General features: G+C 28.9%; 90 protein-coding genes, 1 tRNA gene, 1 other RNA gene and 2 pseudogenes. 55 read left to right on the forward strand and 39 right to left on the reverse strand.

All coding sequences use genetic code 4. The features are described 5' to 3' along the window. Positions 1 to 1,359 (reverse strand): DNA methyltransferase (locus JM47_RS03370; protein WP_222702324.1); only part of this gene is annotated, 1,359 nt, incomplete at its 3' end. A 44-nt stretch (positions 1,360 to 1,403) separates the two neighbouring features. On the opposite strand from JM47_RS03370, the gene JM47_RS03905 reads away from it, so the two are divergent. Next, positions 1,404 to 2,900 (forward strand): DNA methyltransferase, encoded by a 1,497-nt coding sequence (locus JM47_RS03905; RefSeq protein WP_222702325.1) that lies wholly within the window; start codon positions 1,404 to 1,406, stop codon positions 2,898 to 2,900. Here the strand turns inward: JM47_RS03905 and JM47_RS03385 are convergent. The 6 genes from JM47_RS03385 to dnaX form a co-directional block, all read right to left on the reverse strand. After that, entirely contained in the window at positions 2,851 to 4,077 is a 1,227-nt protein-coding gene (locus tag JM47_RS03385) for a DNA methyltransferase (protein WP_208894964.1), read from the reverse strand. The genes JM47_RS03905 and JM47_RS03385 overlap by 50 nt on opposite strands. A gap of 199 nt (positions 4,078 to 4,276) precedes the next feature. Further along, positions 4,277 to 7,393, reverse strand: a complete 3,117-nt coding sequence (locus tag JM47_RS03390; protein WP_208894965.1) for a hypothetical protein — start codon at positions 7,391 to 7,393, stop codon at positions 4,277 to 4,279. Positions 7,394 to 7,590: 197 nt separating this feature from the next. Further along, complete coding sequence (ffh, locus tag JM47_RS03395; protein WP_208894966.1) at positions 7,591 to 8,940, reverse strand: signal recognition particle protein; 1,350 nt, start codon at positions 8,938 to 8,940, stop codon at positions 7,591 to 7,593. A gap of 5 nt (positions 8,941 to 8,945) precedes the next feature. Then, complete coding sequence (gene recR / locus JM47_RS03400; RefSeq protein ID WP_038101687.1) at positions 8,946 to 9,554, reverse strand: recombination mediator RecR; 609 nt, start codon at positions 9,552 to 9,554, stop codon at positions 8,946 to 8,948. An 11-nt stretch (positions 9,555 to 9,565) separates the two neighbouring features. Further along, positions 9,566 to 9,865: a YbaB/EbfC family nucleoid-associated protein gene (locus JM47_RS03405; RefSeq protein WP_038101685.1), complete on the reverse strand. Its 300-nt coding sequence runs from the start codon at positions 9,863 to 9,865 to the stop codon at positions 9,566 to 9,568. A gap of 19 nt (positions 9,866 to 9,884) precedes the next feature. Continuing rightward, positions 9,885 to 11,753, reverse strand: coding sequence for a DNA polymerase III subunit gamma/tau (dnaX, locus tag JM47_RS03410; protein ID WP_208894967.1), 1,869 nt, complete (start codon positions 11,751 to 11,753; stop codon positions 9,885 to 9,887). Positions 11,754 to 11,977: 224 nt separating this feature from the next. On the opposite strand from dnaX, the gene JM47_RS03415 reads away from it, so the two are divergent. The 4 genes from JM47_RS03415 to JM47_RS03430 all read left to right on the forward strand — a co-directional run bounded on the left by JM47_RS03415 (position 11,978) and on the right by JM47_RS03430 (position 16,159). After that, positions 11,978 to 12,676, forward strand: a complete 699-nt coding sequence (locus tag JM47_RS03415) for a deoxynucleoside kinase (protein WP_208894968.1) — start codon at positions 11,978 to 11,980, stop codon at positions 12,674 to 12,676. Further along, positions 12,660 to 12,890 carry a hypothetical protein gene (locus JM47_RS03420; RefSeq protein WP_208894969.1) on the forward strand — a complete coding sequence of 77 codons (231 nt, stop codon included), beginning with the start codon at positions 12,660 to 12,662 and terminating at the stop codon, positions 12,888 to 12,890. The genes JM47_RS03415 and JM47_RS03420 overlap by 17 nt, the downstream gene beginning before the upstream one ends. Before the next feature lie 129 nt (positions 12,891 to 13,019). Next, positions 13,020 to 14,150 carry a restriction endonuclease subunit S gene (locus JM47_RS03425; RefSeq protein ID WP_208894970.1) on the forward strand — a complete coding sequence of 377 codons (1,131 nt, stop codon included), beginning with the start codon at positions 13,020 to 13,022 and terminating at the stop codon, positions 14,148 to 14,150. Between the two features lie 89 nt (positions 14,151 to 14,239). Next, positions 14,240 to 16,159 carry a transglutaminase domain-containing protein gene (locus tag JM47_RS03430; protein ID WP_208894971.1) on the forward strand — a complete coding sequence of 640 codons (1,920 nt, stop codon included), beginning with the start codon at positions 14,240 to 14,242 and terminating at the stop codon, positions 16,157 to 16,159. A 673-nt stretch (positions 16,160 to 16,832) separates the two neighbouring features. Here JM47_RS03430 and ffs read toward each other — a convergent pair. The 4 genes from ffs to JM47_RS03450 all read right to left on the reverse strand — a co-directional run bounded on the left by ffs (position 16,833) and on the right by JM47_RS03450 (position 22,833). Next, an RNA gene (ffs, locus tag JM47_RS03435) (signal recognition particle sRNA small type) lies at positions 16,833 to 16,928 on the reverse strand. 30 nt (positions 16,929 to 16,958) lie between these two features. Then, a complete protein-coding gene (locus JM47_RS03440; RefSeq protein ID WP_208894972.1) occupies positions 16,959 to 17,912 on the reverse strand; it encodes an RluA family pseudouridine synthase in 954 nt (317 codons plus the stop codon). Between the two features lie 14 nt (positions 17,913 to 17,926). Continuing rightward, on the reverse strand, positions 17,927 to 18,532 hold the full coding sequence (locus tag JM47_RS03445) for a suppressor of fused domain protein (RefSeq protein ID WP_038103362.1): 606 nt from the start codon (positions 18,530 to 18,532) through the stop codon (positions 17,927 to 17,929). Between the two features lie 185 nt (positions 18,533 to 18,717). Continuing rightward, entirely contained in the window at positions 18,718 to 22,833 is a 4,116-nt protein-coding gene (locus JM47_RS03450) for an AAA domain-containing protein (protein ID WP_208894973.1), read from the reverse strand. A gap of 179 nt (positions 22,834 to 23,012) precedes the next feature. Between JM47_RS03450 and JM47_RS03455 the strand changes: the two genes are divergently transcribed. The 7 genes from JM47_RS03455 to JM47_RS03485 all read left to right on the forward strand — a co-directional run bounded on the left by JM47_RS03455 (position 23,013) and on the right by JM47_RS03485 (position 31,354). Beyond that, positions 23,013 to 24,749 carry a hypothetical protein gene (locus JM47_RS03455; RefSeq protein ID WP_208894974.1) on the forward strand — a complete coding sequence of 579 codons (1,737 nt, stop codon included), beginning with the start codon at positions 23,013 to 23,015 and terminating at the stop codon, positions 24,747 to 24,749. Between the two features lie 149 nt (positions 24,750 to 24,898). Then, positions 24,899 to 26,110: a potassium channel family protein gene (locus JM47_RS03460; protein ID WP_208894975.1), complete on the forward strand. Its 1,212-nt coding sequence runs from the start codon at positions 24,899 to 24,901 to the stop codon at positions 26,108 to 26,110. After that, positions 26,111 to 26,317: a hypothetical protein gene (locus JM47_RS03465; RefSeq protein WP_038103367.1), complete on the forward strand. Its 207-nt coding sequence runs from the start codon at positions 26,111 to 26,113 to the stop codon at positions 26,315 to 26,317. A gap of 20 nt (positions 26,318 to 26,337) precedes the next feature. Further along, positions 26,338 to 27,501 carry a Vmc-like lipoprotein signal peptide domain-containing protein gene (locus tag JM47_RS03470; RefSeq protein ID WP_208894976.1) on the forward strand — a complete coding sequence of 388 codons (1,164 nt, stop codon included), beginning with the start codon at positions 26,338 to 26,340 and terminating at the stop codon, positions 27,499 to 27,501. 47 nt (positions 27,502 to 27,548) lie between these two features. Then, positions 27,549 to 28,238 (forward strand): Vmc-like lipoprotein signal peptide domain-containing protein, encoded by a 690-nt coding sequence (locus JM47_RS03475; protein WP_208894977.1) that lies wholly within the window; start codon positions 27,549 to 27,551, stop codon positions 28,236 to 28,238. Positions 28,239 to 28,254: 16 nt separating this feature from the next. After that, the gene (locus JM47_RS03480) at positions 28,255 to 29,196 is read left to right on the forward strand and encodes a hypothetical protein (RefSeq protein WP_208894978.1); all 942 of its coding nucleotides are present in this window, start codon (positions 28,255 to 28,257) and stop codon (positions 29,194 to 29,196) included. 10 nt (positions 29,197 to 29,206) lie between these two features. Continuing rightward, a complete protein-coding gene (locus JM47_RS03485) occupies positions 29,207 to 31,354 on the forward strand; it encodes an MIP family Ig-specific serine endopeptidase (RefSeq protein ID WP_208894979.1) in 2,148 nt (715 codons plus the stop codon). Positions 31,355 to 31,510: 156 nt separating this feature from the next. Here JM47_RS03485 and JM47_RS03490 read toward each other — a convergent pair whose 3' ends face one another. Then, positions 31,511 to 33,391: a hypothetical protein gene (locus JM47_RS03490; RefSeq protein ID WP_208894980.1), complete on the reverse strand. Its 1,881-nt coding sequence runs from the start codon at positions 33,389 to 33,391 to the stop codon at positions 31,511 to 31,513. Between the two features lie 126 nt (positions 33,392 to 33,517). Here JM47_RS03490 and JM47_RS03495 point away from each other — a divergent pair. Then, positions 33,518 to 33,591, forward strand: a tRNA-Gly gene (locus tag JM47_RS03495). 103 nt (positions 33,592 to 33,694) lie between these two features. Here JM47_RS03495 and JM47_RS03500 read toward each other — a convergent pair. The 5 genes from JM47_RS03500 to JM47_RS03520 are packed head-to-tail and all read right to left on the reverse strand — an operon-like array spanning position 33,695 to position 37,586. Next, a complete protein-coding gene (locus JM47_RS03500) occupies positions 33,695 to 34,549 on the reverse strand; it encodes a DUF3196 family protein (RefSeq protein ID WP_208894981.1) in 855 nt (284 codons plus the stop codon). Beyond that, positions 34,506 to 35,258, reverse strand: a complete 753-nt coding sequence (locus tag JM47_RS03505; protein ID WP_244870381.1) for a DUF402 domain-containing protein — start codon at positions 35,256 to 35,258, stop codon at positions 34,506 to 34,508. The genes JM47_RS03500 and JM47_RS03505 overlap by 44 nt, the downstream gene beginning before the upstream one ends. A gap of 9 nt (positions 35,259 to 35,267) precedes the next feature. Further along, positions 35,268 to 35,795 carry a hypothetical protein gene (locus tag JM47_RS03510; protein WP_208894982.1) on the reverse strand — a complete coding sequence of 176 codons (528 nt, stop codon included), beginning with the start codon at positions 35,793 to 35,795 and terminating at the stop codon, positions 35,268 to 35,270. Beyond that, positions 35,782 to 36,861: a heat-inducible transcriptional repressor HrcA gene (gene hrcA, locus JM47_RS03515; protein WP_208894983.1), complete on the reverse strand. Its 1,080-nt coding sequence runs from the start codon at positions 36,859 to 36,861 to the stop codon at positions 35,782 to 35,784. Before hrcA ends, JM47_RS03510 begins: the two co-directional genes overlap by 14 nt. A 5-nt stretch (positions 36,862 to 36,866) precedes the next feature. Then, positions 36,867 to 37,586, reverse strand: coding sequence for a hypothetical protein (locus tag JM47_RS03520; RefSeq protein WP_038102863.1), 720 nt, complete (start codon positions 37,584 to 37,586; stop codon positions 36,867 to 36,869). Positions 37,587 to 37,679: 93 nt separating this feature from the next. Between JM47_RS03520 and JM47_RS03525 the strand changes: the two genes are divergently transcribed. From JM47_RS03525 to rplQ, 42 genes are all read left to right on the forward strand, one after another. Continuing rightward, complete coding sequence (locus JM47_RS03525; RefSeq protein ID WP_208894984.1) at positions 37,680 to 38,522, forward strand: MPN551 family DNA-binding protein; 843 nt, start codon at positions 37,680 to 37,682, stop codon at positions 38,520 to 38,522. Beyond that, positions 38,507 to 39,700, forward strand: coding sequence for a tRNA uracil 4-sulfurtransferase ThiI (gene thiI, locus JM47_RS03530; RefSeq protein WP_208894985.1), 1,194 nt, complete (start codon positions 38,507 to 38,509; stop codon positions 39,698 to 39,700). The genes JM47_RS03525 and thiI overlap by 16 nt, the downstream gene beginning before the upstream one ends. A gap of 4 nt (positions 39,701 to 39,704) precedes the next feature. After that, entirely contained in the window at positions 39,705 to 40,661 is a 957-nt protein-coding gene (locus tag JM47_RS03535) for a DHH family phosphoesterase (RefSeq protein ID WP_208894986.1), read from the forward strand. Between the two features lie 44 nt (positions 40,662 to 40,705). Beyond that, positions 40,706 to 41,578, forward strand: a complete 873-nt coding sequence (locus tag JM47_RS03540) for an alpha/beta hydrolase (RefSeq protein ID WP_208894987.1) — start codon at positions 40,706 to 40,708, stop codon at positions 41,576 to 41,578. After that, complete coding sequence (tmk, locus tag JM47_RS03545) at positions 41,556 to 42,230, forward strand: dTMP kinase (protein ID WP_208894988.1); 675 nt, start codon at positions 41,556 to 41,558, stop codon at positions 42,228 to 42,230. The genes JM47_RS03540 and tmk overlap by 23 nt, the downstream gene beginning before the upstream one ends. Beyond that, positions 42,230 to 43,018: a DNA polymerase III subunit delta gene (locus JM47_RS03550; protein WP_208894989.1), complete on the forward strand. Its 789-nt coding sequence runs from the start codon at positions 42,230 to 42,232 to the stop codon at positions 43,016 to 43,018. The genes tmk and JM47_RS03550 overlap by 1 nt, the downstream gene beginning before the upstream one ends. Position 43,019: 1 nt before the next feature. Then, positions 43,020 to 44,336: a tRNA uridine-5-carboxymethylaminomethyl(34) synthesis GTPase MnmE gene (gene mnmE, locus JM47_RS03555; protein ID WP_208894990.1), complete on the forward strand. Its 1,317-nt coding sequence runs from the start codon at positions 43,020 to 43,022 to the stop codon at positions 44,334 to 44,336. A gap of 2 nt (positions 44,337 to 44,338) precedes the next feature. After that, positions 44,339 to 45,127, forward strand: coding sequence for a TatD family hydrolase (locus JM47_RS03560; protein ID WP_208894991.1), 789 nt, complete (start codon positions 44,339 to 44,341; stop codon positions 45,125 to 45,127). 42 nt (positions 45,128 to 45,169) lie between these two features. Then, positions 45,170 to 46,423, forward strand: a complete 1,254-nt coding sequence (serS, locus tag JM47_RS03565; protein WP_208894992.1) for a serine--tRNA ligase — start codon at positions 45,170 to 45,172, stop codon at positions 46,421 to 46,423. 125 nt (positions 46,424 to 46,548) lie between these two features. Next, positions 46,549 to 48,081: an ABC transporter ATP-binding protein gene (locus tag JM47_RS03570; RefSeq protein WP_208894993.1), complete on the forward strand. Its 1,533-nt coding sequence runs from the start codon at positions 46,549 to 46,551 to the stop codon at positions 48,079 to 48,081. Beyond that, positions 48,071 to 49,387 (forward strand): ABC transporter permease, encoded by a 1,317-nt coding sequence (locus JM47_RS03575; protein ID WP_222702326.1) that lies wholly within the window; start codon positions 48,071 to 48,073, stop codon positions 49,385 to 49,387. Before JM47_RS03570 ends, JM47_RS03575 begins: the two co-directional genes overlap by 11 nt. Then, the gene (locus JM47_RS03580; protein ID WP_038101567.1) at positions 49,374 to 50,228 is read left to right on the forward strand and encodes an ABC transporter permease; all 855 of its coding nucleotides are present in this window, start codon (positions 49,374 to 49,376) and stop codon (positions 50,226 to 50,228) included. Before JM47_RS03575 ends, JM47_RS03580 begins: the two co-directional genes overlap by 14 nt. A gap of 3 nt (positions 50,229 to 50,231) precedes the next feature. After that, a complete protein-coding gene (locus tag JM47_RS03585; protein WP_208894994.1) occupies positions 50,232 to 52,553 on the forward strand; it encodes a type 2 periplasmic-binding domain-containing protein in 2,322 nt (773 codons plus the stop codon). Between the two features lie 230 nt (positions 52,554 to 52,783). Further along, positions 52,784 to 53,089, forward strand: a complete 306-nt coding sequence (rpsJ, locus tag JM47_RS03590; RefSeq protein WP_038101566.1) for a 30S ribosomal protein S10 — start codon at positions 52,784 to 52,786, stop codon at positions 53,087 to 53,089. 30 nt (positions 53,090 to 53,119) lie between these two features. Then, the gene (gene rplC, locus JM47_RS03595) at positions 53,120 to 53,836 is read left to right on the forward strand and encodes a 50S ribosomal protein L3 (protein ID WP_038101565.1); all 717 of its coding nucleotides are present in this window, start codon (positions 53,120 to 53,122) and stop codon (positions 53,834 to 53,836) included. Positions 53,837 to 53,846: 10 nt separating this feature from the next. Further along, entirely contained in the window at positions 53,847 to 54,482 is a 636-nt protein-coding gene (rplD, locus tag JM47_RS03600; RefSeq protein WP_038101563.1) for a 50S ribosomal protein L4, read from the forward strand. A gap of 2 nt (positions 54,483 to 54,484) precedes the next feature. Continuing rightward, a complete protein-coding gene (gene rplW / locus JM47_RS03605; RefSeq protein WP_038101559.1) occupies positions 54,485 to 54,790 on the forward strand; it encodes a 50S ribosomal protein L23 in 306 nt (101 codons plus the stop codon). Positions 54,791 to 54,827: 37 nt separating this feature from the next. Then, complete coding sequence (rplB, locus tag JM47_RS03610) at positions 54,828 to 55,667, forward strand: 50S ribosomal protein L2 (protein WP_038101557.1); 840 nt, start codon at positions 54,828 to 54,830, stop codon at positions 55,665 to 55,667. A 23-nt stretch (positions 55,668 to 55,690) separates the two neighbouring features. After that, positions 55,691 to 55,957: a 30S ribosomal protein S19 gene (gene rpsS / locus JM47_RS03615; protein WP_038101556.1), complete on the forward strand. Its 267-nt coding sequence runs from the start codon at positions 55,691 to 55,693 to the stop codon at positions 55,955 to 55,957. A 21-nt stretch (positions 55,958 to 55,978) separates the two neighbouring features. Further along, entirely contained in the window at positions 55,979 to 56,950 is a 972-nt protein-coding gene (gene rplV, locus JM47_RS03620; RefSeq protein WP_208894995.1) for a 50S ribosomal protein L22, read from the forward strand. Between the two features lie 16 nt (positions 56,951 to 56,966). Beyond that, complete coding sequence (gene rpsC / locus JM47_RS03625; protein WP_208894996.1) at positions 56,967 to 57,752, forward strand: 30S ribosomal protein S3; 786 nt, start codon at positions 56,967 to 56,969, stop codon at positions 57,750 to 57,752. Between the two features lie 14 nt (positions 57,753 to 57,766). Beyond that, complete coding sequence (gene rplP / locus JM47_RS03630) at positions 57,767 to 58,183, forward strand: 50S ribosomal protein L16 (protein WP_038101552.1); 417 nt, start codon at positions 57,767 to 57,769, stop codon at positions 58,181 to 58,183. Continuing rightward, on the forward strand, positions 58,183 to 58,401 hold the full coding sequence (gene rpmC, locus JM47_RS03635; RefSeq protein ID WP_038101551.1) for a 50S ribosomal protein L29: 219 nt from the start codon (positions 58,183 to 58,185) through the stop codon (positions 58,399 to 58,401). Before rplP ends, rpmC begins: the two co-directional genes overlap by 1 nt. Beyond that, positions 58,401 to 58,655, forward strand: coding sequence for a 30S ribosomal protein S17 (gene rpsQ, locus JM47_RS03640; protein WP_051749346.1), 255 nt, complete (start codon positions 58,401 to 58,403; stop codon positions 58,653 to 58,655). Before rpmC ends, rpsQ begins: the two co-directional genes overlap by 1 nt. Positions 58,656 to 58,676: 21 nt before the next feature. Beyond that, entirely contained in the window at positions 58,677 to 59,045 is a 369-nt protein-coding gene (gene rplN, locus JM47_RS03645; RefSeq protein WP_038101546.1) for a 50S ribosomal protein L14, read from the forward strand. Between the two features lie 14 nt (positions 59,046 to 59,059). Next, complete coding sequence (gene rplX / locus JM47_RS03650) at positions 59,060 to 59,392, forward strand: 50S ribosomal protein L24 (RefSeq protein ID WP_038101543.1); 333 nt, start codon at positions 59,060 to 59,062, stop codon at positions 59,390 to 59,392. 15 nt (positions 59,393 to 59,407) lie between these two features. Then, positions 59,408 to 59,962, forward strand: a complete 555-nt coding sequence (gene rplE, locus JM47_RS03655; protein WP_208894997.1) for a 50S ribosomal protein L5 — start codon at positions 59,408 to 59,410, stop codon at positions 59,960 to 59,962. 3 nt (positions 59,963 to 59,965) lie between these two features. Continuing rightward, positions 59,966 to 60,151: a type Z 30S ribosomal protein S14 gene (locus JM47_RS03660; RefSeq protein ID WP_038101533.1), complete on the forward strand. Its 186-nt coding sequence runs from the start codon at positions 59,966 to 59,968 to the stop codon at positions 60,149 to 60,151. 10 nt (positions 60,152 to 60,161) lie between these two features. Beyond that, positions 60,162 to 60,560, forward strand: a complete 399-nt coding sequence (gene rpsH / locus JM47_RS03665) for a 30S ribosomal protein S8 (RefSeq protein ID WP_038101529.1) — start codon at positions 60,162 to 60,164, stop codon at positions 60,558 to 60,560. A gap of 7 nt (positions 60,561 to 60,567) precedes the next feature. Further along, positions 60,568 to 61,116 (forward strand): 50S ribosomal protein L6, encoded by a 549-nt coding sequence (gene rplF, locus JM47_RS03670; protein WP_208894998.1) that lies wholly within the window; start codon positions 60,568 to 60,570, stop codon positions 61,114 to 61,116. Between the two features lie 18 nt (positions 61,117 to 61,134). Continuing rightward, the gene (gene rplR / locus JM47_RS03675; RefSeq protein ID WP_038101526.1) at positions 61,135 to 61,500 is read left to right on the forward strand and encodes a 50S ribosomal protein L18; all 366 of its coding nucleotides are present in this window, start codon (positions 61,135 to 61,137) and stop codon (positions 61,498 to 61,500) included. Positions 61,501 to 61,516: 16 nt separating this feature from the next. Then, complete coding sequence (rpsE, locus tag JM47_RS03680; protein WP_208894999.1) at positions 61,517 to 62,128, forward strand: 30S ribosomal protein S5; 612 nt, start codon at positions 61,517 to 61,519, stop codon at positions 62,126 to 62,128. 13 nt (positions 62,129 to 62,141) lie between these two features. Beyond that, complete coding sequence (rplO, locus tag JM47_RS03685) at positions 62,142 to 62,588, forward strand: 50S ribosomal protein L15 (protein WP_038101518.1); 447 nt, start codon at positions 62,142 to 62,144, stop codon at positions 62,586 to 62,588. Between the two features lie 62 nt (positions 62,589 to 62,650). Then, the gene (gene secY, locus JM47_RS03690; RefSeq protein ID WP_038101513.1) at positions 62,651 to 64,075 is read left to right on the forward strand and encodes a preprotein translocase subunit SecY; all 1,425 of its coding nucleotides are present in this window, start codon (positions 62,651 to 62,653) and stop codon (positions 64,073 to 64,075) included. 9 nt (positions 64,076 to 64,084) lie between these two features. Next, positions 64,085 to 64,717 (forward strand): adenylate kinase family protein, encoded by a 633-nt coding sequence (locus JM47_RS03695; RefSeq protein ID WP_208895000.1) that lies wholly within the window; start codon positions 64,085 to 64,087, stop codon positions 64,715 to 64,717. A 13-nt stretch (positions 64,718 to 64,730) separates the two neighbouring features. Then, on the forward strand, positions 64,731 to 65,477 hold the full coding sequence (gene map, locus JM47_RS03700) for a type I methionyl aminopeptidase (RefSeq protein WP_038101506.1): 747 nt from the start codon (positions 64,731 to 64,733) through the stop codon (positions 65,475 to 65,477). Between the two features lie 21 nt (positions 65,478 to 65,498). Continuing rightward, complete coding sequence (infA, locus tag JM47_RS03705) at positions 65,499 to 65,735, forward strand: translation initiation factor IF-1 (protein ID WP_038101504.1); 237 nt, start codon at positions 65,499 to 65,501, stop codon at positions 65,733 to 65,735. A gap of 17 nt (positions 65,736 to 65,752) precedes the next feature. Further along, a complete protein-coding gene (rpmJ, locus tag JM47_RS03710; protein ID WP_038101501.1) occupies positions 65,753 to 65,866 on the forward strand; it encodes a 50S ribosomal protein L36 in 114 nt (37 codons plus the stop codon). A 19-nt stretch (positions 65,867 to 65,885) separates the two neighbouring features. Further along, positions 65,886 to 66,284 carry a 30S ribosomal protein S13 gene (gene rpsM / locus JM47_RS03715; protein ID WP_038101499.1) on the forward strand — a complete coding sequence of 133 codons (399 nt, stop codon included), beginning with the start codon at positions 65,886 to 65,888 and terminating at the stop codon, positions 66,282 to 66,284. 24 nt (positions 66,285 to 66,308) lie between these two features. Next, entirely contained in the window at positions 66,309 to 66,674 is a 366-nt protein-coding gene (gene rpsK, locus JM47_RS03720; protein ID WP_038101498.1) for a 30S ribosomal protein S11, read from the forward strand. Between the two features lie 49 nt (positions 66,675 to 66,723). Further along, positions 66,724 to 67,707: a DNA-directed RNA polymerase subunit alpha gene (gene rpoA, locus JM47_RS03725; RefSeq protein ID WP_038101497.1), complete on the forward strand. Its 984-nt coding sequence runs from the start codon at positions 66,724 to 66,726 to the stop codon at positions 67,705 to 67,707. A gap of 23 nt (positions 67,708 to 67,730) precedes the next feature. Next, positions 67,731 to 68,090 carry a 50S ribosomal protein L17 gene (rplQ, locus tag JM47_RS03730; RefSeq protein ID WP_038101496.1) on the forward strand — a complete coding sequence of 120 codons (360 nt, stop codon included), beginning with the start codon at positions 67,731 to 67,733 and terminating at the stop codon, positions 68,088 to 68,090. Between the two features lie 73 nt (positions 68,091 to 68,163). Here the strand turns inward: rplQ and JM47_RS03735 are convergent, their stop codons facing one another. The 22 genes and pseudogenes from JM47_RS03735 to rpmH all read right to left on the reverse strand — a co-directional run bounded on the left by JM47_RS03735 (position 68,164) and on the right by rpmH (position 87,838). Continuing rightward, entirely contained in the window at positions 68,164 to 69,237 is a 1,074-nt protein-coding gene (locus tag JM47_RS03735; protein WP_222702327.1) for a DNA-methyltransferase, read from the reverse strand. Between the two features lie 87 nt (positions 69,238 to 69,324). After that, on the reverse strand, positions 69,325 to 69,576 hold the full coding sequence (locus tag JM47_RS03740; RefSeq protein WP_208895001.1) for a hypothetical protein: 252 nt from the start codon (positions 69,574 to 69,576) through the stop codon (positions 69,325 to 69,327). Positions 69,577 to 69,769: 193 nt separating this feature from the next. Further along, positions 69,770 to 70,651: pseudogene (locus tag JM47_RS04010) on the reverse strand (DUF31 family putative serine protease); the annotation flags it as partial. A gap of 12 nt (positions 70,652 to 70,663) precedes the next feature. Further along, complete coding sequence (locus tag JM47_RS03755; protein ID WP_208895003.1) at positions 70,664 to 72,220, reverse strand: DUF31 family putative serine protease; 1,557 nt, start codon at positions 72,218 to 72,220, stop codon at positions 70,664 to 70,666. A 93-nt stretch (positions 72,221 to 72,313) separates the two neighbouring features. Beyond that, positions 72,314 to 72,502: a Vmc-like lipoprotein signal peptide domain-containing protein gene (locus JM47_RS03760; RefSeq protein WP_208895004.1), complete on the reverse strand. Its 189-nt coding sequence runs from the start codon at positions 72,500 to 72,502 to the stop codon at positions 72,314 to 72,316. 15 nt (positions 72,503 to 72,517) lie between these two features. After that, a complete protein-coding gene (locus JM47_RS03765) occupies positions 72,518 to 74,275 on the reverse strand; it encodes a Vmc-like lipoprotein signal peptide domain-containing protein (protein WP_208895005.1) in 1,758 nt (585 codons plus the stop codon). 146 nt (positions 74,276 to 74,421) lie between these two features. Beyond that, complete coding sequence (locus JM47_RS03770; RefSeq protein WP_208894774.1) at positions 74,422 to 76,080, reverse strand: IS1634 family transposase; 1,659 nt, start codon at positions 76,078 to 76,080, stop codon at positions 74,422 to 74,424. 292 nt (positions 76,081 to 76,372) lie between these two features. Further along, positions 76,373 to 76,489, reverse strand: a pseudogene (locus JM47_RS03775) (toprim domain-containing protein); the annotation flags it as partial. A 92-nt stretch (positions 76,490 to 76,581) separates the two neighbouring features. After that, a complete protein-coding gene (locus JM47_RS03780; protein WP_051749418.1) occupies positions 76,582 to 77,304 on the reverse strand; it encodes a hypothetical protein in 723 nt (240 codons plus the stop codon). A 53-nt stretch (positions 77,305 to 77,357) separates the two neighbouring features. Further along, positions 77,358 to 78,176 carry a ribosome biogenesis GTPase YlqF gene (ylqF, locus tag JM47_RS03785; RefSeq protein ID WP_038102480.1) on the reverse strand — a complete coding sequence of 273 codons (819 nt, stop codon included), beginning with the start codon at positions 78,174 to 78,176 and terminating at the stop codon, positions 77,358 to 77,360. After that, positions 78,166 to 78,648, reverse strand: coding sequence for a hypothetical protein (locus tag JM47_RS03790; protein WP_208895007.1), 483 nt, complete (start codon positions 78,646 to 78,648; stop codon positions 78,166 to 78,168). Before JM47_RS03790 ends, ylqF begins: the two co-directional genes overlap by 11 nt. 8 nt (positions 78,649 to 78,656) lie before the next feature. Continuing rightward, positions 78,657 to 79,328 (reverse strand): thymidine kinase, encoded by a 672-nt coding sequence (locus tag JM47_RS03795; protein ID WP_038102474.1) that lies wholly within the window; start codon positions 79,326 to 79,328, stop codon positions 78,657 to 78,659. A 37-nt stretch (positions 79,329 to 79,365) separates the two neighbouring features. Next, on the reverse strand, positions 79,366 to 80,472 hold the full coding sequence (ychF, locus tag JM47_RS03800) for a redox-regulated ATPase YchF (protein ID WP_208895008.1): 1,107 nt from the start codon (positions 80,470 to 80,472) through the stop codon (positions 79,366 to 79,368). A gap of 11 nt (positions 80,473 to 80,483) precedes the next feature. After that, positions 80,484 to 81,356: a class II fructose-1,6-bisphosphate aldolase gene (fba, locus tag JM47_RS03805; protein WP_038102472.1), complete on the reverse strand. Its 873-nt coding sequence runs from the start codon at positions 81,354 to 81,356 to the stop codon at positions 80,484 to 80,486. Positions 81,357 to 81,360: 4 nt separating this feature from the next. Then, positions 81,361 to 81,852, reverse strand: a complete 492-nt coding sequence (gene rpoE / locus JM47_RS03810) for a DNA-directed RNA polymerase subunit delta (RefSeq protein WP_038102471.1) — start codon at positions 81,850 to 81,852, stop codon at positions 81,361 to 81,363. Between the two features lie 17 nt (positions 81,853 to 81,869). Further along, a complete protein-coding gene (locus JM47_RS03815) occupies positions 81,870 to 83,093 on the reverse strand; it encodes an HD domain-containing protein (protein WP_208895009.1) in 1,224 nt (407 codons plus the stop codon). After that, positions 83,093 to 84,538, reverse strand: a complete 1,446-nt coding sequence (gene gltX, locus JM47_RS03820) for a glutamate--tRNA ligase (RefSeq protein WP_208895010.1) — start codon at positions 84,536 to 84,538, stop codon at positions 83,093 to 83,095. Before gltX ends, JM47_RS03815 begins: the two co-directional genes overlap by 1 nt. Before the next feature lie 5 nt (positions 84,539 to 84,543). Then, positions 84,544 to 85,311 (reverse strand): GHMP family kinase ATP-binding protein, encoded by a 768-nt coding sequence (locus JM47_RS03825; RefSeq protein WP_208895011.1) that lies wholly within the window; start codon positions 85,309 to 85,311, stop codon positions 84,544 to 84,546. A 12-nt stretch (positions 85,312 to 85,323) separates the two neighbouring features. Then, positions 85,324 to 86,151 (reverse strand): 16S rRNA (adenine(1518)-N(6)/adenine(1519)-N(6))-dimethyltransferase RsmA, encoded by an 828-nt coding sequence (gene rsmA / locus JM47_RS03830; RefSeq protein WP_208895012.1) that lies wholly within the window; start codon positions 86,149 to 86,151, stop codon positions 85,324 to 85,326. Positions 86,152 to 86,153: 2 nt separating this feature from the next. Then, positions 86,154 to 87,302 (reverse strand): membrane protein insertase YidC, encoded by a 1,149-nt coding sequence (gene yidC / locus JM47_RS03835; RefSeq protein ID WP_038102446.1) that lies wholly within the window; start codon positions 87,300 to 87,302, stop codon positions 86,154 to 86,156. Between the two features lie 3 nt (positions 87,303 to 87,305). Beyond that, entirely contained in the window at positions 87,306 to 87,686 is a 381-nt protein-coding gene (rnpA, locus tag JM47_RS03840; protein WP_038102443.1) for a ribonuclease P protein component, read from the reverse strand. 5 nt (positions 87,687 to 87,691) lie between these two features. Beyond that, the gene (gene rpmH / locus JM47_RS03845) at positions 87,692 to 87,838 is read right to left on the reverse strand and encodes a 50S ribosomal protein L34 (protein ID WP_038102440.1); all 147 of its coding nucleotides are present in this window, start codon (positions 87,836 to 87,838) and stop codon (positions 87,692 to 87,694) included. Positions 87,839 to 87,987: the final 149 nt, after the last annotated feature.

Below are 87,987 nucleotides of genomic sequence, written 5' to 3' on the forward strand. Positions count from 1 at the left end.
ACTAATGTTATATTCAGCATCTTCAATGCTTGAATAGTTTACATATAGTTTGTTTTTATCAATTAATTTAATTAATGCTTGTTTTTGTTCATTAAGGTTTAATGTATTAAATTCTTCATCTAAAGAACTAATATCAGAACTAAAAACATAAGGAACTATTCTATCGTCTTTTAGGATTAATTCCTTAATTTGATTGATGTTTTCATCTGTGGCATCTTTGACTTTTTCAATTAGTTCTTGGGCGTCTTCTTTAAGTTCAAGGTAAACAAAATTGCCTCCACCATTTCATTTTACTGATTTAGAAATACCACCTTGTTCCCCGTTGGTAACTTTTTTCATTCTTTCAATAACAACATCTTTGATGTAACCCATTTGTTCCACACCAATATATCTTCTTCCCATTTTGTGGGCAGTTGCTGCAGTTGTTCCTGAACCAAGGAAAAAGTCAAGGACAAGGTCGTTAGGTTTAGTGCAAGAAGATAAAATGGTTTGAATCAAATTTTCTGATTTAGGGTTTTTAAAAACAATTTTATCAAATAATTTTTTCAAATGTGTTGTTCCACTAGCACTACTTATATTAACAACGCTTTGAATAGGAAGTAAAGCAGGTCTTAAGACATATTGTTTATCATTTTTAACAAATATTTCACTACGATCCACAAATTCTTTTTTTATTACATTTTTATTATTTTTAATAAGAATTTGATCATTATTTCAATACTCTTTGAATTTAGTTTCAATACCCCAAGTTCAACATCCTAATACATTACCAGATCTTTTAGGTGGTCTAATAATTTTATAACCTAATGATTTTAAATAATCATCAGTCATATATATTTCATTTTCATTAGAGTTTATAGTTAAATTACTAACATCATGGTCTGCTAATGCAACTGCATGAATTATATTGTTGCCTTTTTTGAATACTTTGAAATCATTATAACCTAAATTGTTTTTATCTATTAGTTTGTTATTTTCAATAATACCATTCTCATTACCTTCGTAATAGTAAATTGTATAACCTAAATTAGGTCTATCAATTAATCTATTGTTATTGCCAGTTGCTCCATTTTCATTGCCTTCATAGTAATGAGCAATATATTCAGGATTTTTTCTATTTGTAGATTTGTTTTCAGTTAATGAAAAGTCTTCCTTGTTTTTAAGATGATATTCATCTTTAAAAACTTCTTTTTCTACATAATTAGTATATGTTAGAAGCAAATCATGATAATTTTTAACATATACATGAATATACTCGTGATTTCTTTGTATTGTTTTGCTATCGTTCTGAGTATTACCTTTTAATTGAATTAACATTCCATAAAAATTGTTTCTTCCAAAATACAGGGAATGATTCATTTGAATATAATGATTCATTCAATCACTCAACATGACTCATGTTTATGAAGAATAGATTAGAGTTAGCTAAAAGATTATTAGCGGATGATGGTGTTATCTTTGTACAATCTGATGATAATGAACAAGCTTATTTGAAAGTTTTAATGGATGAAGTTTTTGGAAGAAACAATTTTTATGGAATGTTAATTCAATTAAAAGGTAATACTCAGAACGATAGCAAAACAATACAAAGAAATCACGAGTATATTCATGTATATGTTAAAAATTATCATGATTTGCTTCTAACATATACTAATTATGTAGAAAAAGAAGTTTTTAAAGATGAATATCATCTTAAAAACAAGGAAGACTTTTCATTAACTGAAAACAAATCTACAAATAGAAAAAATCCTGAATATATTGCTCATTACTATGAAGGCAATGAAAATGGAGCAACTGGCAATAACAATAGATTAATTGATAGACCTAATTTAGGTTATACAATTTACTATTACGAAGGTAATGAGAATGGTATTATTGAAAATAACAAACTAATAGATAAAAACAATTTAGGTTATAATGATTTCAAAGTATTCAAAAAAGGCAACAATATAATTCATGCAGTTGCATTAGCAGACCATGATGTTAGTAATTTAACTATAAACTCTAATGAAAATGAAATATATATGACTGATGATTATTTAAAATCATTAGGTTATAAAATTATTAGACCACCTAAAAGATCTGGTAATGTATTAGGATGTTGAACTTGGGGTATTCAAACTAAATTCAAAGAGTATTGAAATAATGATCAAATTCTTATTAAAAATAATAAAAATGTAATAAAAAAAGAATTTGTGGATCGTAGTGAAATATTTGTTAAAAATGATAAACAATATGTCTTAAGACCTGCTTTACTTCCTATTCAAAGCGTTGTTAATATAAGTAGTGCTAGTGGAACAACACATTTGAAAAAATTATTTGATAAAACTGTTTTTAAAAACCCTAAATCAGAAAATTTGATTCAAACCATTTTATCTTCTTGCACTAAACCTAACGACCTTGTCCTTGACTTTTTCCTTGGTTCAGGAACAACTGCAGCAACTGCCCACAAAATGGGAAGAAGATATATTGGTGTGGAACAAATGGGTTACATCAAAGATGTTGTTATTGAAAGAATGAAAAAAGTTACCAACGGGGAACAAGGTGGTATTTCTAAATCAGTAAAATGAAATGGTGGAGGCAATTTTGTTTACCTTGAACTTAAAGAAGACGCCCAAGAACTAATTGAAAAAGTCAAAGATGCCACAGATGAAAACATCAATCAAATTAAGGAATTAATCCTAAAAGACGATAGAATAGTTCCTTATGTTTTTAGTGCTGATATTAGTTCTTTAGATGAAGAATTTAATACATTAAACCTTAATGAACAAAAACAAGCATTAATTAAATTAATTGATAAAAATAAACTATATGTAAACTATTCAAGCATTGAAGATGCTGAATATAACATTAGTGAAAACGATAAGAATTTCAATAAGGCTTTTTATGGTGATAAGTAACTGAAATCATCACAGTTTCAAGCGACCTACCCGTTGAGTTGTCTATAGCTACTGAATTTAATTTATCTCATTTACTACAATTCCAAGTATCTTCGATAGGATATTTCTCTGCTCTATTTGTGTGATTAACAAACTCTAAAAATTCATTAAAAATATTCTTATCCAAACCAAATTTTTTAAAAATATCTTCAGCTTCACTGACCGTTAATAATGGAGCAAAATCCTTGTTATATATATAGTTTTTTTTAAAAAAATAATTATTTGATTTTGAAAAAAATAAAATAGAATCATGATTTCTTATAAATTTATTAGCTAATGTTTTATAACCAGACAAGAACCCCATTCTTCAAATAATTTGAGTTACGAAATTTTTATACCCAAAAATTTCATCCATTAAAACCTTTAGATAATGCATTTGATAGTAGTCAATATTTACAAAAATAACCCCATCTTCAGTTAATAAACGTTTTGCTAACTCTAATCTATTCTTCATGAATGTTAGTCAGGTAGAGTGATTGAAATTGTCATTATAATTAAAACCATCATTCCCTGTATTATATGGCGGATCAATATAGATACATTTAACCTTGTTTTCATATCTTTTAAGAAGAGAAGCTAATACTATTAAGTTATTTCCCTTAATGATTAAATTATCTTCTTCATTAAAATCAGTGATATTTTCAATGCCATCTTTTGTATATTTTTTAATATTTGTAAAAACCTTAGGAGCTAATAAATTTGTTATTTGATCACTAGCTAAAATATCATTAAAAAAGATTTCTTTTCGTTTTTGATCATCCTTATCTTGACCACCAACTAATAAGCAATCTTTAAAAGGAAAATCAAGCACAACTGATTTGTTTCTTGCAACATATTCATCGTTGCAAGTTAGTCCAATATTATTCATGTATTTAGTGTATGAATCTGGTAAAAATTCCTTAGATTCGATTAATCAGACAAACTCCTTTTTATCAAACACCAATACACCATTTACATCTTTGAAAAACGCTTGTTTTATTTTCTCATCAGATAGCAACAATTCTAATAATTCTTTTTTTGTTTCATATGCATCAGATATAACCTTAGCTTTAAGTAATGTTTTATCTTCTGCCACATAATCCTTATTTTTAAGTAATAGATCTTTAATTTGATCAAATAGATTATTTGCTTTTTGCATGTATACAGCTCCGTTTTTCCAATAGATTTTTAAAATCTAACCTAATAAGTATTATACTAAATTAACAAATACCCAAAGGAACGAATGGAACCAAATGAACAACTAAATAACAGTTCAACAAGCAACACAACTTTAATTCAAAACAAAAACGACCCATTCACTCTAAATAGAGTAAAAAAAGTCGTTTTTTTAAGTTGTTTTAAATTACAAGTTGGACAAACTCTCGCATTACTGGTTTTTTTGGATTTGATAAATCTAATAACGGTTTTTTAAAGTATAAATTGACCAAACCTTTTTTAATAATTAGTAATTCATATTCAACTAAATTTGAATCTGGATTTTGATCATCTTTTTTAACATTTGGATTAAACCCAATACTAATAGGAATAAATGAAGCAATTAAATCATTATTTATATCTACTTTAGAACCAAACTTAATTAAACCAGCATCAACTAATGTTTTAAGATCAATTTCAAATTGGTCTTCAATTTGATAAATCTTCTCTTCTCTACCTAATTCATCAGTTTCTAGTTTATGTTCAGCTTTTTTAACACTTTTAATTTTAGTTAATATCTGATTAAGTAAATCAGGATTAGTTTTAAGTAATTCTTTATTAATACTAAAAGATAAATCTTTTTTGTAGACATTATCTTGATAATCAACTAATTTATCATCAACATTATCTTTTAAAACTTGTTTATTATTTTGATCAAGTGAATCAAAGATATTAAGTGGTGTTGTGAATTTTCAAGAACGGTAGAATAATCAACCTAAGACTTGAGATAAATATTTTTTAGGGATAATTGTAGTTGTAGAATTGTTTTTAAATCGATCAAGCATTGCTTGTACAGATAAAGGCATATTTGGTTTAACTTCGTGTTGAACAAACAACTTATAACCTAATTTATGTTTTCCTTTATTAGCTAGATCACTAGCTATATCATTATAAATTAATGGAGCTAGTTGCTGGGGTTGTACAATCTTACTAATTCTTGTTACTGAATCATTTTCAGCTAAAATAATTTCTTTTGGTATTTCTTTTTTAAGAATGTTTCAAGCAGCACTTGGAACTGATAAAGATTTAGGAGCTTCTTCTGGTAATAAATCAAACAATGGTTTAAGATCTATTGTAATAGAAGCTTTAAGTGAATATACAACTTCTGTTTCTAATTTATTTAACATCCTAGTTTTAGGATCATATTCAACTTCTAATGGTTTAGTTTCTTTAATTTCAATTCCTTGTTCTAAGAAGTCTAATAAACTATTCATTTTAAGTTCACTATTAGAACTTTTAATAGTTGGGTGGATTAAAGCATTAATTAATGCTTTAATATTAGTTTTGTTTCAGTTTTTATTATTTAATAATAATTCTTCAATTAAACTTAAATAAGTTTGCGGAATTACTATATTGTTTGTTTTTAAAAAATCTAATAATAAAGTTAATCCTTGTTTGTAATCAAGTTTACTATCTTTATTTAAACTAATTAAATCAATGATTTTAATGTTTGATAATTTGTATTCAAAACCAACACTAGAAGCTAGTTGATCATTATCTACATTAGCTCTGTTATTATGTGGTACTAAAAGATTAAAGATTGTTTTGATTTGTTGAATCAGATCATATAACTTAACTTTATTAGATCCTAAAGCAATTTCAATGTTAGGTGTGTTAGATTCATTGAAATTAAATAATAATGTAATTAAGGCATCAATAAAATCTAAGATCCCAACTTGTCCCACAACTCCTTTTTTAGATTGAGCTTCTAGGGTTTGGATCGTATTTAGAAGGGGATCAATTAAAGCTTTGTATGGTTGGACTGCTTCAATTGAAACACTATTTAATAATTGACGGATTTGATCGATTTCAGCTACTAAGTTATCTTTAAAATCAATACTTAGGATACGGCTTGAAATCGTTTGTTTAATACTATCATCAAGTGAAGGAACTAGATCTAATGTTTTTTCTAATAATGGTTTAAAAGCTTCTACAACAGCTCCTAATGAATTATTAGCTGTAAACAATCTAACAATTTCTACTATTGTTTCATTTTTAATGATTGATCCAACTAATTGTTTAATGATTTCACTATTTTTAGTTAATAGTTCTTTAATAGTTAAATCATTAACGATTCCGTTTAAAATAGCATAACTAGCTTTAGTTGCTTGTTTAGCTATAGCATTAAAATAATTAAATCTTTGTTCAACATCTTTTTTGATTTGTTCTGAACTTAACAGTTTTAGTTGGTCTACTAAAACTGGTTCTAATGAATAAAAATCATTTCTATAACTAGCATTAGTTATTTCATTGTTTAAACTATAAGACTTGTTTAAGAAAATAAAGTTATTATCTCCACTAAAGTGTAAGTAAGCATCTTCTTCTTGCTGTCTATTTTCTTCTTTAAGAACACTGGTTTGAGTATATACTTTAAACTCGTTAAATGAGTATTTTAAGCGATAAGTATGTTTTAGTTGTTTTCTTGTTGTATTATCAGCAGCTTCTTTTAATCGATTAGTTACAAATAGATCTAAGTTAATTGGTTGGTCTTTGATTTGGACAAGAAACTTTTGGCTTGTATTTGTTAATATTCCAATGGGAGCTAATGTAAAAGGATCATTAGCTAGTCTTGATGAATCATTTTTATTAGTGTATGCATACCAGAAATTAATATTAACAAATTTGTTTTTGTTTTTTGTTTGTCAATCAATTCCATTATTGATATCTTCTTGAGTTAGTGGTTCAAAAATTGGCTGATTAGGATTAATTAATATTTTTTGATCATTTTCTTTTTTATAGACTTCAACAGTTGGAAATGATGCATCAAATTCTAGATTAACAACAAGTGCAGGTCCATATAAAGATGCTAAAAAAGCAATAAAATCATTTTTAAGAGTATTAGGTGTTAGTTTGTTGATTCATTCAACAAACTCAATATCTTCAATACTTAATGATCGGTTCAGATTTGTATATTGTGAAGCTGATGATAAGAAAAGGTTGTTGTAGAACTTATTTCTTTGATCTTCTACTCTTGCTTCATAATTAGTTTTAGAACTTAAGTATTGAGATGCTGTTTGGGGATTTTGTTGGTAGTTGTTATTATAGTTAAACATTGATTTTAATAAATCAATATCACTTTTAGGGTTTGCTATTGTAAATAGTTGTGAAATAGATTGACTATCTTTATTAGAGCTATTAGCAGTATTTTTATCTTTTGCACTTGTACAAGCAAAAACTAATGGTGCAAAAATAGTACTAATTGCACCTATACTTGTAATAGAGATTAATAACTTCTTTTTATTTAGATTTTTAAGTTTCATAGCTATTACCTTTGTACTTTGATTAAAAATCAATAAGTAAGCAAATAGATATTAATTATATTATTATAAACAATTCTTTTTAGTTTAAGCAACTAAGGAAGATTGTTAAGTTGATGAAAGAAGATTAAATTAATTATTAAATAGAAAAGAAAACAATGCTTAAGTAAGCATTGTTAGTTGGTTGATATATAAAGTTTTTATTCGAACATGCCGCCCATGTTTTTGCCAAATGGGTTTTTACCACTTTTAAGCATTTTACCCATTTCAGCCATTTTATCTCTTGATTGTTCTCATTGTTTTAGTAGTTTGTTTAATTCATCAGGAGAACGTCCTGAACCATTAAGAACACGCATTCTTCTTGTTGGTTCTTTTTTAAATAATTTAGGATCACGACGTTCTTTTTTAGTCATACTAGATAAAAGAACCCCTCAGATTTTCATTTTCTTTTCAGCTTCTTCAATTTGATCAGAAGAGATTTTATTAATTCCTGGGATCATTGTAGCAAGCCCTGATAAACTACCCATTTTTGGAATCTGGTTCATTTGATACATTAGATCTTCTAAATCCATTTTTCCAGCCATCATTCGTTGCATAGCATTCTTTGCTTTTTTCTCATCAATAACATCAGCTGCTTTTTCAGCTAATGTCATAATATCTCCAAGTCCAAGAATCCGATCTGCCATTCTTTCAGGATAGAAATCACTAATTGAACCAACACGCTCTCCTGTACCTGTAAATTTAATTGGTACATTAAGAAGAGAAGTAATTGATAAAGCAGCCCCTGCTCTTGCATCAGAATCTAATTTAGTAATAATAATTCCAGTTAATTTTAATCAATTATTAAATTCAGTAGCTACATTAATAATATCTTGACCAGCCATAGCATCTACTACTAAGAAGATTTCATCTGGTGTATAGACTCGTTTGATGTTAACTAATTCTTGCATTAATTCTTCATTAGTTTGAAGACGTCCAGCGGTATCGACAATAATTAAATCATTATCTTGTTGATCAGCTAGATTCATTGCATTCTTAACAATTAAATCAGGACGAGCAACACCTTCTTGATAGAAATCAACTCTAGTTTGTTCAGCTAGTGTTTTAAGTTGATCAATCGCTGCAGGTCTGTAAATATCTGCTGCTACTAATAATGGTTTTTTATTATATTTATTTCTTAAAAAATTAGCTAGCTTACCAACAGTTGTAGTTTTACCAGACCCTTGAAGACCAACCATCATGATCTTTAATGGTTTTTTATTAACATTAAGGGGTTTGTTTTCTTTACCAAGAATTTGAACCAATTCTTGTTTAATGATTCCTAATACAACATCAGAAGCTTTATCAAAGTTTTCTACATAAGTTCCGATTGCTTTTTCTTTAATACTACTAATAAACTTTTTAACAACTAACAAGTTTACATCAGCATCTAAAAGAGCAATTCGGATTTCACTTAATAATTCTTTTATATCTTCTTCTTTAAGAGTGGCATTTTTTAATTTTTTTGACAATCGTTTAGAAACGATTGAACTAATCATTGATTTTAACATTACTTTTAAAACCCCTTCATCATAAGTTTATTATTAATTGCTTGTTTTAGTGTTTCATCATCAGCATAATCAATGCTACTGTTTGATGGAATTCCAAAACCGATTCGATAAACCCTAACAGCTTCTAAATCCTTAAGTAAATGTAATATATACTCTGCAGTTGCTAATCCATCATGAGTAAAACTAGTAGCAATAATAACTTCACTAAACCCATTATCAACTACTCGTTGTTTTAATGTTTTAAGATTAGTGTGTTCAATCATTACACTTTTTCTTAATGAGATTTCACCTTCAGTGATGTGATATAACCCTTGATAAATATTAGCTGCTTCAATTCGTTCTAATTCTTCAACTGTTGTTACAATCATTAATTTAGAACGATCCCGATATTCATTTAAACAAATATCACATTCATCATTAGTACTTAAATTAGCACAACTAACACACCTTTTGATTTTAGCTTTAGCATTAAGAATCCGTTTTGAGAAATCATTAATGTATCGTTCATCTTGTTTTAATAAGAAAAATGCTCATTTTTTTGCATTCTTAGCTCCAACTCCTGGTAATGAACGAAGAGCATCAACAAGCATTTCAAACTCAGCTGGTTTACTCATAATTTAAATAATTAACGACCAAACATTCCTTTAGGCATCATGCTATTCATTAAAGCATCACGTTCTTTATTTGTTTTTTCAATTGCTTCATTAATAGCAGCACGAATTACATCAGTTAATGTATCTGTATCATCTGGATCAACTAATTCTGGTTTAATCTTAATGTCTAAGATTGATAATGAACCAGCTAGTTTAATTTGAACATATCCTTTATAGTCGTATTCAAATTCTTTATCATTAAATTCTTTTTGGTTTTTAATTAAAGCTTCTTGTGCTTTTTGAGCTTGTTGCATTAATTTTTTGATATCCATATTTCTTATCCTTATTTTTTTATTCTTCTAAACTTAGATTAAATTGTTTTAAAGCTTCTGCAGTTTCTTTTAATTTGCTAGTTAATTTTTTAACATGGCTATTATTTACATCATTTATTATAATGTTTTTTAATTGTGCTCGCTTACTATTAATTTCCTTAGCTATTTTTTTATCAATTGCTATTACTTGCTTATCTGCTGCAAATTGATCTGTATCAAAAACCTTAAAAAAAGATTTAATAAATTCATCATCAAAAGCTATTTTGTTAATAGCTTCAACTCTTGATCCATAATCTGACATTAAAACAACACAATTATCTGATACCCAAGCAACTTCAATTGTATAGTTAAGAACAGTTAAACTATCAACTAGTTTTTTATGTTCAGCTACTGTTTCTTGTTGCTTTATTTCTTTAAATAGATTTAAGAATGTTAGTGTTTTTTGTTTTGAAGTAAAACAAAGAGCTTGTTTAGCAAGTTTAATTATTTCTTCATTATCAATAACTATATTAGATTGTTCATTAGAAGTATTAGTTTCTTGTTGATCTTTTTGTACTGGTTGGTTAGCTTGTTGATGATAAACTAGATTTGTTTTAAATAATGAAGCTAAATCAATTGGTGTTTGCGCTTCAGGTTCTATATTAATTGGAATTGGTTGAGTGTTTTCTTTAATAATGACTGAATCAGTTTGTTTAGTTGGTTTAGGTTCTTGTTGTGGTTGTAATTTAGGTTCAGTTTTAGGTTCAAATTGATTTAGCTGGTTTTTAGAGTTTAGTTCATTATTTAATTGATTAGTTGGTTTTGATTGATTTAGTTTATTAACTGGATTAGTTAGTTGATATACTAAGATTTCCATTTCAACTAAAGAATGAACAGAATCTTTAATCTTATTTCTAGCTAACATTAATAAAGATAAAATTCTTTGATAATCTAATCCATAGTTAATAATTGTTTTAAGTTCATTTTCATTAAGTTTTTTAACATACTCTAAACTATTTGTTTGAAGATATGTAATAGTATCAAATAAGATCTGAATTAAATCATCAACTAATAAATGAAAACTAATTCCTTCTAAACTTAATTGATCAACTAAACTTCTTAAAGCAGAGAAGTTTAGATTAGCTACATATTCAAGAAATTGAATTTTATACTTATTATCAATTAAACCAAAGACTTGATTAATTAGTTTTAAATCAATGTTATTATGAACACTTAATTGATCTAATAAACTTAAAGCATCCCTACCTGCTCCATCTGCTAAATCAACAATTTTAGTTATAGCTTCTTTTTGAATACTAATATTTTCTTTATCAACTACATATTCAATCATTGATGATAGTTCAGCTTTATTTAATCGTTTAAAATCAAGTCTTAAACATCTACTAATAATTGTTAAAGGAATTTTTTGATACTCTGTTGTAGCTAATATAAAAACAGCATAGCTTGGTGGTTCTTCAATTGTTTTTAATAAAGCGTTTCAAGCAGCGTTTGATAGCATATGAGCTTCATCAATAATATAAACCTTATATGGAAGACTAACTGGTAAGTAGTTAACATTTAAGATGATCTCTCTTATTTGATCAACTCCATTATAACTAGCAGCATCTAATTCAACAATATCCATTGCTTTTTCATCAATGATTGATGTGCAATTTACACACTTCATACAAGCATCATTACCATTGACTTTACTTAAGCAATTAATGGCACAAGCAAAGATTTTAGCAAAAGATGTTTTTCCAATACCTCTAGGTCCTGAAAAAACATATGCATGCCCAATTTGGTTACTTCTTATACTAGCTAAAAGTAGATCCTTGATCATCCCTTGTCCAAATACACTACTAAAACAACGCGGACGATATTTCCGATAAAGCGATATTTTATTCATAACAACCCCTGATCCTATCTTTTTATTATACATAATAAACACCAAAAAAAGAGATATTTTATAGATTTAATTTAGGGGGTTTAGTATCGTAAAATGCTACTATATAACCTAAAATTTATCACTTGTCAAGAGCTAAAAAATGATATTGAAAAAGTGATAAAAAAACCAACATAAAGAGAATAAAATTTTATATAATCAATTATTAACAACAAGGGTAATTTAATATGCAAAAATCAAACAAACAGGTTAAGACGCCTGAATTTAAAAAGAACCGTTTATCAAATTCAATTGTCATTGGGGGGATGATTGCTTTTGGTAAATCAACACTTGCTCAAGCTTTACACGAAACATATAAACCATCAAATGTAGTTTATGAAATGAACGATGATGATCAATTAATGAATTTGTTGTTAGCAAAAATGTATGAGCGTGAAAACAATGTTCTTTTTGGTTCATTATTTCAACTTTATTTCGTGCTTAACCGATTTTCAAACTATAAAAACAACTGTAACCAAAAAGATTTAACAATTTTTGATAGAAGTATTTTTGAAGACTGATTATTTGCTCATGCTAATATTGATAAACCATCAGTTTTCTCATACTATGATGGTCTTTGACAAGGAATTTGTAAAGAATTAGTTTATGAACATGGAGTTCCTAAACTATACATCATCCTTGATGGTGATTGAGAACTATTTAAAGAACGTATTTATAAACGTAACCGAGCAGTTGAAATTGAAAACTTCGATAAGAATGAAACATATTTCAAACGTTTATTAGAACTTTATACAAGTTATATGACAAATGTATGTAAGGACTTTGGCATTAACTATTTAGTTTTAGATGCAAGACAACCAGTTGAAGTTAGTGTAGCTACTGTTCAAAAGAAATTACAAGAATTAGCAGATGAACAAGCAAAATAATAATCCTAATCAAAATTTTCAATTATCCAAAAAAGCCAAAATTTGAATTGGTGTAGGTCTTGGTTTATCTGTTGTCATTAGTGGTGTGGCATGAATTGTTTCAACCAAGAGAAAACCTAAACCAACCAATTATAATGAATGTTTAAAAAGCAATGGTGAAGAGTATTGTAAAAAACACTTTGATCCAAATAAACAAGAACCAAACAAAACATAAATATGAAGGAATTGTTAAAACAACAATTCTTTTTTTATTGTCAAACATTTAATCATCTAAATATAATTTATAATTATTGTATTGAGATAATGAATAGAGCTATGAATAGGTTTAAAAAGGGGATTAATTATGGAAAATATATTGAAGTTGATAAAGAATGAAAAAGTGGAGTGGAAGAGATTAGGGGAAGTTTGCGATTTTAAAAGGGGTCAATATATAACAAAGAAAGACATTATTGATGGCGATATTCCTGTAGTGTCTGGTGGTATAAAACCTGCTTATTATCACGGAATTAGTAATAGAGATGGTATAACAATAACAGTTGCTGGAAGCGGAGTTAATGCTGGTTTTGTTAGTTACTGAGATCAACCAATTTTCTTAGGTGATGCGTTTTCAGTTGATCCTATTGGTAATTTAAATAAAAAGTATTTATATTATTGATTAGTTAACATCCAAGATCAAATCTATGCTTTAAAAAAGGGAGCTGGAATACCACATGTTTATGGTAAAGATTTAGCCCGTTTTTTGATTCCAATTCCATCTTTAGAAGTACAAGAAAAAATTGCAAAAACACTTGACAAATTCACAAAATATGTTACCGAATTACGGTCCGAATTACGGTCCGAATTACTATTAAGAACTAAACAATATAACTACTACAGAAACTTTCTTCTTAGTAATGAATACTTAACTAAGAAGACATATGAGCTTTGTGGAGAGCATGTAGAAGTTGAGTATAAAACTTTAGGTGATGTTTGTAATTTTAAAAGGGGTCAGTATATAACAAAGAAGGACATTATCGATGGCGATATCCCAGTTGTCTCTGGTGGTGTAAAACCCGCATATTATCATGGAATAAGCAATAGAGATGCTGGAACAATAACTGTTGCTGGAAGCGGAAATGCTGGTTATGTTAGTTATTGAGATCAACCAATTTTCTTAAGTGATGCTTTTTCAGTTGAACCTATTGATAATTTAAACAAAAGATATTTATATCATTGATTAATAAGTGTTCAAGACAAAATTTATAGTTTAAAACAGGGGGCTGGAATTACACACGTTTATAGTAAGGATTTAGCTCGTTTTATAATCCCAATCCCACCATTAGAAGTCCAAAACTACATCGCTTCAATCCTTGATCAATTTGATTCATTAACAAGCAACCTTTCCGAAGGTTTACCTAAAGAAATCGAACTACGTCAAAAACAATACGAATACTATAGAGATCAACTCTTATCTTTTAACTCAAATAATGAGTAATTTATCTAAAGTAGAAAAGTAATATTAACCTACTAATTTTTATTTCCTTTCCCACTTAAGTATAAAAATAAAAACTTATTTTAAATGTTATGAAAAAGAAATTATCTAATTTTTTAATATCAACTACTATCATTGGTTCATTAAGTTTATTAGTCGCTTGTACTACTAATAACAAAACTAAAGAACTAATCATTTTTGATCCTAAAAATGATCAAAAAACTACTAATCCAACCACACAAAAAACTGATCAAAAAACTAATAACCAAACTTCTAAAAATCAAGAAACACCAAAGCAAGAAAACAATCAAGAATCAATTAACAACGATACTAAAACTAATACCCAACCTGAACCTAACCAACCAACTCAACCCTCTAAAAATCAACCACCTAAAATTGCCCCAAAACTTGCTTATGAACAATTAGTTAGTGAAGTCAATAACTTTATTAATAATGATCTTAAAGAACTTAAGTATGAATTTTATAGAGATCAATTAAACGATCTTTTAAACAATACATCTTATTCTTTAATAACTAAACAATATAAAGATTGAGATAGTTTTTATACAACAGCTAATAAAGAATTATTAGATGTTTTTAATAGTACAAAAGCTAATTATAAAAATGCAATTGATCCTAATTTAACATCAAAAGATTTAGTTCTTAAACAAGGAACTAAAGAAGATGAAACAGTAGGTGCTAAATTCTTTAATGATACGCAAGCTAATATTCCGATCAATGAAGAAGCTAAAGCTTTTGTCTCTTTACTTTCTTTATCTGATATAAAAGATTATTACTTTAGTGAACAAGATAAAGCTAAAAAGCAAGAAATTCAAAAACACACTAAAGAAGTAATAAAAGGTGCTAAAACTACTAAAGAGAAAATCAGAAAAATCTATGATTGAATCCATAGTAATTTAAAATATGCATTTAATAACGATACAACAGCAGCCATTGATCCAGTTCATGCACTAAAAATCAGAACCGCAGTATGTGGGGGATTTAGTAATTTATATAAAGCAATGTTAGATTCGATTGATGTTAAGAATGTAGTTGTAATAGGTTGATCTAAGTTTGGAGCTCACCAATGAAATCTTGTTTATGATGAAGAAACTAAACAATTCTTTCATTCAGATCCAACTTGAGGCAAAGATCCTTATTTTAGCCCATCAATTAAAGACTTCTCTAAAGATCATAGAGCTACTAAGATATTAAATGCTTATTATCAAGAAAATGATTTCTTATATGAGTATGATCGCGGTTTTACTATTCATAAATATTTAAAACCAAATGATAATAAGGAAGTAAAACCACCATTATCTATTAAAAATAAATATAGTGTTGTAGCTATATCGCAATCAGCTCTTAGTACTATTAATCATTTATATGTTCATAAGAACATTAAAAGAATTGATTATAGTTCAGGAACTTATCAACTTAAATCATTTAATGTAGATCAAGATAACATTGTTTTTAGTTCTTTAGATGGTGTTTTATATTCTAAAGATAAAACAACATTATTAGTTGTACCAACTCAATATACTAAAGATAGTATTACTTTATCTAAGAATGTTAAAACAATCTTAGATTGAAAATCTTCTTTAGATAGTTTAAAGCTTAAATCAATTAATGTAGAAGCTGGTAATTATTGATATGGTAGTTTTGCTAATATCTTATATGATAATAGCTTTTCTAAAATCATTTATGTACCAAGACAAATTAATCATAAAGTAGTTGTTCATTCTAATACTAAACTAGAAGCTAATGATTTTGCTTTTAATAACAATATCAAAGAAATCATTTTAAGTGAAGGAATTAAAACAATTCCAGATTACTTTATTAACAACTTAACTAATTTAGAACTAGTTCACTTACCAGCTTCTTTAGAGAAGATATCTAAAAATGCATTTACTCAAGCTAATGCTAACAAACTAGCTTTTAAAGTGAATGGAAAAACAAATTCTAAAATCATTGATTTTCTAAAACAGAACAAATATAAAATCATTAACTAATAATGATTTAAGATCTAATTAATTTATCAAAAATAGAGCAGATATATTCTTGCTCTATTTTTAAGTACAAAAGAAAAACAACCCCGGGTTTTCAGAAGGGTTGTTTTTTGGATTAGGTCATTTGTGTTGATATGAAATTAGCGATTATATTGTATGAGATGCTATGAATAAAACATCCATACAGAAATAGTTCTTGTTTGTTTTAGAAAGGAACATTTTTAAAACAATTAAAGAAGTTAAGAAGGAGGTTGATTTATACAACAAATGTGATTGAGAATGTGAATAGAAATTATTAAAAAATAACGGTTTATTATTGTTGGTTATAGGATTTTTTATGTGTTTTTATCTATAGGAGAAAATACTAAATTAGGGTTAATCGTAATTAAAACACAGAAAGATTAGTAAAATATTGACCACTACAATTTTTACTATTTATATACTTGAAAGGAACACCAACTATGAATAACATAAAACTAAATCTTGTACTGATTTAATTTATTACTTATTTTTAGAATTGTTGTAAATTGGACTACATTTTATATAATGCTATATTAGTTGAATGACGAATAGGAGCCACACAAATATTATCCCCAATCCAATTAAATATTGTACATTAAATTTAGATAATTTAAAGATATATTATTTAATATTTAAATAAAAGAGAGAAGGAAAAATAAAAAAATGCCAGTGCACACATAAAGATTCTGCTATTGCTGCTGTATCTCTACCCTGACAAGTTTCGCCACTTTATGTTGCACTGACATTTTAAATTATAACAAGTTATTATATATTTGACAAGTTAGTTTTTCTTTAAGAATCAAATATCTTCTAAGACAAATTCTTTGTTGTTTAGATACATTAACTCATCTGTTTTATATTTAGCTAAATTAGTAAATTTAATCTTATATGAAACAAGACATTGTTCAGTGTATCTTTCATCCTTATCTATATCTTTAGTAATATATCGTTGTTCACCAACAACAGGGGATTTCATATGATTTAAAACAGCTCTAATTTGGTGGGTTCTTCCTGTTAATAGTTCAATTTCATAACGATAATATTTAGATACTTGATTTAAGTATTTATATTTAGTAATAGCTGTTTTGTTTAAGTTAGTTTTAAGATCACTTACAATCATCATATTAGTATTAAGATCTTTGTGCATATAATGATAAAGTGTATCAGTTTGTTTAGGTAATGGTTTATATACTAAACATTGATAGAATCGTAATACATCATTGTTTTTAAACATTTCCATAATTACTCTTAAAGCTGCTGCACTTTTAGCAGCTACTATTAATCCTTCAGTGTTTAGATCTAAACGATGGCACAAACTAGGAACAAAAGCAGATTCATTAAATGGTTTATAAACATCTTTTTTAGCTAAATACTTTTTGATCCGATTTTGTAAAGTATCAAATTGATGTTTGTCATCATCATGGACCACTAAACCAATTGGTTTATGGACAACTAAAATATGATCATCTTCATAGATGATATTTAATTCATCCTTTGCTTTAGCAAAGTTTAAATCGATTTTCTTTTCTAAGAATTTATCATGAGTATAAACACTTACCACATCATTAACTTTAAGAATGTAGTTGTGTTCAGTTCTTTTATTATTAACCTTAATGTCTTTGGTTCTGATTAATTTATAAATGCTTGCTTTATTGAGATTTTGAAAATATTTACATAAAAAACGATCTAACCGTTGGTTAGCATCATTAGTTTGTATGGTTACTTTTTTAAGCATACGCCCCCTTTTTATTAAATTAAAGATTTACGGTCTAAATTTACAATTCTAGTTTTACCATCATCAAAATAGTCCATTAGTTTGTGGACTCCATTTTTGTGGCTAAATAATAATTCAGTGTCTGTGATAATCATGATTTGATAGAAACTAACGCTAAATTCATTATCAACATTACATGCTAAAGAGTTGTTGTCATATCAAGATAAATCTAAAACACCAGCAATTTTGTTAGATTCATTAAAGTAGTCATTATTAACAAAAATTTGTTGTCATTTTAGGGTTAAATGGTTGTAGTATGAGTATTTAGCAATACTAATAATAAAGTGAATTGGTCAAATTTGTTTTGGGTCATTACAATCTCAATCAGCTTGTAATTCCATAAAGATTTCTGTTCTTTCATTTGTATGCTCATCATGGTTATGAGATACAAATGAGCCAAGTCCAAAAGTCATTAAGATAACCATATCTTTTTTATAGATTACTAATAAATCATATTCAATTGGTACTTCTCTTTGGTTTTCTGATAAATAGATAATTTTTGTTGCTGGACCATATTCTTTACTAATATGGTCATGTATAATTTGTTTTTCTTTAGCACTATAGGCAAATCTTTTAACCATTATTACCAACTCCTTGTAATATTGTATTACATCTATTATTAAGAGATGCATACAACATCTTAAAGATTATTAAATATAATCAATTTAAAAATATTATATTACTTAACTTATAAAACCAAGAAAAGACATACTAAAAACAGTTCAACTAAAAAATGAATTTTAAGCGAACTGTTTTTTGTTATTTTTTAGTTGTTGATATTATTCTTTTCTCAAACAACATAATCAATCTTATTGTTGTTATTGCTTGATAATGAATCATTGATTCGAGAAACTATTTTATGTTTATCAATATATCATTCATATTCTTTGATCCGATATGTTGAATAACCACGATCTTCTAAGAAGTATTGACGATCGATGTCTTCAAACATAATTTGAATACTTCGATTTTCTTTTCATGGTTCAACTAAGATTGTTTTAACAACCTCTTTAGTATCTTTTTTAACGATTACTAAATCGATTTTCTTAGTTCCGATGTTTCAGTTAGGGAAAACTCGGAACTTATTAGAAAGTTTTTTAGTTAGTTCTGAATAAATTTCTTTAATTAAATCGTTTTCAAACTCAAGTGTTTGTTGTTCGTCTAAATGTTCTAGATTTTCACTAATACTTTTTTGTGTATCTACTTTATCGATGTATTCAACAAATTTTTTGAAAGTCATAGCATTGTGGTTGTTATGATTACTTACTTGGATTTGGTGTCCATAAAGTGATTTGATCACAATCATTTTCTTACGAGCTCTTGTAATAGCTACATTAAGACGGTTAGAACCACCTTTAGCATTTAATGGACCAAAGTTGTTTCGAACATACCCTTCTGGGTTAGGTCCATATGCAATTGATAAGATTACTAAATCACCTTCATTACCTTGGACATTTTCAAGATTTGAGATCATGATTTCGTTGTTTTCAATTTTTTCACATAAGCCATCTTCAAATGAGTGCATACGCTCAAGAATTAAGTTTTCAACCATATATGCTTGAATTGCATTAAAGGTAACAATTAGAATACGTTTATATTTCTTTCAGTTATCAATTAAAGTAGCTACAGTTTGTTCTGCTTCAATTGGATTTCCTTTATCTCAGATACCATTAACGTTAATAACTTCAATTCCTTTTTCAAAAGAACCAGCTTTTGTTGCTACTTCAAGGTTATTGTTATAAATGTATTTGTTTGAGAATTCAATCAATTCTTTAGTATCTGATCGATAGTGGTTTTTAAGATGGTATTCATTTCATCAAGAAGTTTTAGCTCTTTCTAGTAATGAATCAACTTTATCAAAGTCATCAAGTTCATAATCAACATCGCTTAGTTTACTAATAAAGAATGATGTTGGTTTAAGTTGTTTATCATCTCCTGATACAACCTTGATTTTTGATCGATAAACAACTGGATAAGAACGTTCAATTGTCATCTGTGAAGCTTCATCAAAAATACCGTACTCGAATTCGTTTTCATTAAGTGGGATTAGTGCAGCAACATTATCTGGACGTGCTACTCAGATTGGGAACAGTTTCTTAAGAGCATTGTAGTATTTTTCAACATAAATACTAATTGAAGGTCAAGTTCGGCTTGATGCAATTCTTAGTGCATTTGTTACCTCTTCTTTTTCAGGTTGAGGAAGTTTAATTAAGAAGTTACGTAAGTTATTAACATATTTCTTAAAGACAATTTCTTCAACAATCTTAGCTGATCTTCTAGATTCTTTTCTTAGTTGAGAAATAATATCTTGTAATAAACGACCTTTAGTTTCAGAGAAAAGGGGAATTGCTTTAACGATACTATCTCATAAAATAACAGCTTTAAGTTGTTTAAATTGTTCATGAGTAATGATTGTTTCAACACTTTTCATAATTGGTGCTACTTTATCAATATCAAATAAAACAATTGGTTCTAAATAAAGCTTTTTAACATAAGGAAGTGAGATTCATGATCATTCACGAATGATATCTTGCATCACTGGAGTATAAACTTCAGCTAAAGCATATAGTTTAGATAAGAATTCTGTATCTTGACTAAAGAAGTCTCGATAGTTAGCAATTTGATCCATCTTAGGTCTTGACAGATATTGTAAGTTATTCATAAACTCAGTGAATAACACTATTAATTCTTCAGCATCTTTATTCTTAGCTCTAATTTCTTTTAAGCTAAGTGTTGATTCATCACTTGGATCTGAACTTGTAATAATTGTGTTATTAGTAATGAATTCAGCAAAAATAATTTGCTTATCATTATCTGAACTTGCACCATTGTAAATTGATAAGAATGAATTCATTTTATCTTTGTTTTTAAGTAAGAATTCATATCAATTATCTTTAGAACCTAATAATCGTTTGTGTTTTGTAAAGAATGATTCACAAACATCAACAATTTCATTTAATTCTTCAGGTGTTTTTGATTGAAGTGAATAATCTTTTTCAATAACTTCACGACGGAACTTTAAGAAGTCACCAATTTTTTCAATGATTAAACGTTTATCTCGAACAGTTTTATTAGCTAATAGACTGTTGTTTTGTAAGTTGTGTTCAATTTCAAAGTTAAAGTAGTTTTGTACATCTTGGGTAATCTTTTTTTGGTGCATTAAGAACTTAGTTACTAATTCTTCATTGTTTTTGATTTTATTCATTATTCCTTCTAAGTGTTTGTTAACTTGTTCAACAGGAATAGAATCTAAAATCTTATATTTTTTAATGAATGAACTGAATTCAAAATAAGCTTTGAATAGATCTTCAATTTTTAACATTGTATATTTATTAAAGATCTCAGATACTTTATTAAATAAGGTATCTTCTTTTTCATTATCTTCACCAAATTTCTTTGGTTCTAATCACTTATCTAAAATATCTTGACCTAGTGTGTTTTTAAGAGCTACATAATCTGCATAATCGATTTCATAAACACCATCTTTGTAGTCTTCAATTCGTCAGTGCTTTTTAACAATAGCTAATAATTCACTATTTAAATCTTCATAGTTCTTAAAGAACATTGATTCTTCTGGTGTGAATTTAATTGGTTCAATTTCTTTAGCTTTAGCTGAACCTTTTGATTGTTCACGATATCATTGAGTTCCTAATAAATCGTTTAAATTTGAGATTTTTTCAAAAAATGTATCTTTATTTGTCAAATCATATAAATAAAGAGCGAATTGAGATAGTGAACCAATTCTTTCAGTTAAGACATCTAAAGCTGCTCTTTTTTCAGAAACTAATAATGAGCTTTTACCTTTAAGTAAAACATTAAAAATGATATTAGAAATAACTTCTGATTTACCAGTTCCCGGAGGCCCATAAATTAATGTGTTTTGTGAAAGAGAACTAGCAACTGCATATTTTTGATAAATGTTTAAAGGACGACCAATTTCAACAACAACTTGTTCTTTAATAACTTTATCTTCATAAAACTCAACAGGTTTATTAACTGATTTATGATCACTTTCAAAAGGATCAACATCACTTTCAATAATTTTGTTTAAGTCTTCTTTAAGTGCTCCCCCATCTGGTTCAAAAATACCTAATAAACAAGAAGGATCGATTGAGAATGATGTGTATTTATCTAAAATATCTTCTTCATTTTCATTCACAAAAGGAACTAATTCATTTTCAGGAATAGAGATTGAATACCCAACATAGGTTTCAATGTTTTTAATAACATCTTCTAATTTATGAGTTTTAAGGATTTCTGTTGTTTCAATATTGTTATCTCTATAGTTACGTTTTAAAAAGAATTGGATTTTTTCATTAACTACTGGTTTATCATCTTTTTTAGCAATTAAGATTTTTCCACAATCTTCTTTAATTTCAACTTTATAAAGTGTTAATGGTGATTTAATTGCATCATTTGGTAACATTTTACCCTTTAAGAAGTTGAAAGCTAAATAAAGGGGTCAAACAGTTGTATCTTCGAAATAATTTTTAGCTGTTCGATTAATTGATAAGAACTTTTTACGAAAAACTAATAATTGTTCAATTGCATAGTTAATCACTTTTTTCTTGTTGTTAGTAAAATCTTTATTTAGTTGGTTGATACGAAGATCTGGTAAGTTGATGTTGTATGATTGAGTAATCTCAATGAATTCATTAACATTAGTTGCATCTTTTAAATTTTGTTCAAATAAAGTAAGACTTTTTCCAGCATCAAGTTCGATACAACTAATTTCACCATTAATGAAACTAATTAAATCTTCCTTTTTAATGTATTTAAATAAGTCGATTGTTTTTCCAACATTTAGCTTGGCTAAAATAACAGGATCCCTAGGGTTTATACTAACTAGGTTCATTAATTTTTGCTTGATTGCTTTTTTCATTTTTTGTTTCCTTTATTAGTAAGCTTAAGATTTATTTTAACTTAAATAAGAATATTATGCACTAAAAGATGTATAAGTTAGATAAAACATAATTTTTATTTTTAGCAAGCAAAAATATTAAATAAGTTTATAATTTAATAATATATTAATAAGGATATAAGACCTAAGGACAAATAGTTGTGCTAAGTACTAATTTATTTGATTTAGAGATTGAGAAATTAACCAAAACATTAGTTTCTAAAAACAAAAAGGTTGTTGCTTTACATAGTGTAGAAGAGAACGAAGCCTATAAGCTAATGAATAATTTAATCAATCTAATGGATGTTCAAATTCCAGAATGATCATCGGTTTCAAATGCTACTGTAGAGCAATGTATTGATGATATTCGGAACTTTTTACTATCTAATGCAACGATGGAAAATTTTAAGAATTTGCCAACTAATTCAACAATTTTAAATTGATGGAAAAAACGTCGAATTAGCAAAATTGTTAATAAGCTTGAGGAATTAGATACAGCAAGAAGTGGTAAAGTAGTAACTTCTCGTTCTGGAATTTTCTTATTACCAATCTTAACAACCTTAAGTACATTAGGTGCAACTTTAGCTGTTCCATTATTATCAATCGCTTTCTTAAGAACAAAAGAAATTGTTGAACTATGAGGAAATGGTGGTTTCCACGCCTTAGTTGGTTCTTGTTTTAGTTTAGTATTTATTATTATCATTGCTACATTTGTAACTTTATTTAATAACATCAAAAACAATCATAAAGACTATATTGTCAAAAACATGAACAATACCTTATTAAAGATTTTTGATAAATATTTTATTTTAGATTCGAAATTCAATATTAAAAACAAGATTACATTTTATACCAAGTTTATCGAGCGTTCGAAATTAGTAATATCGAACCATTATACATTCTTTTATGACACCATTAATGTTAATGGGGATAATTATGTTTCAATTCTTAAGTATTTTAAAACTTTAAATCATTTTAATAACACTGTTGTTTTTAATGCTAGTGAGTATAAATACTTAGATGAAAGAAAGATTTTTAGAAACGTGTTTAGTGAAGATAAAATCATGGTAGCACGGATCAATAGATATAAAAATAAAACATCAGGTCGTAGATTGATGAATTTCATCTTCTATCAAATCTCTATGATCTCAAGTTTAAATACTAAGAAACTATTACAAAAATATCCTTTATTTGTAAATGCTTTATATCGTTTCTTAGAATATAGTGAATCAAATAGCGAGCTATTAAATTTACTATTAGATGTGAAACGACACGCTTATAAGATTTCAAGCCAGATTGATGAAAGTTATCAAAGGTTCTTTGTTGATTTCTTTGTATTAGCTGTTTTTAGAGCTTTAGATGAAAACGGGTTTGATGCTTTAAGTAATGATATTTCTTACTATGGTAAACCAAGTGAAGAAACAAGCAATAACGTTACTTACACTTCTTTAAAATTAGATCAAATTCTTAACAACAATGTAATAAATTTTGGGCAACAAGCATTTATTTTTAACTTGCCAGATTATTTTGAAGAAACTGATAACAAAAACATTTTTGCTGAATTATCAAGTGCTAATAAGAATATTGATTATTCACCAAGAAGTCAAATTGCTATAGCTACAAAACAAATGAAAGAAAAGGGTTATACCCCACAAGAAACATCATTAAGCGAAGACTTATGATATGATGCTTGCTTTAGTTCAGATCATGATGATGACACTTATTTAAAAGTGTTTACAATGAATGAGAATACTGAATACTTCAAAGAGTTACATGAAACCTTTGAACAAGCAACTAAATCAGGGGTTAAGAACCTGTTGATTTATGTTTATAGTATTAAGATGTTATACCGTTTAATTGATGATCAATATGAATTAGTAAATGAAACAATTAGTTAATAACTAGTTGTTGTTTTAGTTTTATTAATTAAATTATTAATCTCTAAAAAGGAAATAATATGACCAAGTCCCAACGCCAGGAATTTATCCGCAATAATAAGATGATCTACTTTAACAGGTTTAGGTATTTCTTTTTTGAATGAACTTCAATGAAGGCTTATCAAAAAATCTTAGTACCTGAAACTGTGGTTGGTTTTATATATCAATTTATTTTATTTTTTGCAAGTGCAGCAGCTAGTGCTATATTTATTTATAATCACTTTCAATTACAAGAATATAGTGTAACAAAACATTTTTCTCAAGAACAGTTTGATCATACGATCTATTTTATAAAAACTTATTTTAATGTTTTTTATGCATTAAACTTCGTCTTCTTATTAGACTTTTTAATGCGTTGAATGTATGCTGATTACACATATAATACACTAACAAGACTAAAAGCCTTTTCATTAATGCCTTTTCGATTTGTTAATTTATTAGACTTAACTTCATTTATTATTGCTGTGACAATTTATAATGTTGTGATTAGTCATAATTTACATGCTATTGAACAAGCAACAAGTTTAGAAGAGAAGATTAAATATTTTAATAATATTGTATTTGATAAAGCGGCAATGGATGTGTTTCCAGCTGTTATCTTGGCTCGGATTTTAGGGTTACACCATAAAGTTATTAAGTTTACAATTGCAAGCGGACAAGTTAACTTTTTTTTAGAAATTATAAGAAGACGTTGAAACGTTTTATTATCTTCATTTATCTTATTAATTCTGACAACATTCTTTTTAAGTTTTATTGTTTATCGGGTAGAACAAGATTATTACAATGACTTTAATATTCCTATAGATAGTGATGAGAGAAAGTTTAAAGATTTTGGAAGTGCAATGTGGTTTGCAGTTGGGACAATTACAACCATTGCTTATGGAGATATTACTCCGGTTTCTAAAGCTGGTCGGGTATTTGGAGCGATCTTAGGTTTAGGTGGAGTTGCTTTCTTTGGGTTTATTACTTCATTATTAGCTTCTGGAATTGTTTCATTGATTTCAGAAAAAACAAGATCAATGGAAAATAATCGACTTCAAGCTTTACAAAGTGAAAATGAACGATTATTGCACGAGTTTTCTAGCAAACTTAAAAAAGAGATTATTGAAGAATTAGTTAAGCATGAAGCTAGACTTGAAAATGTAACAGTTCAAGAAGTACAAGTTGATAAAACCGATCTTTTAGATAAAGAAAAATCTAGAAAAAAACAAACAAGAAAAAAAGTTTACTATGATGATATTACTTCATTAACTAAATCAAAACAAATGGTATTTCAAAAAAGTACACGGAAAAGAACAACAAATAAAAAGAAGGTAAAATAGATGATTAGATTATTGTTAAAAATAATTAAATGATTATTAATCATTATTGGTATTGGTGGAGCTGGAGTAGTTGTTGGTTGATTTGCTAATCAAGCACACACTAACGCTACACAAAGACATAGAAAGTTTGTTACTAACGATCTATCTTCTGAAAAAGATTCAACTACTAAAAAAATCAATCTTAATAAAAATAATGAAAATAAATAAGAAAACGGGGTTGGAATATTATGAAATATAAATCTAAACAAAAATGACTAATCAGTAGTTTAGTAGTTTTATCAGCAGCTAGTATAAGTGCTGTTGCTGTTTCTTGTGCTCCTAAAAATAGTAGTCCAACTAAACCATCAAAACCAAAAGATAATAAAAACAAAGATCAACCTTCTAATTCATTAAATAATAATCCTGTTCAACAACCTAAAGATACACCAAATAATCCAACAAATCCTACTAAGAATCAAAAGGAACAATCTGATTCACCAGATAGAATGAATGATCAGACTCCTGGAACTCAACAAAACCCACCTGCTGATAAAGAAAAAGATAAGCAAGGCGAGAATGATAAAAATACTTCTCCAGAACCAGCTCCAGAAGTTCTTGATGAAACAAAACCATTATTAAAATTTAGTGATGAATCACCAACAATTGAACTTTATCCTGGTTCAAATAGAGCTAGACTATCTTTAATTCTCGATAAACAAAAATTCAATGGTGAGTTAAAAAATAAATATATTATTGTGAAATTAAAAAAAGATGGCACAAATATCGATGCCACGTCTATGCCGATAAAACTAGATCAAGATGCTAACAATTTACAAATTGACTTCCATCCTGTTGTTGAAACTGCGAAATATAAACTAGATTCTGCTTTCATATTTAGTGAAGAAAAAAACGAACAACAAAAACCAAAAGAAATCATAAATATTATTTTTAGCAATAAAGATAAAAACAAATCTATTATTGTAAAAAAACAACAAGGTAAAAAAGAAATTCCTGAATCTGAAAAAGATAAAAAACCTATTGTAATTCAACTAAAACAAAACAACAACGAACTTGAAATAGAAGTTAAATCAAAAGATGATAACAAACCTATTAATGGTAAATACTTAAAATTTGCTGTTACAGGTCTTGATAAAACAACAAAAGAATATATAACTCCAAGTGTTGATTCTAGTGGTGATTTATTAATTAATAATGGTATGGCTAAAATACCAGGCATTTTAATTGATCAAGATTACAAGAATAAATTTGAAAAAGTTGTCTTAAAAATTTTTGGTATTTACGACAATAAGACTGATATGAATAAATCAACAGAGTACAGATTTGATTACAATGATCCTAATACATTAATTGATTACAATGATAATTTAATTCTTTCTAAAGATATTAATTAGAAAATGTAATAAATATTATTTTGAAGAATAGAAAGCAAGAAAAGTTTATGAAATATAAATCTAAACAAAAATGACTATTCACTAGTTTAGTAACCCTATCAGCAATAAGTATCGCAGCTGTTGCTGTTTCTTGTACTCCTAAAAATAGTAATCCAACTAAGCCATCAAAACCAGCTGAAACAAAAAAGAACAATCCACAAAACTCATTATCTAAACCATCAGACAATAAAATTTCTACACCTTCAAAACCAAAGCCAACCAACCCTTTGTCTAGTCAACCTAAAAATAATCCTTCTGACACTAAAAAGGATAGTGTAGACAAGGTTACAAAACCAAGTGATTCTACTAATAATCAAAAAGACAAAGATCAAACCGGTAATAGTAAAACAGATAAAGATCAAAAAGATCAAACTCCTAAAACACCAGAAACTAAAAAAGAAGATAAGACGGATAGTTCAAAACAAGGTGACAACCCTGGCTCTCAAAAGAATGATTTAGATTCATCTAAGAAAAAAGAAGAGGGTAAACAAAACCAACAAAATCAAAATGATAATAATGGTGGCAACTCTGATACAACGCCAGATCCAAAACAACCATCACAACCACAACCACAACCACAACCACCTGAAGAAAAAGATACACCTGGCGATGATCCTAATGTAGGAGAACAAAAAGAACCTGCTCCTAAAAAAAGATGAATTAGAAAAGCAAGATGAACAACCACAAAAAGAGGGTAAAAATCAAGATCCTAATATGGAAAAACCTAAAGGAATGGAAGCAGACAAACCTAAACCCCAACAACCTGCCCCATCTACTCCTGATCAAGAAGGTAAAAACAAAGATGGTAAAGGTCAAGATACTGAACCAATGCCTGAGCCTGAAGTGATTGACACTTCAAAACCATTATTAGAATTAAAAGAAACATCTGGAAATATTTCACTTAACCCCGGCTCTAATGAAGGTAGATTAACATTTAAATTAGATAAACAAAAATATCCAGAAAACTTTGAAAATAAATTTATTGTTGTTAAAATAAAAAATATTGATAATAATTCTTCTATTTTACAAGGTTTTCAAAAATTAGATGATCCAGAAAATTTAGTTATTCCTTTTGCACCTATTATTGAAAATGGTAAATATAAATTAGAATCAGCAGCTATATTAGAAAAGAAAACCGATGCACGTGAACCTAAAGAAGTTGTTCAAGTTATTTTCAAGAAAGCAGATAAAGAAAAAACTCTTATTGTTAAGAAAGCAACAAGAAAGTACGATATTCCTGCTGGTGAAGAAAATAAATCGCCGGTTAATATTAAATTAAACACAGCAAGTGATAAGTTCGAGCTAAACGTAGAAACTAAAGATAAAAAAGAAAAAGTAAATGGTGTTTTCTTAAAATTCATTATTCTTGGACTAGAAAAATCTAAAAAAGTGTACTCAACTCCAAGCTACACTCCTGGTGAATACTCAGAAGTTAAAGATGGTAAAGCAACTATTACTGGTATTGATTTTGAAAATAATTACAAAAATGCATATGATCATATTGTTGTAAAAATCTTTGGTATTTTTGAAGATAAAGATGGACATATAAAATCAACAAAATATAGATTTAACTATGAAGATCAAAACGAAACAATTGATTCAAGCAATAATTTAATTTTATTCAAGGATTTAACTAAGGATAGCAGCTCAAGGTAAGGGACTAAATATGATTAATAAGAAAAAAATATTTTTAATGAGTAGCATTGCTATTGCAGCATCAGCTAGTATAATAGCCGTTGCTGCAGCTTGTACAGAAGAACAAAAGCCTGAACAAAAATCAAACCAAAATCAATCTGATTCTAAAAGTGGTTCTGGAAGCGGTGTAATAAGAAATAACAGTTCTAAAAATAGTATTAAGTTTACTGTTGCTTTGGAATCAAACACTTTAAACTACCGTAATCAAAAACACAACATAACATTAAATGTTGGTTCTCAATATGCAAGAAAAATTGTTGAAGTTGAACTAAAACCAAATAGTTCTAGCTCAAGCGGATCATCTATTAAATCAACTAAAGCACCAAGCAATAGCAGAGGTGAAGCAACAGTTGTCTTTAGTGGTTTAGAACACAACAAAAGCTACTATATTTCTGCAGTTAATGTTTATGAAGATCTAAGAAAAACTACTCCTATTGTATCTAATTCTTATTTTGCTAATACAAATGAAACTTTAGTTGTTAAAACCCCAGCTAATGGTGATGGATCAAACAATGTTGGCTCATCAAAGGGTTCTTTTGATCCAAATCAAAATAATTTTAACCCAGGATCTGGTCCACTACCTAATCTCGACAATCTTGAGCAACTTCAACAACATATTGCAAGAATACAAAAAGAAAAAGAACAAAGAGAGAAATATCGTCCCGTTTCTGCATCTGTTCCAGATTTAAAAATAAAACCAGAGCAAGCATATGAGAAAATTAAAAATCGTTCTTTTGCTATTGGATTTAATAGTGTTGATTATGCTAAGGAAAGTAATGGACAAATTAATAATTCTGTTGTACCTTTTGAACCAACAGGTACTGGCTGATTATTAGACTACGCTTGAAAAAAAGGTGAAAAAACTTCTGATGAAGTGATGCTTTACATTGCTACTAATGCCCATGTTTATAATCGTGCATTTAATGCTATGGACACTGCATATAAATCTCAATTTCCAGAATACTTCACGAAAGAAGAACGAAAAAATGCTAAGGTTGATAGTTTTGTATTAGCTGTCCCTAAGAAGGATGCGAACTTAAATCCAATCCCGTCTGGTAAAAGCTATGGACCTGAAAATAAATTACAATATTTTGTAAATGCAACAAATCATGAGCGATTCAGTTCTGAGAGAGTTTTTAACGATATTGAGTTCTTAAAAGAAGGTGAAGAAGCAATATTCTCAAATCCTAGAACTGTGTTTGTTGCTTTAAATATCTTTGATGAACAGCGTAATAAAGAACTTTACAATGCTGCAGATAATGAAGAAGATAGAAAATATAGTGCTAAGGATTTTGCAGTCTTTGGCATCAAAGTAAATTATAAAAAACTAAAGGAAAAAGCTGGTTCTGATCCTAAATATAAATTATTGTTAGATCATATTGATGCTGCAATGAAATCAATTGATGATGACATCAAGAAATTCTCAGAAAAGAAACATCCAAACCATGATCAAAGCACTACTCCATATTTAAGTCTTGATTACCCATCAATGTGAATTAATAAGGATAGACCACTTGATCAACAATTAGATAAAGCAAAATACAATATAGATAATAATACATCACTAAATATTGAAAGAGCTTATATAGCAGGTTTCCCAAAAATTGGTTCAAGTCAAATGCTTTGAAGAAACTACCCTGAAGGATCATCTATTCCTGAAGATGCTTTCAATGGAAATAGTTTTGGTAAAGGCATTGGAGTTTCTAAAATATTAGATGATCAAAGAGAATCAACTGGTTTTGGTTTTAACGGATATGTTGATTTTAGTAGCATCTACTTTGGTGCTTCTGGTTCATTAGTAGTTAATGAATATGGTTTACCAATTGGTATTTATTCTGTAACCGACAGCAAAGTTGGTGACAAAGACATCAGCAAACGTGGTGGATTCACTTTCTTAGTTCAAGCACATAATGATAATAAGAATCAACAAACAGGTCCATCAAGAACATTAATTAGTTTACAAGCTGGTCCAGCTCACAACTTAATTGATGGTTCTGATCAAGAAAAATACCCATACCAAAAGAAATCTTACCGTCAAAACTTAAATTGATTAAGTAAACAAGACAACTCTGAATTTAAAGAATTTGCTAAAACTGCAATCTTTAAAAAAGGTGCTTAATAACAACCAATTAATAATAAACAACCCCTTAGGTTAATCCTTAGGGGTTTTTGTTTGTTTGTTTGTTTGTTTGTTTGTTTGTTAATATTTAATTTAACACAACAAAAAAGACCTATAGTTTATCAACTACAAGTCTTTTGATATGTTAATAGTTAATTAGAATGAAGCTTTACGCATTCATGAACAAATTTCATGTTCTAGATCATCTTTAAGTTTGTTATCGTCATTATTAATTAATAAGAAGTAACCATCATCATCACTAATGAAGTTGAAGTCATCAAATGAAATATGTGCATTATTCATAATGCTATGTAATTGTTTAATGTGTTGGTGAAGAACTTCTTTTTTAGGTTTTTCATCTTCATTAAGATAAGCTGTTAGTTCTTCAATTAATTCTGGTTCTTGAGCAAGTATAGAATTATCTAAATATCTAGATCAAGTGAAGAATGTACTTGCTTCTTTAGGTTTTTGTTCAAGTACTGCATATAAACGCATTGAAATTGGTTTTTCTTCATATTCCACATAAGGAACATTAATAACATAACTTCTTCCTCTAAAATAAACAGTTACAGGATCAATTCGTTTATGAGTAATGTATGTTACTAATTTTAAATCAAAAACATTAACTCCAAAGTTTGTTCTCTTATTTTCATGAACAAAGTAGAAATCAACATCTGATGGATTTTCTAATGATAATAATTCTAGGTTTGTGAATTTTTCAGCTAATGTGTTTGATATGTAATTAGTTGGTTGGTTATATTCTTCAAAAATATAATTACTACCAATTCTATATTTATTATCGTTATGGTATCATTCACGAGAAATAACAGGGCTTAAGTTAATATAAACAAAGTTTCTAATGAATTCAGAAGTTAATAATTTAGTTTTAGCTAAAGCAAGTTTAATATTATCAGCTAATGTGTCGTTGTGTTCAGTTTTTAGTAAACTTGAAAATCTATACGGTGGGTGTTTTGTAAAGTAGTAAGCTAAATCTGCTGTATCGTTTGCTGGTGTTAGAAGGTGATCACCTTTTTTATAAATGGTATTATCAGCTGATACACTTGCTCAATCTAAATATTGTTCTTGTGCAAGTGGAGTGAAGTATTCATATAAAGATTGTTCAATATCTAAACTATGTTTCCCTCCCCCAATTCCATATCGCATTGAGAACTCATGGTTAGAGAATAATGATTTATCACGTTTTTTAATTGTTTGTGCATGAGTTGTAAAACTAAATTCAGGTTTGAAGTTTGTTTTTTGTACATATCAATTACGAACATCAATTCTTGGTGTTGGTTCATCATGAGTTGCAACAAGGGTGTGATTTTCAACTCGATCTTCATCTCTAATAGTTACAACAATTGAAGCACTAGTTCTTACTGTATCAATTCAAAATTCTTTATAGTTAGCTAAGAAACAGTCTGTGCTTTTAAAACGAACATTTAAACAGTTACTAAACCCAACAATTTGTCCTTGTTTATGAGTAGGAAGTCTCATTGTTTCTATAACAGCTAAGTTAGGTGTAGGACAAAGCTCTAAACCATTTGCTCAGAAGATTTCTTGAGCAAATTTATAAGGAGTCACTTTTTCCATTACCTTAAAGATAATTCGGGCTTTTTCTTCGTTTGTTTCATCAATTATCTTTTGATTATTAGCAGCAAATATATTGTAATCTTCAATTACTTTTTTGTTTTTAAAGTAAATCGGTAATAAAGCAAAACCAATGATGATAAAACAAGCAATGATAATAAAGATATTACCTACCTTTTTACCTAAAATTCCATCACTTTTATAACGACTAGAAACTTCACTTTTAATTTGTTTAATTTTTAGTTTTAATAATTCTGTTTTTTCAACTTGTTCTTTATTTTCAGCTGTGATTTTATCTTCAATAGCAGCTAATTTATCATCAATACTAGAATTAAATTCAGCATAATATCCATTAATTGGATCACTAATTAGTTGTTGAATCTTTTCTTTATTTAATCCCGTTTTTTGTTCGGTTTTTTCTTTTTCTTGGATATCGATTTGTTCCATATCAACACCTCTAATGTATATTTTAAATTATACATAATCCAGATTTTTTAATTGGTCTAAATATACTAAAAATAGAAAAAATGAATATAATATATGGAAATGAATTATAATATATAGGTATTTTATGCAGATGTAGTTCAATGGTAGAACGCAACCTTGCCAAGGTCGAGACGCGGGTTCGATTCCCGTCATCTGCTCCATTTAAAATAAATAGCTCTTTAAGTAGAGCACAAATACCGTATGCAAAAAACAACACAGCAATGTGTTGTTTTTTGTTCTCTTCATATCTAAAAACCCTATTAACTATTCTTCATCAAACTCTTCATCATCTAAATACTCTTCTTGATCAGCTATCATTGCAAGCTCAAGAACAGAGACAAACTCTTTTTCTTGTTCATTTAAAACATGATCTCATTTAAGTTTTTTGTTTTCTAAAATTGATTTAGTAAAAGTATCAATTAATTTAAATAGTTGATCTGATGATAGTGAACTATTAAAAGGGAAATAAGTGTTTGTACAAAAAGCTGATAAATGAGTTAGTAAGTTATAGATTTCTTGATCTTTAACATGTTCATAATAATATTGTTCAAAAGCAATACCAATATTATTAATACCAACTTGTTCTCATACTTGATAAAAGTTTTCAAACTCTTGGTTTGGTTTTAATTTCATACTTTTATTAAAAAAAGAATTATAGTATTCTATTTCTATATCAATATTATTAACTACTAATAAATCAAAAGCTTGAAGTTTATCAGATGGTTTAATAACTTTGTTTTTAAAAAGACTTTCTAAAAAAGCAATATCTACTTCATTAAACTCATTAACAAATTTATAAATATAGAATTCTAACCAATGGATTGATAAAGAATTTGTTTTAAGATTATAAATTTGATTATAGTAATCATTCTTAGTGAATTTAGCTTCGTTTTGTTCGATTCATTCCATTTCAGCTTCACGAATGATTTCATTAGCTTCAGATTGAAATCTTTCTAATGTTGGGATATCTATTAATGGGTTTTTGAATTCTAAAGATAATAAATCATAAGCATAAGAATAATCCTTATGCTCTTTTGCTTCTTTAACTTTTAATAAGATATCATCAAAGTATTTTTTAATGTGTTTCTTTTCGTTTTCGGTTAGGGGTCTTTTGTTCATTCTGTTTTATATTATTTTTCTTTTTGTAATAGTTACGACGTTTTTTATAATGATGTTTATTTTTAGGTTTTTTAACATTATTAAGAGCATTAGAAATGTTATTACTTGTTTCACAATGAAGTTTAAGAAGAGCTTCTTTAGAGATTAGGTTTTTAAAATGGTTGTTTTTGATTTTTTTGATAATGTTTTGTTCTTCAACAACAATTTTATGGATTAAAGCTGGGGGATATTGATATTTAACAGTATTATCAAAAAACTCATCAATATCAACTTCTCTTCAAGAACCATCAGCTCCGATTTTAAAATCTAAATCAAAATCATAATACTTAATTGCTCTTTGTTCATAAATAAAAGGACTAGCTACATTAATATAGGTTTTAATACCATCATTATCAATACTGATGATCGTATTAAATCAATCATCCTTATTAAAGAATCAATAACTAGTTCTTTTTGTATAAGAGTTGAAGTTACGAAAGGTGTTTTCTTCACTTGTGATTACTTGACTTTTTGTTGAACATAAAATTAGTAAATCATCACTGTTGTGAACAACAATTGGGTTTGATCAAGTTCGATATAATCAGCCATTATATTTATAAGCGTGAACCATTACGGGATCACCTATTTTTAATGAATTGGTATCTTGAAACTCTTCTTTATTTGGTTTTGTATTGATATTGGATTTGATGCGGATTCTATCTTTAGACATAAAACAATCCTAATTTGTTTGCATAATTAATAAATTGATTAAAAAATCAATATTAAGACCATAATGACTTTTTAAGTTTTTAACACAATCAATGAATTCTTTGTTGCGATAACAAGCTAGATCAAAATATAATGGGTCATTATAGTTAAGTTCACTAAGTTTAGCATTAGCATTAATAAATGCTAGATAATGATAAAAATTATCTTTAAGTTCATTATAGAGTTGTTGTGAACTTGGGTTTATTAAATCAATGATTTGATGGGTGTAAGATATTAAAACATCATCATCAAGATGATGTGTTATTAAGTCTTCATAAATAACTTTGGTTTGATCAAAGAACTTAACTGCAAAAGGGGCATTAAAATATTGAAACATTTGCTCAGAAGCAAAATAAACAGAAGCTAATAAGTATCGATTAAAGGCTTTAAATCGGTAGTGAATTAGTTGATAATGTTTTAAAGAGATTTTCTTAAAAACATGCTCTAAGGGTTTAATAGCGATTTTAAAACCTTTGTTTAAGTGTTTAATTGTTGCCATCTTGTTTAGTTCCTGCTATTTTTTCAAGTTCAGCTTTAATAAAATCTAATAAAGCTTTTACTTTGGCATAATCCATTCTTGTTGGTCCAACAATTGATAATTGTTTACTACCTTCAGGTAGTTGGATTTGGGTTGAAGCAATAGCAAACCCTTCTTTACCAAAGCTATCCCCATAAGTGATATTAGTAGAACCATGGATTTTTTTAGTTAAAGAAATTTGTTCTCATACACTAGTATCTTCTAGTAAATTTAACATTTCTTCTAATTTCTTTTGATCTTCAAATTCAGCATGTTTCATTATATATTTTACACCAACATGAGTCATTGAATAAGATGGTTTCTTAGAATAAAAATCAAAGATCCGTTCCATGATCTCAGCTATAAAGGCTTCAAAAGCATGAACTTTATTTCGGATAATATCTTTAATAGAGTTCATTTTATCTTTGATTTGTCATAATGGTGTATCTACTAAACGTTCATCTAAAACATTAATACATGTTGATAGATCTTCAAACCGAACATTAGGAGATAGATTGATGCTATGGTGGATGATTCGGTTTTTAGATGTTACTAATAAAACAATAGCTACTAGATCATTAGTTCTTACTAAATCAATTCTTTTTAATAATTCATTATCACACCCATCACTTATAACAGCTGGTAAATTAGTTACTTCGTTAATGATGTTAACTGATTCATTAAAAATAACATCAATACTAGCTTCACGTTGATATAAAATCTTTTTTAAACGGTCTTTAATTTTTTTATCAATTGGGGTTTGTGTTAGATTTTCATTATAAAAATTATAACCCTTAATTGAAGGGACACGCCCTGCACTTGTGTGTGGTTTTTCGATTAGTTCAAAACGCTCTAAAACAGCCATTTCATTACGAATAGTAGCTGATGATAAATTAGAAAAATCAGACTTTAATAAAAGGTTTTTTGAAGCAACAGGGACAGCTGTTGCTGTATATTCATCAACAATTGCTTTAAGGACTTTTTGTTGTCTTTCACTTAATTGTTGATTAAATACGACAATCTCTTTATCTTTTTTAACACCACTCATATGATCTAATCCCTTGGTGCAGTATATAGTTTATTAAAAGCAGTTAGTAAAGTATATGCTTTGTTATCGATTTGAACACTAATAAAATCAATTGTATCAATGATAAAGTTTTTAGCAAACCCAGCAGCTAATTTTTTAAAAGCAAAAAGATCAAAATCAAACTTGATTTCATGATCTAACATCTTTATTAACTTTTTATCATTGTCATATAAAGCAATTTGGTTTTTTTGTTGATCTAGATCAAGTTGTAATTGTTGGTTTTCATAATTGAAATAAAAAGTGTAAATATCATCTTTTTTTTCAAATCTGAGCAAAGTTAACGAATTAATAAATGAGGAGATATAACGGAAAAAATTCATTAATATTGTTTGGTTAAACTTATTGTTAATGAACTCTTGCATTACTTTTTCATTTTTGTTTGCAATTATAAAATAAGGGATCAAAATAAAAAGAAAAAATAATAAACCAACAATTACCATAGCAAGAGCAGGTGGGTTTAGTAGTATTGTTTGATCAACTGCTTTTTCTTTATTAACAAAAGCTCCACCAATCAAGATTGCAAAACCAATTACAAAAAGCACTAAACAAGCAATTAAACCAATTCCACGATATTTAGTAATCTTATCTTTTAGTTGTTCGTTCTCAAAGATATTTTCAACTTTTTCATTAGTTTTTAAACTATTTTTATAAAAATCTAGTTGCTGTTCAAATTTATTATGTTCCAAACTATTACCTCCAAATACTTACTTATATTATTATATAATGTTATATTAAGCTATTCTAAATCTAAATGCATAAGATGCTAGAAAGAGACTAAAATGCCATTCATCAAGAAAGTTAATGTTGATTTCAAATTAGAAGGCAACAGAATTGTTTTAAGTAAAGAATATTTAGCTAATTTCAAACATACTTTTTCTAAAATCACAGGTTCAAGAATTGGGAGTATTCTTAGTGTTAGTGATTACTCTAATCAAGTTAAAACTTGAGCTCAAATGGTAAAAATTTATAAAGAAGATATTGATAAAATTTATTCAGATGCTGGTAATATTATTGAACCTAAGATTAAAGATTATGTTGAACAAAAACTCAACATCAAATTTAGACAATATGATCCAGTAAAAATTAAGTGAGATATTTTTACTGATAATAAAATCTTTGGTGGAATTCCAGATGGTGAGCCAGTTGATGAAAATGGAGAATTATTATATCCACATGCTCCAATGTTAGAAATTAAAACAACTTCAATTGATTCTTTTAAATTCAAAATTGTTGATGAAGTATTAGTCTTACAAAAAGATAAAAGAAACTATCCAATTATTAAAAAAGAAAACGAAAAAAGAGAAAAATGATTTAAGAGTAATGGAGAAATTGAAATCCCATTAGACTATAAATTACAACTTGGCTTATATTGTTATTTACGTAATATTACAAAAGGTGTTTTTGGTATAGCTTTTTTAACTGTTGAAGATTATATGAATCCATATGACTTTGATGTTAATAAAAACGAAATTGTAATTGTTGATTATGAAATTAATTTAAAAGATTTCAGCAAGATTTTAGAAGATGCTAAACATTGGTATGAAGAACATATCATCAAAGGAATTAGTCCTGAGTTAACTGATAAAGATTTAAAGTGATTTAACATATGAACGAACAAATAAAGAACAAAATTATTTATATTAAATATGGTGAACTAACACTAAAAGGTAAGAATCGAAAAGATTTTGTTAAAGTGTTAACTAAAAACATCAAACTAGCTTTAGCTGATTTTGATGGTTTAGAATATGAAGTTAACTATGATAATTTAAAATTAAAAAACATCAAAGATGATAAAAAAGCAGAATTAATCATTAATGAACTTGTTGATGTTTTTGGAATCCAAAGTATTAGTTATGCAACTGAAGTTGCTTTAGATTTAGAAATCATCAAAAAAACAGCACTTGGTATGTTAATTAATGCTAAAAACAAAACCTTTAAAATTGATGTTTCTCGAAGTAATAAAAACTTTCCTTTAAATTCAATGGAATTAGCACATAAGATTGGTGGACATGTTTTAGCACATAATCATAATTTAAAGGTTCAAATTAAAAATCCTGATTTATTAGTTCGTGTTGAAATCAAAAATGATTGTGCTGTTATTTATAATCAAAGAGTAGCAGGAGCAAACGGACTACCAGTTGGAGCAAACGGAAGAGCTTTAGTTTTATTATCTGGGGGAATTGATTCACCAGTTGCTGCTAAATTAGTAATGAAAAGGGGTTTATCTGTTGATTTCATTACTTTTATAACTCCACCCCACACAAGTGATGAAGCATTAAATAAAACAATTGAATTAGCTAAGATAATTACTAAGAATAATAAGTTGTGTAAATCAAATTTATATGTTTGCAACTTCACTAAACTTCAAGATGAAATTGCTCACATCTCAAAAGAAGCTTATCGAATTACTATTATGCGTCGTTATTTTATGCGTATTGCTAAACAAAAAGCAATTGAAACTAACGCATCTGCTTTAGTAACTGGAGAAGCACTTGGGCAAGTAGCTTCGCAAACACTTGAAAGTATGCAAACAATAGCTAATGTACTTGATAATTTTCTATTACTTAGACCATTGTTAACTTATGATAAAAATGAAATTATTGAACTAGCTACCAAGTTTAAAACTTATGAAACTTCAATTCTTCCTTATTGTGATTCATGTTCGTTATTTGCTCCTAAAAATCCGGTTACTAAACCAAAAGAAACTGTTGCTAAATCACTAGAAGAAGAATCATTAGTAATTAATGATATTTGTGATCTAGTTTACAATAAAGAAATTACTAAAATTAAGTTAGGGTAGTTTTATGTATCAAGATCTAATTAAAAACATTATTGAGTTTACTTATGGAGCTTCTAAGATTAGTATTTTTGTTCACCAGAACCCTGATATTGATGCATTAGGAAGTGCTTTTGCTTTAGCTCGAATCCTTCGATTAAATACAGCAATTATGCAAGTTAAAATTGTTGGTATTCATAACCAACATGAAAAACATTTTAAAAACTTGTTTGAATTCGATAAAGAAGAAGTCGATGAACAGTATGTAAAAGATTCTGTTGGTTTTATTGTTGATACAGCTAATGATGAGCGAGTTTTAAGTAACTTAAATCATTTATGTAAAAAAACAATGTTAATTGATCACCACGTTAAAACAACCCCTTTTACAACAGTTAGTTATATTGATGATAGTTCAATTGCAGCTTGTGAGATGATTGGTTTAGGATTAATGAACCAAAAAGACTACAACTTTGACATTAAAACATTAAATTATTTATTACTTGGAATAACAACTGATTCAAATCGATTATTTTATGATAAAGTAAGTGCACGAACTTATCAATTAATGGCTTGATTTGCTGAAAATGGTGTAAAACACCATGACCTTTATTTACAACTTTATGAACGAAATCTAGAAGATTTAAAAATTGATACTTTCTTGTTAAATCAACTACAAGTTGATGAAGGCGTTGGTTATATTAAAGTTGAAGATAGTTGGGATGATCAATTTGACTTTAAACGTTGAAGTGATAAAGTCTATTTAATGAGTAATATCAAAGAAATTAAGATTTGATTTATTACTTATCATGATGATACAAAAGGTTTTTATAAAGTTTCATTAAGAAGTTCTAAATATCCTGTTCGCTTAGTAGCTGAAAAATATAATGGGGGCGGTCATAATTTAGCAGCAGGGTGTATATTAGAAACAATTGATAAATTAGATGATTTAATAAATGATTTAAAACAACTAATTAAAGATAATTAAAAATATAATATCTTTATTGATTATTAAATATGAGGAGTAATAGAATGGAATTAATTAAAAACCAACACATTAACTACTTTTTTGAACCAGCTAAAAGTGAAAACAAAAAAGGTAATATTATTTTTATTCATGGGTTTAATGCTTTACCAAGTTATTTTTATTTAGTTAGTGATTATTTCATTGAATATGATTGCTATTTCATTTGTTTACCAGGACATGGTTATACTAAAGTAGTTAATGAAAAAGATTTAAATCCGATTAGTTTTGCAGATGCTATCATCAATCTAATTCATGAATTAGATCTTAAGAAATTTTATTTATTAGGTCATTCACTTGGTGGAGCAATTGCTTGTATGCTTGCGGAAGCTTTGATTACAAGAGTTGAAAAATTAATTGTTGTTTGTCCATTCTTTTATGGTTTTAATAAAAAGATATTAGGTGCTTATGCACTATTACCTTGGTTTGCAAGAAAGCATCCAGATAAAGCCCTTAAGAAAATTTATTTTGATTATCGAAACAATTTTATTACTCACCCTAAAACAAGACCTGAAATTACTCCTTCAAGTCAAAATAAAGAAAAATATTTATGAAAACTATTACTTAATATGGGTTTTTCATCTGAAACACATAAACGACTTAAATATGCTCAAAGCAACTTAATAGTTCCTACCTTATTAATTAACTCAAAAAATGATCAGTTGATTGATTATAAAACAGCAGCTAAAAAGCTAGCTAAAACTAAAGATTTACAAATTTATACTTTTTATAAATCTGGACATATTCCATTTGTTGAAGAACCAGATCTTTTTGCAAAAGTTGTATTAGATTATTTAAATGATCGATTAGTTGAACAAACACAAAACGAAGAAGTTGAAGAATCAGAGGGTGATTTTATTGAACAAGAAGCAAACGAATAAAAAACCCTTATTTATTGTTTTTGAAGGAATTGATGGTGCTGGGAAAAGTACAGTTTTATATGCTGTTAGCAAACGTTTAAAAGCAAAAACAAAACGTAAAATTATCATAACTCGTGAACCAGGCGGAGAAAATTGTACTAGTGCAGAAAGTATTCGATCATTACTACTTGAAAACATTGATAATTTTGCTCCTACAACTTGTGCTTATTTATATGCTTCAAGTCGAAACGAACACATACAAAAAGTTTTAAAACCAAACTTAGTAAATGATAATGTAGTGATTTGTGATCGATTTATTTACTCATCATATCTTTATCAAGGAATAGCTCAAAATGTTGGTTTAGAAAATGTTCGCTTAATTAATCAAGCAGCTGTTGAATCAATCAACATTGATTATGTTTTTTATTTTGATATTTCATACAAAAATGCAATGGCACGAATCGATCGAAGAATCCATACTAATTCATTTGATAATCAGAAAAAAGAATTCTATTTTAATTTATTAAAAAACTATCCTAAGATTTTATATGATCCAGTTTATAACCATAATGCTGAAATCATTATGGTTAATGCTAATTTAGATTTTGAATCAGTTGTTAACTTTATTGTTAAAAAAATAGCAAAGATCATTAAACAACAGGAGAATAGTTAATGATTAGTCATGCTAATTTATTGATTTTAAATCAAGCAGCTAATCAAATTGCTTATTTAAAAGAACAATTGATTGAAGTAATCAAAACAAAAACTAATAATGATCTTGATTTATACATTAATAAGATCAATAATGATCAATATTTAGATCTTGTAATCTTGGATGGAGCTAGTTTAAAGAAACAAGATTTAATCGATTTACAAAATCGATTTAATAATCCTGGACTTGAAAGTATTGATGTTAAATTTTATTTAATTAAAAACATCGAACAAGCATCTAAAATTGTTTTAAACTCATTATTAAAATTTGTTGAAGAACCACCATCAAACACCTTTGCTTTTTTTAGTTGTAAAGATGTTAATAAGGTATTATTAACTTTAAGAAGTAGATGTAATTTATTTCAGCTAAAAGCTGATTATGAAACATTTAATAAATATCTTAATCAACTAGAAGTATATAATACTTATAACTTAGACTTAAAAGCTATTTTTACTAATTTAGAAGATTTAGATGAATTAATTAATAGCTCATCTATTAAGGTTATATTTGATTGTTTTAATGTTTTTGTTAATAATACTAATTTATTAGATCAACTTAAGTTTGTTGATATCATTAAAGACTTTAGTGCTTTAATGATTAATTATTTAATTTCTTTACTTCTTAGTTTAGATCTAAGTATTAAACAAAAAGAAGCTTTATTGAATCTAGCTAATAAAAACAATAAAGTACTTATTAACAAAAATGTCTTTTTTACTTTATTGTGAAACATAATGAATTGGAGAAAATAAAATGACTACAATTGTTGCATTATCAACAGCTCCGATGAACTGTGCTATTCATATTATTCGGATCTCAGGACCAGCTGCTTTTCAAATCGTTAATAAAATAACTAATAAAGAAATTAAAAAAGAAACTTTTAAGATTCAACGAGCTTTAATAATTGATCATAATGAAGTAATTGATGATGTATTAGTTAATACTTTTGTTGGTCCTAAAACTTTTACAGGTGAAGATCTAATTGAAATCAACTGTCACGGGGGTGTGGTAGTTGCTAATATGATCATTAAGTTATTAATTAAAAATGGGGCAACACCAGCTCAACGTGGGGAGTTTTCTCAACGAGCTTTATTAAACAAAAAAATGGATTTATCAGCAATTGAAGCGATTAATAACTTAGTTAATGCTAAAAATGAACTAGCAGCCAAAGGAACAGTTGGAGCTTTACTTGGTAAGGTTTCTAAAACTATTAGTAATTTTAGAGAACAATTATTTTTATTAATTGGTCAAATTGAAGTTAATATTGATTATCCAGAATATGATGATGTTGAACAAGTTGATGCAATTAAACTAAAAACTAGTTTAGAACAATTACACAAACAAATAGCTAAAATTGTTCAATCATCAAAACGTTATTTACCAATTAATAAAGGGATTAAAGTATTAATCATTGGTAAACCAAATGTTGGTAAATCAACTTTATTAAATGCTTTAGCTAATGAAGAAAAAGCAATTGTAAGTGATATTCCTGGAACAACAAGAGATGTTGTTGAAACAACCATTAACATTGATAACATCACTTTAAATATCTTAGATACTGCAGGGATTCATACAACTGATGATTTAATTGAAAATTTAGGTATTAATAAAGCAAAAAGCTTAATTGATCAAGTTGATCTAATTTTATATTTAGTATCATCAACAGAACAAGATGAACTAGAGTTACATCATCTAGTTCAACATCAAAACCATTTAGTGGTTTTTACTAAAAAAGATTTAATTAATAAGTATGATGATACTAAACTTTATATTAATGCTAAAGAACAAGAGATTGAACCCTTAATTAAAGCGATTAAACAATTATTTCATACCCATGAGTTTGAAAACTCAAATCAAGAATTATTACAATCTGCCCGACAAGTTGGTTTATTAGAACAAGTTCAATTAATTATTGAACAAGTAATTAATCATTTAAACAATAATGCAACAGTTGATCTTGTAATTGGTGATTTAGAGATGTGTAATCACAAATTAAATGAAATTCTTGGAGTTGGAGAGAACTACGACTTTTTAGATGAACTATTTAAAAACTTTTGTATAGGTAAATAAAGATGAAAAAGACAACTTTAATTGATACACATACACACACTAACATTGAACCATTAACACAAGAGTTTGATCAAATAGCTAAAGAGTGTTTAGCTCAACAAATTGGATTTAATATTGTTGGAGTTGATTTAGCTACTTCTAAACTTGCTATTAAACAAGCTAAACAGTATGATCATTTAATGTGTTCAGTTGGTATCCATCCAACTGAGTTCAAAGAATTAAATGATGATATTATTGATCAACTTGATCAATTAATAGCTGATAACTTAGATGTGATTAGTTCGATTGGTGAATGTGGTCTTGATTATTATCATCAACCTTATAACAAAAACCTCCAAAAAGAGTTTTTTATTAAACAAATTAATTTAGCTAAAAAGTATAATAAAGCATTAATGATGCATATTAGAGATGCACATGATGATGCAATTGCTCTTTTAAAAGAACAACAAGTAAAGAATGCTATTGTACATTGCTTTACTGATAAAAGTAGTTACATTGATCAATATAATGAATTAGGTTGTTATATTTCATTCCCTGGGGTAATTACTTTTAAACCAACAGCTAACAATAATATTTTAGATTTATATGAAGCTGTTAAAAAGACCCCACTTGATAAGATTTTAGTTGAAACCGATGCACCATATTTAACACCAGCTCCTTATCGTGGTAAAGTTAATTATCCACAATATGTGCAACATACTGCTACTACAATTGCTAAAATTTTAAATAAGTCAGTTGAAGAAATAAAAGCAATTACAACAGCTAATGCTAAAAGAGTTTTTAATATTTAATTGAAACTATTAATAAAAAGATAAAGAATACAGGTTATTAACATGTTTGATATTAATTTGATAAGAAAAGATTTAGACAACACAAAACAAAGAGTTAAAGCTCGTAATTTTGATCCATCAGTTATTGATAAGATTTATCATCTTGATATTTTAGTTAGACAATTAATGGTTCAAGAACAATCTTTAACCAATAATAAAAACAAACTATCTAAAATAATTCCTGAATTAGCTAAAACAAATAAAGAAGAACAATTAAAAGTTTTAGCTGAACTAAATACTATCAAACAAGAAATTGAAACAATAAGTGAACAGTTAACTGTTAATAAAAAAGAATTAGATAGCTTATTATTAACAATTCCTAATGTTGCTGATGAATCAGTGCCAGTTGGAAAATCTGAAGATGATAATGTTGAAATTAAACGTGTTTTTGAACCAACTAAATTTGATTTTGAACCTTTAGCTCACTGGGATTTAGCTGCTAAAAATGAATTAGTTGATTTTGAAAAAGCAGCTAAATTAACTGGTAGTCGTTTTAGTGTTTATACTAAAGATGGAGCTAAACTTTATCGAGCTTTACAACGTTTTTGTTTAGCTATGAATACAAATGCAGGATATGAAGAAATTATTGCCCCTGTTATTGTTAATCAAGATTCATTAATTGGATCAGGGAATTTACCTAAATTTGCTGAAGATTTATTTAAGCTTGAAAATAGTAATTATTATCTATCACCAACTGCAGAAGTGCAATTAGTTAATTTACATCGAAATGAAATCTTAAAAGCATCTGATCTACCTAAAAAGTTTACAGCACTAAGTGCTTGTTTTCGTAGTGAAGCAGGATCTGCTGGTAGAGATATGCGTGGGGTAATTCGTCAGCACCAATTCCACAAAGTAGAATTAGTGCAACTAACTAAACCTGAAGATAGTTTTAATGCTCTTGAGTTAATGGTAAGTCAAGCTGAAAGCATTCTTGAAGCATTAAAACTACCTTATCGTCGTTTATTGTTATGTACAGCTGATATGGGCTTTTCATCAGCTAAAACTTATGATCTAGAAGTATGATTACCATCATATAATGCTTATAAAGAAATATCAAGTTGTTCTAACTGTACAAACTTCCAAGCAAGAAGAGCAAAAATCCGTTATAAAGAGCATATTAACAGTAGTACAGAATATGTTCATACGCTTAATGGATCATCACTTGCAATCGATCGTTTATGAGCTGCTGTTGTTGAAAATTATCAGCAAAAAGATGGTTCAATTATGATCCCAGAAATTCTTAAAAATTATTTGTAAACTTTATTTTCCGAATGTGTTAAAATTTTATCTGTTTTCTAATTAAAATTAGAAGACATTTTTTATCTCGTCAATGAGCGAACAAATATATCAATAGATAGAGAATTAATTTTGGAGGACATTAAATGGAAAAACCTTTCCTACATCTTAGTGCTATTACCAAAACTTATGATGATGGATTTACAGCAGTTAATAATTTCGATTTAAAAATCAAAAAAGGGGAATTTGTTACCCTTCTTGGACCTAGTGGGTGTGGGAAAACAACAATGCTTAAAATGTTAGCAGGTTTTGAACAACCATCTAGTGGAAAAATTTTATACAACGGAGTAGATATTAAGGATATGCCGATCCGTTTAAGACCTACTTCAACAGTATTCCAAGATTATGCATTATTTCCAAACATGACAGTTAAACAAAACATTTTATATGGTTTGAAATTAATGCGTACACCAAAGGATAATATTGATCCAAGTATTTACACACAAGCAGAGAAAGTATTATTAAACTCAGAAAAGAAAGCAAACGAAAAAATCAAAGGAATCGCTAAGAAGCGTGAACAATTGCTTGCTGAAATTAAAAAAGTAGAAGCTAAATATAATAAATCAGCTGAGCTTTTAGAAATCAAAGACATGCGTCGTACTCAATTCATAGCTACGCTTGAAGAGTTATGAGAGCAACAAGAAAATGAAAGTGATCAAAGCAAAATTAATGCCATTGAGCTTCAAATCAAACAACTTAAAAAACTTTATAAAGATAAAAGTGCAATTGATAAAAAGTACGATGCTTTAATTTATAAATACAACGATCTAGATTACTGAGAATCATATTGATCAATTTATCCAGAAATTAAAAAAGAACAATTTGAAAAACATAATATTACAAGAAGATTAACTAAACAAGAAGCTAATGAAAGAGCTGAAAAAGTAATTGAGTTAATTGGTTTAAAACACAAAGCTAATAGTCATATTACTGAACTTTCTGGTGGGATGCAACAACGTGTTGCTTTAGCACGGTCAATTGTGATCGAACCTGAAATCATTTTATTAGATGAACCATTAAGTGCTCTTGATGCTAAGGTTCGTAAACAATTACAAGATGAAATTAAATCATTACATACAAAACTGGGTTTAACATTCATCTTAGTAACTCACGATCAAGAAGAAGCGTTAAGTTTATCTGATAAAGTTGTTGTTATGTCACATGGTCAAATTGAACAAGTAGGAACACCATCTGATATTTATGATTCACCAAACTCTTTATGAGTTGCTAACTTCATTGGTAAAACAAATATCTTTGAAGGGGTTTATAAAGATAAAGGTTCTGTTGAATTCGATGGTGTAGTTTCAGAAACTGATGTAGTTGAAGGTTTTGAAAAGGGTGAAAAATGTTTAATCATGATTCGTCCTGAAGACTTTGATGTACTTAAAGCTGGTGAAGGATCAATTAATGCGGTTGTTGAATCAGTTTTATACAAAGGTTTATTGTGAGATATTAAATGTCGTTACAAAGACATGATTATAAATGTTGAAGGTATTGATGAAGTTAAAGTTAATGAAACAATTGGATTAGATTGAGATGATATTGATGTTCATGTTATTAAATGAAATGATGAATATGATCAATATCGTAACAACAAAGTAGCTGATAATGAGAACTAGTCGATTCATCAAACGTTTTACTTTACGTCAATACATTATTACAACTAAAAGAAAAATTAGAAAAAATCGAATTGATCAAGCACAGTTTGAACAATTATTACCAATTGAACAAACACTTGATAACTTAGATATAATTCAACCAATTGATTTATCAACTCTAGAGTTATCTTCACTTAATTTACAACATGAAGATGCAAATAAAAATGAAGTGATGAATCAACTAGAAATCAAAACAGAAGAATCATCTAATCAATTTGATTCAATCCCATTAAATGATTTATTAATTAATGATCATGATCAATTATTAAATCAATCAAATACTGTAAATCAAAAAATTGATCTACAGATTCAAGAAGCTAATGCTAGTTTAAAAAAAGTTATTAAAAAGAAACCAAATAAGTTTTTACCAACTAAAAACAAAAAACCTTGGTTTGATCGTTTTAGATTAACAAGAGGGTTAGTGTTAACTATTCCTTATGTTTTATTAACACTATTCTTATTAATTATTCCAATTGCAGCGATTGTTATTAAATCATTTGTTCCTAACAATGATCCAACAACAGGGATTACAACAATTGCTGATAACTGAGCAATTGTAACTCCTGCAGTTGGTGAGAAGATCTTCCATTCATTATGGATTGCTGTTGTTGCTACTATTTTCTGTATCATCATTGCATATCCATTTACTTACTTCTTATCAATTAGTAAATCAAAGATGCTTAAGATTATTGCTATTACTTTGATTACAGCTCCAATTTGATTAAGTTTATTAGTTAAATTAATTGGACTTAAAACATTGTTTGATGTGATCCATGGTGAGATCAATAGTACATATGGGCATATGTACACTGTCATTGGTTTAACATACATCTATTTACCATTTATGATGTTACCACTTTATAATACTTTAACAACAATGCCAAAAAACATTACTAATGCTAGTTATGATCTAGGGCGAGGCTTCTTTTATACATTCTTTCATATTGTTATTCCATATACAAAAAATGCTTTATTATCAGGAATATCAATCGTCTTCTTATCTTCATTCACATCAGTTGCTGTAGCTGGTTTCTTAAATAACAGTAATAGTGGTGGATCAATTGGGGATGAGATTGCTCAACAAGGACAAGCTGGTATTGCTAATGTGATCCAACTTTCAAGAGCTTCAACGCTTACTTTAGTAATTAGTTTAGTATTAATTGGTTTATATTTAATCTTTGTTTTAGTACCAAAGATTTGAAAACTAGTTGCTTATAAAAGAGTTTGAAAAAAGAAAAACAAGGAGGTAGATAATGAAAAACTTTAAATTTAAAGATTTATGAAGAACTTCGTATATTTGAATCGTTTTAGCTGTTATTTACATTCCTTTAATTATTATTGTTTTATTATCTTTTACAGCCCCTTCTGTTAAAAACAATGTTACATCTGCTTTTAATTGAAATGATGGAAGTAACTATTTATTATTAGATAATGAACAATTTAAAAATGCTTTATTAAACACTGTTATTATTTCTGTAATTGTTGTCCCAGTATCAGTTATTATTGCTGTTATTACTTGTTTTGGGATCTGGTATGCTCGAACTTTCTATAAGAAAGCAACTATGTTTAGTTCACAAACTAACATTATGATTCCAGATATTATTACAGGGGTATCTTTATCATTATTATTTGCATCAACATTTATCCCACTAGGATTTAGTTTTGGTTTTACAACTATTATTCTTTCACACATCTCATATTGCACACCTTATGCAATTGTGATTATTTATCCAAGAATGGTAAAGATGAACAAAAACTTACTATTAGCAAGTTATGATCTTGGTTATAGTAAACTTGCTACTTTCTTTAAGGTAACATTACCTTATATTATGCCATCAATTATTTCATCAGTTATTATTGTGTTTGCAATGTCGTTTGATGACTTTATTATTACTAAATTAGTTGGTGGTAAGGTTAATACTATTAGTACTGAACTTTATTCAATGGCTAAAGGGATTAAGATGTGAGCTATTGTCTTTGGTTCATTGATGATTTTAGCGATGATCGGAATCGTATTTATAATTGCTTTAGTAAAATTATTAAAAGATAATAAGTTAAGAAAAGCTAATATTAATGAGAAAATGAAGATTTGAAATAAGCAGGACTAAAAGATGAAATTAAAAAGTAAATGACATAAATTATTATTAGGTGCAGGTTGTTTAACTTTAATTGCTCCGATCGCAGCTGCTTGTAGTTCAAACTCAAAACTTGTTTTTAGTAACTATGATGGATACATTGATCAAGATGTTGCTAATGAGTTAGCTAATGAACATAAAGAAAATGGTTTAACATATAACTCACACGATAATAATGAAGTAATTCCTGGTTTAATTAAATCAAAAACAGTTGATGTAGCTGTAGTTTCAGCTTATACTGCTGTTGGTTTAGCTAAGAATAAATTAATTCAAAAAATTGATTGATCGCAATTTAATATTATTAATCCAGAAACTAAAAAGAAGATCACAACAGTTGATGAATTAGCTAGTATCTATACAAAAGAAGTATGAGCTTTCTCTAGTGTTTATGATCACTTATTAGGTGATATTGATCAAGATGGTAAACCTGATCGTTTAATTGAATACATGGTTCCATACTTCTTCCAAGACTTTATTTTTGCTTATCGTGGCAAAAAGATCGATCATTTACACAACCCAAACACAACTTGAGAAAACATCTATCAAGAATTAACTCGTAAGGGTGCAGATAACCGATTCTTAAAAGAAAATGAAGCTCAAATTGGAACCGCTGATAAACCACATACAATTAAAGCTAATAAATCAAAGATTACTTTAATTGATGACTCACGAACAGTTTATGATATTGCTAAGATTATGGATCACGAAGGAAAAAAACGTGATCAAGTAATAGCTGAAGCAAATAAACAAATCAAAGAACTACAAGATGAGATTCAAATTACAAAAGAACTAATTAAAACTCCTAACTTATCAGAAGATATTGTTCAACAAAACAAAGAACGATTAGCTAATTTAGAAGCTAGATTAAATTTCTATAAATTAAATCTAAAACCAAATGTTTCTTTACCTAAAAATAGTACAGTAACTGAAATCATTGATAAGTTTAATAACATAACAAATCACTTTAAGGATTTACCTGCAGATTCACACAATCTTAAAGCTTCATCAAATGACTTAATTAACGAATTAGCAACTGGTCAGTTTGCTGCTGGTTTATCTTATAATGGAGATATCTCATTTGCTTTAAATGGGGGAGAATATTTAAGTGATGATGAATCATCTGAATATGAAAACATTAGACCAAATGCTGATAACTTTCATTTCATCAGACCAAAGAATACTTTAAAAGTATTAGATGGATTTGTAATTAGTAACTTCATTGATCCAGTTAATATTGATGCAACATATAAATACATTAATGATATTTCATTCTCTGGTCTTAACTTACCTGATTATGATGGTTCACCAGCTATTTTACGATGAGATATGAAAATCCATCGAAATAAAACTGATAAAGAAATTCAGGATTATGAAAATAGTGATATAAATCAAACAGAAGAAGGGGAGTTACTTAATGATATGGGATATATCTACAAATCAATGCGAAACTTTGATTATGTAGCTTACACCCCTGTTCTACGTAGTATCTACGATCACTTATTAGATGCTGATGAAGGATATTATGGAGCTAATTCATTCCAAGAAGATGAATTCAAAAAACGATTAGTAAAAGCGTTCTTAAAAAATGGACAAGCTAAATATACTCATAAAAAAGAACGACAAACAAAACATGCTAACTTATCAACTCTAGCAGAACTTGTAATGCATCTACACAGTAAATATAAAGAAGAAAACAAACCATTTAGTCTTACTAATGAAATGTTAGATGATGTTTACAAAAAACTAACTCTTGTTTATGAACTTAAAAACAAACAAGAAGGAAATGAACCAGTTGAAATAGAAACAGTTGTTGATCAAAACAATGAAACTGAAATCGATTTAAGTAGTTTAGAACAAGATCAAGAATATGTTTTAACTAGTGTTAAAAATAGTGATGGTACTGAACTTGCTTTAGATGCATTCAATAGTATTAAATCAATTACTAAAAAAGAAAATGCAGAAAACTTAACAGCTACTTTAGCAGCTAATTATGATCAAATTAAAGAAGAAGATAAAATAGTTAATCAAATTAAAACAGCATTAGCTAATTTAGGTGTTAATTTAGATAATAAATATAAAGAAACGATCTTTAAAACTTTAAATGAAGAAGTTTATAAAGATATTGATCAGTTTATTGAACAAAAACAAAAGTTATATGCACTACAACGTGAAATTATGAAAGTTGACTTTAGTGCAGATCCAAATAGTAATGATCCAGCTTTAATTGAGTTCCCAACAAACGATCTATCACTTGCTAATTTAAAACTTGCTTACATTGATTTTAAAAAGAAAGCATAAAACATTCAAACAACCCAAAAACCAGGGTTGTTTTTATATTGTTTTTTGAGTTAAATAAACCATTAAAAAAGGGTTGCAAAAGATATCGTTTTATTGTATAATTGTAAAGATTGTTGCTTGTGAGATTGCTGATACACCGAGAAAAGTTGTCAAAAGGCATCAGGTAACTCATAAAGTAAATAATTCAACGATTCGCATACAAATATCAATGCATCAGGAGACAACAAAAAATGAATCAAGAATTAAGAATTAGATTAGAGTCATACGATCACAGATTATTAGATGATACTGTGAAAACAATCGTTGATATATCTAATAGTACAGGAGCAAAGGTAAGAGGTCCAATCCCATTACCTACTAAAAAAGAAATCTTTACAATCTTACGTTCACCACACGTTAACAAATCAAGTCGTGAACAATTTGAAAGAAGAACACACAAGCGTTTAATTATTTTAGAAAACGCAACTCCAAAAACAATGGAAGCTCTTAAACGTTTAACAATTCCATTTGGTGTTGAAGCTACCTTCAAACTTTAATTTATTTTTCATTAGGAGGAAACGATTCATATGAAATCATTACTAGGAACTAAAGTAGGCATGACACAAGTTTTTACTGAAGAAGGTAAAGCTGTTGCTGCTACTGTTATCTATGTTGAACCAAATAAAGTACTAGCAGTTAAAACTAATGAAAAAGATGGTTATAGTGCAGTGCAAGTTGGTTATGAAACAGTTAAAGAAAAAACTTTAAACAAACCTGAACTTGGATTATTCAAAAAACTTGGCTTTGAACCAAAAAGACATGTTAAAGAATTTAGAAATCTATCAAGCACTTATGAAGTTGGAGCTGAATTAACAGTTAGTGAATTTGCAGCTGGTGAATTAGTAGATGCTCAAGCATTAACTAAAGGACACGGATTTACAGGTTCAATCAAGCGTCATAACTACAAAATGGGACCAATGGGTCATGGTGCTGGATACCCACACCGTTATGTTGGTTCAATTGCTAAAGGTCGTGGGGGTTCTCAAGCTCAACGTGTTCTTAAAGGAACTAAACTTCCAGGACACTACGGTCATGAATTAGTAACTATTAAGAATTTATTAGTTTTAAGCGTAATGCCAGAACAAAACGTAATCTTAGTTAAAGGAGCAATTCCTGGTCCTAAGGGTTCAAATGTAACACTTAAATCATCTAATAAAGCAAGACACATTGTAAACGACCCACAAGTTGTAAACTACTTAAAGAAACCTTCAACTAATGAAGAACAAGAACAAGCAAGTGAATAAGGAGTAAATCATGGCAAAAATTAAATTATTAACAATTGATGGTAATGTTGCAAAAGATCTTGAAATTACTTCTGACTTATTTGTTGAACAACCACACAAACAAGCAATGTTTGATGTTGTCATTAGTGAAAATGCAGCAGAACGTCAAGGAACACACTCAACATTAACTAAGGGTGAAGTTCGTGGTGGTGGTAAAAAACCATTTAGACAAAAACATACAGGACGTGCACGTGCTGGTTCTACTCGTAACCCACACTGAACTGGTGGGGGTGTGGCATTTGGTCCTAAACCAAACCGTAACTACACTAAGAAAGTGAACCGTAAGATTCGTTTATTAGCATTCAAGTCAGCTTTAAGCGTGAAGTTAATGGAACAAAACTTATTTGCACTAGAAGCTAATGCTAAATTAGAAGTTCCATCAACAAAGAAAATTGTTAACTTCATTTCAAATGCAAACTTAGATAACAAAAAAGTTTTATTTGTACTTGATGATAATAATGAAAACATTTCAAAATCAGCAAACAACTTACCAAAGGTTGTTTCAAAGAAATGAAACCAAGTATCAGTTCGTGATATTTTACATTCAAATGTTTTAGTAGTAGCTGAAGAAGCGTTTGCTAATTATGCTAGAAAGGTAAGTCAATAATTATGGAAATTACAAGAATCATTATTCGTCCACATGTAACTGAAAAAACTTACCAATTACGTGAAAGTGAAAAGCAAGTTTTATCATTTGTTGTTGATAAAAAAGCAAACAAACACCAAATCAAAGAAGCATTCATCGCAATCTTTGGACAAAAACCTGAAAAGATTAGTACTGTGTTACGTAAACCGACAGTAATTAATAAAAACCGTCCAAACCAAGGTTTTACAAAAGCAAAGAAAATTGCATATGTAACAATGCCTAAAGGTGTTAAAGTTGGTCAATCTGAAGATCCAACTGATACTAAATAATAAATATAAATAACAGTCGAAAAGCAAAGAGGCAATTATGGCAGTTAAAAAAATTAAAAACCATAGTAGTGGTAAACGCCAAACGGTTGTTGTTGATTACAAATCTGTATTAACAACAAGCAAACCAGAAAAATCATTACTAGTTACTTTACCTAAAAAAGCTGGTCGTAACAACCAAGGTAAAATTACAATTCGTCACCACGGGGGCGGACACAAACGTAAATATCGTGTAATTGATTTCAAACGTAACAAAGATAACATTGTTGGTGTTATTAAATCAATCGAATACGACCCAAACCGTACTTCATTTATTTCATTAGTAGTTTATGCAGATGGTGAAAAGCGTTACATCATCGCTCCTAAGGGAATTAAAGTTGGTGATAAAGTTGTTTCAGGAACTAATAATGTTGACATTTTAATTGGAAACTCATTACCACTTGAATTTATTCCTGAAGGTACATCAGTTCATAACATTGAACTTTACCCAAATGCTGGGGGACAAATTACAAGAAGTGCTGGAGCAAGTGCACAAATTCTTGGGTTTGATGAATCTAAGAAATTCGTATTAGTTAAATTAAACTCTGGAGAAGTTCGTAAATTTAGAAAAGAATGTCGTGCAACAATTGGTGTTGTAAGTAATGAAGAACACATTCTTGAAAATTTAGGAAAAGCAGGTAAATCACGTCACTTAGGAATTCGTCCAACAGTTCGTGGTTCTGCAATGAACCCAAATGACCACCCACATGGTGGAGGTGAAGGTCGTTCACCAGTTGGTATGGATGCACCTCGTACACCTTGAGGTAAACGTCACATGGGTGTGAAAACACGTAATAGTAAAAAAGCTTCAACGAGCATGATTGTTCGTCGTCGTAAGTAATATAGAAAGGAATATAGGTCGTTATGGCTAGAAGTTCAAAAAAGGGTGCTTACGCAGAACCAAGTCTTCTTAAAAAGGTTGAAGCTGCAAATGCATCAACTTCAAAAAAACCAATTAAAACTTGATCTCGAAGAAGTCAGATTTTCCCAAACTTTGTTGGTCTAACTTTCGAAGTTCACAACGGAAAAACATTCATCAAAGTTTATGTTACTGAAGACATGATTGGTCATAAGTTAGGTGAATTCGCACCAACGCGTAACTTTAAAATGCATACAGAAGCAAAACGTTAGTAAGAAAGGAAAAGATCAAAAATGACATCAAAAGTTATTCAACGAAATATTCATATCTCACATCGTAAAGCTTCTCTTGTAATTGATTTAATTCGTAACAAACCAATCGATGAAGCGATTAGAATCTTACAACACACACAAAAGAAATTTGCTCCAATCGTGTTGAAGTTATTAAACTCAGCAGTTGCTAATGTAACTAACAACAAAAAAGATATGGATCCTACTAATTTATATATCTACAAAATTGTAGCTAACCAAGGTCCAACAGCAAAAAGACGTAACTTCCGTGCTAAAGGTTCAGCTGATATAATCTTCAAAAGAACAACTCACTTAGAAATTGTACTTTCAGATGATAAAGATGAATTAGCTAAAGAATTAGCTGCAATCAAAGCAAAAAAAGCTAAATCATCAACTCCTAAAGAAACAAAACCTGTTGAACAACCTAAAAAGGAAACTAAAAAGGAAGCTAAAAAGGAAGCTAAAAAGGAAGCTAAACCTAAAAAAGTAGTTGAACCTGTAGTTGAAGAAAATGAACCAGTTGATCCTGAACTATTAAAGCGTGAACAAGAAGTATTAGTTGTTGTTGATGAAAAAGATGACAATGGTGAAGAAGTTAAAACTGAAACAATCATTATCTCAGCATCACCAAAGGTTGTTAAAGAATTATTTGACAATCCAGAAAAAGATGTTTTATTCTACAAAAACACACCAGTTAATAAAGTATCACGTGTAATTGTTTATGCAACTGCTCCTGTGCAAAAAGTTGTTGGTGAATTCGATTTAGAATTAATCGACAAAGGTGCTGTTTCAACAAACTGAAAGAAATACAGCAAGCGTTCAGTATTATCTAAAAAAGATTATGATGTTTACTACACTGGTAAAGATCAAGCACATGCTATGGTAAGTTCTAAAGCCTACAAATACCGTAAACCAAAAGCACTTAGTGACTACAATATGAGCAAGGGACCAAGTGGGTTCCAATACTTAAAATAATTAAGGGGAGAAAAATATGGGTCAAAAAGTAAATCCTAATGGTCTAAGATTTGGAATTAACAAACAATGAGTTTCTCGTTGAGTTCCAGCAGACAAACAACAAATGGGTAAGTGACTAGTTGAAGATCACAAGATTCGTACTTACCTTAATACAAAGTATAAAAACGCTGCAATTGATCACATCGAAATCGAACGTGACCAACAACGTATTCACGTTTATATTTATGCTGTACAAACGGGTTTATTAATCGGAAACGAAGGTTCTGAAAAGAAAGCAATCGAATTAGCGATTAATAAAATTGTAGGTCGTAAAATGAACGTTTTCATGCGTGCTGTTGAAGTTTATGCACCAGAATTACAAGCTAATTTAATGGCTCGTGAAATTGCAAACGCAATTGAAAACCGTGTTTCATTTAGAACTGCTCAAAAAGCGGTTATTAAAAAAGTACTTAAGGCTGGAGCTAAAGGAATTAAAACTCATGTTTCTGGTCGTTTAGGTGGAGTTGAAATGGCTCGTGAAGAAGGATATTCACAAGGGGTTATTACACTTCATACATTACGTGCAGATATTGACTACGCACTAGCTGAAGCAAAAACAACTTATGGTATTATTGGTGTTAAGGTATGAATTAACCGTGGAGAAATCTTTGGTAATAAATTAATTAACAATGTAGAACACAGTATTGCAAAAGCAAGTGAACGTGCAGCTAAAAACCGTCGTAATTCAAACCAAAAACCATTTAATAAAAACAAGCGTTCAAGCAATAAGCCATCAGCAAGCCAAAGCGCAGCTAATGAATAAGGAGGAAAATACAAATGTTACAACCAAAAAGAACAAAGTATCGTAAACCACATAAAGTTAGCTACGAAGGTAAGGCTAAAGGAAACCGTAACGTTGACTTTGGTGAATACGGATTAATGGCTTTAGAAGGAGCATGAATTGATGCTCGTCAAATCGAATCAGCTCGTATTGCGATTTCAAAACGTTTACTAAAAACTGGAAAAATGTGAATTCGTATTTTCCCACATATGTCACTTACAAAGAAACCACTTGAAGTACGTATGGGATCTGGGAAAGGTAGTCCAGAAAAATGAGTTGCTGTTGTAAAACAAGGAACTGTGATGTTTGAAATTGCTAATGTTTCAGAAGAAATGATGAAAAAAGCATTACGTGCAGCAGGTAACAAGTTACCAATTAAATGAAAAATTGTTAAAAGGGGAGAAGCTAACTAATGAGTAGTGTTGTTCAAGACCTTCGTAAAAAAAATAGTGCTGAGTTAGAACAAATCGTTGTTGATTTAAAAGCTAAATTACTAGAACAACGATTTGCAGCTGCTAATGGTGAAGCTGTAAAACCTCACACAATTAAAGAAATTAAAAAAACAATTGCAAAAGCATTAACAATTTTAAACGAACGATCACTAGCTGAAGAAAACAAGGAGGCTAAATAATGGAACGAGCACGTCGTAAGGTATTAGAAGGTTTAGTTACTTCTGATAAGATGCAAAAGACTGTTGTTGTAACAGTTGAAACTAAAAACAAGCACCCATTATACCGTAAACTTGTTATTACTCACAAAAAGTACCACGCACATAATGAAAACGATGATGCAAAACTTGGTGATAGAGTTGAAATTACTGAAACAAGACCATTGAGTGCAACAAAAAACTGACGAGTTAGTCGAATTATTGAAAGAGCACGTTAGCAACTGATAAGGAGAAAAATTATGATTCAATTTATGTCTAGATTAAAAGTTGCAGATAACACTGGAGCACGTGAAGTTGGGGTCATCAAGGTATTAGGTGGTTCAAAGAAACGATATGCATCAGTTGGTGATATTGTTGTTGTATCTGTTAAGAAAACAACACCAGCAGGAATGTTTGCTAAAGGGCAAATGGCAAAAGCTGTTATTGTGCGAACAAAAAAAGCTGTGCGTCGTGAATCAGGTTTATTATTAAAATTTGATGAAAACGCATGTGTAATTATTAAAGAAGATAAAACACCACGTGGTTCACGTATTTTTGGACCAGTTGCACGTGAAATTCGTGACCGTGGTTTTGTAAAAATTGCATCACTTGCAAAGGAAGTACTTTAGGAGGTTAACGAGTAATGAATCGTATTCGAAAAGGCGATACTGTTGTTGTAATTTCTGGTAAGAACAAAAACAAGTCGGGCGTTGTTACGAGCGTTAACTTACAAGATCAAACAGCAATTGTTGAAGGTGTAAATAAAATTAAGCGTCACCAAAAACGTGACCAAGCACACCAAGAAGCAGGAATCATTGAAAAAGAAGCACCAATTCGTATGTGCAAACTTGCCCATGTTGATCCAAAAGGAAAAACAAAGGGTCAAGCAACAAGAATTAAATATGTTATTAAAGATAACAAGAAAATTCGTGTAGCTAAGAAGTCAAATAACGAACTTGACGGTGCTAAGAAATAGGGAGGAGCATAAGATATGGCATTTTTAGAAGATTTATACAACCAAAAAGTTGCTAAAGATTTACAAAAAGAATTTGCTTACTCATCTGTAATGCAAATCCCAAGAATCGAAAAAATCGTAATTAATGCAGGAATTGGAAATGCAGTAGCTGATAGCAAACACCTTGAAGCTGCAGTTAATGAATTAACTTTAATTACAGGTCAAAAACCAGTTGTTACAAAAGCTAAGAAATCAATCGCGACATTTAAATTGCGTGCAGGTCAAGGGATTGGTGCAAAAGTAACATTACGAGGTAATCGTATGTGAGCTTTTATGGAAACATTATTTAACATTGCATTACCACGTGTTCGTGACTTTAAAGGGATTTCAAACAATGGGTTTGATAGCCATGGAAACTACACACTAGGTATTCGTGAACAAATTATTTTCCCACAAGTTGTTTATGATGATGTTAAATCAGTGCGTGGCTTTGATGTGACATTTGTTACAACAGCTAACACAAAAGAAGAAGCTCGAGCTCTTTTAGTAGCGCTTGGAGCTCCATTCCAAAAACTTAAAGGAGACAAATAATTTATGGCAAAAAAATCATTAATTGCAAAGCAAAAAAAGCACCAAAAATTTGCAGTTCGTAACTATACACGATGCCAAAAATGTGGTCGTCCGCACGCTGTAAATCGTAAATTCGGAATTTGCCGTTTATGCTTTAGAGATTTAGCATATGCCGGTGCAATTCCTGGTATTAAGAAAGCATCTTGATAGGAGGTTATGTATGTACTTAGATCCAATTGCAGAATTAATTACAAAGATCAACAATGGTCGAAAAATGCGTAAACAAGAAGTTACATTTGCAACTTCAAAGCTTAAAACATCAATTCTAGAATTATTGGTAAATGAAGGTTACATCAAATCTTTTGAAATCAAGCAATTACCAAACAACAAATCTGAAACGATTGTTAAATTAAAATACAAAAACCAAACAACTTCATCAATTAACGGCTTTAGACAAATTTCAAAACCAGGACTTCGTATTTATTCAACTCACAAAGAATTACCAAAAGTTTTAAATGGTCTTGGAGTTGCAATCATTACAACATCTAAGGGTGTTATGTCAGATAAACAAGCTAGAAAGGAAAATGTAGGCGGGGAAGTTATCGCTTACATTTGGTAATTAAAATATGTCTCGTATTGGAAATCGTGTTTTAACTATCCCAGCTGATGTTAAAGTTACTGTTAATAGTGATAATGTTGTAGTAGCCGGAAAAAGCGATCAATTATCAGTTGCATATCCACCTGCTTTAATCCAAGTTAAAGTAGAAGATAACAAAGTAACTGTTGTTCGTGTTAATGATGAAAAACAAACAAAAATGTTCCATGGAACTGTTAATGCAAACATTGCGAACGCAATCTATGGTGTAACAGTTGGTTGAAAGAAAGAATTAGATATTAAAGGGGTAGGTTTTAGAGCAAAAGTTGAAGGCAACAAATTAAATGTTGGTCTTGGTTTCTCTCACCCAGTTATTTTAGATATCCCAACTAAATTAACAGTTAGCACACCATCTCAAACTGAAATTAGTATTGTTGGTGCAGATAAAGCAGAAGTTGGTGCATTTGCAGCTACAATCCGTTCATACCGTTTACCTGAACCATACAAAGGAAAAGGTGTGATGTACAAGGGTGAACGTATCATCCGTAAAGCTGGTAAGACAGCTGATAAGAAGAAATAGAAAGGCACTAATTAGTTTATGAAAAGAATTAACTTTAGTCGTAATAAACAACGTTTGATTCGTGCAAAACGATTACGTATCCGTATCCGTAAATTACAATTAGTTGCTGATCGTTCAGTATTAGTTGTAACTAAAACAAATGCACATATTTGAGCTCAACTAATTGATTACAACACAAACAGAACACTTGCATCATCTTCATCTGTTCAACTAAAGCTTAAGAATGGAAACAAAGAAAATGCTAAGTTAGTAGGTGCTGATATTGCTAAGAAAGCTTTAGCACTTAATATCAAACAAGTAATCTTTAATAAATCAGGTTCTAAATTCCATGGTCGCATTAAAGAGTTAGCTGATGCAGCTCGTGAAAACGGGCTAGAATTCTAATAAAGGAGCAGTTATTATGGAAAACAATAATGTTGAACAAAAAGTAGTTGAAACAGCTTTAGCTGCTAAAACTACAACTAATGAAAAAACAAAAGCTGCACCAAAAAAAGAGTCAGCAAAAAAAGTAAGCTTTAAAAAAGAATCAACACCAACAAGTAGTTTTGAAGAACGTGTAGTTAAAATTAAACGTATTTCAAAAACAACTAAGGGTGGACGTATGATGCGTTTTAGTGCATTAGTTGTAATTGGTGATAAAAAAGGAACTGTAGGGTTTGGAATGGGTAAATCAAACGAAGTTCCAGATGCAATCCGTAAAGCAATCAAGAACGCAAACAACAATCTAATTAAGATTAAACAAACTAAAAAAGGTTCAATTTACCACGATGTTAATGGATGTCATGGAGCAGCTAAAGTAATGTTATTACCAGCTCCTGAAGGTACAGGAATTATTGCTGGTGGACCTGTGCGTGCGGTTGTTGAGTTAGCTGGATTTAGTGATATCTATACTAAATCACGTGGTTCAAACTCACCAATGAACGTAATCCGTGCAACAATTGATGGTTTATTACAACAATTTACTCCACAAGAAATTGCTCGTTTACGTGATAAAGAATTAAAAGATTTATAATGGAGCTTTGGTCATGCAACTACATAATTTAGAATATAAAAAAGGTTCTCGTAATCACAAAGCAAAACGTGTGGGGCGTGGACATGGTTCTGGGTTAGGTAAAACTTCAGGACGTGGACAAGATGGTCAAAAAGCACGTAAATCAGGACAAGTGCGATTAGCTTTTGAAGGGGGTCAAACTCCACTTTATCGTCGTACTCCAAAAGTAGGATTTAACAACGATAACTTTGCAAACAAATACAACGTTGTTACTCTTGCTCAAATAGCACAATTAAGTGAAAAAGAAATTACACTTGAAGTTTTAGCTGCAAACCGTTTACTTAAAAACAAACAATGAGATGTTAAAATCATTGGTAATACACAAGTAAGTGCAAAAGTTGTTTACGCACACAAATTCTCTAAGGGTGCATTAGACGCTTTAGCTGCTTCTAAAACGAAAGTAGAAACTATAACAAAATAATTAATATTGTTATAAAATGTATCTTATCACGATGTTAGTTATGCTATAAAGGGGATCAATAAATGAATACACAACCGAAGAAAAAAAACCATTTTCGATCGTTGTTTTTGATCTTTAAAAATAAGAAGGTTTTAATTTCTATCATTGTTACACTTAGTATTTTAATCTTATTTCGAATTGGTTCAGTTATCCCTTTACCTTACATTAAATTAAATGGTAATTTTAATTCACAAGGTTCTTTCTTCTCAATTATTAACTTACTTGGGGGTGGGGGTTTATCCCAATTTTCAATTTTTGCCATTGGGATTGGACCATTTATTACTGCACAAATTATTATGCAGCTATTATCAACAGAACTTATTCCCCCACTTGCTCGCTTGCAAAAATCAGGTGAGCGGGGACGAAAAAAGATTGAGGTTATTACAAGAATTATTACCCTTCCCCTTGCAATTATGCAAGCGGTTGTTATCATTAACTTACTAACACGAAACAATGGATTTGTATCAATTGCTCAAAATGCTCCATTCCAAGCTGGATCAGCACTATTTTATTGCTTATACATTTTTGTAATGGTAGCAGGTACTTATATCGCCTTATTTTTAGCAGATTTAATCTCTAAAAAAGGTGTTGGTAATGGTGTAACTTTACTAATTTTAACTGGGATTGTAGCATCATTATTTAATCAGTTTAGTGGTATCTTAAGAAACTTAGGAGCGATTAGTAATGAACGAACTAGTCAAATTATTGGTTTCTTATTATATATAATGTTTTATTTGATGATCTTAATTGGTGTTGTTTTCATTAATAATTCAACTCGTAAAATTCCTGTGCAACAAACAGGACAAGCGTTGATTTTAGATTACAACAAATTACCTTATTTACCAATTAAGATTATGACCGCAGGTGTGATGCCAGTCATCTTCGCTTCAACCATCCTTGCTATTCCTGCTCAAGTTTCTGAGTTTTTAGATCATAGTTCACATGGTTATTTCATAATCCAGAATTATTTCATCATTGATTCTTGAACTGGTTTAGGAATTTATGTCATTCTAATTCTTTTATTTACATTCTTCTTTTCATATGTTCAACTTAACCCACCAAAAATGGCTGAGGATATTAAAAAAGCAGGAAGATTTATTCCTGGAATTAAAGTTGGACTTGAAACTGAAAAACACATAACTAAAATTATTCACCGAATGAATTGAATTGGTGCTCCAATTCTAGCCTTCTTAGCAGCCCTTCCACACCTTGTGGCGTTAACTGCAAAAACAATTAATAATAATGTACCTGTGATTCAATCAGCTCAAATTTTTGGTGGAACATCATTAATCATTATGGTAACAGCCACACTTGAATTATGAAATGCAATTAAATCAGCAAGTACAACAACATCATATTCATACCAACGTAAAGAGCTTGAAACAGCAATTAGTTTAAAGAGTATGAATGAAAATGATGCTCAAAATAAAAAATCACAAATTTGGTAGGAATAAATTATGAAAATTCTATTAATTGGACCCCCAGGTAGTGGGAAAGGAACAATTAGCGAACTATTAATTAAAAACGATCAGTTTATGCATGTGTCAACAGGAAATTTATTCCGTGCCATCTTAAAAGAAAATTCAACATTAGCTGAAGAGATTAAGGATTTAATGCAAAAAGGTGAATTAATCCCTGATCACATCACTAATAAGGTAGCAGCGAATGCTATCCAAAAATTAATCGATAATAATCAAGATTTTATTTTGGATGGTTATCCGCGAACATTAAATCAAGCAGATTACTTAAGTAATTATTGCCCACTTGATTATGTGTTTTATTTAGATATTAACCATGATCAATTAATGAAACGTTTAGTTGGGCGTTTAACTTGTAGTGATTGTAATGTTGTTTATAACATTTATTTCAAACCTCCACAAACAGCTAATTTGTGTGATTATTGTAATCGAACACTTACTAAACGAAGTGATGATAATGAAGTCTCTGTACAAAACCGTTTAGCTGAATATGAGAAATTAACATTACCATTAGTAAAGTATTATAAAGAAAAGAAAAAATTAATTACTATTGATGTTGATTGCAAAGTTGAAGAAGCTTATGCAAAAATCAAACAACAATTATTAAAATAGAAAGTTAACTAGCATGATTATTATCAAAAGCCAAGATGATATTAATAAAATCAGAACCGCTGCAAACATTTGAAAAAAAGTAAGAGAAACTCTTATTAAAGCTACTAAACCAGGTGTTAGTTTAAAAGCACTTGATCAGTTAGCTAAAGAAACAATAGAAGCAAATGGTGCAGAGTGTGCATTCTATAATTACTTAGGCTTTGCTGGTAATATTTGTATTTCAGTGAATGAGTGCATCATTCATGGAGTCCCAACCGATTATGTACTTAAACATAATGATAAGGTCACATTTGACGTCGGTGTAAAGTATGCAGATCATTATTGTGATGCAGCTTTCACTATGATCTTAGGCGAAAATGTGCAAGCACATGCCATCTCTAAAGTTTGTTATGATGCAATGATGGTGGCAATTAATTTAATTAAACCAGGCACTAGCACCCATACAATTTCAAAAACAATCCAAAGACATGTTCAACAAAATGGCTATCATGTAATTCGTGATTTTGTTGGTCATGGTTGTGGTAATCAAATTCATGAAGATCCAATGATTCCTAACTATCGATCTTTATTGATACCAAATGCAATCTTACAAGAGAACATGGTTATTTGTATTGAACCAATGATCTTAACTGGATCAAATGAATACTTTATTGATCCTAATGATCAATGATCTGTTATTGCTAAAAACCGATTAATGACATGTCATTGAGAACATATGGTGCTTGTAACAAAAGATGGGTTTGAAATTTTAACCGAATAATTTCTTATAATGGAGAATAACATGAGTGATAATGACAAACTAAAAATGTCTGGAAAAATCGTTGAAGTTTTACAAGGGGGCAACTTCAAAGTTCAACTTGAAAACGATATTGTAATCACTGGTCACGTATCAGGTAAAATGCGTATGCACAAGATAAACATTTTACCAGGTGATACTGTTGATGTTGAGTTAAGTCCTTATGATTTAACACGTGGCCGTATAATTTTTCGACACCGTGATGTAATTAAAAGAACATAACGAAAGGATAAGTTTTAATGAAAGTTAGAGCTTCAGTAAAAGCGATCTGCAAAGATTGCAAAATTATTAAAAGAAAAAATGTTGTGCGTGTAATTTGTGCAAATCCAAAACACAAACAACGTCAAGGATAAAACGAAAGGATAGTAGAATATGGCACGTATTTTGGGAGTAGATATTCCTAATGATAAACGAGTAGTGATTTCATTAACATATATTTATGGAATCGGAAAATCAACTGCAAAAGCAATTTTAAAACTAGCTAACATTGATGAGAACATCCGTGTTAAGGATTTAGCTGAACAACAAATTGCTGACATCCGTCGTGTTGCTCTTGAATATGTAACGATTAATGGTGATAAGTTACAACTAGAAGGGGATTTACGTCGTACAGTAGCAATGAACATTAAACGATTAATGGAAATTGCATCTTATCGTGGGATCCGTCACCGTCGTGGTTTACCAGTGCGTGGGCAAAGAACTAAAACTAATGCTCGTACACGTAAAGGACCAAGAAAAACGGTTGCTAATAAGAAGATTGAATCTAGATAATAGCTTGAAAGGAAAATACAACAGATGGCTAAAAAGAAAAAACTTAGTTTCACGAATGGTGTTGCATACATTCATGCAACAAAAAACAATTCAATCATCACACTTGCTGATGAACAAGGAAATGTCCTTTCATGAGCTTCTTCAGGTTCAATTGGCTACAAGGGTTCAAAGAAGAAAACACCTTATTCAGCTGGTGTAGCAGCTGAAGCTGCTGCTAAAGCTTGTATTGAAATGGGTTTAAGAAGTGTTGAAGTTCGTATTAATGGAACAGGTGCAAGCCGGGACACTGCAATCCGTAGTTTACAAGCAGCAGGTCTTGAAGTAAGTAAGATTCGTGATGTGACACCAATTCCACACAACGGATGTAGACCACCTAAAAAACCACGTTAATGACTGATTTCAATAACATGTTTAAATACACGCAAGGAGAAGCGAATTAATGCAAAAATTTTTAAAGTACAATATTGATGTACCTACGATCACTGAAACAAGTACAAACCGTACTCAAATTAAAATCCACCCATTAGAAACAGGATTTGGTGATACGTTAGGGAACGCATTACGTCGAATTTGCTTATCTTCAATTCCTGGAGCATCAATGTTTGCTGTTAAATTCGGTGGTAAATCACACGAGTTCCAAGGCATTCAAGGAGTAAAGGAAGATTTAACGCACATCATTTTAAATTTAAAAGGATTAGCGATTAAGATTAATACTGATATTTTCAATGAAGAATACTTTGAAAATTTAATTATTGATAAGTGACCAAAATTAACTATTCGTTTTGATGGTCCTGGAATTATTACAGCAGCTGATATTGTATGTCCAGTTGGGTTTGAAATTGTTAACCCAGACTTATTTATTGCTGAAGTAACTGAAAAAGTTGATCTTGAAATCGAAATTTATGCAAAGACTGGTCGGGGACGTGTTGACTTTATTGCTAATAAAGATTTAGTACCAACACTAAACATGATTCCAACAGATTCAAACTATTCACCAGTCATTCACTTTGCTTACAATGTTGAAACAATTAAGGATTCTAAGAACTCAGTATCTGAAATCTTAACAATTGATATTGCTACAAATGGAACAATATCTGGATCTGATGCAATTGCAATTGCAGCAAGAATCTTACAAGAACACGTTCAACCAATTGTTAATATTAATGAACGAATTAAAGAATTAATTGTAACAAGAGAACGTGAAGAAGAAGAGAAACGAGTTAACGCTTCAATCCAAATTGATGATTTAGATTTAACTGTTCGTGCATATAATGCTTTAAAACAATCAGGAATTAATTCAACTGCTGAGTTAATTGAAATGACAAAATCACAACTAGAAAAAATTAAAAATCTAGGGCGAAAATCAGTTACTGAAATTATTCGTAAGCTAGCTGAACGTGGGCTAGACCTTAAAAAAGATTAATAGATAAGAATAAGGAGATAGCTATGAGTTACATTAACAAACCAGGTAAAACGCGTGCATGACGTAAAATGGTAAGCCGTCAACAAGTTAGTGATGTAATTAGTTATGGTTCAATTGTAACAACAAAAACCAAAGCTAAAGAAACACAACGTCATGTTGATCACATCATTACGCTTGCGAAGAAAAACACTTTAGCATCAAGACGTGCAGCTGCAGCAATCTTAATGAATACAAAAGATTTAAGTGCTGACCAACTTTTACAAAAACTATTTAACGATCTTGGTCCTAAGTACGCTAATCGAAACGGTGGTTATACTCGTGTTATTAAACTTGGTACAAGACCAGGGGACAACACTGAAGAAGCTGTTTTACAATTAGTATAATTCTAAATTAATAAAAACAAACTCATAGCCTTAGATGGTTATGAGTTTTTTGTTTACTTAAGATTTAAATTGATTAGTTATTATTTACATATTGATATCTTAAATCATTAATACTAACAAGATGATTATCTCTTAAAACATAAAAGTAATCTCATCCGTTATGATTAATTTGGTTTAGAAAGAATGCACTCATTTTATGGATTGATAAGGGTTCATTATCTTCAAATACAACCTTACCATTAGCTAGTAGTTTACATTGAAACATTTGATCTTTTGAATAAAGTGTTTCGTTGACAAATAAATAATTTGCAGCTATTAGTTGTTCAATACTTATTCTTGGTGGTTTAGTTTCTAGTTTTAAAGAGTTGTAATCATTAATAGTTGGAATAATTGCATTGATCCGATCAAATGCTGCTTGAACATAACTTGGGTCTTTTTCAATTCCAATTCAATTTCGGTTATTATATTTAGCTGCAGCTGCAGTTGTTCCTGTTCCAAGGAATGGATCTAAAACAATATCATTTGGTTTTGAAGCTGCAATAACGATTTTTTCTAGAAGTTCATAAGGTTTTTGAGTTGAATGAAGTTTTTTGTTATTAACATCTTTTAATCGTTCATTACCTGAACAAATAGCTATATCTCAAACTGAACGTTCTTGTTTGTTATTATTTAATGCTTTTAATGTTTTGTAGTTAAAAGTAAACTTAGCATTCTTATTTTTAACTACTCAAAGAATCGTTTCATGAGCATTACATAATCTTGTTCCAGCAAAATTGGGAACTGGATTCTTTTTGTTTCAAATAATATCATTAATAAATCAAAAACCTAAGTTTTGGAGATGATATCCGATTCGGTAGATGTTTTGAAATGATCCAATAACAAATAATGAACCATCCTTTTTAAGAATTCTTTTACACTCTTTTAATCAACTGAGAGAGAATTGATCATAAGCTTCATAATCATCAAACTTATCTCATTCATCATCAATCCCATCAAAAACAGAACCATCAAATCTTAATAAAGTTCCTGTTGTTTGCATAAAATATGGTGGATCTGCAAAAATTAGATCAATGCTATCATCATCTAACTCTTTAAGTTTTTCAGTAGCATCTCCTAGCATAATAGTATTTAAATACTTCTGTGTCATTACTAAAACCTATTTTATATCTATTGTTAAATTATATAAATTTAACTAGCTTAAAAAATAAAAAGTTAGCTTTTAGATTTATTGATTTTAAGGAAGTGAATTTCAATGAACTAGTTTTTTGTTTTCTATTGTTTTAAAATCGAATTTAAGACTGTATTCGCTTAAATCATTAACTTTATCTATTTCTAATAAGAATATTGCATTGTTTTCAGAAAGACTAGTTGGCACATCTACTGGGCGTTTCATAATTCCTTCATCTGCATCAAACAAAGGTCTTATACCATATTCTAATTCAATGTTTATTGTCTTTGTTTTAGAATCAATATTGATAAAATTCAATAACTTGAAGGAAGTCTTTAAATAAAAAAACTAATAAATCGTTTTTATCAAAAAAGATTATACACGACAAAATTTATCCACTTAATAATTAAATATATTCATTAAGTTTAAGTTTTGTTTAACTATCAAGAATCAAAAAACAACCCTCCATAAAGTATTTTTAGAAAGTTGTTTTAAGATTAATAACTAACTCTTAAACTCCAGATTTAAAGATTGCTGTTTTATTAAATCCTTTAAACTCAGAATTTTCTTGTTCACTAAGTCATTTTAAGTTTTCACGATAAGATTTAAATTGTTTAGGGAATTTATCTTTATCTGAACCATCAATTAGATTGTGTGCTGGTCCTTTTTCATTATCATCATGTACTTGAACTAAGAAAGTAAACCCACCTCTTTTGCTCACATCTCTTTCATTATCAACTCTAGTAATAGTTGAATAAATACCAATTGGTAAACCATATTCATTCACTACTAATGAACCAGAAGCACCAAAGAAGATACTACTATAATCTACAAAGGCATTAAAACCAAATCCTGAAGCTGTTGTATTAGAATCTAAAATATGTTCAATTTGTTGTCCTGTAAAGAAACTAGATCTACTGAAAACATCGTTCGGGATATTAGAATTCTTTGGATAATTTCTTCATAACATTTGTTTTCCATTCATTCCTGGAAAACCAGCAATATAAGCTCTTTGAGTATTTAAAGATGTTTTATCATCAATTTTATATTTGTCCTTATTTAGTTTTTCAGATTCTGGTTTGTTTTGATCTTCTCAAATTGAGGGGTAATCTAGACTTAGATAAGGAACTGAACCTTGATCATGGTTAGGGTGCTTGTTATCTGAGAATTTCTTAATATCTTCATCTACAGATTTTGTAGCGTTATTAATATGTTCTAATAATAATTTGTATTTATCGTTAATTTTTGCTTTTTGCTCAAGTTCTTTGTATTTAACTTTTAAACCAAAAACTGCAAAATCTTTAGCTATGTATTTTCTTTGAGCATGATTATTAAGTTTATCAATTAACTTATCATTATTTTCTTGATCAAAAATATTTAAGGCTACAAAAACTGTTCTTGGGTTTTAAAATACTTTACTATCATCAAATGTGATTTGTTTAGATCCTTTATCTAAACTAAATGTAGCACTATCCTTAGTGTTGATGAAATATTCAAGATCATTTGAAGTACCGTAACTAGTACCTGATTCAATAGCATCAAGATTTGCTTCTCTCTTAGGTATTGCTAATACAAAACTATCAATTCTTGCTTGTTTTTGATCTTTTTGTGTGAAATATTCAGGGAACTGTTTTCTATGTTTCTCATCATCTTTTATTGCATTGAAAGCTCGCTTGTATACATGGGCATTTGTTGCAATATAAAGCATTAATTCATCAGAGTTTTGTACACCGTTTTTTCAAGCATAATCTAATAATCAACTAGTTCCAGTTGGTTCAAAAGAAACAACAGAATCATTAATTCCGCCATTATTTTCTTTAGTGTAATCAACACTATTAAATCCAATAGCAAAAGAACGATTTTTAATTTTCTCATATGCTTGCTCTGGTTTTATTTTTAATTCTTCAACTACTTTAGAAGCTGGTCGGTTTAATCTATCTGCTTGTTCTCTTTGTTTTTTAAATTGTTCAAGTAAAGCATTAAGATCAGGTGGAACATTAGGATCAAAACCAGGATTTGAATTATTTAATTTAGGAATAGAATTGTTTTGATCAGGGACAGGATTTGTTTGATTATTAGAATCTAAGTTATTAGTTGATGATTCATTATTGTTTTGATTATGGGTTTTATTATCAGAACCATTCTTATCATCAGAGTTCATTTGTTTATTAGGTGTTGGTGTTTCTGTTGATGATCCACTATCTTTTTGATCGCTGGGGTTTGGTTGTTCATTTTGTTTTGTTTGATCATTTGAACTTTGTTTATCATCAGGTTCTATTTGTTTATTTGAACTTTGCTCTTTGTTATTAGATGGAGTTTTTACAACTAGCACATTTTCTAAATAAGAATTAGATACAATAGGAGTAGTCTTTCTTAGATCTTCATAAATATTAACTGCAGAGACATAATAGCTTTTATTGTGTTCTAAACCACTAAAAACAACTGTAGTATTACCTTTAGTATCACTCGCTACTTTAGCTGATTTAATAGATGATCTATTTGAACTAGTGCTATTTGGCTTTAATTCAACTTCAACAATTTTTCGTGCATATTGAGACCCTACATTCAATGATAAATTATGTTTTTGATCAACATAATTTAAAACACTTGAATGTAAAGTTACATTGAGCTTATTTTTGTTTTCTTCGATTTTTTCAATTTTAGATCTAATAGACTCTTTTCCATCAACAGATTTTAATTCCACAAAAATGAATTTATTTTCAAAATTTCCAGAATATTTTTGTTTGTTTAAATTGAATAATAATTTCCCCTCATTAGAACCTGGGTTTAATAAAATGTTTTGAGAATCATCTTTTAGTTCCAATAATGGTTTTGATTCATCAATTATTTCTGGTTCTGTTAAAGAATTAGAATCTTGATTTTGCCCGGGTTGGTTTTGTGTTTTAGGATCTTTGTTATCATTTTCTTTTGATTCTCCAGGCATAGAATTATCATTTTGCATCTTCTTAGTTGTATTAGTTGAATCTGCTTTTTGATTATTAGAACCATCAGTTATGTTGTTATTTTTAGAATCCTCTCGGCTTGACTGTTCTTTTTAAACTTTATCTTTTGAGTCATTTTTGGTTTGATCATTATCAGTTTGATTTTTAGTAGGATTCGTTGGATTACTACGTTTGTTTGGATTATTTTTAGGAGTACAAGAAACAGCAACAGCCGCTAAGCTGGCTGCTGATAAAACTACTAAAGTACTAACAAGTCATTTGTATTTTAATTTTTGCTTCATAAGTAAAATCCTGCTTTAACCCTTGTTTATAGTTTTAGAAATAATTAAATTACCATTATGATCAATTACTGTGTTTTCATCATCATAGTCAAATCTATATTGAGATGATTTTTGAGTATCATTATTTTTCTCAAAAATACCAAATATTTTTAAAACAACTTTATCGTATTTCTTTTTATAATCTTCATTTATATTAACATCTTCTATTGTTGCACTACCATTTTGAATTAATAATTTTCCGTCTAAGTTGTAGTCAGGGCTTACGTATTCTTTTGTTTTAGAATCTAGTTCAGTCAGAATAAATTTTAAATATACATCATTTACTGGCTGACCATCTTTTTGTTTAACATTTAATTGCAATTTATTATCCGCATCATTGAATTTAATAACAATTGGTTTCTTTTCTTTTTCAGATTCTGGAATTTGTTTTGGTAGTTTAATTTGTTTAACATTAATAGTTTTATTTGCGTCACTTTTTTTAATGTTAAGTTCAATTGTTTCTTTTGGTTTGTTTGATGAGTCTGATTCCTTGCTAAATATAGAAACAGAGTGTAACTTATATTGATTAAACTCAATAACAGGTTTAAAAAGAAGTTGTAATTCCTTTGAATCATCCTTTAATAAAAAAGGTACAGAAATAATAGGGGTTGAACTTTCGTCTTTCTTAATTCCTACTACTATATATTTATCTTTTAAATTACCTTTATATTGTTGTTTGTCTAAAAGTAAAGTTAATCTACCTTCATTTGATCCAGGATAAAGATTTATATATGGTTCTTCATCTTTTAAAGTTACTAATGGTTTTGAAACATAAACTTTCTCTTCAATAGGTTGGTTACTCTCACCCATATTATTTCCATTAGAATTTCCATCTTGATTTGGTTGTGGAGTAGTTTCATGGGTTTTAGGGTCTTGCCCATCCATTTCATTTGGCTGTTTTTCTTTTGGTGTTTGATTTTGTCCCTCTGGTTGTTTTTGATTATCTTTAGAATTAGGATCTTTATCTTCTTGTTTTTCAGATTGGTCTTTATCCTTATTCTTGTCTATATCGATCGGTGGAGCTTGGTGTGTTTCAGGAGCTTGATCTCCTTTTGGTTTAGATTCCAAGGAACCACTTTCTGGATCATTTTGTTTGGGTTTTCCATCTTGAGTTTCAGGTTGATCTTTTTTAGGCGCAGATTCTATAGGATCGCTAGCCATAGGATCATCTCCAGGCAACTTGTCTGTATCTTTTGGTTTATTTTGGACTTCTGGTTGCTTTGGATTTGATATAGAACCTGAACTATTGCTATTGTCGGGTTTATTTTGATCATCCATTTTGTTGGGTATCTGATTTTTGTTTCCATCACCATCCATTTGTCTTGAACTATCATCCTTATCTTCTTTTTTAGTTTCTGGCATTTTAGGAGTTTGATCTTTTTGATCTTTATCTACTTTATTCTTACCGGTTTCATCTTTATCTTTTTGATTATTAGTAGGATCACTTGGTTTTGTAGTCTTGTCTACACTATCCTTTTTAGTGTCAGAAGGATTCTTTTTAGGTTGACTAGATAAAGGATTATTTGGCTTTGGTTTTGAAGGTGTAGAAACTTTATTATCTGATGGTTTAGATAATGAGTTTTGTGGATTGCTCTTTTTTGTATCATTTGGCTTTGATGGCTTAGATGGACTACTATCTTTAGGAGTACATGCAACAGCAACTGCACTTATACTAGCTGCTGATAAAAGTACTAAACCACTAATTAATCATTTAAGTTTTGATTTATATTTCATAAGACATTTACACCCTTCTTTAGCTTATTAATTTTATATTATTTTTTTAAAATTGCTTAGCTTTAAATACAACACCTTTAATAGAAAATATAACTTACTAAAACTTCCTGTGTTTCCCACTTGTAGATTTTAAAAAAATAATGCCGTTAAATCATCCCTTTTTTGGATGCTCAAGCTAACACTTTTTCATAGATAATCCAGCTGGATTTTGTGCCTTTGTTAACAAAATCAATTTCTTGAACAACCATATTATTAACAATCTCTTTAATTGATTTAACATCATTTACGATTTCAACTAATTTTTGTTCTGTAATTTTTTCTAATCCCTGAGCAACTAATTCATCATTCATTCAATGTAGTATAAATCTTAAGAAAACAAGAGACACAAAACATAAACACAAATATCCTAAAATGTGTTCGTATTTAGATAGGTAAATCGGTCTTAATTCAAGTGTACTTTTTAAAGTTCTAAAGTTCGATTCGATTTTTCATTGTTTAGTATAAATTTCCATTATTTCTAGAATTGATAAATCGAATCGGTTTGTTATATAAACGAAAAAACCATCGTATTTTTCATCTTCTAAAATCTTTTCTTGATCAAGAATATAATAAGTCGTTTTGTCTACAGCCTTGTAGTATCTGCACTTCTTAGCTCCCATTAGTTTTTCTTGTGTAACAACACCTTTTTTGTCCATTTTCTTAGTGAAGTTGTTGATTAAAACTTCTCGATCATGTCGGTCTTTTCTAGCTCTTTCTTCGCTATGAACAACCACTAATCTTTTAGTTGATGCAGCATCTTGACTATCACCATTTGCTGGTTTCAAATCAATAATTTTGTATTTTAAATTATCATTCAATTGAGTATAATCGTCAGAATTCGTAATAGCATTTTTGATTTCTTTTTTAGTTGCTTTTAATCGATAAGCAAACACATAATTTCAACCGTTAGATTCTAAGAATCTAATATTTTCAGCATTATTCATACCCTTATCACCAACTATTGTGATGTTTTTAATTTCGTAAATACTAGCTAATTCTTCTAAAAACGGAATGAATGTTTTTTGGTCTGGTGTGTTTCCTGGGAAACATTTATAGTGAATTGGAATTCCATTTTCATCAGTTGCCATTGCGATTACAATTTGGTCTTCTTTGGTTTTTCCATCCTTTGAATAACCAGGCATTTTTAATCCTGTTCTAGTGAAACTTTCAAAATATGCTGTGGTTGAATCAAACCACATTACACTAATGTTTCTTTCGTATTTTTCGCTAATTTTGTCGTTTAAATTTTTAAGCAATATATGTGAATTTTTTGCAAGATACTCAAGAGATCGATAATATGAATTTTTAGAGAAAACATCTTGTTCTTCTTTTTCAATCGATTTCATTGTACCAAGTATACTTTTAGGTCCTTTGATTCGGTGTGAAAGCAATTGAATCAATATTGTTCTTAAGGTACTAGACTTTGTTTTTGAGCACCCTTTTAAAAGATCAAAATGATCAAATAATGTCTCAAATAATGAAAACATTTTATATTCTTCTTTAACTTCATTTTTAGCCGTTTCATTTGAATCTAAAACAGATTTTACTTCTTGTTTAGTTTTATCATCAAACGTCATAAATGGAAAATCTTGAGCGTTTATTTCTTCATCTCAATCATATTCATCACTAAACATCATCAGTTCGTCAACCGAACTAATTACAATTTTTGTTTCCGACTTTTTAGTATTGGGACCAGTTAAAATAGCAGGTGAACTTTTCACTTTTTTAGTTGTAGTTTTTTTAGAAGTTTTGTTGTCTGTTTTCATATTTTTACTCGTTTTGATATCTTAATTCTTGCATCTTTGTAATTATTATAAACTTTTATATTTTTATAAAAATATAAAAGCAAAATAAAGCATTTTAACTCTTTTTGTACCAAAAGAGAAAAACCCAGCAATAATTTTGAAAAAATCTTGCTCATTACATTCTTTTATAAGTCTTATTTTTATATATAAATATATAAAAGAAAAATAAAAAAACCCTTAACTCGTCATTAAGTTAAGGGTGTAATTGAACAAGTGGGAAACACAGGTATGTTTGTGGGTCATATCCGCCCCTTTTAGCAAGTTCACGGATGTGTCCTCCAGTTGCAGCAATTACATAATCATCTCCAACATAAGATTGGATTGATTTAATTTTATTTGGTGACTCGACAACAATTAAGTCCTTACGCATATTTACTCCGCTTTATATCTTCAAGCTTCATCTTTTTAATTTGTATATAGTATTATAAAATTATTTAACAAAATAATAAAAATTTATTTGATTTAATTGACATTATTTTTGAATGCAGCGATTTCATTAACATTATTAATCTGTAAAGGGAAGTTAGTTTTATTAGTTTGCTTACTATTTGTATGTAAAAATAGTTGTTTATCTAAGTCATGAACTTTATTAATTAAGTACTCATCAAAGTGGTTTAGTTCATTAACACAAATAATAAATTCAGCTAAAGAACAACATAATCTTTTTAGATCTTGACTAACTTTAATTTCATTATTAACTGATGGGATCTCAGATATAAGCCAAACATTCTTATGATTAATATATTCATAGCTTTGTGAATGTAATATAGCTTTATTACAAACTATTAATACTTTATAGTTATTTTTAACTAAACGCTTAATTAATTGTTTATTAGTAACTAAATCATAAACCACAAATCCATATCCTGATAAATGGATCTTTAAGAGTTCATTTTCTTTAAGAGCACAATTAGGATCATCTAATCAGATCCATCTTTTATTAAACATTGATAAGTTGTTACTATAATAAATTACAAAAGGTGGTTGTTTTAGTAATTTAAAACAGTGTGGATACTTATCATCTGTAATCTCTAAAATATTAGTATTTTCTAATATTCCTTCTTTTGTATTTAAAAATGTATTCATCTGATCATTAGGAATGGTTTCAGCATTAACTATTGCTTTGTAGACCTTAAATCAATCTCCACCATATTTAACACTTAGATAATGTGTTATATCGTTCATTTATATCACCTCAATTCTTATATTCGAACTAAAGTCATATTTTTTAAACTTTTTTATTGATCATAGTTAACTGAACAAACTAATCCTGAACTAAAATCATTAAAAAGAGCATTTAATGCTCGTTCATAATCAAGTGTATTATTAACTAATTTGAAATGATATAGAGTACAAATATGATCTAAAAAGTGATCAAAATCAATCATTTCATTTAATTGATATTTAGTTTTTAAACTACTAAAATAAAAAGTACTATAAAACTGATATGCATATTGGATTACATCATATAAGTTAACTACTTCTTTTCTTACACAATTAATTAATACTAACTTATAACCGTCTTCATAGTTACTAACATCTTTAAAAAAGACCCCTGGGGTATCAATTAAATAAAAGTGTTGATTAATTTGTTTTAAGCTTTGGTTTTTAGTTACCCCTGGTCGGTTTTCAGTTTTTAGTTGGTTTTTATTAGCTAAGAAATTGATTAGACTTGATTTACCAACATTAGGTAAACCAACTACTAAACCAACTAATCGCGGGTTTACTAATCCCTTCTTTTCATATTGTTTAATTTTATGATCAAGAGCATTATATAAAGCTTTGATTACTTCATTCTTAAAAGCTTTATTTTTAGTTGATCCAACTAATAGATCATCTAAGCTTTTAATTGTACTTAAATCCTGTTTAAGAGCAATCTTGATGATTGGTTTATTAACAAAAGCAGTTACTAGTTCACTGTTGTGTGATGTTTTGATACATCGTGCATCTAATACTTCAATCACAAAATCAATGTTTTTATATTGAGCATTGATTTGTTCAAGGGCTTTTTTCATATGCCCAGGAAACCAGTTGATTTTTAGTTTATTATTTTCCATAAATTAATTTTTGACTTTGTTTGTATTGATTATAGTTAATGATATATAAATACACATCATCGAATTGACTATATTTAAGATCATTTTGCTTTTTGTTTTTAGTATAAAAATAAAAAGCTAATCTAAAACTTGTTTTATTAAGTTTCTTAAGTGGATTCTTAGGAGCATAATCATTAAACTTATGCATTAGATAAACGGTGCTTACTATAAAAGTATGTAAATAAATACCAAAGATTAATGATATTAAAAAAGCACAACCACAAACAATTGCACCAATCATAAAATCATTACCTAATTTAAAATCTAATAATTTAATATTGTAGTTATAGTTCATTGTGTATATAAAACAAACAACCGTACCTAATAAAAAAGATGCAATAAATAAGTAAACAAAAACACTAATAAACTTGTTTTTAAAAAACCATTTATTAATTAGATGTTCTCGCATCACTAAAATTGATTGTTTAAACATTAGCTTAACTAATCCTTTTTGTTTTTTCTTTTATCTTTACAAAAATCAATAAATACTTTACTGTTGTTGTTTGTATATGGTCGGTTTGGTACTTTGTGGTGGTGTCGACAAACTGCAACATATTGTTCTGCACAACCAATTAAGATTTCTTCATCATTGTATGAAGCTGGTTTTTTGTTAACTGTTCGCATTGAAAAACTAGCATCTGCACCACAATCAACACACACTGCACTTAATTTGGTTACATTTTCAGCATGCACACTAAGTTTACCAATTGCTCCAAATGGTTCACCTTTAAAGTTTTTATCAAGTCCTGAAACAATCACTACATAATTGTTTTCAGCTAAGATGTTACAAACTTCGATAATTCCATCATCAAAGAATTGAGCTTCATCAATTCCAATTGCTCTTACCTGTTCACAACAATCATTGTCCATTAAATATTCAAGAATTTGAGCAGATTCACTAACTTCAATACTACTTAATCGTGATCCATTTCGTGAAATAATTTCTTGGCAAGATCTTGTATCAACTTTTGGTTTGAACACTAAGTATTTAACATCAGCATACTCAAATCGTTTTAGTCGACGAATTAACTCTGCACTTTTTCCAGCAAACATCGGACCTGTAATTAGTTCAATTCAACCGACTTGTTTATTAAACGCACATTTTTTAGCCATTTTTATCACCCATTAATCTATAAGCTAGAATTATAAATTATTTTGTAACATTAAAACGGAAATTACAAATATCACCATCTTGCATGATGTAATTTTTCCCTTCCATTCTTACTTTACCAGCTTCTTTAACAGCTAATTCAGAACCATAGTTAACTAAATCATCATAGCTCATGATTTCAGCTTTAATAAACCCTTTTTCAAAATCAGTATGAATGATTCCAGCACATTGTGGTGCAGTCATTCCATTCATAAAGGTTCAAGCTCGAACTTCTTGTTTACCATATGTAAAATATGTTTTTAAATCTAATAAGTCATAAGCATTTTTAACAATTAGATCTAAACCAGTTGATTTAATTCCTAATTCATCAATAAACATTGCTTTTGAATCTTGATCTAATAAACTAATTTCGTATTCAATTTTTGCAGATAAAGGAATACACAAAGCATTATTAGCATTTGCATATGCTTTCAGTTTGTTATATTGTTCATTAATTTCTGGGTTTGCAATTTCACTTTCAGGAATATTGGCTACATATAATACAGGTTTAAGTGTAATTAATTGAAAAGAGTTAATAACTTTAAGTTCAGGTGCGTTTAAATTAGCTTTTGATGCTAATTGTCCATTTTTAAGTGTGTTAATTACTTTTTCAAGAACAGAGTATTCAAACTTAGCTTCTTTATCTCCAGCTTCAGCTTTTTTCTTAATTCTACTAATTCTTTTTTCAACAATTTCTAAATCAGCAATAATTAATTCATAGTTGATTACTTCAACATCATTAATGGCATCTACTTTGTTATGGACATGGGTGATGTTTTTGTCTTCAAAACATCGTACCATATGACAAATGGCATCAACTTCACGAATATTACTTAAGAATTGATTACCTAATCCTTCTCCATTACTAGCCCCTTTTACTAAACCAGCAATATCAACAAATTTAAAAGAAGTAGGAACAACTTTGTTTGGTTCTACCATACTAGCTAATTTATATAATCGTTCATCATTAACATTAACTACACCAACATTAGGTTCAATTGTTGCAAATGGGTAGTTAGCAGCTTCTACTTTTGAGTTTGTGATGGTATTAAAAAGAGTTGATTTACCAACATTTGGTAAACCAATGATTCCAGCAGATAAAGCCATATAAACACTCCTTATTTCTTGATATTTCTATTAATACAATTAAATTCTTGATATTTAGTTTTAACTACTTGTTTAATAGCTTCAGTTCCATAAGCAAGAATTTTACGCGGATCATATAGTTTAGTTAATACTAGATCAGGATTAGATACTAAGTGGTTTTGAATTGCATTTGCAAAAGCAATTTGACACTCTGTATTAACATTGATTTTACAAACACCAAGTTGTATACTTTTTTGAATTTGCTTAGAATCAATTCCAGATCCACCATGTAATACAATAGCTAAATTTGTTTTTTTACTAATAGCTTGTAGTAGATCAAAATTTAATCCTTCTCAATCATTTGGATAAATTCCATGAACATTACCAATTCCACAAGCTAACATATCAATGTCAAGTTGAGAGATTGATATACAATCATCTAAATTAGCAAGTTCACCGGTTGCACTAATACCATCTTCAATTCCACCAATTGTTCCTACTTCAACTTCAACTGAAGCATTATATTGTTTAGCTAATTGAACAATCTCAGCTGATTTAGCTATATTATCTTTAATATCTAATTTAGATCCATCATACATTACAGATGAATAACCTGCAGCTAATGCTTTTTTACATCCTTCATAAGTTCCATGGTCTAAATGTAAACAAACAGGAACACTAATACCAAGTGCTTGAATTAAATTTTGTACCATTTGAACACAATTTAAATATCCCCCCATATATTTAACAGCCCCTTCAGAAGTAGCAACAATAATGGGTGAGTTAACTTCATTAGCAGCTTCTAGAACTGCTTTAATTCATTCTAGATTATTAATGTTAATGGCAGGAATCGCATATTGATTTGCTTTTGCATCTGCAATCATAACCTTGGCATTAGTTAGCATAAAACTATTCTTCCTCTTCTTCCTCTTCTTCCTCTTCTAATTCATCTTCAAATTCTGAATTAGCTTTTGAATTAGAACTGAATTGATCATCTTCTTCATCTTCATCATAAACAAATTCATCAAGAGTAGTTGAACTTTCTTCTTCCTCTTTTTCTTTGTTTAATTGAGCTTGTTTACGTGTTTCTTCATCTTGTTCTTCTTCATCATTATCTTTATAAAGACCAGCTTCATACATTGCGTTTGAGATTTGTGTGATTTGTTCAATTGTTAAATTTTCACATAATTCTCATTTACCTTCACCATTTAAAATAAAACGTTTATCTTGTGAAAGTCCTGTATAAATTTCACCAAGTTGTTCTTTAATTTGACTCATTGTATATAACTTAGTAGATTCAATACTGTGAAGAATTTCTTCAAAAGAAAAGTTCTTTTTTTCTTTTTTGTTAATTTCAGAAACTGCATCATATGCAATATCAATAATATTCTTATTTACCATACTATTTAATCCTTTATCTATTTCTTGTTTTGTTTTAATCTAAATACAAAACATTTATATTTACTATTTCTAACGTTTTTTAATGCTCTAATACTAATTGATCGATCTTCAAGTTTTTCAGTAATAAATTCTTTATTTAGTTCGTTATAACTATATAACATAACTGGTTTATTAAAATCATAAATATGTTTATGTTGAGCAAAAATGATTGTTTCATTAAAATAATCACTTAAGTTGTTTTCAGGAATTTGATCACTACTTACTTCATATAAGATTGTTTCAAATTCTTGATTGCGTAATCAGTTGCTTGCAAGTTTAGCTATGATTTGATCATCTTCATTAACTAATTGTTCCATCATACTATTAAATGAAAAATCAGTTAATTTAGCTACATATTCACTAGTTCATTCACTATTTAAAAACCAAGGGGTTAATAGTTCAGTTACTAAACTAGTTTTGAATTGGTAGTTTTGTTTATATAAATCATAAACGCGTTTAAGAGTTTTACGCATTAATAAATCATATGTTATTGTGTTGCGATTTCAATAAACATTTTGAAACATAGCATTTCTTGCTAATAAGATGTTTTCAAGTGCATTTCAAGAGTATTTTGAAAAATATAATTTTTCTTGATAAACTACAAGTTTAGTAAATATCATATCATACTCTAAAGTTCCATACTTAGCACCACTAAAATGGCTATCTCGTGGTAAGTAATCAAGTCGATCTGCATCAATTTGAGAAGAGATAATTTGGTGCATTCATTCTTTATTTGAAACATGATTAATCACATTTGCAACATCAATTGGATTAATTTGATGTTTAAGTAAAATTTGATTAATTTGCGAATTAGGATCAACTATAATTCCAACTCCTGCTTTTTCATGATTATAATTGGTTGCTTCTTCAAAAGTATGAGAATAAGGACCATGACCAATATCATGTAAAAGAGCAGCTGCACAAACTACTTTCTTTTCGTATGCTAAATTAGATTGATCTGAATCATAAAACTCTAAATTAGCAACGATTTTTCGTGCTACTTCAAAAACACCAATACAGTGAACAAATCGTGTATGTGTAGCACTTGGAAAAACTGTTCAAGCTAAACCAAGCTGTTTAATTTGGTGTAAACGTCAAAACTCTTTCGAGTTAATAATCTCAGCAGCTCAACTATATTCTTGATCAAAAGTAATTAAACCGTGAATTGGATCTTTAATAAAAAAACGTTTTTTAAATTCCATTATTTTAGTAACTTTAAGGTTGTAGCTAAATTAGCTAATACCTTTTCCTTTGTTGAAAAATAAATCATTTTAGCTAATTCTGGACCGTGTGACATAAATGTTGTTGCAATCCGAATTGGCATAAATAAATTCATTCCTTTTGTGTTTGTTTGTTGTTGGGTTTCTTTAATTAAAGCTTTAATATTAACTTCATCTCATTGATCAATATTACTTAATAGTTGATTAAATGTAATTACTACATTTTCTAATTGATTAGTTTTAATAAAATCTAAATCAGTTTCTGATAAGTTTTGTTGGCTTATAAAATGTTCATCTATCAGTTGTAATAATTGTTTTAAATTATAAATTTGGGGTTTAAACAATAATGCTTTATTTATAAACTCTGGATCATTTTCAACATAGCTATCTGTTAGTTGATGTTCTTTTAAAAATTCGCTAAATTGATCAACAGAGATTTGGTTAAAGTATTGATTTGAAAACCAATTCATTTTTTCAATATCAAAATAAGCAGGTGCTTTTGATACATGGTTTAAATCAAAACTAGCTATTAATTCATCCATACTCATTTTTTCTTTATTATCTTTAGGACTTCATCCTAATAAACTAATAAAGTTAACAACAGCATGTGGTCAATATCCATCATCACTATAATCAGCTACAAATTGTTTTAAAGCTAAATTTCTTTTTGATAATTTCTTACCAGTTTCATCAACAATAATTGATAAGTGAGCATATTGTATAGTTGGTTCATATCCAAGTGCTTTAGTAATAGCTAATTGATATGGAGTATTTGAAATATGTTCTTCACCACGAATCACATGACTAATTGCCATATCATAATCATCAACTACAACTGCAAAATTGTACATAGCAATTTTATTTGATTTTAAAATCACAGGATCTGTTAGTGCACTTGCAGGAATAGAAATTTGTCCACGAATTAAATCATTTCAGCTAAATTCTTCATTTTCATTAATGATTAATCGAATTGTAAACTCAGTGTTAGCTTCTAGTTTTTGATCAATTTCTTGTTGACTTAAATATAGACATCGTTTGTTATATTTTGGCGTTTGTTTAGTTTGTTCAGCAAACAATCGATCTTGTTCTAGTTGTTCTTTAGTACAAAAACAACGGTAAGCTTTATTTTCTTTAATCAATTGTTCAGCTAATTGTTGATATTTAGCTAATTTAGCAGATTGAATATATGGTCCATATTCTTTTGGATTTTTAATAGATTCATCAGCTTCTATTCCCATTCAAGCTAAATAATCAAGTTGTGAATCAATTCCACCTTCAACATTTCGTTCAATATCTGTATCTTCAATTCTAATGATGAAATCACCATTATGTGCTTTAGCAAATAAATAATTAAATAATGCTGTTCTTGCTCCACCAATGTGTAAATAACCAGTTGGTGAAGGGGCATAACGAGTACGAACTTTCATATTATCTAACCTTTCTTTTTATAACAAACAAAAGTACTTCCTGATCCTGATAATAAAACATATTCATACTTTTGTTTTAATTCTTGATATTGATGTTGAATGTTTGGATATAGTTTAAAACAATAGTCTTCTAAATCATTATAGACATTTTGGATTGACCCTTTTTTAAGGTCATTAATAATCTTATGGAAGTCATTGCGAATCACATGAATACTATTACTGTCAAAAAGTTGATAAACTAGTTTGGTATTAACATTAACATTCATTAAATGTAAATCAAAACTAAAATCATCAGGAAGTATTATCTCTTCTACACTAGCTCCATCTCCTTTAATATAACCAGCTTTATAGTTAGTTAAAAAGAAAGGAATATCAGACCCTAGTTTAGCAACTTGTTTTAAATCAAACTGATTTAGTTGTTCAATCTGAGCAATTGCATTCATGATTGCAGCTGCATTTGATGATCCGCCCCCAAGTCCTGAACCAATAGGGATTTTTTTATGAATGTTAATTTTGTAATAATTTTGTAGATTGTAATCTTTTCTTAATCAATCTAAAACACGATAAACCAATTTAGAATAAACATAAATTTCTTTATCATCAATAAAATAGTGAACACTATCCCGCTTAATGTTATTGATCTCAACATTAACTACATCATATAGTTGATCAGAAATTAAAAAGATTGATTCAAAATCATGTTTTTTAAGATTGTTTTGTTTTTTAAATACAGATAAACCAAGACTAACTTTTGCAAACGCTCTGACTTGCATACTTTTTTATACCTACATTTCTTGTGATAGAAATTTATACATTTCTACATATAATGACCCACTAATGTTTTCAGCACGAATATTAGGATCTAATTCAAACTTATTAAATAAAGCAATAACCTTATCTTTACTATAAGCAGTTAATAAATTATTGCTTAATTTTTTACGTCTGTTTAGAAAACAAATTCTTAAGAATTTTTCTATTTTGATTATATCAAAATTAATAATGCTATCCTTGTTAACAATCTCTATAACAGCACTTTCTACCTTAGGTGCGGGTACAAAATGATAATTAGGTACTTTAAAGAGCATTTTAGTATCTGCAAACAATTGCACAAGCACACTAAAAGCATTATATCCTTTTGTGTTGATTTTAGGAGCAATCCGTTCAGCCATCTCTTTTTGAACCATTATATAAGATGCTTTAATCTTTTTACTTTTAATTAATTTAAGCACAATTTTGCTTGAAATTGAATATGGTAAATTAGCTACTACTTTAACATTATCAAATTCATTCTCAGTTAATAGTTGATCAAGATCAACTTTAAGAACATCATTATTAATAACACTGAAATTATCAAACTTAAAATTAGTTTTAAGATGATCAAATAAACGCTTATCTAATTCAATTGCTAACACTTTTTTAGCTTTAGGAATTAGATGCTCTGTAATTGCTCCATACCCAGGACCAATTTCTAAAATGTAGTCAGTTTCTAAGACATTTGCACTTTTAATTATCTTTTGTTTAATTTCATTAGACGACAAGAAGTTTTGCCCCATTTTTTTTGATGGAACAAAACTTGCTTGTTTAATCTTATTTTTGAGCATTCGTTGATTCACTACTAATTAATTCCCAATCTAGATAATTTCGATTCAATTTTGGTATTTGAATTCGCTCGCTTTTTCATAATTATCTTATGAATAATAACTGATTGAATAATTGTGAAGATGGCATTAAAGAATCAGTATAAACCAATCCCTGAAGCTGAAATTGCTACAATAATTGCTAACACAATCATAATAATGTTTTGTGTCATTCTTGTCTTCTTTAATTGTTGTTGGTTCTTTGCTCCAACAGTTGTTGCTGCTCTACTACGTTTACGAGCTAATCATTGCGGTATTTTTTGTGAAAGAATTTGAACAGGAATAATAATTAATAAGAAGAAGATGTAAGGTCATCCAGTTGATGTGAAATTAGAGAAAATTTCAGAAACTGGTGTTGCTGTTAAATCTCAAGCATTAAAAATAGTAATGAATTTTAATGGTCTTAGAATTGTTACAACCCGATAAATAATTAAGAAAATCGGTAATGTAATAATCATACTTTCAAAAGGAGCAAATTGGTTAATGTTATTTTTAGCGTATATTTCTTTTAACTCAATTCTTCGCTTTTGTTGAGAAAGAACATCTTTAGCACCTTTATATTTAGCGTTAATTTCAGCTACTTTACCTTGAATTTCGCTCATTCTTTCTCCATGGATTGTAGCTCTGGCTGTAATTAAGATCGTAATTAAACGAATAATTAACAAGATAATAATTAATCCTAAAATAGCATTTAATCCAACTGGTCAATCACGTGTTGCATACATGAAATGAAGTAAGATTTGTGCAATCGGTCATACAAATAATGCATAGAATGGACCATAATCAAACGAGAAGCTATCCATTGGATACCAAGCACCACTACCAGCATAAACAAGATCAAATCGAATATCTTGTGCACCAACAGCTGGGTCTATATGAAATCCGATTTCATACCCATTCCCTACAGTTGTTGAATGAACTGTTCAGTGATCAGTCATGTTTTGGAAGCAACCATAAAGTCCGATTCCAAGGAAAAATAAGTAAATAACTGCTTTTAGAATTCTAATAGTTAACTTTTTAGCTCTGTTGATTTTATCTTTTTTTGAACTCGTAGCTGATGCTGCACCAGCAAAAAAGCTAGTTGCAGTCCGCATACGCTCAGCTAGTTTTTTATTATCAATTCCCATTTACTACTCCTTTCTTACTTCATGATTTAATACTTTTGTTTGTTTAGTTGATTGATTACTAATTATCTTTTTAATCGCTTTATGTAAATGATGACATAAAACAAGAAAATCACCATCAGTGAATGATGGTTTTAGTACAATCACTAAATCAAAATTATTCAAAGAAAAATCTAATGCAATTAATGCCGCTTTAATTAAGCGTTTATTGCGGTTACGTTGTGTTGCTTTCTTAAAATATTTTTTAGCAACACTAATGGCTAAACGCAAACCTTGTGTCTGATTTGCTAAGTAGTAAATACTAAAATCACGGCTATGCACTCGGTTTTGTTTTTTAATCACTTCAATAATCTGCTCATTTTTCTTTAAGCTAGAAAATTTAGCCATTTGTACTATCTTTCACTAGAAACTGTTAAACTATGTCTTCCTTTAAGTCTACGACGTGCTAAAACAATACGTCCATTTTTAGTTTTCATACGCGCTCTAAAACCATGTACTTTAGCACGCTTACGATTGTTAGGTTGAAACGTTCTTTTCATAATCCACCACCTTTTTTGCTTTTGAAAACATAATACAAAAGATTATAACATTTTTAAGCCTAATATTATAAGTCAATTATAAACAAGTAATTCTTGAACTATTTAAGGTAATTAATGATATATTTAAATGTAGTACTTAAGATAGGTGT

This window comes from Ureaplasma diversum, from assembly GCF_000941095.1.
GTDB lineage: Bacteria > Bacillota_I > Bacilli_A > Mycoplasmatales > Mycoplasmoidaceae > Ureaplasma > Ureaplasma diversum.